This window comes from Blautia sp. TM10-2, from assembly GCF_003480845.1.
GTDB classification, from domain to species: domain Bacteria; phylum Bacillota; class Clostridia; order Lachnospirales; family Lachnospiraceae; genus Fusicatenibacter; species Fusicatenibacter saccharivorans.
In genome coordinates this window covers 1-115,343 of record NZ_QUJZ01000010.1, presented here as the reverse complement: position 1 = coordinate 115,343, position 115,343 = coordinate 1, and the positions used below count along the sequence as shown (strand labels likewise).

Here is a 115,343-nt window from a genome sequence, read left to right as displayed (position 1 = left end):
TCTATTCCCGCGACGGATTTGTCTGCGTTTCGTTAAGCTGGGTTGTCCTTAGTGTTTTCGGAGCGGTGCCGTTTGTAATTACGGGGGAAATTCCGTTTTATATCAATGCGCTGTTTGAGATCGTTTCCGGTTTCACAACGACAGGAGCCAGCATTTTGAGCGATGTGGAAGCACTTTCACACGCCAGCCTGTTCTGGAGAAGCTTTTCCCACTGGATTGGCGGTATGGGCGTTCTTGTGTTCATTCTTGCATTGCTTCCGATGAAGGGCGGTTCCGTCATGAACCTGATGAAGGCAGAGAGCCCGGGACCGACCGTTTCCAAATTTGTTCCGAGAGTGCGCGGAACCGCTAAAATTCTGTATCAGATTTATCTTGGCATGACACTTTTTACCATTGCTGCCCTGCTGCTTTCCGGCATGAAGACATTTGATTCTGTCACACTCGCCATGGGTGCTGCCGGAACCGGAGGCTTTGCTGTATTAAACAGCGGTTGTGCGACGTACACACCACTGCAGCAGTGGATTCTGACAATCGCCATGATTGCTTTCGGTGTGAATTTTAACTTTTATTATCTGATGCTGTGCAAAAAGGGAAAAGCCGCCATTTCATCCCAGGAGGTAAGAGCGTATTTTCTGATTATCCTTCTGGCAGGAGGCGTGATTTCCTGGAATACCTATCCGATGTACCATTCCATCGGTGAAGCGGTGCGGACTGCCTTTTTCCAGGTTGGATCGATTATCACGACAACGGGTTATTCCACGACGGACTTTGACCTCTGGCCGGAGCTGTCAAAATGTATTCTGGTGATGCTGATGTTCATCGGAGCCTGCGCCGGTTCAACGGGAGGCGGAATCAAGGTTTCGCGAATCCTGATCCTCTTAAAAACCGTGAAAAAAGAGCTTGGTTCGATCGTACATCCGCGCAGTATCAAACGCATCCGTTTTGACGATCATCCGGTAGAGCATGAGGTTCTGCGGGCGATCAACGTATTTTTGATTGTTTATCTGGTGATCTACAGCTTTTCCATGCTGATCATCAGTGTGGATGGATTTTCCTTCGAGACAAACTTCACGGCAGTTGCCGCAACGCTGAACAATATCGGACCTGGTCTTGACCAGGTAGGTCCGACCAGCAATTTCTTCGGATACGGTCCGGTTTCCAAGCTGATTCTGATTTTTGATATGCTGGCAGGCCGTCTGGAACTGTTTCCGATGCTGATCCTTTTCTATCCGTCTACCTGGAAGAAGAGAGGATAAAGCGGTTCACCGGGAAAAAGAGGGACTTTGCGTCGGCGGGAAACTGCCGGAGCAGAAGGAAAAGAAAAAATGGTTACGATTCACAGGGTTTTCCAAAAAAACAGAAAGACGGAATAAAGTCAGGGTGCATTTCCTGACCACAGGCAGAAAGGAAGGAACTTATGAGTAACTGGGAAAAGAATGTAAGAAAAGTTGTGCCGTATGTACCGGGCGAGCAGCCGCATGAGGCTGATATGATCAAGCTGAATACGAATGAGAATCCGTATCCGCCGTCACCAAAAGCCGCAGAGGCGATCAGACGGGTAGCAGAAGAGGATACCCTCCGTCTCTATCCGGATCCGACCGCGGCAGAACTGGTGCAGGCGATTGCGGATGTCTACCACGTAAGCACGAAGCAGGTTTTTGTCGGTGTCGGTTCGGATGATGTTCTGGCGATGGCGTTTATGACGTATTTTAACTCTGACAAACCGATTCTTTTCCCGGACATTACCTATTCCTTCTACGATGTCTGGGCGGAGGAATTCCGTATTCCGTACGAGCAGATCCCGCTCGATGAAAATTTCTGCATTGTGCCGGAGCAGTATTTTGCAGAGAACCATCCAAATGGCGGAATTGTGTTCCCGAACCCGAATGCACCGACGGGTGTGGAGCTTTCGCTTTCTGCGATCGAATCGATATTGCAGCATAACCCGGATGTGGTTGTGATCGTAGATGAGGCATATGTGGATTTCGGAGCAGCCACTGCGCAGCCGCTGCTGGAAAAATATGAAAACCTGCTGGTTGTGCAGACAACATCAAAATCCCGTTCGCTTGCCGGCATGCGCATCGGCTATGCAATCGGAAATGAGAAGATGATTTCGTATCTGAATGATGTGAAATATTCTTTCAATTCGTATACCATGAATCAGACCACGATCGCAGCCGGAGCCGCAGCGATCCGCGATGTGGAATATTTCCGCAAGACGGTGAAAAAAGTGATGGAAACGAGAGAATGGTCGAAGGAGGAGCTGAAAAAGCTGGGATTTTCTTTCGAAGATTCGAAATCGAACTTTATTTTTGCAACGCACAAAAGCGTACCGGCCGGGAAGATTTTTCAGGCACTCCGGGAACGACATATCTATGTGCGGTATTTTGAGAAACCCCGCATTGACAATTATCTGCGTATTACGATTGGCACGCGGGAAGAAATGCAGACGCTGTTTGATTTTTTGAAAGATTACTTAAAAGAGGGATGAAACAGCAAAAAATATAAGACAGAAGAAAAGTATCTGCAAAGGAGCGGAAGAAAATTTTAAAGGGGGACTGCCGTCGGACTCGGATATGAGATCCGGCGACAGTTTGGGAAGGTATTTGGGTATGAACAAAGAGAAGAAAGAAGTAGTAAAGGTAAATCAGATTACAGAGGGTGTTATCTGGCAGCAGATTCTGATCTTTTTCCTGCCGATTCTGTTCGGAACGTTTTTCCAGCAGCTTTACAACACGGCAGATGCCATGATTGTCGGACACTTTCTTGGAAAACAGGCACTTGCGGCGGTCGGCGGAACGACAGGTACGCTGATCAATCTGCTGGTCGGATTTTTCGTCGGCCTTTCGAGTGGTGCGACGGTTGTTATTTCACAGCATTACGGAGCCAATAAAGAGGACAAGGTTCAGTGGGCAGTACACACTTCCATTGCCTTTTCCATTCTCGGAGGTATTGTGCTGACAGTAGTCGGCATTGGCTGTTCGAGATGGATGCTCGATCTGATGAACACGCCGGATGATGTTGTAAATCATGCGCTGATTTATATGCGTGTCTATTTCCTTGGAACCATCGGAAACCTGATTTACAATATGGGTTCCGGTATCCTGCGTGCGGTCGGCGACTCGAAACGTCCGCTGCTGTATCTGATCATCTGCTGTATGACCAATATCGCGCTTGACTTTTTATTTGTTGTCGGTTTGCAGATGGGTGTTATGGGCGCGGCGCTTGCGACCATTCTGTCTCAGATCATCAGTGCGGTTCTTGTTATGGGCTCTCTGATGCGGACCAGAGATATTTACCGGCTTCATCTGCGGAAAATCAGCATCGACTGGATTATGCTGAAACGGATTATCCGCATTGGCTTTCCGGCAGGCGTACAGTCGATTCTGTACTCGGTATCGAATGTAATCATTCAGTCTGCCGTCAATTCACTGGGAACCAACAATGTGGCTGCGTGGGCAGCTTACGGAAAGGTGGACGGTCTTTTCTGGATGATGATCAATGCGCTCGGTATTGCGGCGACAACCTTTGTCGGTCAGAACTACGGTGCGAAAAAGATGGATCGTGTACACCGCGGTGTGCGCACCAGCATGATCATGGCATTCCTGATGACGGGTCTGATGGTTGTGTTTATGTGGTTTATCGGTGATACACTGATTTCTCTGTTTACCACAGATACGGCGGTGCGTGAAATCTGTCACGGACTGATCCATTTCCTGGTTCCGACCTTCTTTACCTACATTTCCATCGAAATCCTTTCCGGTGCACTCCGCGGTGTCGGAGATGCATGGATTCCGATGTTTATCACCGGAATAGGAATCTGTGGAGTACGTATCGTGTGGATGACGGCGGTTCTGCCGCATTTCCACTCCTTAAAAGGAGCTGCCTTCTGCTATCCGCTGTCGTGGGTAATCACAACGATTGCATACTTTATTTATTACCTGTTCTTCAGTCAGCTGAGTAAGAGGAAAGAATTGAAAAGTATCTAACGGAATATTCAAACTGTTTTAACAAAACTGTGTTATTGTGATATAATAAGTAGAATACGAAGGAAAGACAGGTGGAACATAAGATGGTAAGTGAAAAAGTAACGATTGTCAATCCGTCAGGTCTGCATCTTTTAAATGCGGTAAATTTGTCAAACAGTGTAAGCCGGTACAAATCTGCCATGTCGTTTACCTATGAAAACAACGGGATGCTGGGAACGGTTAATTTAAAGAGTATTTTGAGTATCGTAGCTGCAGGAATCAAGCAGGGAGAAACCATTGAGATCTGCAGCAGCGGGGAGGATGAAGAGGAAGCACTTCAGGCGGCCGTTGCCGCAATTAAAAGCGGGCTCGGAGAGACGCCGGAGTGAGGAGATAGGAACATAGAATAGAAATAAAGAAAAGGACCTCGCTTTTTGAAAAAACGGAATGGGAAACCGGACCGTATTTCAAAAAGCGAGGTTTTTTATGTGGCGGCAGATAAAAGATTCCTGCCTTCGGGGGGGGGAATTTCGAAAGCAGGGATGAAAAGATAAGCTGCGAAGCGGATTGCGAATATCCGTTTGACAACAGGATGTATAAGGCCGGAAAAAAGTGTCTACACTCTGGATAAAGCAAAAATGCAGAGAAAAGGAGTGCAGAAAAAATGGCAAGGCAGAAGAAAATTGATCTGGAACATATGACGGAGAAGGAGAAAATGAAATACGAAATCGCAGGTGAGCTGGGGCTTTTAGAACGCGTGCTGAATGACGGCTGGCGATCACTCACGGCAAAAGAAACGGGACGGATCGGTGGCCTTGTGACACGGAGGAAGCGGCAGATGGCGGCGGAAGGAAAGAACGAAAACGAAGAAAAATAAGCGGTACCGCAATTTTTGCAATATCCTCAACAGTTTTGACCATAGATTTTTCCTGTGAAAGCGTTATAATAAAAACAAGGAATGGGTGGCGCCGCGCCAAAGTCCGTGTCTGCATGAGACCCGGCGACTGCCGCGATACCCTGAGAAACTCGCAGAGCGTGTTTCGGATCGTTTGGAGAAGTGAGGGAAAAGTTTATGGAAGCAAAAAAAGAGAAAAAGTATATGTCGGATATCCATCTCGAGGATTATACCGAACAGTACGAAACGGGATTTGCCACAGTGGACACGATGATATTTGAAGGGGGAAGAAGAGAGGAGCTGCTGAACGGCGGCTGGCATTATGCAGTCGATCAGTACGATACCTGTCTGCGCCAGAAATGGTACAAAGAGAGATACCGCGACGAAAAAGGCTTCACTGTGCCAATCGACTATTCCTTTGACGAGTGGCCGGTGATGCAGCTTCCGTGCAGCTGGAATACCATCGATCCGACGTATCTCCTGTATGAGGGAAGCATGGTCTTTACGAGAAAATTTTCCTATATCGCAGAAAGAGAGGAAACAGTCTTTCTGAAAGTGGGCGCAGCCAATTATCTGTGCCGCGTTTTCTTAAACGGAAAATACGTCGGTATGCATCGCGGCGGATCGACACCGGCGTTCTGGAATATCACAGAATACCTGAAAGCGGAGAACCGCATCGTGCTTGCAGTTGACGGAACGAGACGGCCGGAGCAGGTGCCGACCGAGAATACCGACTGGTTCAACTACTGCGGCGTATACCGCGATATCGCACTGATCCGTGTTCCGAAATGCCATATCAAAACTTTTAAAATTGCGCTTGTGCCGGACGGAACATTTGGACATGTTATGGCGAAAGTGACACTGTCGGAAAAAATGACAGCCAAGGCAGAGCTTGTCATCGAGGAGCTTGGCGTGAGCCGGAAAATCCAGCTGGAAAACGGAGCCGGAGAAGTTGTTTTTGATGCAAAACCGGAGCTTTGGACACCGGAAAAACCGAAGCTGTATGATGTAAAAGTAACCTGTGGAACCGATACCGTCAGCGACCGGGTCGGCTTTCGTGAAATTCGCGTGAACGGCAGAGACATTCTGCTGAACGGAGAGCCCGTTTTCCTGCGTGGTATCAGTTGCCACGAAGACAGCGTGGAAAACGGAAAAGGCCTGACAAGAGAGGAACGGATCGAAAATATCCGCATTGCGAAAGAACTGGGATGCAACTTCATGCGCCTTGCACATTACCCGCATAACGAAGAAATGGCAAAACTCGCCGACGAGCTTGGGCTTCTTTTGTGGGAGGAAATTCCGGTTTACTGGGCAATTCGTTTTGAACGTGAAAAAACATATGAGGATGCCCAGAATCAGCTCCGCGAACTCATCAACCGTGACTGGAACCGCGCGAGCGTGATCATCTGGTCTGTCGGAAATGAGAATGCCGATACGGATGAACGGCTGAAATTCATGAGCGTACTGGCAGAATGCGCGCATCGGGAGGATGAGACGCGAATGGTGTCTGCGGCCTGCCTGGTTAATGCTACGAAAAATAAGATTGAGGACCGTCTGATGGAATACCTTGACATCATCGGCATCAACGAGTACTGCGGCTGGTACACCCCGGATTTTGCGATGCTGCCGGCACTGATGGAAAACAGCCAGCCGGACAAGCCGGTTATCGTAACGGAGTTCGGCGCAGACGCGCTGCCGCATCACCATGGAACCATCTCGGACAAAGGAACCGAGGAGTGCCAGGCGGATGTGTACGAAAAACAGATTGCAACGCTGCGGAACATTGACTACATCAAGGGCATGACCCCCTGGATTCTCTACGACTTCCGCTGCCCGCGCAGAACAAGCCTGATCCAGAAATATTATAACCGGAAGGGGCTGCTCTCTGAGGACAAAAAGTACCGCAAACCGGCATTTTATGTGCTGCAGAAATTCTATGAAGAGCTGAAAAGAAAAGAACAGTAGGGGCAAGAGCTTTTCAAAAAGATCAGCCGACTTGCACGGTTGATGATATCAAACGGAACAGAGAAAAAAGACAAGAACAGACAAAAACAGATGGTATGAAATCAGCTTTGAAGTCCGATTTCATACCATCTGTTTTTTCACTGCAACAATCCGCCGTAGGCGGAGAATCCGGCAAGTGCTGTGTTATGCTTTTTTCTGTGCAGCCATCCACTCCAGAATCGGAGTCTCTTTTCCGTTCGTCATAACCGGTTTGCCGTCATAATCGAGGACACACTCATCGTTCAGCATCGGGATCCAGGACCAGTGGCCGATGTATTCGAATGGGGTGCCGTCTGCATTTTTCTGGGTTCCGGTGTGATCGAGTACCTTGTCCCAGTAGGTAAAGTGTGCATTCGGGTTGACCTTTGCCAGACGCTCATAGGTCGGAACGACAAAGTCATCCGGAACGACAACGGGGTCGGTTTTTGCGTGTGTAAACCAGATCGGCAGATCTTTGAGCTTCAGGATGTCTTCATCGGAGATAAATGCATCCGCCAGAGCCTCGCAGACCGGATATGCGGCAGCGTAGCGGGACGGGTTGAAAATGATCTGTTTCATGGTCATAAAGCCACCGTTGGAGCAGCCGCCGATGTAGATGCGGGAGCGGTCAATCTGCGGATGGGCATCCACGAAAGCACCGATCAGGGCATCGAGAACTTCGGTATATTTGGAAGAACCGTCTTTGGTATATTCGCCGGTTCCGTCATCCATCCACATGGTTGGAGCCTGTGGAGCGAGCAGGTAGGTCTTGCCGCCGAAAATTTTCTGAACCTTTGGGGAAATCAGGTTTACAACTTTATTTCCAATTGCTGCAATCGGCGGCTCCTGTCCGCCTTCACCAGCGCCGTGCAGCCAGATGATCAGCGGGATTTTCTCATCCACATCCATTTCCGGCTCGTAGTAAACGTAAGAGAGCGGAATCTGCGGATCCTCGTAGCGGTCTTCTTTGAGCCATTCACCGTAGATGACGCGGTTTTCGCCGTCTACGTCGAACGTCTGCGGAGAAATGGCACCATCGTCTGTTGCAATTTCAGAGACTTGTGTCACATCGTAAGCGACATTGACAAATACATTAAAATTACCGTTGAATTTGATGATCGAGCCGATTCCTTCCATGATAAAACACGGCAGCTCCAGCGTCAGGCAGGTGCCGTCCTCGCACGATACACCGGTTTTGTCAGAAACGTAAACGTTCGAAACGCGGCGAGTTCCGTCCATCGAGTCATCAGGTTTGTCGCCCATAAAATTCGGCCATACAAAATCCTCGCCCTCGGTGGAAGTGCGGGTAACGTGTACCGTAAACTGCTCCGGTGACGGAGCCGCACCTTTCATGCTTTTTCCGTAATCCAGAATTACTTTCGAAATATGCGGACCGAAATCAAAAACTTCGGTAATGGTATAATAAGTTCCGTTCATTTGTAAAAACCCTCCTTTTGTACGGAATGTACGCTCAGAGTCTTTCTGCATTTGCTTTTGCGACTGACAAAAATCATCTCACAAAATCAGGTACAGAAAAAGCTTGAGAGTACAGTTGTTTGCATGGGCAGAAAAGACGGTATTGGGAATAGTAGAATTTTTTTCTGCCCGACAATACCAGTCTACTACAGACATTCCGAAAGAAAAAGTACAAATCAGAGATAAAGTTGCACAGAGATGCTTTTTCTGTGTTTTTGTTTTCGGAACGGAAAAAGTCTGATCGAAACAGAAACAGCAGAAAAGTGTCAAAAAACAGCAGAATCGTTGTTTTTCGTATTGGAGCCGTATGGAATAATAAAATCATACAAGGAAAAAGGGAGGTTTTACGAGATGATTACAAGACTTGAGGAGATTCCGGTAACGAAAGAAAGCTATCCGTTTGCCAGTGCGGAGCGTTACCTGAAGCTGTCGGAGCGCGGCTATGTGGAGAAGGAATATTATATGTGTGGAACGGCCAACGTCTATGAGACTGCAGACGAGCGCGGCGGCGTCCGTGTGCGCACTGCGGATGCGCCGTATACAAACCGCATCATTGTCCGCGCACCGCAGGACACTGCAAAATGCAGCGGAAACGTTGTAGTGGAGATCATCAATCCAACGAGTTTTATGGAGATTGACCGCATGTGGATTCTCGGCTGGAAGAAATTTGTGCGGGACGGAGATATCTATGTGGGAATCACAAGCAAACCGAATACGATCGCAAAAATGGTAGAGTTTGATGAAAAGCGTTACGGCTGTCTTTCCTGGGCTAACCCGACGCCGGATGTGCCGTTCTCGGAGCGACTGCAGGTCACAGGCGGACTCGGCGATCTGAATCATGATTACGAAACGGGTCTTTTCTGGGACATGCTGACAGACCTGGCGTGGCTGCTGCGCGGCGATGAGGAGCAGAATCCGATTCGGGAATATAAGAGAGAATACGTCTATTTGACGGGCTGGTCACAGTCGGGTTCGTATCTGTTCCGCTATCTGAACAGCTTTGCGTATCGTCCGGAGGTGGCACGCGGTGCGTGTGTATTTGATGGCTACCTTTCCGGAGGAGGAGTCCATTCCCTTGGTATTCCGGTCAACCAGTATGAAACCATGGCTCCGTACCATTACAGTCTGACACGTGTGGAAAAGGCGCGCGAGCCGTTTATCGCTGTGCAGACGGAGAGTGAAAACGGAAGAATGGAAGCATGGCGCATTGCCCAGCAGGACAGCGATGATCCGGAGTTCCTGTTCCGCCAGTATGATGTGACGGGTGCAAGCCATGACACTTCCTATAGCTATGTGGACTACTATCAGAACGATCCGGATCTGGTGCGGATCAACCATCTGCCATTCTATATGGGAAAAAATGAGGAAGGAAACGACTATCCGTCCCAGATTCTTTTTGCGGCAGCATTTCGGAATCTCTTTACCTGGGTACGGACAGGCGCAGCTCCGGCGCACTGTGACCGGATTGCGATTGACAGCGACGGAGAAAACAAAAAGGATGCGTTCGGAAATACGATCGGTGGACTGCGTACCTGCCTCCTTGACTATCCAACCGGAAGATACAGCAATACCAGCGACATTGAAAAAGGCCAGAATTTCCTGGATCCGGAATCGGAAAAGGAAGGATTGTTCGGTTATCAGCAGGCGTTTTCGAAAGAAATGATAAAAGAGCTGTACGGAACATTGGCACATTACCGGGAAATGGCGGAGAAAAACACGAAAGAGCAGGTAACGAAAGGCTTTGTCTGCCGCGAGGATGCGGCGGAGCTGGTTGAGATTGCCGTGCAGCTTGCAAAGAAACGCGGACTGGAATAAAAAACAATAAACAGTTACAGTAAAATCAGATTCGAGGAGCGTGCCCGAAAAAAACCGGGCGCGCTCTGCGCAGATAAAGGAGAAAATAAAATGGGGATGAAAGCAGAACAGTGGCGACAAATTATTTTATCATTTGAGAGCAAGAAAACATACAACAATCCATTCCTCGATGTTTCCATCTGGAGTGTTTTTACGGGACCGTCGGGAAGAAGGATCAGAAGAGAAGCATACTGGGACGGCGGAAATACCTATCGGATTGCCTTTGCGCCGACCGAAACCGGAATGTGGAGTTATAGGTTGGAAGCACCGGAGGAGACGGGACTTTCCGGAGTGCAGGGAACGATCGAATGTATTCCATACGAAGGAAATCTTGCTATCTATCAGCACGGATTTCTGAAAGTGCATCCATCAGGAAGATATCTGACGTATGCAGACGGAACACCGTTTTTCTGGCTCGGCGATACGCACTGGGAATTTGCCTTTGGTGAGCGGTGGGACGAGTCGAACCATCCACAGATGACGAGCATGTTCCGCGGCATGGCGGACCGCAGGAAGGAACAGGGTTATAACGTTTATCAGACAAACCTTCGAAGCGACAGCTGGAAGGAGCACAAGAGCCGTTACTGGAAAACGGATGCCGCAGATGATGTGCCGGATGTGGCATTTTACTAGAACGAACTCGACCGCCGCATGCAGTATCTCGCTGACCTCGGCTTTATCAACGCGCTCGGTTTTGCCTGGTCCGGCTCGATCGAGCAGGGTGTGGAGCACCAGAAACATCTGGCGCGCTATATCATTGCCCGCTATGGCGCCCTTCCGGTTGTGTGGACGCTGGCAGGCGAAGTGGCAGGCTACTTCCCGGGAAAGCCGCGGGAAACAGCCATCAAAGGCTGGCGCGAGGTCGCAAAGTATGTGGAAAAAATGGACGGATATGGAACACTGCAGACCGCACATTATACGAATGAGCGTCCGTTTGCAGATTACTATTATGACGAATCGTGGTTTGATTTTGTGCTGAATCAGGCCGGACACGGCGATTTTCCGATCAATCCGTCCTGGTACCGTACCTATTGGAAGGAACACGGAACAAAACCGTTCATTGAAGGAGAGTCTCTGTATGAATACTGTTCCACACTGGAAGAAAACGGAACCCGGCTCTGCACCGATGCAATGCTGCGCCGCGTGGCATATATGGCAGTCCAGACCGGCGGCTGCGGCTATACGTACGGTGCGCAGGGAATCTGGGATAATATCTGGGAGGTAAGTGACATCAACCCGGATTTTAATGCATTCAACAAATTTGGCATCACCTGGGCGAAAGCCATTGACGGCCCCGGAGGCGCACAGATGGGATATCTGAAACGTTTCTATGAGGAACATCATTTTGAGGAGATGGTGCCTTACGATCCGGCAGAAGCAGAGGAGAGTATCAGCCCGTTTGTCAATAAGCTTGCGACTGCCACGATCAGCCGGGATAAAACAAGAGCACTGATTTATTACGGAGAGATGGATGGCACGAGTACACCGCTCGCAGGCCTTTGCGACGGAATCTATGCAATTTCCTGGTTTGATCCGAGAACGGGACAGACAGAAAAAGCAGAAATCCAGGTGGAAGTGCGTGGAAAGTCGTGCATTATGCCAAAGAAACCGGCGGCGGGAGACTGGATGCTGATAGCAGAATGTATAGAAAAAACTGAAAAGTGATCATAAACTATACAAAATGCGGAAAGAAACCGCAGAAAAGTGCAAATTCATCGCAGGATTGTTCTTTTTTGGAGGTAAGAAAGCAGATATAATAAGATCATCAAATGAGTCACGGCTGAAACTCAGAAACGAAATAAAGCAGCAAGACAAAAAGATAAAAAGCGAGGACGAAAGAATGAAAAAGAAAGTAGCAGCGATTTTCATGGCATCCATTATGGCATGCTCCATGGCTGCATGCGGAAGCAGCGGCGGAAGTTCAGATTCCGGAAAGACAGATTCTAAGGATAAGAGTACCGCATCCAGTACAGCAGAGAACGGAAGCGGAGAAGTGGAAAAAATCATCGTAAGCTTCCCGACCTGGACGGGTGCTCCGGCAGATACGGAGAAAGTACAGGAAGCCATCAATGATATCACAAGAGATAAGATTGGTGTTGAAATTGAGCTTTCCATTACCGATTTTGGGTCCTTTAATCAGAATACGACGCTGGCTCTTTCCGCAAATGAGGAAATTGATGTACTTGCATGTGTAGGTTTCCCATATGCAACCGGAATTCAGCAGGGATACCTCTCCGACCTGGAAGAAAATGATCTGATTCAGACTTACGGACAGGGAATTATTGATGCGGTTGGACAGGAAAATGTAGATGCCTGCCGTGTAAACGGAGTTTTATATGGACTTCCAAGTAACCGAGACATTGCACAGGGACGTGGATGCGCAGCGATCGCAACCGAGTATCTCGATGGTATTGGCTACGAAGCAAACACAGACGATGAGATCGTAAAAATCAGTCTGGATGAATTAAATGACATTTATGCACAGCTGCATGAGAAGTATCCGGACAAAGAGGTTTATCGTCCGACAACAGGTTCTATGTCGCAGTTCTCTAACGTAGACTCCCTTGGAGGAAATGTGTTCGGTGTGCTGCTTGACTATGGCCAGAACCTTGATGTTGTAAATCTCTTTGAGAGCGATTTCTACAAGGATTATTGTGCAAGACTGTATGACTACAATCAGAAAGGCTATATCAGTGCCGATGCATCGACCGATACAACAGCAGTCGGAGAGCTTGTAAAAGCCGGAACTCTGATGAGCTATACCACAGGCGGAAAGCCTGGCATCAAAGCGCAGGAGACTACACTGACCGGTCGCGATATGACCATCTTCCAGACGCTGGATGACTATATCAGTTCCACATCTGTGGCTAGTATGCCTTGGACCATTCCGATCTCTGCACAGCATAAAGAAGCAGCCATGAAATTCCTGAATGAGTGCTACACAAATGCCGATATCGCAAACCTTCTGGCATGGGGCATCGAGGGAACACATTATAAAATTGGCGATGACGGACTTGCTACTTATGCAGACGGTGTAGATGCATCCAACTCCGGATGGAATCATTCCATGGGATGGATGATGCCGAACCAGTTCCTGACCCATGTATGGGAAGGAAATGATCCGGATCTGTGGACAGAGATGAAAGAGTTTAACACCAATGCAAAGGTTTCCAAAGCAAGCGGTTTCTCCTTTGACAGCACAAATGTGGCAAACGAGCTCACAGCAGTACAGAACGTATACAACGAGTATCAGACCAGCGTAGAGTACGGCTTTGTAGACCCGGAGACCGGAATTGCTGAGATGAATGATAAGATGATGACTGCAGGCCTCCAGAAGATTATCGACGAGAAAAAGGCACAGCTTGCAGCGTGGCAGGAAGCAAACAAATAAAGTTTAAGAATTTAGATCAAAGAATGACTGCGCCGTCCCAAAAACAGGACGGCGCAGGTTGTAAGAAGAGAAAAATCTGTCAAAACCGGAACGCGTCATGACCGGCTGCGGATAAGAAAAAAGGAGAAGGAAAAACATGGCAAGAGTGAAAAGTCAGAAGAGCCAGAAAAGACGAAAAACATTTGTACGTTTTCTGCCGATCTATATTCTGATGCTGCCGGGTCTCATTTATCTGTTTATCAACAATTACATGCCTCTGCCGGGTCTTGTGATTGCATTCAAACAGTACAATGCCGGAAGAGGCATCTACGGAAGTCCATGGGTAGGACTGAAAAACTTTGAATATCTGTTTACGACAAGCGATGCCTTTGTTATTACACGAAATACGATTCTCTACAACGTAGCCTTCATTGTAATCAATACAACACTGGCAATCGCAGTAGCTATTGTCTTGAGTGAACTGGAAGGAAAACGGAAGAAAGTTTACCAGAGTGCAATCCTTCTTCCGAACCTCCTCTCCACCGTTATCATCGGATATCTTGTTTTTGCATTCTTCAGTGTAGAAAACGGATTCATTAACAACACGATTTTAAAGGCGCTGGGAAAAGATCCGGTTTCCTGGTATTCGGAACCGAAATACTGGCCGTTTATCCTGGTTTTTGTCAGTGCATGGAAGTCGGTTGGCTACAACTGTATTGTGTATCTGGCAACACTGATGGGATTTGATAAATCCTTCTATGAGTCAGCCAAGATCGATGGTGCAACGAGATGGCAGCAGATCAAATATATCACCTTGCCGCTTTTGCGTCCGACCATTATCATGCTGACCATGATGGCAATCGGAAGAATTTTCTACTCTGACTTCGGTCTCTTTTATCAGGTGCCGATGAACCAGGGAGCTTTGTATTCCACAACAAACACAATTGATACCTACGTATACCGCGGACTGCTTCAGATGGGCAATGTTTCGATGTCTGCCGCAGCAGGTGTTTACCAGTCGATCGTAGGATTTATTCTGGTGCTTGGCGCCAACCTGCTGGTACGTAAAATTGACCGCGACAGCGCGCTGATCTAGGAGGAACGGTATGAAAACAAGAGAAGATAAAATTTATAGCTTTTTCGGCCATCTGATCATGACAATCCTGACACTGCTCGCGATCATTCCGATTCTGCTGATGTTCATTTCCTCATTGACTGACAATGCAACCCTGTTACAGAATGGCTACTCTTTCCTGCCGGAAAAGTGGAGTACCTACGCTTATGAGTGGGTATTCACATCCAGCAGCTCCATGGTAATCAAAGCCTACGGAATGTCCTTTATCCTGACCGCAACCGGCGTTGTCTGCAGCCTTGCCCTGACAACCTGTCTGGCCTACGGTCTTTCGAAAAAAGGTCTGCCGGGACGAAATGTCCTGACCTTTCTGGTGTTCTTTACCATGCTGTTCAACGGAGGCCTTGTACCGACCTATATCAACTACACAACCGTATTTCATGTGAAAGATACATTCTTCGGACTGCTGGTTCCGTCTCTGATGATGAGCGCATTCAACGTTCTTCTGATGAAGAGCTACTTTGTCACCGGTGTGCCGGATGAAATTCTCGAGGCTGCCTATATTGACGGTGCAAACGAGTTCCAGACTATGTGGAAGATCGCAATTCCGCTGTCCAAGCCGATTATTACCACCGTTGCCATGTTCTCCGGTATCGCTTACTGGAACGACTGGAACAATGGTTATATCTATCTGACAAAGAGAACGGATCTTTACAGTATCCAGAACCTGCTGAACCGTCTGATGCAGAATATTCAGGCACTGACGCAGAATGCCAACAACATGGCGCAGGCAGGCGAAGGTCTTTCCCAGATTCCATCCGGAACGGTTCGTATGGCGATGGCAGCTCTTGGTATTCTGCCGATCATGATCATTTATCCGTTCATTCAGAAAAACTTTGTAAAAGGTATTACCCTTGGCGGCGTGAAGGGCTGACAAAAAAAATGTGAGTGACTCCCAAAAATCCGGCTTTCCGATATGCAAAAGGAAAACCGGATTTTTTTAATTTTTAAACTGCCGTGGTGTCATGCCCGTCGATTTTTTAAACTGGCGGGAGAAGTACGAAATATTCTGGAAGCCGCAGGTGATGGCAATGTCGCGGATGCTCATTTCGCCCTTTGCGAGAAGCTCCTTGGAGCGCGCAATCCGGCGATCGATGACGTAGTTGATGAGAGAACTTCCCGTGTCTTTTTTGAAGAGATGGGACAGATAATCGGCGTTCAGGTATACCATGGCTGCAAGCGTATCGCGGTCCAGCTCGTCGGAGAGGTGCGATTCGATATATGCTTTCACGGTGGCAACAGCCGTGTCCTGGGAAGCGGCTGCCTGACGGCTTTGTATGAACAGCAGAAGACTGTTGGAAATCCATTCTCGTAAAGCACCAAACGAGGAGAAGGTATGCTCCGGGGAAGCAACGGTAATCTGGCGGCGGAAGGCTTCGTCTTCGCTGCCCGGATGATCCATCTGGCGGAACAGCAGCTGCAGGAACTGATAGTAAAAGCCGGTCAGAAATTCCCGCGTAGCGGTGCCGGAACTCTTCATCTGATTTAAGAAAGCAAAAATCTCAATCTGAAGCTGTTCCGTTTTTCCGGATGTGAGAAGATCGGACCAGCGGTCAGATGGAATCGGCTGAAAAGGCGTCTGAACAGGAGCTTCGGTTTCAGCGGCAAGATCGAAAACGTGATTTTCGTAGGTGACGTTCTTTCCGGCGAAGGCTTTCATGGAAAGAAAAGCTTTTCGCAGGTCTTCCGGGAGACAGACCTTCTGATCAACGAAAAAGTTGATCGAGAACGGAAAGTGTGTCACAAAGTCGGTCAGGGCCTGACGACATCGGCCAATCACGGCGTCCCGAGAGTGTGTGGAGGCCGGGAGAAGCAGAAGATAAAAACCATCAAGCACACGGATCGTCAGCGGCAGCTCGCCGGGTTCAAAAAAATATTCCCGGGCAATATTTTTTAAGGCAAATTCATACAGGGTACGGTTGTCGGTCGGAGAAAAGGAGTTCGTCTGTCCGGTCTGGATCAGAAGCGGACAGAAGGGCTGATGAATCAGTTCGACATTCAGACGGCGATAGCGGATTTCATCCATCACTTCGGAAGGAGCAGAGGAAATACTGCCATTTAACAGGTCGAGGAAAAACTGTTCCGCAAGCGGGAGCTCACTTTCCTTCCAGTAATTGGCATGAAGGGTGTTGACGTGGTCCTTCTGCTGCTTTTCACATTGCGCACAGGCTTTGTCAAGAGCTTCCAGAAGAGCATGGTCGTCCAGCGGCTTCAACAGATAGTCACTGCTGGAAAGCTTCATAGCGCGGGAAATATATTCAAATTTTGCATAGGCGGTCAGAAAAATGCAGACGGTTTCGTAGTGTGCCTGGCGGATCTGGTCCAGCAGTTCGAGGCCGGAACCGCCGGGCATCTCGATATCACAAATCATCAGATCAATCGGATGCGCGGAAAAGGCTTCCAATGCCTGTGTCAGATTGTAGGCACAGAAAATCTCAAAAAAGTCCGGCCGTAGTGTGCGGATTTTGTTGGAAATGCTTTCGACGGTATAATATTCATCGTCTACAATTAACAGGTTCATAATAACCTCCCAAAACATATTTTTAGCTGTTCCGGTTATCCGTCGATGCGGAAAAAGGGAACGTAAGGAAAATCAATGGTAATCTGAGCGCCTGCGCCGGGGCGGTTGCCAAAAGCAAAAGCTGCGTCGGGAAAAATCTGGCGGAGGCGGAGCACCACGTTTGTGATGCCGATGTGTTCCTGCTCGGAGTTTACATAGGTATCAAGCTTTTGCAGCACGGCAAGTATATCCTCGGAAAAACCGCATCCGGTATCCCAGATACAGATATGAAGACGGGTACACTGATTTTCTTCCTGCGCGGTGATATCGATATGCATGTCCAGCACTTTCCCCATAACGACCTCATATTTGATCGTGTTTTCCACAAAGTTCAGGAGTATAAGCGGCACAACCGTTGCATTTTGCAGCGATTCTTCGCAGGAAGGGAGCAGGCGCAGCGCGCCGGGATAGCGGATGGAGGAAAGCTCCACGTAGTTTTTTACAAGGTTTAGCTCTTCTAAAAGCGAGACGGTCTGGCCGGAGGAAAGCGTATAGCGCAGATGTACACTCAGGTTCTGAAGCATCTGCCGTGCCAGGTCCGCATGGTTATTTTCAGTCAGCTGATAAATGGTGTTCAGGCAGTTGATCATAAAATGCGGCGTGATCTGCTGCTTCAGGTAAAGCGCTTCCAGCTTCTGACGGGCGAGCTGTTTTTCGTAATTCGCGATTTTCAGATCATCGATCTCTTCGACCATATCGTTGAAAGCGGTCGTCATTTTCCGGAATTCGTCGAGCATAGCGTCATCCGGAATCCGCACCTTGAGATCACCGCCGCGGAGCTGTTCCAGCGCATGCGTCAGCATGTGAACCGGGTGAAGAACCCAGCGGTGCAGGGAAGCAGACAGGAGCAGCCAGATTACGAACAGACCGAGCGAAACGATCAGGGCGAGAAGATAAAAGCTGCTCTGATATTTGGTGTATTCCGAAGCCTTTAAAAGCAGGGTCAGCGACAGCGGTGTTTCGTTCAGTTCATGTGAAACAGCCATCCAGGAGGTTCCATCAATGTCGTAGGAAGAATATCGTCGCCATTTCAAGCGGGGAGCCTCCAGGCAGACATCGTTTGACGGGGTGCGCAGAAGAAGGGGACCATCGGAAAAATACAGAAGACTGTCCTGCGTTTTTGTATCGACCAGAGTGCCAAGGAGTGTATCCGTGGAAATGTACGCGCCGAGCAGATATCCGTTCAGGTTCAGAATACGGACAAGGTAATATTTCCCGTTGATTTCGTTGAGATTCCATACAGAGGACGGATCCTCTGTTTTGGCGATTTCACGGATATAGTTCCAGAGGAACGGTGTCGGGTTGGTGGTCTGGTCATAGAGGACCAGGGCATCTGTGGCTTCCTGATAGCAGAAAAAGCCGTCTACGGTATAGTTTGGCGTTGCGTTTTCAAAGCTTTTTTTGATTCGGTTTAATGTGATATACCAGTTGGTTGTCTGTGGTTCTGCTGCGCGGAGGGAAAGAAGATCGGCATCATTTAATGCGAAAACATAGAGGTAGGTTTCCGTGCGGGAAAGATTTTCATCCAGGCTTTTCTGGTACAGAACCAGTGTATTTTCCGAGTTCTCATGGATCCGCTCAAGCATCAGACCGAAAGCGGCTGTGTTGTTGTACGCGACAAGCGCGCAAAAAAGGACGATCATGACTGCAAGCAGAACAAAAATACGAAAACCAAGTGAGTGTATGGAAATTTTGGAAAAGCGTTTTTTCAAAGGACCATCTCCTCTCCTGTACATGTTAGATATATGCTGAATTTTGAGCCAGATAAAAAGAAAATGCCGGAACTGTTCAGCAAAAGGTCCGGCAGACTCTATGGGAAAGTTTACAATAAAAGTGAAAAAACGTCAATAAATACAAGGAAAAAAGAAATAGATATCGGCAAAAGTGATAAAAAAACAACTGAATCATTGTTTAAAAGTTTAATTTAAAAAGATTGACTATTCAAAATGCATTTAGTAAAATTAAATTATCACGATACGAAGCAATACTTATTTCAGAAAGGTGGAACGTATGTTACAGTCTTATACCGAATATGTAAAACGATATGGAATTGCAGAACTGGTTTTCCGGGGACCGTCCGAGGGAAATCCGTTCGCGGAGCAGTGGGTGAAAGGAACGATGGCAGGCCAGGCAGAGGAAAAGCATGCCGAGGGCTTTTATGATGGAAACGGCGTATACAAGCTTCGCTTTATGCCATCCTGCGAAGGAACGTATGAGATTACCGCAGTAACAAGCTGGGGCGATGAGGCGAAGGTGACGGTGGAGGTCAGCGCAGTCGATGAAAACTGCCACGGTCCGGTTCGGGTAGCAAACACCTACCATTTTGCTTACGATGACGGAAAGGAATACTACCCGTGCGGTACGACCTGCTATGTGTGGGAGCTGCAGAGTAAGGAGACTCAGGAGAAAACGTATGAAAGCCTTGCTGCTTCTCCGTTTAATAAGATCCGCTTCTGCGTTTTCCCGAAGCACTATGTCTACAATTTAAAAGAGCCGGCACAGTATCCGTTTGAAATTTGTGAAAATTCTCCGTGGTCTCCGTCTGACTTTGAGACAGAGAAGCTGGAAAAAGCGCCGCGCAATATGTTCGGCGGCATTGATGCCATGATCGAAAACCCGGATGAAGTATGGGATTATACCCGTCCGAATCCTTCTTATTTTGAACACATTGAAAACACGATCGCACGCCTTGGCACCATGGGAATCCAGGCCGATCTGATTCTGTTCCATCCGTACGACCGCTGGGGCTATTCCCGCATGAATCTGGAGCAGCAGAACTTTTATTTAAGATACGTTGTCAACCGTTTCAGTGCATACCACAATGTATGGTGGGCTATGGCAAATGAATTTGACCTGTTCCGCTGGAAACCAGTATCCGAGTGGGAGTCCAATGCAGAAACCGTCTGCCGTCAGGATCCGTACCGCCATCTGCGCTCCATTCACAACTGTATGACCATGTACGATCATTCCAGGGGATGGATCACGCACTGCAGTCTGCAGAGAATCGATCTGTACCGTACCGCAGAAAATGTGGAAATCTGGCGCCCGCAGTATGGAAAACCGTGCGTACTCGATGAGATTGCATATGAAGGAAATCTTCCGTTCGGCTGGGGAAATATCAGCGGCGAGGAGATGACACGCCGGTTCTGGGAGGCATATACCAGAGGTGGATATGGCCAGCACGGCGAGACGTATGAAAATGAAAACGGTGTGATCTGGTGGTCACACGGCGGAGAGCTGAGGGGCGGCAGCCCGGCGCGTATTCAGTTCCTGCTGGACATTATGGAAGAAAACGGAGGCTATATGGAGCCGCTTCCGGCATTCTTTGATGAGACTTGCTGCACGAACGGCGCAAGCCATCCGAGAAAAGACTGTATCATGTACTATTTCGGAGCCAACCGCCCATGCCGTCGCCCGTTCCACATGCCGGAAGGCCAGGAGTTTGATGTGGAAGTCATCGACACCTGGAACATGACCATCACCCCGGCAGGCCGCCACAGCGGAGAATTCACGATCGACATGCCGTCAAGACCGTATATGGCTGTGCGACTGGTGAAAGTGAAATAAAAATGTGGGAGAGGAATCTTGAAATTCGATTCGGCATATGATATAGTATATGTAGCTAATAAGAGAAATAAGTGACATGTGTTCACAAAGCGAACCCCCAGCAGCGGCAACTGCTGGGGGTTCTTCCCTATTTTACGGAAGGGCATCCGCCTGTGCTAATTGTCACCATGTTTTCCGTCTAGCCACTTGCAGATATAGTAGCTGATTACACCTGCTACAACGGAAACGATAAGAGAAATAAGTATAGACATGCGCTCACCCCCTTCCTGTTGCCAGTTTGGGAGGCGACAACAACGTAAGTATAACATGGTATAGGAAGAAACGGTTTGAAAAAATAGAACGTATATTTTGATGAAGTTGCACAAATATGAAAAAAGTCTATTTTGATCTTGACAACCCGCCTCACATATGATATCATACCACCTGTATCACGCCGAAGACAGCAGGTGCCGCAAGGCGTAAGTTTCAAACGCCTGCCGAGGAGAAGTTACACAAGGTTCATGTTATGGAATTTTGAGATCTCTTCGCCAATCTTCGCGAAGAGCTTTTTTATACTTCCAAAGCGTAGGTACGAAATACTACAAGGAGGTGCAATCATGGCAATCAATGCAAAAATCGATCTGAAGAAGCCGGTCCTGGAAGAGATCAGCGCACAGGTAGAAGGCGCACAGTGCGTGCTGCTGGTAAACTACAGCGGATTAACCGTTGCTCAGGATACTCAGCTGCGTAAAGAGTTAAGAGAAGCAGGCGTTCATTACAAAGTATACAAAAATACAATGATGAAACGTGCATTCGCTGGTACTGCTTTCGAGTCTCTTACCAAAGACTTGGATGGCACAAACGCTATCGCAATCAGCAAGGACGATGCAACAGCTCCGGCAAGAATCATCGCTAAATTTGCAAAAACCGCTCCGAAGCTGGAGATGGTTTCTGGTGTTGTAGAAGGAAACTACTACGACAAAGCTGGAATGGAAGCACTGGCAAACGTTCCGTCAAGAGAAGAACTTCTTGGCAAACTGCTTGGAAGCATCCAGTCCCCGATCGCAAACCTGGCTCGCGTCCTCAACCAGATCGCAGAGTCCAAAGGCGGCGCAGCAGAGGCCTAAGCCTCAAGCGGGCAGCGTGAAATACGCAGCCTGAGAACATTATTCAGAAAATATCCAAGGAGGAAAATAAAATGGCAAAGTTAACAACCGCAGAGTTTATTGACGCTATCAAAGAGTTATCTGTATTAGAGTTAAACGATCTTGTAAAAGCATGTGAGGAAGAGTTCGGCGTATCCGCAGCAGCAGGCGTTGTAGTTGCAGCAGCAGCAGGCGATGCAGCAGCAGCTGAGGAGAAAGACGAGTTCGACGTAGAGCTGACAGAGGTTGGCCCGAACAAAGTTAAAGTTATCAAAGTTGTACGTGAAGCTACAGGACTTGGCCTGAAAGAAGCTAAAGAAGTAGTTGACGGTGCTCCGAAAGTCCTCAAAGAGGGTGCTTCCAAAGCAGAAGCTGAAGAGCTCAAAACTAAACTTGAGGCTGAAGGCGCTAAAGTTACTCTTAAATAATTTAAGCGTAAATCAGAATCTATGGACGCACGGCGGGATTTCCTGCCGTGCGTTTTTTTCTTCACAGGATACTTCGTTGAATTTTTCTGTAAAGTAAAAAGCCATCCGGGCAGGAGCGCACTGTGGCGGAGGCAACGAGATAAAGTCCTTGCCGACGCTGCCCGTGGTGTCTGCAGTGATAACGAAAGAAGCCCACAGAGAGTGTTTTTTTGAGTACAAAATGGATGAAAGTGGGAGGGAGAAGAAATGCAGGTACATTCCATTCTGGAATCTTTACAGCAGGGAATCCTGATCTGCGATCAGCACAGCAGGATTGTGTTCTTCAATCAAGTCTACAGCGATTTCATCGGCGTTCCGCTTGAAATCGCGAAAGGTCATAAAATCACGGAGTACCGAAAATCTGCCATTGCTCCGGAAGTTATTTGGAGCGGCATCCCGGTCGAGGGAATGGTGCGGAGAGAGGGAATGCAGGAATACTTTGCAAGTGTTTATCCGATCTGGGAAGAGCATCAGATCCGCGGAAGCATCTCAATTGTGACGAGTCTCGTACAGTTTGAAAAACGGGAATCAGAGGCTCACATGACGCTGGAAGAGCGGGTGCGCCGCTTCGAACGGCAGGAGATCCAAAATACGCTGCTGCTGTACGGACGGGATATGGAGGGGAAGCGAAAAGCGGCAAAGGAACTCGGAATTTCGCTGGCGACGTTATACAATAAAATGAAAGAATAAGAAATAATAACGGAATGCCGGAATTTCTATTGCATTGGATGTTTTTACCGTATTTTCCGACCCGGCTGAAAAGCAGTTCATGTAAAAAGGGAACCAGATTTCTAAAATTTTAGAAATTCGGTTCCCTTTTGTGGTACCTGCCATGGATCTGCGTTACAATGACATCAGATCAAAGAAAGAGAGGCCATTGGATATGAAAAAAATCAGAATCGGAAGCGGGGCAGGCTACGCGGGAGACCGCATCGAGCCGGCCGTGGAACTGATGGAAAAAGGAAATCTGGACTACATTATTTTCGAGTGTCTGGCGGAGCGCACCGTTGCGATCGGACAGCAGGACAAAGAGAAAGATCCGTCGAAGGGATATAACCAGCTGCTCGACTACCGAATGGAAAAAATTCTCCCGTTGATGGCGAAAAACAAAGTAAAAGTCATTACCAATATGGGAGCTGCCAACCCGGTATCTGCTGCCGAACGGACGTGTGAAATTGCCAGAAAACTGGGTGTCGGAGGATTGAAAATTGCCTGTGTGACCGGCGATGATATTACAGAAGAGCTGGACAAATATGAAAATGAGAAGGTGCTGGAGGATGGCACGCTGTTAAAAGAGAAAAAAGATGTTCTGATTTCCGCAAATGTCTATATGGGCGCAGAAGGCATCACAAAAGCGTTGGAAGAGGGTGCCAATCTTGTCATTACTGGTCGCGTTTCCGATCCTGCACTGACGATCGGACCGCTGGTACATGAGTTCGGATGGAACATTGACGACAACCCGGATCAGATGGGACAGGCGGTTCTGGCAGGCCATCTGCTGGAGTGTGCCGGACAGGTGACAGGCGGCTATTTTGCGGATCCGGGCTACAAGGATGTGCCGGACCTGTGGAAACTCGGATTCCCGCTCATTGAGATTGACGAGACAGGCGCATTTACCGTGACAAAGGTCGAGGGAAGTGGCGGACTGGTGAGTGTGGATACCTGTAAAGAGCAGATGATCTACGAAATCCACAACCCAAAGGCTTACCTGACCCCGGATGCAACAGCGGACTTTTCAAAGGTGACGTTCCGGCAGGTCGGGGAAAACCAGGTTCGTGCCGAGCATGCGACAACGCATGGAAGACCGGAAACTTTGAAAGTGAGTGTCGGCTACAAGGACTGCTTCATCGGTGAGGGTGAAATTTCCTACGGCGGAAGCAACTGTATGGCACGGGCGGAGCTGGCGGCGGAGATTCTGGAGAAGCGGATTGCACTGACAGGCATCGAACTGGAAGAGTACCGTACTGATTTTATCGGATGCAATTCCCTGTATCGTGATGCAATTTCCAAGGAGATCGGAAGTGGAACTCCGTGTGAAGTGCGTCTCCGCGCCGCAGGCAGAACGAAAGACCGGAAAAATGCCGTTCTGCTGGCAAATGAAGTCGAAGCTCTCTACACCAACGGTCCGGCAGGAGGAGGCGGAGCTGTGAAACGGGTGTCCGAGGTTGTCTCGGTCTGCTCAATTTTTGTGCCGCGCGATGCAGTAGAAGCAAAAGTTACATTCCGGGAGGTATAAGGCGATGAAATTAAAAGAGATTGCACATGCAAGAACAGGAGATAAAGGCGAGATCTCCAATATTTCGGTGATCCCATATGATGAGAACAATTATGAAATGCTGAAAGAAAAAGTAACAGAAGCACGCGTAGCAGAATACTTCCGCGAAATCTGTCACGGAAAAGTAACCCGCTACGAACTGGACGGAATCCATGCGCTGAACTTTGTCCTCGACAAGACACTCGGCGGCGGTGTCACAAGATCGCTGGCGCTGGACAAACATGGAAAGACACTCGGTATGGCACTGCTTGAGATGGAGGTATAGGGCGATGGCAGAAGATTTTATGACGGCTGCGGTAAAACGCGTAGAAGCACAATTTGCGAAAAGCGGCGTTTCCGAAAGCTATGCAGCATTTGAGAGAAAAGAAAAACAGATCGAGATGCGTGACGGCGTGAAGCTTCACACGATCTATTATTTTCCAAAAGAAGACACGGCAGAAGAAAAAAAGTATCCTGTCATCCTGACCAGAACCTGCTACCCGGGGAATGACCGGATCCATCGTGCGTACGGCGAGGGACTGGCACACAGAGGTTATGTGTATGTCTATCAGTATTGCCGCGGCAGGGAGCAGTCGGAAGGAAAATGGGAGCCAAACATTAACGAACGGAATGATGGCATCGACACGATGAATTACCTTGTGGAACAGCCATGGTGCGAGATTTTAGGCTACTGGGGCCATTCCTACACGAGTATGACCGGCTGGGCTTTCGCCGATGCCGCGGAAGGAAAGGTTGCTGCCATGTTCCTTGAAGATTATGGAACCGACCGTTTTACCTCAGCCTACGAAAAAGGTTGCTTCCGCCACGATATCTTAACCGCATGGTCGATGGAAAATGCAGAAAAACCGGTGTCCGCCGATTACCGCGAAAGCTGTCGCTATCTGCCGCAGGTCAAGGTGGATGAAGCTCTTTGGGGACAGCGTGTTCCGTCCTACCGCGAATACATCACAAGCCCGAACCCGGGCGATGCGCTCTGGCAGACGGGCTGGTGGAAACAGTTACGGGAAATCCCGTCAAAAACGAAAGTCCCGATCTATCTCTTGAGCGGCTGGTACGATCATCACCACGGCAGCAGTATGAAAACGTGGGAGCGCCTGAACGAGGAGACGAAACAGCACAGCTGGCTGGAAATCGGTGCATGGAACCACTTTTTCCAGATTTGTCTTGAAGATAAAGAGGTGATTCACCCGCAGAATGAAGAAATTCCAAAGATGCTGGAATGGTTTGAGCTGACGCTGAAACAAAAAGAAATCCCGATGCAGCGGATCCGTGCCTATGAGATCGGCTCAGACCGTTGGATTGATAGCGTGTCCGACGGACTGGGAGAAGAAGGAACTGCGGGAAGCATGACGCTGTATCTGGATGAAAAAGCATTGCGGGCAGACGCGCCGGAACAGGAAAAAACGAGAAACTACACGTTTGACCCGGCCACTCCCGTCGAGAGCATCGGCGGAGAAGCCCTTCTGCATACGATGCCGCAGATCGGCAGCCATCTTCAGCCGGAACCGGACTATCGTGAGGATGTCCTGAACTTTGTATCAGAACCGCTGGAAGAAACTTTCACGCTGAACGGAAAAGCTTCCGTCCGTCTGTTCGTGGAAAGTGATTGCGAGGATACGGCATTCACAGCGAAAATCATGGAAGTGACGCCGGAGGGAAAAGCTTACAACATTCGTTCCTCGATTGCAACGCTGGAGCAGGGAAAAACAGAGGCTGGGGCCTATGAACCGGGCAGCGTGGCAGAGGTGCAGATTACTATGTGGAATATTGTATACACGATTCCAAAGGGTTCCCGCATTCGTGTAGATGTTTCCTCCTCCGACTTCCCGCAGTATCATGTTCACAGCAATCAGAAAGGGCTGTGGTCGGAAAAAACGGAGAATAAAATTGCACATCAGACCATTCATATGGGCGGAAAAGCTGCTTCCTGCGTGATTTTGCCGCTGATGAAAAAACAGTGAACCGTAACGGTAAGGCGAACATAGGAAAAATCAAAAAGAAAAAAGTAGCACAATCCATTCTTTTGTGATATAGTGAAAACACTATAGGTTTTGCGGTAAACCTAAAGAACGGCCCGCATCATAAAAACAAAATGAACAGGAGAAAAGCAATGGAGAAAAAGTGGTGGCACAAAACGGTTGGATACCAGATTTATCCGAAGAGTTTTCAGGATACCAACGGAGATGGAATCGGGGATCTGAAAGGCGTGATCCGTCATCTTGACAAAATAGAAAAGCTGGGAGCCAATGTCATCTGGCTCTGCCCGGTGTTTGCATCCCCGATGGTAGATAACGGATACGATATTTCCGATTACATGGATATCGACCCGTCGTTTGGAACGATGGAGGACATGAAGGAGCTGATCGCGGAGGCAAAAAAGCGCGGCATCCGCATCCTGATGGATCTTGTCGTGAATCATTCCTCTGACCGGCATGCGTGGTTTCAGGCGGCACTCAAAGATCCGTTTGGAAAGTACGGAAAGTATTATGTGTTCCGGGAAGGAAAAGACGGCAAAGAGCCGAACAACTGGCGGTCGATTTTTGGCGGCAGCGCATGGGAGAAAGTACCGGGATATGATAACCTGTATTACCTCCACATCTTCACAAAAGAGCAGCCGGATCTCAATTGGGAGAATCCGGAATTGCGGGAAGAAATTTATGAGATGATTTTAAAATGGATGGATCTGGGACTTGGCGGATTCCGTCTTGATGCGATCAGCCATCTGAAAAAGAATTATCAGTACACCAACCTTCCGCCGGATGGACCGGACGAGTACAATATGGCGTTCGAGTATTTCAACAATGTAGACGGTCTTGCCGATATCTTGTGTGAAATGAAGGAGCGCACCTTTGCGCCGACCGATGCGCTGACGATCGGAGAGTACGATCACATGGGACCGGAGGATGTGGAGGATGTGATTGGGGAAAACGGCAGTTTCTCGTCTGTTTTCGATTTTTGTCACACCCTCGACAATGTGCGTAACCCGAAATGGAGCAATACCGTGGCGCTGTTTGACGATTATCGCGATCAGCTTTTTGCGGCGCAGAAAATCGTGGATGGCCGCGGCATGCTCTGCAACTTCCTCGAAAACCATGACAAAACGCGTATCATCGACCGGTTCCTGATGCCGGAGGACCAGAACCGCTACAGCGAAAAGATGCTTCCGGTCACCAATTTCTTCCTGCCGGGTATTGTATTTCTGTATCAGGGACAGGAGATCGGCATGCGCGACGACCCGAAACAGTCTATTCAGGGATTCGTCGACAAACCGACCTTTGCTATTTACGACCGTCTGATTGCAGAAGGAAAAACGGATGCGGAAGCGCTCGAGCAGATCAACCGCGAGAGCCGCGAGCACAGCAGAACTCCGATGCAATGGGATGCATCTGCTGAGGCGGGATTCACAACAGGTACGCCGTGGTTCCCGGTGAATAAAAACTATACGGAACTGAACTATGAGGCCGAGGAAAAAGATCCGGATTCCCTGCTGTGGTTCTACCGCAAAATGGTGGCAGTAAGACGACGTGAAGATCTGGAAGAAACCTTCCTCTACGGAACGCTGATTCCGGAATACGAGACGGTAAGCGGCGTTCTGGCGTACCGCAGGAAGGATGAGAAGAATAATGTTCTGATCCTTACTACTTCTCTTGCGGATGGCATTACATTGCCATTTACAGATACAATCGAAGAAGTACTTCTGAATAACTATGACACCTGCGAGGCAGGCGAGGAAACGATCCGTCTGCAGCCGTATCAGTGTCTGGTGCTGAAGGTGAAGGAATAATTGCAAAAACTAAAACAAAAACCGAAAAATCGGTCCCACAAAAGGAGAAGATCTTTTTGTGGGATCTTTTTTGTGGTACAATACAACAGAAAAAATCTATTATGAGGTGTGGAATGGAAAGAGACGAAGAAATAATGATGAGAGGAACAAAACAGGAAATGCCGGGATTACGTTTTCGGCTACTCCGGCCGGAGAAGAAACGGGAATTGTGGAATCCGGATTTTGAACTTTTATTTCTGCTTCGTGGGAGCGGAAGAGTCAGCTACGAGGACGGAGAAGTTCACAGTCTCCCGGTGGGATCTGTCTTTGCGATCAACCGGTTTCAGATCTGTGATCTGGATCTGGACGAAGACGGACTGGCCCTGTCGCTCTGCATTTCAGCGGAGACAATTGCTTCATTTCACATTAAGCTGCTGAAATGTGAAGTCAAATGTCAGTCGTTTTTTTATATGGAAGATCAGCAGGAAAAATTTGACCTGATCCGGCGGGATATGGCACGAATCTTTCTTGAAATGTACAAAAATAATGAGGAACAACCGGTCTATATGAAAAGCCGTGTGACGGCGCTTCTGGAGGATCTGCTTTCTTACTTTACATCCAAGAAAAAGGTGGAACAGGGCCGGAGCGGACGGGAACGCCTTCAGCGGGCATCGGACTATATTCTGCAGCATTGCCGGGAAGAGATTACGCTGGAGGATCTGGCGGATCATCTTTATCTGAGCCGTGCCTATATTTCACGGAGCTTTCCGCAGTATTTCGGTGTATCATTTCGGGAGTACGTGACGCAGGTGCGCCTGGCGCATGCCGTACAGGAAATGCACAGCGGCGCAACGCTGACGGAGATTGCCTATCACAATGGATTTGTCAATGAGACGGCGATGATCCGCGCATTCCGCAAATACCGCGGTATGACACCGAGCGAATACCGGAAGCAGATGAAACATACGGCAGAACAGAGTGAAAAGAAAGGAAAAGAGCGGGAAGAGGCGGCGGGAGACCATGATATTTTCCAGAGTCTCCTGCAGTATGCAGCGGTCACGGAGCAGGAGGTTGAGACGACAAATGAGAGTGCCGTTTCCGTGACAGCGGCAGTAAACGGACGGAAACCAAGAGTGGCAGGCCACTGGAAGCGCGTGATCAATGCCGGCTATGCGGCAAGTGTGCTGAACCGCGAGGTGCAGGATGAGCTGGAACAGCTGGTGCAGGAGCTCGGCTATGAGCTGATCCGCGTAAAAGGAATTCTTGATGATGATATGTGCGTACTTCGGCGGAATATGTGGGGCGAGGTTCAGTTCTGCTGGAACTATATTGATGAGGTGATCGATTTCATCCTTTCTACGGGAGCGAAGCCGTTGCTGGAATTCGGCCATATGCCGTTGCTACTGGCAAAAACAGACCCGGGAAGAACGATGCGTCCGGCGCTAAGCAGCTCTCCGCGAGATCTGGCTGAGTGGCGCATGCTGATCAAAAACCTGATGGAACATCTAAGGGAACGGTATGGAATCAACCAGATGCGGCGCTGGATTTTCAACCCGTGGATCAGCGGAGACGTGATCACGATTGATGGAGGAGATGAGTTCTTTGAGACGTGGAAAGCATCGTACGAGGAGATGAAACGTGTGAGCCCGGATCTTGTAACATGTCTTTCCTTTGGTCTTGGACCGGAGGAACATCTCAAAGCCTTTATCGAAACTATGAAGGAAAAGGAATGTGTGCCGGAAATTTTTGCATTCCGCTCGTTTGGCACGGTGATCTATGGAGAGGAAGAGGAGAAAATGAATCTGATCCAGAACAACGAGAGCGTCAATATGATTGTGAGCCGCGACCCGGATTTTCTGCGGAACCGCGGGGAGAAGGTAAAAGGTCTGCTGCAGAAGGCTGGGCTTGGTGCACTGCCGGTTCTGGTGGATGAGTGCAGCAGCAACATCTGTCAGAGGGATCTGTGCAACGATACCTGTTATAAAGCGGCATGGCTGTTTAAAAATCTTCTGGAAAATGAAGAGGCGCTGCAGGGAATTGCGTATTTCTCGGTCAATGACCGTTTGGATGAAGTATTTCCGGCGCGGGAAACGTATCATGGAGGTTTTGGGCTGTTCACGATGAACGGCATTCCAAAGGCGGTCTGCACTGCGCTGCGGCTGCTCGGCAGAATGGGATCTCGTCTGGTGAAGCGTGGGGACGGCTATTTTATCAGCACAGAGCCGGAGAAAAACCAAAGCCAGATTTACCTTTACAACTATGTTCACTACGATATGCTGTACCGCTACCGCCATGCCGTGAATATTTCCCGCACGGACCGTTACCGCGTATTCAATATAGGGGAAATCCGGACCTTTTCAGTGAAGCTGACCGGACTGGAACCGGGAAAATATTGCCTGCGGCTGTATAAAGTGACGAAAGAGCACGGCAGCAGCTACGATGCGTGGGTGCGGATGGGAGCTCCGGAGCGGATGAACCGGATGGAGCGCGCGATGCTGTGCCACAGTGCGGACCCGGAATACCGTGTCTGGGAGCAGGAAACCGACCCGGAAGGCAGCCTCACGGTGCAGGAACGCCTGGAGCCGCACGAGACGGCGCTGATTGAGGTGGAGCAGATTCTGTAAAATCTTCAAAAAATTGCACTCGCGGTGGGAGAATACAGAGAAAGAGTGGAAAAAAAGCAACAATATAAGAAGATCTTGCGGCAATTCGAGTAGAAAAGGACGAAAATATTGTTTATACTGAAAACAACATAAATGCTAAATTCTACAGAAAAGAGGTATTTCAAAATGGGGAAAATATTTGATTACGATGGCGTGCCGGTGCTGCATACCACATCCGGCGATTTAAAAGGTTATTTTTATGACGGTGTTTACATTTACAAAGGAATTCCGTATGCATACGCAGACCGTTTCCAGATGCCGGTTCCGTCCAAATGGGATGGCGTGAAGGATGCGACAAACTACGGCTTTGTATGCCCGCTTCAGAACCAAGATACACCGAACGGCGAGCTTATGGTTCCGCACCGCTACTGGCCGCAGGATGAGCACTGCCAGTCCTTAAATATCTGGACAAACAAACTTGATCCGGAAGCCAAAAAACCGGTTCTCGTATGGTTCCACGGCGGTGGATACGCAGCGGGATCTTCCATCGAGCAGGTTGCGTATGACGGCGTCAGCATCGCAAAGAAAGGTGATTCGATTCTTGTTTCTGTCAACCACAGACTGAATATTTTAGGATATCTGGATCTGTCTCCGTTTGGGGAAAAATACAAAAACTCCGCAAACGCAGGCCACGCCGATATGGTGGCAGCCCTGCAGTGGGTACATGACAATATTGCCCTGTTCGGCGGCGATCCGGAGAATGTAACCATTTTCGGCCAGTCCGGCGGCGGAATGAAGGTGACTGACCTGATGCAGATTCCATCAGCAGACGGTCTGTTCCAGAAAGGTCTTGTCATGAGCGGTGTTATGGAGGACGATCCGCTCGGCGCAGGAGAGAAAGACGGCACGGAGATTATTACGGCAATGATGAAAGCGCTCGGCTTTGACGATGTGGCTCAGCTGGAAACTGTACCGTATCCGCAGCTTGCTGCTGCATATGCAAAAGTGGCTCCGGCGATTGCACAGAGTGGCGGCTACATCGGCGGCGGCCCGAAAAAGGGCGATTACTTCTATGGAAATCCATTCGACGCAGGCTTCCGTGAGCATGCACATCAGATTCCGATGATGATCGGAACCGTATACGGCGAGTTCGCAACGTTTGCACCGGCAGCTTATGATAAGAACAAACTGACAGCGGAAGAGATTCTGGAAATCCTCAAAAAGGTTTATGGAGACAATGCCGAAAAGGTTCTGGACGCTTTCAAAGAAGCATATCCGGAGAAGAACGGCGTAGATGTTCTTGCCATCGACCGTGCAATGCGTGAGCCGACCGTAAAACTTGCCAAACTGTTCGCAAAAGGCGGCGGCAAAGCATATCTCTACAACTTCGCTCTGGAATTCCCGTTCCAGCACGGCAAGCCGGCATGGCACTGCTCCGATATCCCATATTTCTTCGGAAACGCAGATCTCGTAGAAATTTGTGGCATCCCGGATGTCAGCGATAAACTGGAAAGCGAAATCTTCGGAGCACTTCTCGCCTTCGCAAAGAACGGCACCCCGGATCATGCCGGACTCCCGCACTGGCCGGAAGTAGAAGCAGAGGATGCGGATACCATGGTGTTTGACCGCAAAACGGAAGTAAAACACAACTACGATGATAAAGTGTTTGCAGAGATCAACAAAGTTCTGAAACCATGGAGCTTTATGGACATGATGGCTGACAATATTCAGCATTAAAAAGAACGATTCGACGCGGCATAAGCGAAATCGGGATGGAGCTCTGAAATATTAAAAAATTAGAATAAAAAAAACCGCCTGTTTGATTTGAAAAATAAAAAAATCAAACAGGCGGTTTTTTCTGAAAATTCGGTGCTTTCAATCACATCTAAAGTATTATTCTAACAGGGTCACGGAAGAAAAACCAGTAAAAAACGGATTGTACTGAAAAAAATACAATCTGTTTTGTTGACACACTTGAAAAAACATGATAATCTAGAAAATGCACTATTATGGCAAGATATGCCTAAAACCTTTTGTTCAGGCATGAGCGGTAATAAATATATTATAACACAAGGGGTGACAACGTCAATGGAGAAAAACAGAATACGTCCGATACCTACCGGAAAAAGTATGCGAATGAGTTACCAGAGACAAAAAGAAGTATTGGAAATGCCCAACTTGATTGAAGTCCAGAAGGATTCCTATGACTGGTTCCTGAGAAGCGGACTCAAGGAAGTCTTTGATGACATTTCACCAATCTCCGACTACGGCGGACGGCTGAGCCTTGAATTCGTAGACTTTACACTGTGTGAAGATGACGTAAAATACTCAATCGAAGAGTGTAAACAGCGTGACGCTACTTATGCGGCACCGTTAAAGGTAAAAGTAAGATTATATAATAAGGAAAAAGACGAGATCACAGAGCACGAAATTTTCATGGGTGATCTGCCGTTGATGACAGCAACAGGAACATTCGTTATCAATGGTGCAGAGCGAGTAATCGTCAGCCAGCTGGTACGTTCCCCTGGTATTTATTACGGCATCGCACATGATAAGCTCGGAAAGAGACTGTTCTCCTGTACCGTAATCCCGAACCGTGGAGCATGGCTGGAGTACGAGACCGATTCCAACGACGTCTTCTATGTCCGCGTAGACCGTACCAGAAAAGTTCCGATTACAGTCCTCATCCGTGCACTTGGAGTAAGCTCCAATGCAGAGATCGTAGAGCTGTTCGGTGAAGAGCCGAAGATTCTTGCAAGCTTCACCAAAGATACTTCCACCAACTATCAGGAAGGTCTTCTCGAGCTGTACAAGAAAATTCGTCCGGGCGAGCCTCTCGCAGTAGAAAATGCAGAGAGCCTCATCATGAGCATGTTCTTTGACCCGCGTCGCTATGACCTGGCAAAGGTAGGCCGTTATAAATTCAACAAGAAACTTGCACTGCGCAGCCGTATCCGCAACCAGATCCTCGCTGAGGATGTTGTAGATCCGTCCACCGGTGAAATCCTTGCAGAAAAAGGCACCACCGTTACTCTGGAACTCGCAGACAAGATTCAGAACGCAGCAGTACCGTATGTATGGATTCAGACAGAGGAGAGAAACGTAAAAGTTCTTTCCAACTTAATGGTAGATCTGAAAGCATGGGTAGATGTTGACGAGGAAGAACTTGGCATCAACGAGAAAGTATACTATCCGGTTCTGGAAAAGATCCTGGAGGAAAATACCGATATCGAAGAGATCAAACAGGCGATCAAACGTGACATTCACGACCTGATTCCGAAACATATCACAAAGGAAGATATTTTCGCTTCCATCAACTACAACATGCATCTGGAATACGGCGCAGGAAATGCCGATGATATCGACCACCTGGGCAACCGTAGAATCCGTGCCGTAGGTGAGCTGCTTCAGAACCAGTACCGCATCGGTCTGTCCCGTATGGAGCGTGTGGTACGTGAGCGCATGACAACACAGGACATCGACGGAATTTCTCCGCAGTCCCTGATCAATATCAAACCGGTTACAGCTGCAATCAAAGAGTTCTTCGGATCTTCCCAGCTGTCCCAGTTCATGGATCAGAATAACCCGCTTGGAGAGCTGACGCACAAGAGACGTCTTTCCGCCCTTGGACCTGGCGGTCTGTCCCGTGACCGTGCCGGATTCGAGGTTCGAGACGTACACTACTCCCATTACGGAAGAATGTGCCCGATCGAGACTCCTGAGGGACCGAACATCGGTCTGATCAACTCTCTGGCATCGTATGCGCGCATCAACGAGTATGGCTTCGTTGAGGCTCCATACAGAAGAATTGACAAATCAGATCCGAAAAATCCGCGTGTTACCGACGAAGTAGTCTACATGACCGCAGATGAAGAGGATAATTACCATGTAGCACAGGCAAATGAGCCGCTGGATGCAGAAGGACACTTCCTCAACAAGAACGTTTCCGGACGTTATCTGGATGAGACCCAGTCCTACGAGCCGCACATGTTTGATTACATGGACGTGTCTCCGAAGATGGTATTCTCCGTTGCTACGGCGCTGATCCCGTTCCTTCAGAACGACGATGCGAACCGTGCGCTGATGGGATCCAACATGCAGCGTCAGGCCGTACCGCTGATGATCACCGATGCTCCTGTTGTAGGAACCGGTATCGAAGCAAAAGCAGCCGTAGACTCCGGTGTCTGCGTTGTTGCGAAAAAAGCAGGAACCATTTCCTATTCCTGCTCCAACGAGATCCGCATGAACAACGATGACGGAACAAAAGATGTCTACCATCTGACCAAATTCATGCGAAGCAACCAGAGCAACTGCTACAACCAGAAACCGATCGTATTTAAAGGTGACCATGTAGAGGCCGGCGAAGTAATCGCAGACGGTCCGTCTACCTACCAGGGCGAGCTTGCTCTTGGTAAAAACCCGCTGATCGGATTTATGACCTGGGAAGGATATAACTACGAGGACGCCGTTCTTCTTAGCGAGCGTCTGGTACAGGATGATGTTTACACTTCCATCCACATCGAGGAGTACGAGGCAGAGGCCCGTGACACCAAGCTTGGACCGGAAGAGATCACAAAAGACGTTCCGGGCGTCGGCGATGAAGCCTTAAAAGACCTGGACGAGCGTGGAATCATCCGCATCGGTGCAGAGGTACGTGCCGGTGATATTCTGGTCGGAAAAGTAACTCCGAAGGGGGAAACCGAGCTGACCGCAGAGGAGCGTCTGCTCCGTGCCATCTTTGGCGAGAAAGCAAGAGAAGTACGTGATACTTCCCTGAAAGTACCGCACGGTGAGTATGGTATCATCGTGGACGCCAAAGTATTTACCCGTGAAAACGGCGACGAACTTTCTCCTGGAGTAAACCAGGCAGTCCGCATCTACATCGCACAGAAGAGAAAAATCTCTGTCGGCGATAAGATGGCTGGTCGTCACGGAAACAAGGGTGTCGTTTCCCGTGTACTTCCGGTAGAGGATATGCCGTTCCTGCCGAACGGACGTCCGCTGGACATCGTGCTGAATCCTCTGGGTGTGCCGTCCCGTATGAACATCGGACAGGTGCTGGAGATCCACCTGAGCCTTGCAGCAGCAGCGCTTGGATTTAACGTATCCACCCCGATTTTCGACGGCGCAAACGAGAAAGATATTCAGGATACCCTGGAACTGGCAAACGATTATGTAAACATGGAATGGGATGCATTCTCCGAGAAATATAAAGATATTCTGCTTCCGGAAGTATATCAGTATCTGGAAGAGCATCTGGATCACAGAGAACTGTGGAAGGGTGTTGATATCGCAAGAGACGGTAAGGTACAGCTCCGCGACGGACGTACCGGTGAGCCGTTCGATGGAAGAACGACAATCGGACACATGCATTACCTGAAACTGCATCACCTGGTAGACGATAAGATTCATGCCCGTTCTACCGGCCCATACTCCCTCGTTACACAGCAGCCTCTGGGTGGTAAAGCTCAGTTCGGTGGACAGCGTTTCGGAGAGATGGAGGTTTGGGCTCTTGAGGCGTACGGTGCATCCTACACGCTGCAGGAGATCCTGACTGTGAAGTCTGACGATGTGGTTGGCCGTGTGAAGACATACGAAGCCATCATCAAGGGCGACAATATTCCGGAGCCTGGTATTCCGGAATCCTTCAAAGTATTGTTGAAAGAGCTGCAGTCCCTGGCACTCGATGTCCGCGTACTGCGTGATGACAATACCGAAGTTAAAATTATGGAATCAGTTGATTACGGTGATACCAACCTGAACCACATCATCGAGGGAGACCGTTACTCTGACAGAGAGGACGAGAGATTTGGTGACTATGGATTCTCCAAGAAAGAATTTGACGGAGAAGAAATGGTAGATGTGGAAGAGGATGAAGAAGAAGACTCTTATCTTGATCTGGATGAAAGTTCAGATGATGACATGTAACTTGTAGATCTTCGCTTTGCGAGGAAAGGGGTAATCAAATGCCAGAAACAGCAAAAAAAGAAAATTACCAGATGAGCTTTGATGCCATCAAAATAGGACTTGCCTCCCCGGAGAAAATCCGGGAGTGGTCCCATGGCGAGGTAAAAAAACCGGAGACCATCAACTACAGAACGCTGAAACCGGAAAAAGACGGTCTGTTCTGCGAAAGAATCTTCGGACCAAGCAAAGACTGGGAGTGCCATTGCGGTAAATATAAGAAAATTCGCTACAAAGGCGTAATCTGCGACCGATGCGGCGTAGAAGTAACAAAATCCAGTGTGCGCCGTGAGCGTATGGGACACATTGAGCTGGCAGCTCCGGTATCCCACATCTGGTATTTCAAAGGAATTCCGTCCCGTATGGGACTGATCCTGGATCTGTCTCCGAGAACTCTGGAAAAGGTTCTGTATTTCGCAAACTACATCGTTCTTGATGCAGGCGATACCAAATTACAGTACAAACAGGTTCTGACCGAGAAAGAATACCAGGATGCCAGAGAGGAGTTCGGAAACAGCTTCCGTGCAGGTATGGGTGCGGAATCCATCAAAGAGCTTCTGATGGCAATCGATCTGGAAAAAGAGTCTGCTGAATTAAAGGCAGGTCTTAAAGATTCTACCGGACAGAAGAGAGCCCGCATCATCAAGAGACTTGAGGTTGTTGAGGCATTCCGTGAGTCCGGAAACCGTCCGGAGTGGATGATTCTTGATGCGGTTCCGGTTATTCCGCCGGATCTGCGTCCTATGGTACAGCTTGACGGAGGACGTTTTGCAACATCCGACCTGAATGATCTGTATCGCCGTATCATCAACCGTAACAATCGTCTGAAGAGACTGCTGGAGCTCGGTGCACCGGATATCATCGTGCGCAACGAGAAACGTATGCTCCAGGAGGCAGTTGATGCCCTGATCGACAACGGCCGCCGCGGCCGTCCGGTAACCGGTCCTGGAAACCGTCCTCTGAAATCTCTGTCCGACATGCTGAAAGGTAAATCCGGCCGTTTCCGTCAGAACCTTCTTGGTAAACGTGTTGACTACTCCGGCCGTTCTGTTATCGTCGTAGGACCGGAACTGAAGATTTACCAGTGCGGTCTGCCGAAAGAAATGGCAATCGAGCTGTTTAAACCGTTCGTTATGAAAGAGCTGGTTTCCAACGGCACTGCACATAACATCAAAAATGCAAAGAAAATGGTCGAGAAACTCGAGCCGCAGGTATGGGACGTTCTCGAGGACGTCATCAAAGAGCATCCGGTTATGCTGAACCGTGCCCCTACCCTGCATCGTCTGGGTATCCAGGCGTTCGAGCCGATTCTGGTAGAAGGTAAAGCGATTAAGCTGCACCCGCTGGTTTGTACCGCATTCAACGCCGACTTCGACGGTGACCAGATGGCTGTCCATCTGCCGCTGTCTGTAGAAGCGCAGGCAGAGTGCCGTTTCATGCTTCTTTCTCCGAACAACCTGCTGAAACCGTCCGATGGTGGTCCGGTAGCCGTTCCTTCCCAGGATATGGTTCTTGGTATCTACTATCTGACACAGGAGCGTCCGGGCGAGAAGGGCGAAGGAAGCTTCTTCCGCGATATGAACGAAGCCATCCTGGCATACGAGAACGGATACATTACCCTGCAGACCAAGATTACCATCCGCTGCGAAAAAGAGATGGAAGATGGTACTGTAATGCAGCAGAACGTAAGCTCCACACTCGGAAGATTCCTCTTCAATGAGATTCTGCCGCAGGATCTGGGATACGTAGACCGTACGGTTCCGGGTAACGAGCTTGCGCTTGAGGTTGATTTCCTCGTTGCAAAGAAACAGCTGAAACAGATTCTGGAAAAAGTCATCAATACACACGGAGCTACCAAAACCGCAGAGGTTCTGGACTATATCAAGGCAACCGGATATAAATACTCCACCCGTGCAGCCATGACCGTATCCATTTCCGATATGACCGTGCCGCCGCAGAAGCCGGAGATGCTCGCCGAAGCACAGGCAACGGTAGACAAGATTACAAGAAACTTCAAACGTGGTCTGATTACAGACGAAGAGCGTTACAAAGAGGTTGTAGATACCTGGAAGAAGACCGACGATGCGCTGACAAAAGCATTGCTCGACGGACTGGATAAATACAATAACATCTTCATGATGGCTGACTCCGGAGCCCGTGGTTCCGATAAGCAGATCAAACAGCTGGCCGGTATGCGAGGACTGATGGCCGATACAACCGGACACACCATCGAGCTGCCGATCAAGTCAAACTTCCGTGAAGGTCTTCAGGTACTGGAATACTTCATGTCCGCACATGGAGCACGAAAAGGTATGTCCGATACCGCGCTTCGTACCGCCGACTCTGGTTACCTGACCCGTCGTCTGGTAGACGTTTCTCAGGACCTGATCATCCGTGAAATCGACTGTGCCGAGGGCAAGGACGAAATTCCGGGTATGTGGGTCAGCGAGTTCACAGACGGAAAAGAGCAGATCGAGAGTCTGCAGGATCGTATCACAGGCCGTTTCTCCTGCGAGACGATCAAAGACAAGGACGGCAACGTCATTGTAAAAGCAAACCATATGATCACCCCGAAACGTGCTGCCCGTGTCATCAAAGACGGCATCAACGAGAACGGTGAGCATTATACGAAAGTAAAAATCCGTACCATTCTTACCTGCCGTTCCGGTAACGGAATCTGCGCAAAATGCTATGGTGCCAACATGGCAACCGGCGAGGCAGTACAGGTTGGTGAGTCTGTCGGAATTATCGCAGCACAGTCGATCGGTGAGCCTGGTACACAGCTGACCATGCGTACCTTCCATACCGGTGGTGTTGCCGGTGGAGATATCACACAGGGTCTTCCTCGTGTCGAGGAGCTTTTCGAGGCAAGAAAGCCGAAAGGACTTGCCATCATCACCGAAATCGCCGGTGTTGCACAGATCAAAGACACCAAGAAGAAACGCGAAATCGTTGTTACCAATCCGGAAGACGGCGTATCCAAGACATACCTGATCCCTTACGGATCCCGTATTAAGATCGCAGACGGAACAGTTCTGGAAGCCGGAGACGAGCTGACCGAGGGTTCTGTCAACCCGCATGATATCCTGAAGATCAAAGGTGTACGTGCCGTTCAGGATTACATGATCCGCGAGGTACAGCGAGTTTACCGTCTGCAGGGTGTAGAAATCAACGATAAGCATATCGAGGTTATCGTTCGCCAGATGCTGAAGAAGATCCGCATCGAGGAAAACGGAGATACCGAATTCCTTCCGGGCGACATGGTAGACTTCCTGGATTACGACGAGACCAACAAAGCTCTGATCGCAGAAGGCAAAGAGCCGGCAGAAGGAAAACAGGTACTGCTTGGTATCACCAAAGCATCCCTGGCATCCGATTCCTTCCTGTCCGCAGCATCCTTCCAGGAGACCACCAAGGTTCTGACCGACGCTGCTATCAAGGGTAAGGTTGACCATCTGGTAGGCCTGAAAGAGAACGTTATCATCGGTAAACCGATCCCGGCCGGTACCGGTATGAAGTGTTACAGCAACATTCATCTGAATACCGACAGCATGATCGAGGAAGAAGAGGACGAGGATCTGATTCTGACCGAAGATCTTGAGGACGATGCTCCGGCAGCAGAAGCTCCGGTTGAAGAACCGTCAGCTGAAGAGGAAGAGCCGATGCTTGACTTCGACTTTGAGGAAATGATTCCGTCAAAGGATGATACCGAGGAGTAAACCCTTCAACAAATAATAGCAAGGATTCTCCCACCTCTATAGGTGGTGAGATGAATTGCAAATAAGAAAGTTAACGGCAGTGGCGGGCGGAGAGAAATCGGTATCCCCCACTGACATGAGGCAAACCACAGTCAGCATTCTGCTGACATGTCAGACTCTGTGAAATTACCGACTGTGGATTGAAACAAGGTTAAAAAATAAATATGTCATTTGTGAAAAGCAGAGAATTTTCGGTTCGCCGGGGTCTCTGCTTTCCTTGTGTTTTCGGGAGCATTTTGTTACAATGGAGACAGAAAAGAGGGAAGCCTATGTGGATAAAAAAATTACCTGGCATCGTGGCAAATGCGGCGGTACTGATTCTGGATATATTTGTGATTCTGATGATTGCAGCGCTGTTTCTCCACCAGCAAACGGCGGGAGAGCGTGTGAAAGAGACGATTACGCGTTTTTCCACGACATCGGAGGAGTATTATTCCGAGGGAGAGGCATACAGCCAGAAGAGCGACCGGGTGCATACGTATGCGGTGAAAGAACAGTCTAAATAAGAGGAAAAGATGAGGTAAACTATGCTCCAGAAGTGGAAAAGAAAAGGAAAAAGATTCCGCCATGTGGAAAAAGACGGAGAAGAGACGACGGAGCTTTCTGTGAAAATACGGGCGGCAAAATTTCGTGATCTGCCGATGAGTCTGCGGATTCTGATCGTGAATCTCAGTCTGTTTCTGATTCTGTGCGCCGTATTTTTTATGGCAGGCGCGTATCTGTATGCGCCGCAGGCGGCAGGACGGAATTACGTGGAAGCATGCCTGGCAGGAGACTGGAACAGTGCATACGATGTATGCCAGTTCCCGGACAGCACGTTTCTGTCGCGGAAGAACTACGTCAATGCAATGACCTGGAAAGCAAAACAGGACGGCACTGACGGGCAGGGAACACCGGAGATCAAGAGCTTTTTCATGCGCAGAAAACAGAATCTTGAGACCGGGGAAAACAGGATTTATACTGTGCGGTACACGTTAAAAGGCATGAGCGACTCGCAGGAAGAAACATTGGAGATCGCCGCCGGGGATACCGTAAAATGGAACTTCAAAGAGTGGTACGTTGTGCCGAAAGACAGCTGCGTGACGGATGTCGAAATCACCGTCCCGGCGGATGCCTCGTTCTATCTGGACGGCGTGCAGGTCGGGAAAAAGTATTTAAAAGAGACGGCAGATAACGTCAGCATCTACAAAATCCCGTATCTCTTCCTCGGCGGCCACACCATTGAACTGACCGAAAAACAGAAAGACCCATACCGCGAGATCGTCCTCGTGCAGGACAACAGCAGCATGGAATTCCTGCCGGATTTAAAACTCAACGATTCCACCGGCAAAACCATCGCCGACCGCGCAGAAGAGTCCCTGGACAAGGTATTCACAGCCGCAGCCGCCGGAAAATCCTTCAGCACCATCAAAAATGAATTTTCCGCCGACACCGCCGTACAGAAAACCGCCAAAGAACAGTACCAGCAGCTCTGCGATGCCTACCTGAACAGCGACACCAACACCGGAATCACCAGCATCACCGTGAGCAGCGTCTCCACAACCGTAACCAACGAATCCAACCAGATGAAGATCGAAACCAACGTGACCGCTGCGATCGAGCGACGAACCCGTTTCCTCCATTTCTTCCGCAAAACCAAAATAGAGACCGTCACCTGGAAACTCGAGTCCGTTGTGACGCTGGAAAACGAAAAATGGGTGATGGGCAGCGATTTCCTGACTAAAATAGGACATGAGGCATAAGGTGTTTGCTTCTGTTGTTCTGGCAACGTTAAAATTTTGCAGTTACTCTTAAGCAGAGAGGATAATCAGGCTGGACAGGTGGAAGACCTGTGATTTGGTGGCAAAGCACCAGAAAGAAACCAGGTTTTTTAAAAGAGAGTGACAAAGAGTGATTTTGTATCCGCTTTTACCATGGGTGCAGAGTCACTCTTTTTTTGTGACAAGATGTTAAGAAACGATAAACATTAATTTACCAGAAGTGGAAAAATGTAAGAATTTGTGCCTTGCATCTTAGGTCAGATCACGTTATGATAGTAAGTAGAAAAATGTCGAAAAACGTTTGTGTTACGATGGAAGAAAGTTCCGCAAAGGGGCGGGACGATGGAGTATAAACAGATCATATGGAAAGAAAATCATTGAAACAGAGAAGAAAGCAGATGCGCCGCAGACAGATGATGCAGAAAGTATCACGGATTTCCCTGTGTGTGGTAATCGGCCTTCTTTTTCTTGCGCTTATCTGGAAATTTGCGGGAGCGCAGCTTGCGAAAAAAGGAATTGTACTGAGTAATGACACAGCCGCAAAGACGGTGAGCGAGACGGCGCCGGAGGCGGAGGACGGATCGGGAAATGCGGGAATTAAGAAGCTTGCGGAGACCACGCCGCCGAATGAGACGCCGGGATGGCAGTACAGCTCGTCGGGCTGGTGGTACGCAACGGATGCCACAACGTACTACGTCAACGGCTGGGCAGATATCGACGGAAACCAGTACCATTTTGATTCCAATGGTTACATGGCGACCGGCTGGAAAGCGATCGGCGGAAAAGGCTGTTACTTTGATGACCAGGGTGTTTACCAGCCAGACCGCAACGGCTCGATGATGGTAGCCCTGACCTTTGATGACGGCCCAGGCGTCTATACCAGCACGCTTCTCGATACGCTGGAGCAGTACGGGGCACAGGCGACGTTCTTTATGCTCGGCAGCAATGTGGAAAAATACGGTGCAGATGTGATCCCGCGTATGGCGGCGATCGGCTGTGAGCTTGGAAACCACTCCTATGCGCATCCGAATATGAAAGAACTGAGCACCGACGACGGCCTTGCCCAGTTCCAGATGACGGATGATCTGATCGCCCAGTACAACAACGGACAGGGTGCAACTGTCATCCGTTTCCCGTATGGAAACAGCACCGATGAACTGCTCGCATCTATCGGCCGCCCGAGCATCATGTGGGATGTCGATACCCTGGACTGGCAGACAAAAAATGTACAGGCAAACATCAGCGCCGTTCTCGACAGTGTAAGCCCGGGAGACATTATCCTGATGCATGATATCCACGAGACGACCGTAGAATCGTGTGCAACGATCGTGCCGGAGCTGATCAACCGCGGGTATGAGCTTGTCACGATTCATACTCTTGCAGCGGCAAACGGCGTGGATCTTGCAGCGGGAGAGACGTATTACGGCTTCCATGGCGGAACGACAAACGAATAGAAAACAGAATAGAAAAACGACAAAGAACCGCCGGTTTACTCTCAAATCAAGAGTGAACCGGCGGTTCTTATGTCATTTTATGAAAATTTATTTCATTGCCGCTCTCTTACGAAGTCTGGAATCCAGCTCTTTCTTACGGATACGTAAGGAAACCGGAGTAACCTCAAGAAGCTCGTCCTTGTCGATGAAGTCCAGAGCCTGCTCCAGGGAAAGGATTCTCGGCGGAGTCAGACGCAGTGCCTCGTCGGAGGAGGACGTACGGGTGTTGGTCAGGTGTTTCGTCTTGCAGACGTTCAGCTCGATATCCTCGGCCTTACCGTTCTGTCCGATAACCATACCGGCGTAAACCTTCTCGCCAGGTCCGATGAACAGAGTACCGCGCTCCTGTGCGGAGTACAGACCGTAGGTAACGGACTCGCCTGCCTCGAAAGCGATCAGGGAACCCTGTTTGCGGTATTCGATGTCGCCCTTGTACGGTGCGTAATCTTCAAACTCGGTGTTCAGGATACCAGTTCCTTTGGTGGAGGTCATGAAGATTCCACGGAAACCAATCAGGCCTCGTGCCGGGATTTCGAACTCCAGACGGGTGGAACCATCGCTTGCGCGGCTCATGCCGTGAAGCTCGCCTTTACGCTCGCTGAGGAGCTGGATGACAGTACCGGAGAACTCGTCCGGAACGTCAACGTATGCGATTTCCATTGGCTCGAGTTTGCGTCCGCGCTCGTCCTCTTTGTAGATAACCTCTGCCTTACTTACTGCGAACTCATATCCCTCACGGCGCATGTTTTCGATCAGGACGGACAGATGCAGCTCACCACGGCCGGAAACCTTGAAGCAGTCTGCGGAATCAGTCTCCTCGACGCGGAGAGAAACGTCAGTGTTCAGCTCACGCATCAGACGGTCACGCAGGTGGCGGGAAGTTACGTATTTACCTTCTTTACCGGCCAGCGGGCTGTCGTTTACGATGAAGTTCATGGAAATAGTCGGCTCGGAGATTTTCTGGAACGGGATGGAAACCGGGTTGTCCAGATCGCCGCAGAGAGTATCTCCGATGTGGATATCCGGGATACCGGAAACAGCAACGATAGAACCGATGCCTGCCTCAGTAACCTCTACTTTTTTCAGTCCGTCAAATTCATACAGTTTGCTGACCTTTACTTTTTTCTTCTTGGTCAGATCGTGGTGGTTGACCAGCATAACGTCCTGGTTCACGCGGATCGTTCCGTTTTCAACTTTGCCGACACCGATACGTCCAACGTATTCGTTGTAGTCGATGGTACTGATCAGAAGCTGTGTGCCAGCTTCCGGATCGCCGGTCGGAGCTGGGATGTATTTCAGGATGGTCTCGAACAGAGGAGTCATATCCTTCGGGGTATCGTTCAGATCGAGTACCGCATGACCCATCTTTGCGGATGCGTACAGAAACGGACAGTCAAGCTGTTCGTCAGATGCATCGAGGTCCATCAGAAGCTCGAGCACTTCGTCGATAACTTCATCCGGGCGTGCTTCCGGGCGGTCGATCTTGTTGATGCAGACGATAACGGACAGATCCAGCTCGAGTGCTTTTTTCAGCACGAATTTGGTCTGCGGCATAGCGCCCTCGAATGCGTCTACAACCAGAATAACGCCGTCTACCATTTTCAGAACTCGCTCAACCTCGCCGCCGAAGTCCGCATGGCCTGGGGTGTCGATGATGTTGATTTTTGTTCCTTTGTAGTAAACTGCTGTATTTTTGGAAAGAATGGTGATTCCACGCTCACGCTCGATATCGTTCGAGTCCATGACACGTTCCTGAACCTCCTGATTGGCACGGAAAACGCCGCTCTGTTTCAGAAGCTCGTCTACCAGTGTAGTTTTACCATGATCGACATGGGCGATGATGGCAACGTTTCTTACATCTTCTCTTGTTGTTTTCATTTCTTCATTCCTCTTCCTATGGGTTGACCCTGCCGGGTTCAATTTTTCAAAATTTCAAGCCGGCCGGGAATGTTTATCACAGCACAAAGGCAGGTGCCTTGCCGTTTTGTCTCTGCTGGATGCCTGCCTATCTGAACTATTATAGCACAGAACAGAGAAAAAAAACAGGGAAGATGTGACATTTTTTGTATTGCAATGGTAGAAAATACGAAGCATGTGGTGCGGTTTTTACAGAAACATATACAAAAAATTGGGCAGAATGCTGATTTGAATAGAAATAAAAAAATCTGGAAAAAAGTGGTTCTGAAAAAGAAATGTGGTTCATACATTAGGATTATAGATCAGCAAAGTACCGATCAGAAATCAATATTCAGAAAGAAAAGACAAAGGAAGGGGATTTTCATTATGGCAGACAAGATGATTGAAAACAATCAGGTGGTTATCATGGGAGAGATTGTCTCCCCGTTTACATTCAGCCATCAGGTATTCGGAGAGGGCTTTTACCTCGTCGATGTGATGGTCAAGCGGTTGAGTGAATCGCAGGACATCATTCCGGTGATGGTCTCCGAGCGGCTGGTGGACGTATCACAGGATTACCAGGGTGAGTGGATCTGCATCAGCGGTCAGTTCCGGTCCTACAACCGCCACGAGGAGAAGAAGAACCGTCTGGTACTCTCCGTATTTGCGCGGGAATTAAGCTTCGTGGAGGAAGAGGACGATTCCGTCAAATCCAACCAGATTTACCTCGATGGATACATATGTAAACCGCCGGTCTACCGGAAAACACCTCTGGGAAGAGAGATCGCCGACCTTCTGATCGCGGTCAACCGTCCGTATGGAAAATCAGATTATATCCCGTGCATCTGCTGGGGACGGAATGCGCGGTATGCCTCTGCGTTTGCCGTGGGCGGCCACGTTCTCATCTGGGGACGGATCCAGAGCCGGGAATATATGAAGCGGCTGAGCGAGACGGAAATGGAAAAGCGGACTGCATATGAGGTTTCGGTGAGCAAGCTGGAATATAGTGAGAGTTAAAGCGCGATCCGCTGTTGACAAGAAAATTTAATGATGCTATAGTAAAAGCAGAACTGAAGTGGATAGAGGTCGCATTACTTCAAGAGTACCTTTTCGGATGCCTCAGCAGCAAAAGAAGAAGAGGAAAAGGGAAGAATGCCGAAGGACATCCGGCGCTGAACCGGTATGCTCCTGGGCGCAGGTTGAAAAAATCTGCGACTGTCATCGAGAGATGGAGAGCTATCTGATCATAGATACTGCGTATGTGTGAATTTGGAGGCGATCTTATCTGGGATGAGGCGCCTCTTTTTTAAACGGAAAGTGAAATTTTCCGTGGGAGATAAGCTCCGGCGACTGATTTCTTATGGTTTTATCTGACACAACATACAGGAGGAAAAGAGAATGTCTATTTTTAAAGGTGCAGCTGTTGCAATTATCACACCGATGACCGAAACACAGGAAGTGAATTACGAAAAACTCGGAGAACTGATTGAGGAGCAGATCGCCGGCGGAACCGACGCAATCGTTATCTGCGGAACCACCGGTGAGGCTTCGACCCTGTCCCATGAGGAGCATCTGGATGCCATCAAATATACCGTGGAAAAAGTAAATCACAGAATCCCGGTAATTGCAGGAACCGGCTCCAACAGCACGGAGACAGCAATTTATCTGTCTCAGGAAGCAGAAAAATACGGCGTGGACGGACTTCTTCTCGTTTCTCCGTATTACAATAAAGCAACACAGAAGGGCCTGATTGCACACTTTACCGCAATCGCAGACAGCGTCAAAGTGCCGGTCATCCTTTACAACATTCAGGGCAGAACCGGCGTAAACATTGCACCGGAAACGATCGTCTATCTGTTCAACAACGTTGAGAATATCGTTGCAGTCAAAGAGGCTTCCGGAAACATTTCCCAGGTCGCAAAAATTATGCAGCTGACCGATGGAAAGATCGATCTGTACTCCGGAAACGACGATCAGGTTGTGCCGATCCTTTCCCTTGGCGGAAGCGGTGTAATCTCCGTTCTTTCCAACGTAGCACCGCGTGAGACCCACGACATGGTACAGAAATTCCTCGACGGCGATGTGGCCGGATCCAGAGAAATCCAGCTGAGAGCACTGCCGCTCATCGATGCGCTGTTCTGCGAAGTAAACCCGATTCCGGTAAAAGCAGCGCTGAACCTGATGGGCAAAGAGGTTGGACCGCTTCGTCTGCCGCTGACCGAGATGGAGCCGCAGAACCAGGAGCGCCTGGCAAAGGCTATGAAAGATTTTGGAATCAAACTGGCTTAAGTTAAGAATACACGAAGTAAAGAAGGAAAAAGACAATGGTTAAAATTATTATGCATGGCTGCAACGGCCATATGGGACAGGTCATCACCGGCCTGGTAAAAGAAGATGCAAATGCAGAAATCATAGCCGGAATCGATATGAACGACAACGGCCAGAACGATTATCCGGTATTCAAAAGCCTGGCAGAATGCGATGTTCCGGCAGACGTAGTCGTTGACTTTTCTTCCTACAAGGCAGCCGACGCACTGCTCGATGCCTGCAAGGAGAAAAAACTTCCACTCGTCCTCTGCACCACAGGCCTCACCGAGGATCAGCTCAAAAAAGTGCAGGAGACCAGCAAAGAAATCCCGGTTCTCCGCTCTGCAAATATGTCCCTTGGTGTGAATACGCTGATGAAACTGGTACAGGCAGCTGCAAAAGTGCTTGCCGAAGCAGGCTTTGATATGGAGATCGTGGAGAAACACCACAAACTGAAATGCGACGCTCCAAGCGGAACCGCCATCGCCCTGGCAGACAGCCTGAACGCGGCAATGGACAACCAGTACCACTACGTATACGACAGAAGCCAGCGCCACGAGCAGCGTGACCCGAAAGAAATCGGAATCTCTGCTGTACGCGGCGGCACCATCGTCGGCGACCACGACGTCATCTTCGCAGGCCCGGACGAGGTTGTTACCCTGTCCCACAGAGCATATTCCAAAGGAGTTTTCGGAAAAGGAGCTGTAGAGGCTGCAAAATTCCTGGCTGGAAAACCGGCTGGCATGTATGACATGCAGGATGTCATTGCTGCGAAATAAGGCAGAAACAGGGAAAAAGTGAATAGAAACCAGAAAGTGCGCAACGAAAATGCGAAACGTTGCGCACTTTTTCTTTTCTTACAACGGGATTTTCGGAATTGAGGAAGTTATTTTGCAGAATATTTGGCAGAATACACAAGAAAAAATACGGAATATCAAAAGAGAACGTGAAAATCGCAAACGGTAATGGAAAAATCAATGCGCAACAAGGTAAAACGCTAAAGTTGCGCGTTTTGCACAAAAAATAGTAAAACAGTATATTTCGACAAGAAATATCTTATAAAAACTGCGAATTGTAAACAATATGCCGAAATGATATGATAATGGCACAAAGAAAAATAAAGAGTTGAGCAACAAAAAGTTGCGCAAACAAGAAAGGGAATGAGAAGATGAAAAAGAATGGTTGGAAAGGGTTTTGCAAAAAGCTCTACAAGTACCGGGTATTTCTTCTGATGCTTGCACCGGCAGTAATTTATACCCTGATTTTTTCCTACTACCCGATGACAGGAATTGTAATGGCATTCAAAAAATACTCCTACGCAGGAGGTATCTGGGGAAGCCCGTGGAACGGATTTGATAACTTCAAGTTCTTCTTTAAATCAGGACAGGCCGGACTCGTTACCAGAAATACCGTGCTGTATAATCTGGCATTTATTGTGATCAACACGACGATGCAGATTGCCGTTGCCGTGCTTCTGACCGAGATCCGCAACAAACATTACCGTAAGATCACACAGTCGCTGATGTTTCTGCCGTATTTCATTTCCTGGGTTATCGTAGGAGTTATGGCATTCAATATTTTCAGTTCCGACTACGGTTTTCTGAACCGACTGATTGAAACCTTCGGTGGAACACCAATCAAGTTTTACACGACACCAAAGGCATGGCCGTTTATCCTTGTCTTCTTTAATGTATGGAAGGGAATCGGATACGGTTCTGTTATGTACCTGGCAGCAATTATGGGAATTGACACTTCGATTTATGAAGCAGCCCGCATCGACGGAGCAAACGTGTTCCAGCGAATTTTCAAAGTAACAATCCCGATGATCATGCCGACCACAATCATCCTGCTTCTGCTATCCGTCGGAGGCATCTTCAAAGGAAACTTTGATATGTTCTACAACTTGGTTGGAAGTAACGGTCTTCTGTACAACTACACCGATGTAATTGATACCCTGACGTTCCGTGCCTTAATCAGCAGCAACGACTTCGGAATGTCCGCAGCTGTTGGTCTGTATCAGTCGGTACTGTGCTTTATCACTGTCGTAATCGTAAACAAACTGGTTGGTCTTTATGATAAAGACTACACCTTATTCTAGGAGGGATGAAAAGTGGGATCTTCCAGTCATACAAGTAAAATCAAAAGAGGAAAAGATGCGGTTGCACTTGATATCATCGCGTACGGATTCTGCGGAATCATCGCGCTGGTCTGCCTCGTTCCTTTCATCATGATCGTATCCGGCTCGTTTTCTTCGGAATCGGCCATTATCCAGAACGGTTTCAGCCTTCTGCCGCAGGATTTCAGCCTGGAGGCATACAAAACCGTATTTAAAGATCCTATGGTTGTCTTCCGCGCATACGGCACGACCATCGGTCTGACCATCGTCGGAACGGTACTTGGTCTGCTGCTGCAGACTATGACAGCTTATGTACTGTCACGCAAGGAGTTTGAGTGGAGAAATCAGTTTTCGTTTTTCTTCTACTTTACCACTTTGTTTTCCGGCGGTCTTGTTCCGTACTACGTACTGATGACACAGACCCTGAATCTGCGGGACAGCTACCTTGCACTGCTCCTTCCGCTGCTGTTCAGCGTATACAACCTTCTGATCATGAAGAGTTACATCGTGGGACTTCCGGATTCTCTGATTGAAGCGGCCAAGATTGATGGCTGCGGCGAGTTCCGTATTCTGTTCCGGATTGTAATGCCGCTGATCAAACCGGCACTTGCTACCGTGGGCCTCTTCATTGCACTGGCTTATTGGAATGACTGGTACAATGCGATGCTGTATATCAAAGACACGAACAAGTATCCGCTGCAGTATTTCCTGTATCAGCAGGTTAATGATATCGAGGCATATAAAAAGCTTCTTGCAAACAACGCCGCAGGCTCTGCCGTCAGCGCAATCTCATTGCCGACCCAGTCCCTGAAAATGGCACTTACCATTGTAGTAACCGGCCCGATCGTTCTGGCATATCCGCTGGTACAGAAATATTTTGTACAGGGTATCACAATCGGAGCAGTCAAAGGCTGATACAAATCATGTTAATTTAACTGAATCAAGTAAGTCCCCTGTTTCCATTGCGAAAAGCAATAAGCAGGTGGGTGGGGACTTGCTTGTATCAGGAGGAGTGCAAGCTCCTTCTGATAAACTGCGGAGCAGTTATTCGGTTATGAGCAAGTAGCAAAGCGGATTGCGAATATCCGCTTGAATTACACATTATATTTATGAAGGAGGTTCTTTATGAAAAAGAGCACAAAAAAACTGGTATCTGTATTACTTGCATCCGCAATGGCAGCCGGCATGCTGGCAGGATGCGGTTCCGGCAACGGAAAGGGAAGCACGGGCGACAGCAAAAGCAGCTCCGCAGCTTCCGGCACATCGGGAGACAACCTGAATGCAGACACTTCGGAGCATGTCGATCTGACGATGTATCTGATCGGCGACCGTACCCCGGATTTTGATGAGGTTTACGCCAAAATCAATGAGATTCTGGAAGAGAAGCTGAACTGCTCTCTGAACGTAGAATTCCTTTCCTGGGGCGAGCATGACACGAAATATTCCCTGCTGTTCTCCTCACAGGAAGATTTTGACCTGATCTTTACCGCATCGAGCTGGTGCCATTACGAGCAGACCGTTTCCCTCGGCGGATTTGCACCGCTTTCTGAGGACTTTATCAAAACGTATGCACCGGATATCTGGGAGGTTGTTCCGGAAATGGCATGGGAGCAGGCAAAGATTGACGGACAAATCTACATGGTTCCGAACTATGCCAACGAGTTTGGTCAGGAAGTTCTGGCAGTGCGCGGTGACCTGATGGAAAAATACGGTATGGATGATATTACATCCTGGGATGACCTGATGAAGTTCTACAAAGCATGTGCAGCAGACGGTATCTATGCAAGTCAGGGCGGACCGTGGTATCCATTCTTCCAGTCCCAGGGCTACTCCACAACGGGCGGAGCACCGAAGGGCGGCGAGCTGATTCTGTATCATACCCAGGATCCGAAAGATCTTGAATTCCAGTACATCGGTGAATGGGATGCGTTCCGTGAGTACTGCCAGGAGATGAAAGACCTGGTAGACGCCGGAGCATGGTCCAGCGACGTATTAAACAGCAGCGATGAGAGACAGACCGGACTTCTGACCGGAAGAACAGCAAGCATGAGCTGGAATCTCGGAAGCTGTCTTACCTACGGAAAACAGGCAAATGAGGAACATCCGGATTGGAATGTAACGATGGTAGACCCGAACAAAAACCTGTCGAAAAAAGTAAACTCTTACATCAACAACGGTGTTGCCATCAACGCAAACAGTAAAAACAAAGAGAGAGCCATGATGGTATTAAATGAATTCTACACCAACCCGGATGTTTACGATCTGGCTATGCTCGGTATCGAAGGAAAGCACTGGGAAGCAGTCGGTGATGATCAGTACAAAGTTATTGATGAGAGCGGCTATGGTGTAGCAAGTAACTGCAACTGGGGATGGAACAACTGCACCATCCAGAGAGAGGAATATCTTGAGAACAGAACGGCTCTGGACGACAAGTATGAAAGCATCAAAGATGCCTTCAACAACAACATCAAAGAAGATCATGTTTACGACGGATTTAACTTTGATTCCAGCAATGTAAGTACACAGTTTGCAGCAGTAGAGGCAGCCATCGACAATTATTATAACCCGCTGATCAACGGTCTCGTTGACGATGTGGACGCTTCCATCGATGCCATGAACGCAGCTATGGACAGCGCCGGAATCCAGGATATTCTGGATGAGATGAACCGTCAGGCAGCAGAGTATGTAGCGGAGAAAGAAGAAAAATAAAACAGTAAAATAAAACAGGGAATGGACGCGCTGGTCTGCCAGAAGCTCCGGCGCGGCCGTTCCTTCTTTTAGAGATCAAGTGATGGTTCAAAAAGCTTTGAGGGATGACTTGATTTCTAACAGCATTCGTATTAAATATAAAAATATAGGAATTTTTCAAATTTAACAGAAAGTGACAGGGTATTTTTATGACACTGGAGGAAATTGCAAAAGAGATAGGGGTATCAAAAAGTACCGTTTCCCGTGCACTGTCCGGTAAGGGCAGAATCGGAGAGAAGACCAGAAACCGGATTCTCGAGGTGGCAAAACGGGGAGAAGAGCGGGAGGAGATGGCGCGGACCCGAACGGTGACGCACAACATCGGCGTGGTACTGCCTTCAGACGTTTATTATGGAAGCGGTGTTTATTTCCAGAACTGTCTGCTCGGCGTCTGCGAATCGGCATCGATGCTCGGGTACAATGTGCTGATTACGACGAGCAACGCGCATGATATTTCAGAGCTGCAGTCGCTGGTGGAGTCGAACCGGGTGGATGGTATGCTCCTGACACGTGCGCTTGAGGATGACCGTGCGCTGCAGTATTTAAGTCAGGCAAATTTCCCGACAGCACTGACGGGAACATGCCGGTATGACAACATTATCCAGGTGGATACCGACAATGAGGGTGCGGCAGAGAAAATGACAACGCTGCTGATCGGAAAGGGATTCCGCAGATTTGCGTTTCTTGTCAAGGATATGAGCTATAACGTAGACCGCAAGCGTCACGAAGGTTTCTGCCGGGCGCTGATTAAAAATGGAATTTCCGAGAAGGATCAGCTTTTCTACAATGGTTCGATCCGTATGGAGTTTCTGGATGCGATCATTGAAAATATTATATCCAAAAAAGTGGAATGCATCATCTGTGGCGACGACGAGATTTGTACGATGGTGATGTCCCGGCTCCAGGCGGAAGGCTATCGAATTCCCAAGGACGTCGCGATTGCTTCGCTCTACAACAGCACCAATCTGGACTGCTATTCCCCTGCAGTTACAGCAGTCAGTGTGGCAGCATCCCAGATGGGAGGCACAGCCGTGCGTCAGCTGATCCAGCGGCTCCGAGGGGAAAATTATGAGAAGAAGACGATGCTGGATTACGACATTTTATTCCGAAAATCGACAAACTAACGTAGCAGGGAGGACAGAACAATGGAATTTCAGAAGGGAATGGATCTATCTTTTATACCGGAGCTGGAAGATGCCGGAGTACAGGTGAAGGACTTTGACGGAACTGTTATGGATCCGCTGGATCTCGTTCAGAAATACGGGGTAAATTCCGTACGGCTCCGTATTTGGAATGCGCCGGAGCATGTCAGGGAGTCCGGCGGATACTGCAGCTATGCGCATACACTGGCGATGGCAAAACGGATCCGGGCACATGGCATGAGCTTTATGCTGGATTTCCATTATTCTGATTTCTGGGCGGATCCCGGTCAGCAGAGAAAGCCGAAAGATTGGGAAAACTTAAGCTTTAAAGAATTAAAAGAGGCTGTTTTTTCTTATACAAGAGATACGCTGACGGCATTAAAAGAGGAGGACGTTCTGCCGGATATTGTTCAGATCGGAAATGAGATCCGAAGCGGCCTTCTGTTTCCGGACGGAGAGCTGCCGGATTATACAAAAATGGTACAGCTTGTAAATGCCGGAATCCGCGGTGCGCGGGCTGCAGCCGGAAAAGATGAGATGCAGGTTATGATCCATCTCGACCAGGGCGGACGGTATTTCTATCTGAAAGAGTGGTTTGACTGTTCCTTTGAGGCAGGACTCGAGGATTTTGACCTGATCGGACTTTCCTATTATCCATTCTGGCACGGCACTTTCACGGATCTGAAAGAGACAATGACGAAGCTGATCCAGGATTACAAAAAGCCGATTATGGTCGTTGAGACGGCGCATGCATGGAGAAAGAGTGCGCATGGGTTTATCGATGAACAGCAGGAAAAAATCGCAGGATTTCCGGCGACGCCTGCCGGACAGAAGCAGGTGCTGGATCTGGTTGCCAATATCGTTGCTTCGCTGCCGGATGAAATGGGGCAGGGTATCTATTACTGGGAACCGATCTGTGTTCCGAAAGACGGTGAGGGCGGCTGGTCGGAAAATATGGGTCTGCTGGAGGAGAAGGGAACCATCATGGAGGGCATTCGTTCTTTCCTGTTTACACGGAATGATGCCTGTCCGGAAAAACCGGCCAAGATTTACGAGCCGGAGCCAATGACCGTAGTAAAAGACGAAGCATGCGGTCTGCCGGAGATGCTCCCGGTTTTGCTGTATGACGGAATGGTGGAGCAGCGGCGGGTAAACTGGAACGAAGTGCCGGACACACGCGTGACAGGCGAATATGATGTGACAGGAAATGTGGAAGGTGTTCCGTTTGCTGCACATGCGAAGATCTGCGTGGTGGAAGAGCTGCCGGAGGCGGAGAATCTGTTGCTCGATGTCGGCTGGGAAGACGGCCTGGCGCGCTGGAACGTAGAAAAATCCGAGGATGCCGTTGCAGTACAGCTGTTTCCGGAGTTTGTCGATCCGTTCCCAGCTCCGCCGGTGAATGCGGTACGCGTAGAAGCACCGAAAAACTTTACGTTTTCGATCTGCCAGACGGTAAAGGTACAGGAGGCAGGAACGTATACATTATCTGTTGCCTTTCAGGGAACCGATACAACAAATGTGGATGTGCGGCTGTTCCTCAATACGGAAGAGGGAAAAGAAGAGACTGTGATTCATCCGACAGAACATGCATGGACCGGCTACAAAGTGACATGCGAAATCAGAAAACCGCAGGAAGTCACTGCCGGAATCCGAATTTCATCGCCGCCGATGTACGGCATGATGCGGAATTTCTGTCTGCAGACAGTAAAAAGAGAGGGACAATAAGACGATGAGAGCAGAGTACAGCTATTGCAGGGATTATCTGATTAAAAATGGAAAACCGTGGTTTCCGGTGATGGGCGAAATGCATTACAGTCGGTACCGCAAAGAGTGGTGGGAGGAATCACTGCGCAAAATAAAGGCGGGCGGAGTTTCTGTCGTCTCGGCCTATGTGATCTGGATTCACCACGAGGAAGAGGAAAATGTGTTTGATTTTGAAGGATGCCGGGATATCGGAACGTTTGTAAGACTGTGCCGGAAAGTCGGACTGTCGGTATTCTTGCGTATCGGACCGTTTGTGCACGGGGAAGTGCGGAACGGCGGATTCCCGGACTGGATCATCGAGAGAGAGAAAGAGGGCATGGCGATCCGCTGTAACAACGAGGAATATCTTGGCTATGTCAGACGGTTCTGGAAAAAGGTTTATGCGCAGGTCGATGGATGCATGGAAAAGGACGGCGGTCCGGTGATCGGTATTCAGATCGAGAATGAGTACGGCCACGTCGGCGGTCTGCAGGGACCGGAGGGCGAGGCGCATATCCGCACATTGACAGCAATGGCAAAGGAAATTGGCTTTGATGTGCCGCTGTACACGGCGACCGGTTGGGGCGGAGCCTGCATCGGCGATCTGCTTCCGGTCATGGGCGGCTACTGTGAAGCACCATGGGATCAGAGAACGTGCGAGATTGAGCCGAACGCAAACTTTGTGTTCAGCCACACAAGGAACGATGCACTGATTGCGTGTGATCATCATGTGGAAAATGCAAACAGTTACAACGAGGAGGATTTTCCGTTTTTGACGGCAGAACTTGGAGGCGGGCTTCAGGTTACCATGCACAGAAGACCGGTGGCGAAGGGATGCGATGTCGGAGCGATGTCTACCGTAAAAATGGGAAGTGGAGCAGGGCTGCTCGGCTACTATATGTACCACGGCGGCAGCAATCCGAAGGGAAAACTGTCCACCCTGCAGGAGAGCCGCGCGACAGGATATCTGAACGACCTGCCGGAGATCAATTACGATTTCAACGCGCCGATCCGGCAGTACGGAACAATCTCGGACAGCTATCGGGAGATCAAGCTGCTGGCGCTGTTTTTGAATGATTTTGGCGAGGATATGGCCTCACTTCGGTCTGAAATTCCAACGATAAGGATTCTGCCGGGAGATATGCACACGGTTCGGACAGCGTGCCGTCACGATGCGGACCATGGATACGTCTTTTTTAACAATTACCAGAGAAGATGGAAGATGGATGATCATCCACAGGTGAAACTGGAGGGACTCCTGGATGGAAAAGCGAGCGTGGGATTTCCGGCATTTGACCTGAAAGAGGGAATGTATGGATTTTTTCCGTACAATATGAAACTAAACGATGCGGTTCTTCACACGGCACTTGCCACACCGCTCTGCGTTTTACATACGAAAAAGGGAGATGCGTTCGTATTTTACGGTGATCTCGACCCGCAGATTCAGTGGGAGGGCGATGCGCGCGCAGAACTCTGCCTGATTTCCCGGCAGGAGGCGCTGAATGCATGGAAGGTGCATCTGGATCAGGATTATCTCGTTCTTTCCGAAAATTATGTCTGGGAAGAAAACGGTGAGCTTGTTGTGACAGGCAGTGGAAAAACCATGATCGCTGTGTATCCGGCAGTGGAAAAAGGCATTGTGGATTTCAAAGAGTGTGGAAAAAGAGGAAACTTTACGCTGTATGAGCGTATTTACAAAGCACAGGAGCCGGAGGCAGAGCTTGTCTGCAAAGAGCAGGATAAAGAGAAAGCAGTATACGAACTGAAGCTTGCTTATCCGGGCGAAAAAAATTATCACGATGCGTTTGCTTTTCTGACCTGGTACGGAAACCGTATGGAAGTGTTTGATGGGGAAGAGAAAATCAACGATTATTTCTATACCGGTCAGGAGGCCCTGTTAAGCCTTGGCTATTTTGAGTTTCCGGAGAAACTGAAACTCGTTGTCTATCCTCTGCATCCGGGTGATCCGATTTTTCTGGAAAAGCAGCCGGATGCAGCGGATGGATGTGCCTGCAAAATTGAGAAGCTGCACGTAGAGACGATATTTCGATGAACAGAGAAAGGAAAACGAACATGAACCAGAGTGGATTTATCTATGGAGGGGATTATAACCCGGAGCAGTGGCTTGCGATGCCGGAAATTCTGGAGCAGGATATCGAATATATGAAGGAGGCGCATATCAACGAGGTGACGCTTGGTGTCTTTTCCTGGTCTGTGCTCGAGCCGGAGGAGGGTGTATACCACCTGGAATGGCTGGAAAAGATCATGGATCAGCTGTATAAGAATGAGATTTCAGTAATTCTCTCGACACCGTCTGCAGCACGCCCGAAGTGGCTTGCAGACAAATACCCGGAGGTACTGCGCGTAAACGCGGACCGCACGAAAAATCTGTTCGGCGGACGCCATAATCACTGTTATACTTCGCCGGTTTACCGGGAAAAGGTGGGGAAAATTGATCGCCTGCTGAGCGAGAAGTTTGGAAAGCACCCGGCGGTAAAAATGTGGCACATTTCGAATGAACTGAGTGGAGAATGCCATTGCCCGCTCTGCCAGAAGGCATTTCAGGGGTGGCTGAAGAAAAAATATGAGACGATTGATGCATTGAATATGTCGTGGAATACAACGTTCTGGAGCCATTCGTATCAGAATTTTGAGCAGATTGAGAGTCCGTCCCCAAAGGGTGAGATGGGGCTTCACGGACTGAATCTTGACTGGAAACGGTTTGTGACAGATCAGACAGCAGACTTTGTTGCCTGGGAAAAAGCAGCGATCCGCGCGGGCGGTTCCGAACTTCCGGTGACAATCAACATGATGTATGATTTCCAGGGACTGAATTATCATAAGTTCAAGGATCTGATTGATGTGGTGTCATGGGATAATTATCCGACCTGGCACAAGGAAGCAGAAGAGGTGACTGCGCTTGATGCGGCACTGCAGCACGATTTTATGCGGAGTTTGATGAAAAAACCGTTCCTTCTGATGGAGTCCTGCCCGACAAGCACGAACTGGCAGAGTGTCAGCAAGCTGAAACGGCCTGGGCTTTTAAAGGCGGCATCGCTGCAGGCAGTGGCGCATGGTTCCGACAGTGTCCAGTATTTCCAGATCCGCCAGAGCCGCGGTGCGAGCGAGAAGTTCCACGGGGCGGTCATTGACCACTACGGCGGAAAGGATACGCGCGTGTTCCGTGAGGTGACAGAGACGGGCGAGGCGCTTTTGGATCTGGCGCAGATTGCGGGAAGCACGACGAAGGCACAGGCTGCAATTTTGCATGACTGCGAAAGCCGCTGGGCCATGGAGGATGCGCAGGGACCACGGAATATGGGACTGCATTACATGAATACCGTGAAGAAAGTATATGGCGGTCTTCGGAAACTGGGTGTGAATGTGGATTTCCTTGATATGGAGGAGAGTCTTTCCGGCTACCGGATTGTCTTTGCACCGATGCTGTATCTGTTTCGGGCCGGAATTGAGGAAAAAATCCGGAATTTCGTGGCAGACGGCGGCACCTTTGTGATGACATACTGGTCGGGAGTTGTGGATGAAAACGACCTCTGTTTCCTCGGCGGAACCCCGCACGGACTGATGGATGTATTCGGCCTGCGGAGCACCGAGCTGGACGCATTGTATGATCAGGATGTGAATGCGGGTGTGGGAGAAGGAAAGACATATGAAATCCGAAATTTCTGCGACCTGGTAAAAACGAACGGTGCCGAAACGCTGCTGGCATACCGTGACGATTTCTATGCGGGATATCCGGCACTGACGAAAAATGTATTTGGAGAGGGCGAGGCGTATTATGTCTGCGCAGATTTTGAACAGGCATTTTACGATGACTTCTGCCGGAAATTGGCAGAAGAAAAAGGCCTGGAACGCGCGGCAGCCGAAATCCCGGAAGGGCTCGATGTTGCAACAAGGGAGGATGAGAAATACAAGTATCTGTTTGTACAGAACTACGGAGCTGAACCGGCTGCATTTCCGATGGATACGGAAACATACCAGCCGATGACGGGAGAGTATGATGGAGTGGTCAGAAGATTTGAGACGGTTGTGTTTCGAAAAGAAAAATAGAAGTTAGGGAATAGAAACAGACGGCAGGCTGTGTGTGAGTACACAGCCTGCCGTCTTTTGAATGGACGGTTATTTCAGTTCCTGTTCCGCCTTTTTCCAGACCTCTTCGTCCAGATCGGTCAGTGCCAGTGCATCGGCGAGTTCACGCACTCGTTTTACGGTGAGATAAAAATAATTCACGCCGCAGGTCAATGTCCGTTTTAAGGAACGGGCAAGGACACTGCCATGCGTTTCCAGCCCGGCGCGGTCGAATTCGGCGAGGTAGCCTTCGAGATCGTAGGGAATCTGAAAACATTCGATCTGCCATGTGCTGTTTTCCAGCGTCAGAATCGCGAAATGGGCATGGCCGCCGACTCCATCAAGCGCAAGCCCAAGGGAACCGGGATTCAGGTATGTTTTTCCGGCATATTCTCTTTGCTCCTGCTTGTGGCTGTGCCCGCCGAGCAGGATTGCGGCATCGAGATTTTCCAGATGGGACAGCAAAAGCTCCGGATGCAGACCGAAATTCCCACGGAGTTCTCCGGGCGCGCCGTGACAGAGACGAAGTGCCGGGAAGAGAGATTCGCGGCAGGTATCCGGTATGATTTCTTCCTGCGGAACAAAAACAGGAATCAGCCGGCCTGACTCATGCATTTTTCCGATCAGAACTCCGTCTGTCGGCAGCTGTTCGAAAAATTCCAGATCCTGTCCGGTAAGATTCCGAAACGTATAATCCAAAAGTCCGCTTGTCGAGGAACCTGCCTTCCAGTTCTGCGGATGCCGGAGATTTTCCAGCAGATATTCTTCCCTGTTTCCCCGCACCAGATAGCAGGGAAACTCCTCCTGCATTTCGCGAAGCACTCTCATCATCCGTTGCGGAAAAGGCCCGTCTGTTACAAAATCTCCCAGCCCGATGATACCGTCGATCTCCTGACTGCGAAGAAATGCCAGCACCTTTGCGAGCGCATAATAATTCCCGTGAAGATCACTGATTACTGCTAATTTCATGTGTCGTCCTTTCTGTGATATTGAGTCAAAAGGTGTTTTGTCCCAACATCTCTCTATATCAAAATTATAAAATGCGAGATACTGTTTCGATTTTATCAGATGGAGAGAAAGAACGCAATTTAAAAACCTGCTGACAGAAAAAGCATGTTATGATAAGATCAAAGGCAGAGAGTTTCGAATATATTTACTGTCGGAGGGAATGTATGATTAATCGGGAAGACATGCTGGAGCTGACGAGGAGGATGACGCCGGCGCGGACTTCGTTTGTGCGGATGGCGGGTTGCTATACGGATTCGGATGGGGAGTATGACGGCAGTTTCAACATTCATTTTCTGAAACTGTCCGGTTCGGAAAAGGCCAGGAATCTGGCGATTGCCAAGAAAATTCCGTTTGCGGAATCGAATGAGAAGCTGCGGGAATACCGTTTTCCGGAAACATCCCAGGGGCCGGGCAGTATCTGGCAGATGCTGATGGCGCTGCGGGAATGCGGACTGAAGAACGATGCGCTGTTGGAAACGTTCTATGATATCCTGATCGAAGGATTGCAGATTCACGGGGCTTATGCCATTTACATGTTTTATGACCGGTATGATATTCCTGCAAAGGCTTCCGATAAAGAGCGCCTGGGGGAATCCGAGGAGATGTTCCCCTATCTGATCTGCGCTGTCTGCCCGTTGGTTGGAGAATACGAGCCGGGAAATCCTATCTGTGGATTTCTGTTCCCTGCCTTTGTGGACCGGAGCGGAGATCTGGAACGGGTTGATATTTATGCAGAGCGTGCAGCGTGGGGCGATCAGATGGCCAGCATTCTTGGCGCGAAGGGCAGAAAATTCAGATGCGGTCTGTAAAAGAAAAAATCAAAAGTGACGGATCAAACCAGGTGCTGATGTGCCTGGCAGTAAAAAAACTTCCCGGCGAACCTGCATATATCGTTCGCCAAGGGAAGTTTTTTAGATACGGGAGCAGCAGAAGTGCATATTTACTGTGCCATCCCCGCTCCATTCTGTGTAGTTGCTCCGTTTTCCTGCGGATTCTGCGTCTCATTGTCGCCGCCGCTTACCACATCGTCCACCGCGCGGCCGACATCCTCAACGCCCTCACCGACACCACGGGTCACATCTTCAGCGGCGTCGCCGACATCATCTCCAAGGGTATTTCTATCCCCGGTATTTGTACCGTTCGTACCGTTGGCATTCCCATCGGTGCCCTCCGTCACATCATTTACATTGTCGTTTGACGGCATCTCTGTCGTATTGACATCGTTTCTGTTATCCGTCTGTCCCATGTCGCTCTCCGTGTTGGTATTGCCATTTCCGGTGTCGTTCGTGGTGTTGTTTCCACAGGCCGTCATCCCGGCCAGTAATACCGCCAATGCCAGCGTCATACACACTCTTCTGATTTTTCTCATCTTCAAAATCTCCTTTCCCTAACAGTGTCTGGACAGTTGCTAGTATTTGAAAAATGCCGGAAAATATACGGAAAAAAGAGGCTTTTGGAAATCTTGACAAAGGAAGAAAAAAACACTAAAACAAAAAGTACGAAAACGGACTAAAAACGAAAACAGGATATATCGAAATGGAAGTCAATCCGGCAAACCGGCGGGAAAAAATCATCAGTCTGACTGAAACGGGAAAACAGTATGCGAGAGAGCTGGTTCTTCCGCTGTTTCAGTCCGAGGAGGAAGCTGCGGCGCAGTTTACGGAGCAGGAGATGAAAGAAGTAATCCGGATGCAGGAAAAATTTGCCGATGCACTGGCAAAGAGTATGGAGGAAAAGGTATCCATAGTTCACAATCTGTCCGCTTCGTGATATGATAACAGCAGAATTCGAAAAGGAGAGAAAGAGAATGAAAGAAGAACTGAAGAAATCCCTTCGCACCTACGGCGCCCTGCTGCTGCTCGGTGTGACCGGCGTTCCGCTCGGTGCGGCAGTCGGTCTGATTGAGGCGCTGTTCTGCCGTCTGCTTTTGAAAGTCACGGCTGTTCGCGTGGCACATCTTTTCTGGTGTCTGCCGTTTCTCGCTATGGCAGGTCTTGTGATCGTGGCAGTCAATCAGAAATTCGGTGGCAGGGGAAAAGGAGGCATGAGTCTGATTTTTGATGTAGCGTATGAAGAGGAGACAGAGCTTCCGCTTCGCATGATTCCGCTGGCAATGCTCTCAACGGCGTTGACGCATCTGTTCGGTGGAAGTGCCGGCCGCGAGGGCGTTGCCGTTCAGATCGGTGCTGTGTTTTCCTATTTTGCCGGCAAAAAATTACCGTTTAAAAACGCGCCCGGTATCTTTCTGGTAACCGGTATGGCCGCCGGCTTTGCGGGCATGTTCGGAACGCCGATTGCAGCTGTGATCTTTGCGGTAGAGGTGCTCGCTGCGGGTGAAATGCGGTACGAGGCACTGCTTCCGGCGTTTACCGCATCTTTCTCTGCGAGCGCTGTAGCTTCCCTGCTTGGAATCCGCAAAGAAAATCTGGCTGTCCACATCAGCGAAAGCCTGACACCGTTCCTGCTGGTGCGTCTGATTACACTTGGTATTATTTTTGGAATCACAGGCGGCCTCTTCGCCTGGTGCTTAAAGCACACGAAAAAATATCTCGGCGAAAAAATCAAAAATCCGCTGGTGCGTGTTTTCTCCATCGGTGTTATCCTTAGCATTCTGTTCCTGCTTCTGTACCGCGGACGGTATTGCGGCTTTGGAACGAATCTGGTGGAAGCGGTATTTCATGGGGAAAAGGTATATGCATATGACTGGGCGCTGAAATTTATCCTGACAATTCTGACGCTGTCCGCCGGGTTTCAGGGCGGCGAGGTAACACCGCTGTTTACCATCGGAGCAACCCTGGGAGCAGTCCTTGGCAATCTGTTCGGTATTCCGGTGGAGCTTTCCGCGGCGCTTGGCTATGCGGCGGTTTTTGGCGGCGGAACCAACACCTTACTGGCGGCTATTTTCATTGGCGGCGAGATTTTTGGCTACGATTATCTGCCATATTTCTTTACTGTCTGCACCGCGGCCTACGTATTCAACCGCAACAGCTCGATCTATTCCCGCCAGAAACTGACGAAATACAGCTGCTGATAACAGAAACGTCACAAAGTTATCACACACCGTTACGTGTTACAGTTCACTGGTGCCCAGCGAACTGTAACATTCGCAACCCTCATTTAAAGTTTTGCTTCGCAAAAGGAGGGTTGCTCACACCTGAAACATGTTCTTACGCAGCGAAACAGCAAGTGTTTCACTGCTGGGTGAACAGTAACGGTTACGTTACGATACGGGTTGACGCGTTTCCGGGAATGAGGTTATACTAGAGGTATCATATACGAAAAAGGAGTAACGAATTATGAAAGGTATCGTACTTGCCGGAGGTTCCGGCACACGTCTTTATCCGTTAACTATGGTAACATCGAAACAGCTTCTCCCGATCTATGACAAGCCGATGATCTATTATCCGCTGTCTGTTCTTATGAATGCAGGCATCCGCGACATCCTGATCATCTCCACCCCGCAGGACACCCCGCGTTTCGAGGCACTGCTCGGTGACGGCCATCAGTTCGGTGTACAGCTTTCCTACAAGGTACAGCCAAGCCCGGACGGACTGGCACAGGCCTTCATCATCGGCGAGGAGTTCATCGGGGATGATTCCGTTGCCATGGTGCTCGGCGACAACATCTTCTTCGGACACGGTCTGAACAAACGCCTGAAAGCAGCAGTAGAAAACGCTGAGACCGGAAAAGGCGCAACCGTATTCGGCTATTATGTAGATGATCCGGAGCGTTTCGGGATCGTAGAATTTGACTCCGAGGGAAAAGCCATCTCCATCGAAGAGAAACCGGAGAAACCGAAATCAAACTATTGTGTTACAGGTCTGTACTTCTATGACAACAAAGTCGTAGAGTATGCAAAGAACCTGAAACCGTCACCGCGCGGAGAACTTGAGATCACCGACCTGAACCGGATCTATCTGGAAGACGGCAGCCTGAACGTTGAGCTTCTCGGACAGGGCTTCACCTGGCTGGATACCGGTACACATGAGAGTCTGGTAGAGGCAACCAACTTCGTAAAAACCATCGAGACCCATCAGCACCGCAAGATTGCGTGCCTCGAGGAGATCGGTTACCTGAACGGCTGGATCGGCAAAGACCAGCTTCTGACCGACATCGAGCCGCTGAAGAAAAACCAGTACGGCCAGTACCTGATGGACGTGATGAACGGAAAATATATCGACAAATAAAAGCGAACAGCGTTGAAGAAAACTGCCCCGGAAGAAAAATCCGGGGCAGTTTTTGAAAAAAAGTGCTTGACCATGACATAACGTCATCCTTTATACTCATGGTACAAACAGAAAATCAGACTGAAAAACAAGAGACAGACAAAACATAACGATAACAAAATCAGAAAAAAGGAGAACCATTATGAGAGTATTTGTAACAGGTGTAAAAGGCCAGCTCGGCCATGACGTCATGAATGAACTTGCAAAACGCGGTCATGAAGGAATCGGCGTTGATATTGAAGAAATGGATATCACCGATGCAGAAAGCGTAAGAAAAGTCATTACCGAAGCAAACCCGGATGTCGTAATCCACTGTGCAGCATGGACCGCTGTAGACCTTGCTGAGGATGATGACAAAAAAGAAAAAGTACATCAGGTCAATGCAGTCGGAACCGAGAACATCGCAAAAGTCTGCCATGACCTTGACTGCAAAATGATCTACATCTCCACCGACTACGTATTCGACGGCCAGGGTACCCGCCCGTGGGAGCCGGATGATGAGCGTCATCCGCTGAACGTATACGGCCAGACGAAATACGAGGGAGAGCTCGCGGTAGAGAAATGGGTGAAAAAATTCTACATCGTCCGCATCGCATGGGTATTCGGCGTGAACGGAAAGAACTTCATCAAGACCATGCTGAACCTTGGAAAGACACACGATCATCTGACTGTTGTAGATGATCAGGTAGGAAGCCCGACCTACACCTACGACCTGTCCCGCCTGCTTGTTGACATGGCAGAGAAAGAGAACTACGGCCGCTACCATGCAACAAACGAGGGACTCTGCTCCTGGTATGAGTTCGCCTGCGAGATTTTCAAACAGGCCGCTGAGATCGATCCGGCTTACGGAAAAGTAAGTGTATCACCGGTAAGCTCTGACCAGTACCCGGCAAAAGCAAAACGTCCGTCCAACAGCCGCATGAGCAAAGAGAAACTGACCGAGAACGGATTCGAAAAACTGCCGACCTGGCAGGATGCGCTGCACAGATATCTGCGCGAGATCGAATTCTGATAGCAAACCCCGAAAATAATGCAAAAAAGCAGTTCTGAATTTTTTTATCCTCTTCCGGCAAGAAGACACGTTCTGCGGTGGGAGATGAATTTATAGCAAGACCAGAAAATAACGCAAAAAATTCAGCACTGCAGAACGTGAATTACTGCGTCACGGATTTTCGTCGTACCCCGGTACGCCTTCAAATCCGTTCCTTGTAATTCGCGCCCTGCAGCACTGCCTTTTTTGCGTTATTTTCTGGTCTTGCTATAGTTTCTGAGATTGCTATAAACATTTCCAATATGCGGAGTTCCCGGTAAAACGGGGGCTCCTTTTTCTTATGCCAAACCCATGCATTCAACAGGGAGAATGCCCTTTTTTCTTTTGTGAATATTGACAGAAAATGCCGTTAAAATTCTCACATTGGATCCGGGTATTTCTGTTGACATTTGAACATGAAATTGCCATTATGAGAGCAGAATCTTTACGTATCCGGCAGGGGGCAGGAGCGTGAAGATAACAAAAGAAGGCATGGGGGATGAAGCAATGAAAAAGAGTCTGTTTTACCGGGCAAAGAAGATGCCGCCATCTGCGCAGATCATGCTGCTGTTTGCCGTCGAGGGTGTATTTCTGCAATATATCACATCGATTAACAGTTTCGGCCTGAATCTGTATGCAACAAACATGGGTGCAACCGACAGTCAGATCGGTATTATCCAGATGGTGCCGAACATTGTAGCGTGTGCGGCACTGCTGCCGCTTGGAATTCTGGCGGATCGTCTGAAGTCGACAAAGACGATACCGATGCTTACGCTTCTTGTGATGTGTGCCGGCTATGCATTTCTTGGAAGTGTACCGGCACTCGGCGAGAGATGTATGGAGCTGTTTTTTGTATCACTGGCATTTACTGCGGGGGCACTTGCTATTTACAATGCGCAGTGGCAGGCAATGTTCGGTGCTGCGGTTTCACTGCGGCAGCGAAACGATGTCTATGCCTTTCGGAATCAGTTCATGTTTGTGATTGGCATTCTTGCACCGGTGATCTGCGGGATTCTGATGGGAAGATGCCACACGGCCGATGGAAAACTTCTGGTACTCCGAAGCTTCTTTTATCTGTGTGCTGTCTGCGTTCTGCTGCAGGCCGCTGCAATCAAAAAAATCCCGGTGAAACAGCAGGAGGAGGGCAAAGCTCCGGCAGAAGCGGGGAAGGCATCCTCACGTTTTTCTGTTTCTGATCTGCTGGAGGCGATCACAAGCGTGGGGAAAAATAAAGCATTGCGCTGGTTTTTCGTGCCGGTGGTCTTTTTCTATATCACCTGGCAGCTTGACTGGAGCATGTGGTATTTAGGACAGGTCAAATATTGCAAAATGTCGGAGATGACACTTTCCATCTGCAACGGTGTTTTCAATATCGGTCAGCTTGCGGCAGTTGGAATGATCGCGAAGGTTGTCCGGAAAAAATCGCCGGATTTTGCACTGATTTTCGCCGGGATCGGTCTTTGCTTCTGCCCGGTTATTATGATTTTGGTTCCACATTTACCGTTGGCGTACCGCGGGGTTACTTTTATTGTTCTGATGACGGTTCTGAACGCTCCACAGTGTGCCGTTGCACTCTGCACGGTACAGATTCTTTTAAATGCCGCACCGGAAAAGAACCGTTCGCTTTTGATCAGCCTCTTTACGATGATGACGACGCTGACCAACAGTGTTCTGCCGCTGCTCGGTGTCCGTCTGTATACGGCACTTGGGGCAGACCTTACGGCACTGTACCGGTTCAACCTGATAGATCTTGGGGTTCGCATTTTATCCACACTCGGGCTGATATGGCGTTATCAGAAGGCGAAAAAAGATGGCTTTCTGACAAAGATTTCGGATTGAGACGGGCCGTAAAAGCCGAAAATAACATTTACAACAGGAACGATATCGTGTATGATAAATGTGGCTTTCTTTGCACGTATGGAAAAGAGAAGCGCAAAAAGGAGTTTAAACAATGAAATGGAATAAATTTACATTAAAAACAAGATCGGAAGTGGAAGACATTGTGATCTCCACTCTGGCCGATGTGGGAATCGAAGGCGTGGAAATTCAGGACAAACAGCCTTTGACCGAGAGCGACAAACAGCAGATGTTCGTGGATATCATGCCGGATATTCCGGATGACGACGGCATTGCCTACCTGAATTTTTACCTCGATGTGGATGAGGACAAGGAGAAGGTTCTTGCAGATGTCCGTGCGGCACTTGCAGAAATGCAGGAGTTCCTGGACCTTGGAGAGTGCACCATCACAGAGTCTGAGACAGAGGACAAGGACTGGATCAACAACTGGAAACAGTATTTCAAACAGTTCTATGTGGACGACATTCTGATCATCCCGTCCTGGGAGGAAGTAAAGCCGGAAGACCGGGATAAAATGATCATCCATATCGATCCGGGCACAGCCTTTGGAACGGGTATGCATGAGACAACACAGCTTTGCATCCGTCAGTTAAAGAAATATGTGACAAAGGATACCGAGCTGCTTGATGTCGGAACCGGAAGCGGTATTCTTTCGATTATTGCACTGAAGCTTGGTGCGCGTCATGCGGTCGGAACAGACCTCGATCCGTGTGCGGTTCCTGCGGTTGAGGAAAACAAAGAAGTCAATGGAATTCCGGTAGAAGCTTTTGATATGATGATCGGAAATATCATTGATGACAAAGAAGTACAGGACAGAGTCGGATACGAGAAATACGATATCGTTACCGCCAATATTCTTGCAGATGTTCTCGTTCCGCTGACGCCGGTAATCGTACACCAGATGAAGCCGGGCGCTGTTTATATCACATCCGGCATTCTCGATGTGAAAGAGGAAGTTGTCAAAGAGGCAGTCGTTGCAGCGGGACTTGAAGTGGTTGAAGTTACACATCAGGGCGAATGGGTTTCTGTTACAGCAAGAAAACCGATGTAAATTAAGAAAAGCGAAACACCAGAAGAGAAAGAGAACAGATTCATGTACCGTTTTTTTGTAGAAGAAAGTCAGATTTATGACGGCACTGTCCACATCACGGGCAGTGACGTTAATCACATCAAAAATGTGCTCCGCATGCGGCCGGGCGAAAAAATACTGGTCAGTACCGGAGGCGAAAAGGAATATCATTGTGCCGTTTCGGATTTCCCGGAAGGTGAGGTTCTTGCCGCAGTAGAAGAAGTCACAGCAGCAGACAGAGAACTCCCGTCCGGAATTGTACTGTTTCAGGGTCTGCCAAAAGGTGACAAAATGGAACTGATCATCCAAAAAGCAGTGGAACTTGGTGCGACGGAAATTGTTCCGGTGGAGATGAAACGCTGCGTTGTGAAGCTGGACCGGAAAAAGGCGGAAAAGAAAGCAGAGCGTTGGCAGACGATCGCGCTTGGTGCTGCAAAGCAGTCCAAACGGATGCAGATTCCGACGGTACACATGCCTGTTACATTTCAGCAGGCGCTTGCAATGATGGCAGAATCAGACGTCCGCCTGATGCCGTATGAGAACGCAGAGGGGATGGAAGGAACGAGAAGAATTCTGGAATCCATTGAACCGGGTGAATCTATTGCGATCCTGATCGGACCGGAGGGCGGCATCGACGAAGCGGAAGTGGAAATGGCCATGAAGGAAAAGGTAGAGCCGATTACGCTCGGAAAGCGCATTCTGCGCACGGAAACGGCCGGAATGACCGTGCTTTCCATTCTGGTGTATCTTTTAGAAGGAAGGGAACGAACAAGATAATGGAAGCATATCTGGACAATTCCGCAACCACCTGTGTTTATCAGGAAACCGCAGATCTCGTCTGTGATCTGATGGTAAATCATTATGGAAATCCGTCTGCGATGCATCAAAAAGGGGTAGAAGCAGAACAATATATCAGAACCGCCCAGGAAACGCTGGCAAAGATTCTGAAAGTCAAAGAAAAAGAAATTTTCTTTACCTCCGGTGGCACAGAGTCCGACAACTGGGCGCTCGTCGGAACAGCAATGGCAAATAAGAGAACGGGAAACCACATCATCACAAGCGCGATCGAGCACTCGGCCGTGTCGGCACCGCTGGCATTTCTGGAGGAGCAGGGATTCCGTATTACGCGCCTGCCGGTAAATAAAGAAGGCCTTGCGGATGTGAACGAACTCGAAGAAGCGATCACGCCGGAGACGATTCTCGTTTCGATTATGTATGTCAACAATGAGATCGGTTCTGTTGAGCCAATCGGGGAGATCGGACGCAGAATCAAGGCGAAAAATCCGAAAACGTATTTTCATGTCGATGCGATCCAGGCGTTCGGCAAATACCGGATTTATCCGAAACGGATGGGCATCGACATGCTCTCCGTGAGCGGCCACAAGATCCACGGACCGAAGGGAAGCGGCTTTTTATATATTGATGAGAAAGTAAAAATCCGTCCGCTGATCTTAGGCGGCGGCCAGCAGAACGGCATGCGTTCCGGAACCGACAATGTGCCGGGCATCGCAGGCCTTGCGAAATCCGCTGAGATCGTTTACAGGCATTTTGACGAGCAGACTGCGCAGATGCGTGCCTGCAAACACCGTCTGATCGAAGGCTTGCGGGAGCTGGACGATGTGGTCATCCATGGCATGCCGGAAGAAGAGGGTGCGCCGCAGATTGTCAATGCATCGTTCTTAAATGTGCGTAGTGAAGTGCTGCTGCACACGCTGGAGGACCGCCAGATCTACGTTTCCGCCGGAAGCGCCTGCTCATCACACAAGAGAGCCGGAAGCCCGACGCTGACTGCCATCGGCGCATCGAAAGCCGAGATGGAGTCTGCCGTGCGGTTCAGCTTCAGCGAATTTACGACACTGGAACAGATTGATTACACCCTGGATACGCTGCGCGAGGTACTGCCGATGCTGCGCAGATTTACCAGGAAATAATAGAAAGAGGAAAATTATGATTACAATACAGCCGGAAATTGAAATCCTGAGCACCGAATCCTACGAGGATATGCTGCGCCGGATCGAGAAAATCGGAAGAGTCTGCTACAAGAGCGAGGAGCGCATTGGAGAAGGCACTGCAGAGAAATTTATTGCAGGCATCATCAAACGCGGCCATGAATCCGTCATTGAGCACGGCTCCATCACCGTAAAAGTAACGTGCGACCGCGGCGTGACCCATGAGATCGTCCGCCACCGTATCGCAAGCTACAGCCAGGAGAGCACCCGCTACTGCAACTATTCGAAAGATAAATTTGGAAACCAGATCACCTGTATCGACCTGGCAACCGGATTTTCCTATGATCTGGACGACGAGAACGACCGTAAAAAATACGAGGTATGGCAGAAAGCAATGGAAGCTGCAGAGCAGTATTACTTCCAGATGCTCGAACTCGGAGCAAAGCCGGAGGAGGCAAGAAGCATTCTTCCGAACTCCCTGAAAACCGAGATCGTCATGACCATGAACTTAAGAGAGTGGCGCCACTTTATCCGGCTTCGAAGCGCCAACGCCGCACATCCGCAGATGCGTCAGGTATCTGACCTGATCCTGAAGAAATTTTCTGAGGAATATCCTCTGTTCTTCCGTGATCTGGCTGAGAAAAAAGGAGAATAAAAAACGATGATCTACAAAGCATTTCTGGTAAAATATGCCGAGATCGGCATTAAAGGAAAGAACCGTCATCTGTTCGAGAAAGCGCTCTGCGTACAGATGGAGCACGCGCTTGCCCCGGTAGACGGAAATTTCCAGGTCACCCGTGAGATGGGACGAATCTATGTCAACACCGAAGGAGACTTTGATTACGAGGGCGCTGTCGATGCGCTGACAAGAGTTTTCGGTATCGCCGAGATCTGCCCGGTTGTCATTTTAGAGGACACCGGCTTTGAAGATCTGGCAGAGGCAGTGGTTTCCTACGTGAAAGAGCTGTACCCGACCGAGGAGAAAACCTTTAAGGTATGCGCACGCCGTGCGAACAAAAACTATCCGATGCACACAATGGAAGTCAACTGCGAGCTGGGCGGCCGCATCCTCGATGTCTGCCCGAACCTCAAAGTAGACGTTCACGAGCCGGATATCTATCTGAACGTCGAGCTGCGTCAGAAGATTTATCTGTACTGCGAGAGCATCGCAGGCCCTGGCGGTATGCCGGTTGGCACAAACGGACAGGCCATGCTGCTGCTTTCCGGCGGTATCGACAGTCCGGTTGCCGGATACATGATCGCAAAACGCGGTGTTAAGATTGATGCCGTTTACTTCCACGCTCCGCCGTACACCAGCGAGAGAGCCAAACAGAAGGTTGTGGATCTTGCAAAACTCGTTGCACGCTACAGCGGCCCGATCCGTCTGCATGTGGTCAACTTCACCGAGATCCAGCTTGCAATCTACGAAAAATGCCCGCACGACGAGCTGACCATCATCATGCGCCGTTATATGATGAAGATCGCAGAAGCGTTTGCACGTCAGGACAAATGCCTTGGCCTGATCACCGGAGAGAGTATCGGACAGGTGGCAAGTCAGACGATGCATTCCCTCGCCGTTACCAACGAAGTCTGCACCATGCCGGTCTTCCGTCCGCTGATCGGTTTCGACAAACAGGAGATCGTCGATATTTCCGAAAAAATCGGTACGTACGAGACATCCGTTCTGCCGTATGAGGACTGCTGCACGATCTTCGTTGCAAAGCATCCGGTGACAAAACCGAACCTGAATGTCATCAAATGCTCCGAGCGCCATCTGGACGATGTGATCGACGAGATGATGGAACGCGCAGTTTCTACCGCAGAGACGATCGAGGTCTGCTAAGGAAAACTTGCTTTAAAGAACAAAAAGGCCGGATCTTGTTTTGGGGGTTCTGAAAAACAAGATCCGGTCCTGATGATAAACAAAGACAAAAAAAGAGCCGCGGCGAGTGCGCGGCCCTTATGTTCTATCGTAATTATACAATGTACGGAGCAAGAACATCAAGTACGGTCTGAAGAGCATCTCCATCAGCATGGACGTTCAGGTCGATCGGTTTGGAAAGGTCGAGGCTGAAGATTCCCATGATGGATTTTGCGTCGATTACGTATCTTCCGGATACCAGATCGAAATCAAAATCGAATTTGGAAATGTCGTTGACGAAAGATTTTACTTTGTCGATAGAATTAAGAGAAATCTGTACTGTTTTCATGTTTGTAATCCTCCCTGTTATTTGGTTAACATTATTTATTACCCTCATTTAACAGCTTTATCTTACCGTCTGGAGGGGAAAAAGTCAATGCGAAAACATACAAAGATAAAGTGGAATCTTCGTGATTTTTAATAATAAAGATGAAGAAGAAAGGAGTATGGCATGAAAAAAACGGTAGCTTTGCATAATCTTGGGTGTAAAGTGAACGCATATGAGCTGGAAGCCATCCAGCAGCTCCTCGAAAACAGAGGGTACGAGATCGTGCCTTTTGCACCGGGAGCGGATGTTTACATTATCAATACGTGTACCGTGACGAACATTGCGGACCGGAAATCGCGGCAGATGCTGCACAAAGCGAAAAAGATGAATCCCGATGCGGTTGTCGTGGCCTGCGGCTGTTATGTGCAGGCGGCTGGGGAAAAACTCGAAGAGGATACGGCGATTGATCTGATCATCGGAAATAATAAGAAGAAAGATCTTGTGGATATTCTGGAAAACTTTCTGGCAGAACGTGAGGATGGTGGAAAACCATCCGACGCGGAGTGTAAGAGCTTCCTCGTGGATATGACACACAACCGTGAGTACGAGACACTCTCGATCAGCAAAACGGCGGAGCACACCCGCGCATTCCTGAAAGTACAGGATGGATGCAATCAGTTCTGTACTTATTGTATTATCCCGTACGCGCGCGGCAGAGTCAGAAGCCGCCGCCAGAGTGATGTGGTAGAAGAAGTAAAACGTCTGGTGGAGGCCGGATACCAGGAAGTCGTGCTGACCGGTATCCACCTTTCCTCCTACGGACTCGATTTCCCAGAGGGCGAAAAAGAGACGCTGCTCGACCTGATCCGCGCTGTTGATGCAGTGGACGGCATCAGAAGAATCCGTCTCGGATCCCTGGAGCCGGGCATCATCACCGAAGAGTTTGCAGAGGCGATCGCCGCAATGCCGAAGGTGTGCCCGCATTTCCATCTTTCGCTGCAGAGCGGAAGCAATGGAACACTGAAGCGGATGAACCGGAAATATACCGCAGAAGAATACAAACACAAATGCGATCTGCTGCGTAAGGTATATGGAAATCCGGCGCTGACGACCGATGTGATTGTCGGTTTCCCGCAGGAGAGTGAGGAGGAGTTTGAAGAGTCGCGCGCCTTTGTCGAGGACATTCATTTCTTCGAGACTCACATCTTCAAGTATTCGAGAAGAGAAGGCACCCGCGCCGCAGCGATGGCAGGCCAGATTCCGGAGCAGGAGAAGACGAAGCGCAGCCATGTTCTGCTGGAACTGGACGAGAGACGGAGACAGGAATATATGGAAGGCTTCTTCGGAAAAGAGCTGGAAGTGCTCATGGAAGAAGAAGTCGAGATCGACGGCGTCCGTTACTGGACGGGACATACGAGAGAATATCTGCGCGTTGCCGTTCTTTCGGAAGAAAATCTCATGAATCAGATGGTGCTTGTCACCCCGTCGAGAATCCATGGAAAAGACTGTCTGATGTAGGAAATGATACTGATCCGGAAGATCTGATAGAAAAAAGAGCCGGAACGAAAAAGTTCGTTGCACTTTTTGAGGGTTCGTGGTAGAATAGCCCGTGAGCCTGCAAAAAAGGCGGACAGACGAAGAAGAAAAACAGCGGCTGGCAGAACGAACGAAGAAGTGAGGGATGTCGGCTGCTTTCGCGTCTAAAAAAAGTATAATCTGTAATTCGTAGTAATTCATAATGAAATGTTCGGCCGCAGATGCGGCAAAGGGTAAAAATCGTGATCAAAGAAGAGATTGTCAGAGAACTTTATGCAATTGCAGGGGAAGATGCGGTACAGACCGCAGAACCGATGAAAAATCATACGACCTTCCGCGTGGGCGGTCCGGCAGATTATTTCGTCGCTCCTCATACAGAAGAAGAAATCAGAAAAATCGTGGCTCTCTGCGAAGAAAAAGAGATCCCGTGGTTCGTCACCGGAAACGGCAGTAATCTCGTTGTAAGTGACGAGGGCTACCACGGTGTGATTCTTTCGGTTTACAAAAACTTTCAGGGAATCGAAGTGGAAGGAAACAGAATCCGGGCGAAAGCCGGAAGCATGCTCGTATCCATCAGCCGGGCGGCAAGAGAAGCCGGTCTTTCCGGTATGGAGTTTGCCTCCGGAATCCCTGGAACTTTAGGCGGCGGCGTCCGTATGAACGCGGGAGCCTACGGCGGAGAGATGAAGGATATTGTACAGAATGTCACTGTACTCACAAGAGAAGGTGAGATCCGGAAACTGGAAAAAGAAGAGCTCGGCTTCGGCTACCGTGCCAGCGTCATCAAAGACAGAGGCTACGTCGTACTTGGAGCAGAACTTATGCTTGTTCCGGGAGATAAAGAAGAAATTCTTGCCCGTATGCAGGAATTGAAAAACAAGCGGGTAGAGAAACAGCCGCTCGAGTATCCGAGCGCCGGCAGCGCATTCAAGCGGCCGGAAGGCTATTTCGCAGGCAAGCTTGTGATGGATGCCGGACTTTCCGGCTATGCAGTCGGCGGTGCAAAAGTATCGGAAAAACACTGCGGCTTTCTGATCAATGCAGGTGGTGCAACCGCATCGGATGTGATGGAACTGATCCGTCAGATCCAGGCAAAAGTAAAAGAACAGTTTGGCGTACAGCTTGAGCCGGAAATCCAGTTCCTCGGGGAATTCTGATTTTCGTTATCCACCAAAGGAGAAAAAACATGCGTTTTGTAATTGTGACCGGCATGTCCGGTGCGGGAAAAAGTACAGCGTTGAAAATGCTGGAGGACGCGGAATATTTCTGCGTCGATAACCTTCCGATCCCGCTGGTTGAAAAATTTGCACAGCTTACCGCCGACGGTACTTCCGGAGAAATCCAGAAAGTGGCAGTCGGAATCGATATCCGAAGCGGCCAGGCGCTCCCGGACCTGCAGAATGTTCTGGAGTGGATGAGCATCAACGGAATCTGCTATGAGATCCTGTTTCTGGACGCGTCCGATGACGTGCTGGTCAAACGATACAAAGAGACGAGAAGAACGCACCCGCTGGCAGGTCTTGGACGGGTGGATGAGGGAATTAGAAAAGAGCGCAAAGCACTTGAGTTCCTGAAAAAAGATGCGGACTACATTCTCGATACGAGCCAGCTTCTCACAAGAGAGCTGAAAGCGGAGCTCGATAAGATTTTCGTGCAGGATCAGAAATTCAAAAATCTGATGATTACCGTGCTCTCATTTGGATTCAAATACGGAATCCCGGCGGATTCGGACCTTGTTTTCGATGTGCGGTTCCTGCCGAATCCCTACTACGTAGAAGGCATGCGCCCGCTCTCCGGCAACGATGCTCCGGTGCGGGATTATGTGATGGGATTTGAGACAGCGCAGGTGTTTGCGGAAAAATTAGAGGATATGATCCGTTTTCTGATTCCGAATTATATTTCCGAGGGCAAGCATCAGCTCATTATCAGCATCGGCTGCACCGGCGGAAAACACCGTTCCGTAACCCTTGCCAACGAGCTGTACCGGCGTCTTTCCAACGCGAAGGACTATGGAATCCGGATTGAGCACCGGGATCTGGAAAAAGACGCCATCCGAAAAGGAATTTAGAGGTGGAAGGATGTCATTCTCAAGCGAGGTAAAAGAGGAATTATCGAGACATCTTCCGACGGCACGCCACTGCCAGATTGCGGAAACAGCGGCGATCCTGTCACTCTGCGGACAGATTTCCGAGAAGGACGGGACGATACGGATTCAGACAGAGAATGCGTATGTGGCAAGAAAGTACTTTACTTTATTGAAAAAAACATTTAATATAGAGGCAGAGCTTGCAGTTAAGCTGAATCAGAAGGAAAATACGTATCTGATCCGCGTAAATGACAGGGAAGAAACCCGTCAGATTCTGCAGGCAGTGAAGTTACACGAGACAGACCGGCAGTTAACAATGCCGATTCCGGCTGTTGTGGTACAGCGTCAGTGCTGCAAACGGGCATTTCTACGGGGCGCATTTTTAGCGTCCGGTTCCATCAGCGATCCCAACCGGTTTTACCATCTCGAAATTGTCTGCCCCGATGCGCCGAGAGCAGAACAGGTGCAGGAACTTCTGAAAAGCTTTGGAATTGATGCACGGATCGTTCTCCGGAAAAACCACCATGTGGTTTATATGAAAGAAGGCGCACAGATTGTGGAGATGCTTGGCATCATGGAAGCCAACATCGCACTTATGAATCTGGAAAACGTGCGGATCTTAAAAGAAATGCGCGGCAGTGTCAACCGAAAGGTGAACTGTGAAACTGCCAACATCAACAAAACGGTCAGCGCGGCGATCCGCCAGATCGAAGATATCCGGTATATCGAAGAAACCACAGGCTTTTCTTCTCTGCCGGAACCGCTGGAGCAGATGGCAAGGCTCCGCTTACAATACCCGGAAGCATCGCTTCTGGAACTGGGCAAGATGTTAACGCCGGTTGTTGGTAAATCCGGAGTTAATCATAGATTAAGGAAACTAAAAGAGATTGCAGAAGATTTGCGAAGGAAACAAGGAGGAGAAGTATTATGATTAAGAAACCAATCACAATTCGTCTTTCAAGCGGCCTGGAGGCGAGACCAGTTGCCATGCTGGTACAGGTAGCGAGCCAGTACGAAAGTGAAATCTACGTCGAGAGCGGCAGAAAAAAAGTAAATGCGAAGAGCATTATGGGTATGATGACACTTGGTCTGGACAATGGCGAGGAAGTTACCGTGACCGCAAACGGAAAAGACGAGAGCGAAGCCATGGACGGCGTTGAAAAATATTTAAGCAGTCCTTTTGCTGAATAATCTTACTGCACTTATAGCATGAACATAGAGCAAAACGGCATGTCAGAAAATTTTGACATGCCGTTTTGCTATGCTTTTTTATGTGAAATCAGACGAAAATCAGACCACGTTCTTCGCGCGGAACCAGTAGGTATAGAAATAGGAAAAACCGAGCGATTCATACAGTGTGATCGCAGGCGTGTTTCCCTCGACAACCTGAAGATATGCTTTCGTTGCACCGAGCCGGATTCCCTCGGAGAGGATTGTGCGGCAGATCGAGGAAGCGTAGTGGCGGTGGCGGTACGCAGGATGCACATGGATGGCATAGACACCGACGTAATCGCGGTCGCGGATGCCAAGGCCGGTGGCAACGATCGTTCCGGTTTCATCCTGGATGGAGGTACAGATGGTTTCTTTTGGAATAGCGCGGTACATCGAAGGAACGACCATGCGGTGCATCACGTTCGTCGTGCTCTTTAAAGCAAAGAGGCTGTCAATCCATTTCGGCGGGATAAAGCTGCTGACGGTCACGGCAACGGCAGGATCCTTTTTGGCAAAGTTCGCCAGATCCATTGTCATGACGTGCGTCGTGTGCTGGACTACATAGCCGCGGTCGGCGAGCATTGCATCAAAGCCGGGATTGACAAGCGGACTGATCTTGAAAATTGCCGGTGTACCCCAGCGACGGTAGATCTCCTCACAGTACTGCACTTTTTCCTCCACCGGAATCGTGGACGGCCCGATCTGCTCGACGCTGTTGGTCCGGTGTGTATAAAAATAAGAAAAACGAAGAATCCATCCGTCGTACAGCTCGATCTGGTGAGACGGCCATGCGTTCAGGGAAAGATCTTCGATGGTTTTGATCAGTGTATTCATATGAAAGTATTCCCCCTTTGGTTATGCATATAGTATAGAAGAAACAGGACAGATCTTCAAGAAAAAATCGAAAAATTCGACACGCGGAACCGGGCGGCCGGGACACGATGCGTAACGTTTTCTTGCATAATCGAAGAAAAGGGGTTATAATAGGGGGCAAAGACTGAGAATACAAGGAGAATTGAATATGTCAAAATTACTGAAGGTAATTGTGAATACGCTGCTTCTGCTTGCAATCCTGTCAGCAGGCGCACTGGTGATTCCGCCGTTTGCCGGCATCACGACACTTGTCTCAGACGGGATGGGAAATACCAACATTTCCCGCGGCGCTGTCACGTACGCAAAGAAGACAGATACGTCATCGGTTGCGACGGGAGACAAAATCCTGGTTGATGACAATTCCGGAAAGTATATCTATACGATACAGTCCCTCGACATCGCTGCCGGAACCGCATCCGTAAAAAATGTGATCAGTGGAGACACAACGGAAATTACCGTGAGAGCAACCGTGAGCAAAGTGATCATCACGATTCCGGTGATCGGCTTTCTGTCGATGGCGGCGCAGAGCAGAGAGGGAATCATGATCATCGGACTTGCCATTCTGTTTCTGGTCATTCTGTTCATCCTTTCCGAGGTATGGAAACGTGATGAAGAAGAGGATGAGGAAGAAGAGGAAGAAGACGAAGACGAGGACGATGAGAAAGCGTCCGAAGAGCTTCGCAGCAGAAAGAAAGCTGCTCTGGAAGAAAAAAAGAAACGGGAAGAACAGGAAATGATCGAACAGTTGAGAGCAGCCGACCAGAAAACGGCAGAAGAAGAGAAACAGGACGAATTTGAAATTCCGGATCTGGAAGAAGAAGAAACGGAGCAGGTGTCCTTTAATACCGTCGATCTGCAGAACCTTGTAAGAGGAGAAGAAACCGAAGAAATTCCGGAAGCCGTGGAAGAAACGGAAATCGTCGAAGAAACAGCGGAAGAAGTGACAGAAGAAACCGAAGAAACGGAATCAGCAGAGCCGGAAACTGTGGAAGAAATCGAAGAGTTTGAAGAAACCATCGAAGAGCCGGAACCGGAATCGTCCGAACCGATCGAACTTGCCATGCCGGTTTACACGGCGGAAGAACTCCTCCAGAAGGCCCACGCAGCCGGAGATGACCCGAAAGTCATTGAAGATCCTGCAACCGGCATCACAATCTTAGATTATTCCGACATTCTGTAACTATTCAGAGCCATGCGAACGAAAAGAACGCGAATCATGCTTGCATGAATGGACGTTCTTTTCTTTTTGTTCATATGGCAAGAAGCCACATCGAGATGCATCGCAGCGGAATCGAGATGGGGCTCTGAATAGTTGGAAAACGTCAAAAAAGAGAGAGATATAGGAAAAGTGCACAACACGGCACCCCTGTATTTCTCTTTTTGCATAAAAACGGATAAATCGAAAAAAATAAAAAAAAACCTTGATTTTTCGCGTGCTTTCTTGTATACTAACAACTGTTGTGACATTGATAGCGTTGAAGCGCGAGGTTGCCGCTGAGAAACAGCGGGTTTTCCGTGGAGCGAATGTCAAGTTAAAGAAACTGGCGACAAGTCACTGTACCCACAATTAAGTCCACCTGTAAGAGTGGAAACGACCGTGTGCAAACATCAGGACACACACGGGTAAGTGTACAGTCACCGCTTGTCGTACTCGTAAAAGTGCGAAAAGGAGGCGACTTTTTTTATGGCAAGTCAAGTAATGAGAATTACACTGAAAGCGTATGATCATCAGTTAGTAGATGCATCTGCACAGAAAATTATCGAAACTGTAAAGAAGAACGGAGCAACGGTGAGCGGACCAGTACCGCTTCCAACGAAGAAAGAGGTAGTAACTATCCTTCGTGCCGTTCATAAGTACAAAGATTCCCGTGAGCAGTTCGAGCAGAGAACCCACAAGAGACTGATTGATATCATCGCACCTACCCAGAAAACAGTGGATGCATTATCAAGACTGGAAATGCCGGCTGGCGTTTACATCGACATCAAGATGAAAAGCAAATAAGATCAGCTGTAAAAAGTCCGGGATCAGCCCCCGGCCATCAATTAAGTAAGCAATAGATGATATAGAAGCAACACTCATTCGAAGGAATCAACATCCCTAAGGGTCATAGTGTTCCACTTATATCAACTGTTCGCTAGAATGAACTTCTTTATAATAGGAAGTTCCGCTGTAGATAAAACAGGAGGTAAAAGGAATGAAGAAAGCAATTTTAGCTACAAAAGTCGGAATGACTCAGATCTTCGACGAAAACGGTGTTTTAGTACCGGTAACTGTATTGCAGGCAGGTCCGTGTGTTGTAACACAGGTGAAAACCGCAGACAACGACGGGTACAGTGCAATTCAGGTAGGCTTCGGCGAGAAGAAAGAAAACCGTGTGAACAAACCAATGAAAGGCCAGTTCGCAAAAGCAGGTGTTTCCTGCAAGAGATATCTGAAAGAGTTCAGATTTGAAGATGCCGAAACCTATACATTAGGACAGGAAATCAAGGCCGATATCTTTGGCGCAGGCGACAAAATCGACGCTACTGCAACAAGCAAAGGTAAAGGATTCCAGGGTGCCATCAAGAGACATGGTCAGTCCAGAGGACCTATGGCTCATGGTTCCAAATATCATCGTCACGCAGGTTCCAATGGTGCTTGCTCCGATCCGAGTAAGGTATTCAAAGGAAAAAGAATGCCAGGACAGATGGGTGGAAAGAAAATCACCGTACAGAACCTGGAAATCGTAAAAGTTGACGTAGAGAACAATTTACTGTTAGTCAAAGGTGCTGTACCAGGACCGAAGAAATCCATGGTTACCATCAAAGAGACAGTAAAATGCGGTAAATAAGTTCGTTGAAAGGAGGAACACACGTAATGGCTAACGTATCTGTATTAAATATGGAAGGCAAAGAAGTTGGCAGCATGGAGCTTAATGATGCAGTGTTCGGTGTAGAAATCAACGAGCATCTGGTACATCAGGCTGTAGTGCTTCAGCTTGCAAATAATCGTCAGGGAACTCAGAAAGCTAAAACCCGTTCCGAAGTAAGCGGTGGCGGAAGAAAACCGTGGAGACAGAAAGGAACAGGTCACGCAAGACAGGGTTCAACAAGAGCTCCTCAGTGGACAGGCGGCGGAGTTGTATTCGCTCCAGTACCAAGAGATTACTCTTTCAAAATGAACAAGAAAGAGAAAAGAGCTGCATTAAAATCCGTTCTGACAAGCAAAGTTCAGGAGAACAAATTCATCGTTCTTGATGAGCTGAAACTTGCAGAGGTTAAAACAAAAGAGATGAAGAAAGTGCTTGATAACCTCAAAGTAAACAACGCACTGGTAATCATCGGAGATGACAGCGAAAACGTAGCACTTTCCGCAAGAAACATTGCTGGCGTTCAGACTGCATCTGTTAATACCATCAATGTATTCGACATGCTGAAATACAACACCATCATCGCAACCAAGAGCAGTGTTGCATCTATCGAGGAGGTGTACGCATAATGGCAGATATCAGATATTACGACGTAATCCTGAAACCAATCGTAACTGAGAAGAGCATGAACGCTATGGGCGAGAAGAAATACACATTTATGGTTCACCCGGAAGCAAACAAATCTCAGATTAAAGAAGCAGTTGAGAAAATGTTCGAAGGAACAAAAGTAAAAAGCGTAAACACCATGAACATGGACGGAAAGAACAAACGTCGTGGAATGGTAGTTGGAAAAACTGCAAAGAGCAAGAAAGCAATCGTTGCTCTGACCGAGGACAGCAAAGACATCGAAATCTTCGAAGGACTTTAATTAGCAGCTGTTCGAAATATGCACACATAAGTGCGATACGAAATGAAAGGAGAACAAAGTAATGGGAATCAAAAGCTTTAACCCATATACACCTTCCAGAAGACACATGACCTCCTCTGATTTCAACGAAATCACGAAGAGCACACCGGAGAAATCTCTGGTAGTGTCCCTGAAGAAAAACGCTGGTCGTAACAACCAGGGTAAAATCACTGTAAGACACCGCGGAGGCGGAAGCAGAAGAAAATACAGAATCATCGACTTCAAGAGAAGAAAAGATGATGTTCCGGCAATCGTTAAATCGATCGAGTACGATCCGAACAGAACAGCAAACATCGCTCTGATCTGCTATGCAGACGGCGAGAAAGCATACATCCTGGCTCCGGAAGGACTGAAAGTTGGCATGAAGGTTATGAGCGGCGCTGCTGCCGAGGTAAGACCTGGAAACTGCCTGCCGCTGTCCGAGATTCCGGTTGGTACCATGGTTCACAACGTAGAGCTTCATGCAGGCAAAGGCGGACAGCTTGTTCGTGCAGCTGGTAATGGCGCTCAGCTGATGGCTAAAGAAGGTAAATACGCAACCCTTCGTCTTCCGTCTGGAGAGATGAGAATGGTTCCGATCAACTGCCGTGCATCCATCGGTGTTGTTGGAAATGGCGAGCACAGCCTGATCAACATTGGTAAAGCAGGACGGAAACGTAACATGGGTATCCGCCCGACTGTACGTGGTTCTGTCATGAACCCGAATGACCATCCACATGGTGGTGGAGAAGGAAAGACCGGTATCGGACGTCCGGGCCCGTCTACTCCTTGGGGAAAACCGGCTCTTGGCCTGAAGACCAGAGCAAAGAACAAGCAGTCTAACAAGTACATCGTAAGAAGACGCGATGGAAAAGCTTTATCGAAATAAGGAGGTAAACGATGTCTCGTTCATTAAAAAAAGGACCATTTGCAGATGAAAGCCTGTTAAAGAAAGTTGACGCTGCAAACGCTTCAGGAGATAAAACAGTCATTAAAACCTGGTCACGTCGTTCTACAATCTTCCCGTCATTCGTTGGACACACAATCGCTGTTCATGACGGAAGAAAACATGTGCCGGTATACGTTACAGAGGATATGGTTGGACACAAACTCGGTGAGTTCGTAGCAACCAGAACCTACAGAGGTCACGGCAAGGACGAGAAGAAATCCGGCGTCCGCTAAGTAGAATGATTTGAGAGAGGAGGTTTTTTAGCAATGGCTAAAGGACATAGAAGTCAGATTAAAAGAGCAAGAAATGCTAACAAAGATACCAGACCGTCTGCAAAGTTATCCTACGCTAGAATGTCTGCGCAGAAAGCTGGATTTGTTTTAGATGCAATCCGCGGTAAAGACGTAACAACCGCACTTGGTATTGTAACTTATAACCCGAGATATGCCTCCAGCGTAGTGAAAAAACTGCTGGAGTCCGCAATCGCAAACGCTGAGAACAACAACGGTCTTTCCAGAGAAAACCTGTATGTAGCTGAGTGCTTCGCTAACAAGGCTCCGACCATGAAGAGAATTCATCCGAGAGCACAGGGCAGAGCTTACAGAATCCTGAAGAGAAACAGCCACATCACGATTGTGTTAGACGAGAAATAAGGAGGACATGTCATGGGACAGAAAGTTAATCCACACGGCCTGAGAGTCGGTGTTATTAAAGACTGGGATTCCAAATGGTATGCCGAGGGTGATTTCGCAGATAACCTCGTTGAGGACTACAACATCCGCACATACCTGAAGAAGAAACTGTACAGCGCAGGTGTTTCCAAGATCGAAATCGAAAGAGCATCTGACAGAGTAAAAGTTATCATCTACACCGCAAAACCGGGCGTTGTTATCGGTAAAGGCGGAGCAGAGATCGAGAAAGTAAAAGCTGAAGTTCAGAAACTGACTGACAAAAAGCTTATCGTAGATATCAAAGAAGTAAAAAGACCGGACCGCGATGCACAGCTTGTTGCTGAGAACATTGCATTACAGCTGGAGAACCGTATTTCCTTCCGTCGTGCTATGAAATCTACCATGCAGCGTACGATGAGAGCTGGCGCTAAGGGAATCAAAACATCTGTATCCGGACGTCTTGGTGGAGCTGATATGGCTCGTACCGAGTTCTACAGCGAGGGAACTATTCCGCTGCAGACCCTGCGTGCCGATATCGATTATGGATTCGCTGAAGCAGATACCACTTACGGTAAAGTTGGCGTAAAAGCATGGATCTACAATGGCGAAGTACTTCCAACCAGAACTAAAAAGGAAGGGAGCGAGAATTAATTATGTTAATGCCGAAGAGAGTTAAACGTCGTAAACAGTTCCGTGGTTCCATGAAGGGTAAAGCCCTCAGAGGAAACAAAATTAACTACGGTGAATTTGGTCTCGTAGCCCTTGAGCCATGCTGGATCAAATCCAATCAGATCGAGGCAGCCCGTATCGCCATGACACGTTACATCAAACGTGGTGGTAAAGTTTGGATCAAAATTTTCCCGGACAAACCAGTAACCGCACAGCCGGCTGAGACCCGAATGGGTTCCGGAAAAGGTTCTCTGGAGTACTGGGTAGCAGTAGTAAAACCAGGCCGTGTAATGTTCGAAATCGCAGGTGTTCCGGAAGAAACAGCCCGCGAGGCATTACGTCTTGCCATGCATAAGTTACCATGTAAATGCAAAGTAGTTTCTCGTGCAGACTTAGAAGGCGGTGATAACAGTGAAAACTAACGAATTTGTAAAAGATTTAAATACAAAGAGCGCAGCTGAGCTGAATGACGAATTAGTAGCTGCTAAAAAGGAACTCTTCAATTTAAGATTCCAGAACGCAACCAACCAGCTTGACAATACCAGCCGAATCAAAGAGGTTCGCAAAAATATTGCAAGAATCCAGACTGTTATTGCCCAGAAGGCAAACGCAGCTGAGTAATTAGGAGGAAAATATCGTGGAAGAAAGAAATCTTAGAAAAACTCGCGTGGGCAAAGTTGTCAGCGATAAGATGGATAAGACTATCGTGGTTGCCATCGAAGACCATGTAAAACATCCTCTGTACAAGAAAATTGTAAAAAGCACATATAAGCTGAAAGCACACGATGCAAACAACGAGTGCCATGTAGGTGATACCGTACGAGTTATGGAAACAAGACCTTTATCCAAAGATAAGAGATGGAGACTTGTGGAGATCGTTGAGAAAGCGAAATAAATAAGAGATCAGAATGCTAAAGGAGGAATACCAGCATGATTCAGCAGGAAACTAGACTGAAAGTCGCTGACAACACCGGTGCAAAAGAAATCTTATGCATTCGTGTTATGGGCGGTTCTACAAGAAGATATGCCAACATTGGTGATGTAATCGTTGCTTCGGTCAAAGATGCAACACCAGGCGGCGTTGTTAAAAAAGGTGACGTAGTAAAAGCTGTTGTTGTAAGAAGCGTAAAAGGCGCTCGTCGTAAAGACGGTTCTTACATCAAATTTGATGAGAACGCAGCAGTTATTATCAAAGATGACAAAACTCCAAAAGGAACCCGTATTTTTGGACCAGTAGCCAGAGAGCTTCGTGAGAAACAGTTCATGAAGATTGTTTCCTTAGCTCCGGAAGTATTATAGGAGGACAGCTATGTCAATGAAGATTAAAAAAGGCGATACCGTAAAGGTAATCGCCGGCAAAGATAAAGACAAAACCGGCAAAGTAGTCAGCGTTGACGTAAAGAACAACCGTGTTGTTGTTGAAGGCGTAAACATGATTACAAAGCATGAGAAACCGTCTATGAGCAATCAGCAGGGCGGAATCGTTAACAAAGAAGCTCCTATCGATGCATCCAACGTAATGCTGGTTGTAAAAGGAGTTCCGACCCGCGTTGGAATCAAAGTTGAGATGGTTGAGAAAAACGGCAAAACAAAAGCTGTTAGAACCCGCGTTGCAAAAGCAAAAGAGCTGAACGGCGCAGTAATTGATTAAGGAAGAGAGGAGGCAAAACCGTGAGTAGACTGAAAGATCTTTACAACGAGCAGATCGTTGATGCAATGACCAAAAAATTTGGATACAAAAACGTGATGGAAGTGCCGAAGCTCTCCAAAATCGTAATCAACATGGGTGTTGGTGAAGCTAAGGAGAACGCTAAACTTCTGGACGCTGCAATCAGTGATATGGAAGCTATCACCGGACAGAAAGCAGTTACCACCAAAGCGAAAAATTCCGTAGCAAACTTTAAAATCCGTGAGGGTATGCCGATCGGATGCAAAGTTACCCTTCGTGGCGAGAAAATGTACGAGTTCGCAGACCGCCTGATCAACCTGGCACTGCCTCGTGTACGTGACTTCCGCGGCGTAAATCCGAACGCTTTCGATGGCAGAGGAAACTATGCTCTTGGTATCAAAGAGCAGCTGATTTTCCCAGAGATCGAGTATGATAAAGTTGATAAAGTCAGAGGTATGGACATTATCTTCGTTACCACTGCTAACACAGATGAAGAAGCTCGTGAATTACTGACATTATTCAACATGCCATTCGCAAAGTAATAGGAGGAATTGATTCATGGCTAAAACAGCAATGAAAATCAAACAGCAGCGCAAAGCTAAATTCTCTACAAGAGAATACAATCGTTGCAGAATTTGTGGCCGTCCACACGCATATTTAAGAAAATACGGAATCTGCAGAATCTGCTTCCGTGAATTAGCATACAAAGGCCAGATTCCTGGCGTTAAGAAAGCTAGTTGGTAAAATTTTAGAAGGAGGCAAATTCAAATGAGTATGAGTGATCCGATTGCAGATATGCTTACAAGAATCCGTAACGCTAACACTGCAAAACATGATACAGTAGATGTTCCGGCATCCAAAATGAAAATCGCAATCGCTGATATCCTGGTAAACGAGGGATACATTGCAAAATATGAACTCAGCGATGAGGGTGCATTCCAGAATATGCACATCACCCTGAAATACGGCGCTGACAAAAACGAGAAGATCATCACCGGTCTGAAGAGAATCTCCAAACCGGGTCTGAGAATCTATGTTGGCAAAGATGAGCTGCCGAGAGTACTTGGCGGACTTGGAATCGCTATTCTTTCCACAAACCAGGGTGTTATCACCGATAAAGAAGCTCGTAAGCTGCAGGTCGGCGGCGAGGTTCTGGCATTCGTTTGGTAATAGAAACGAAACAAAGCAACTGAAAACAGAGAGAGCGTAAGGCTCTCTCCGAAAATCTAAGTTAATAGGAGGAAATTGGTATGTCACGTATTGGAAGACTGCCAGTGGCAATTCCTGCAGGTGTAACAGTAGACATCCAGGAAAACAACCACGTTGTAGTAAAAGGACCAAAAGGAACATTAGAGAGAACTCTCCCGTCTGAAATGACCATCAAACTGGAAGACGGACACGTAGTAGTTACAAGACCGAACGATCTGAAGAAAATGAAAGCTCTTCATGGTCTGACCAGAACTCTGATCCACAACATGGTAATTGGTGTTAGCGAAGGCTATACCAAAACACTGGAAGTAAACGGTGTAGGTTACAGAGCTGCAAAACAGGGCAACAAATTAGTTCTGTCTCTTGGATATTCTCATCCGGTAGAGATGATCGATCCGGAAGGACTCTCCTCCGCTGTAGACGGCAACAAGATCATTGTTTCCGGTATCAGCAAAGAGAAAGTTGGCCAGTATGCCGCTGAAATCAGAGACAAGAGAAGACCTGAGCCATACAAGGGCAAGGGAATCAAGTATGCTGATGAAGTGATCAGACGTAAAGTTGGTAAGACTGGTAAGAAATAATTAAGGAGAGTGTGAACATGATTAGTAAAGTATCAAGAGCGCAGATGCGCCAGAAAAAGCATAGAAGATTACGTAATCATATCGTAGGTACTGCACAGCGTCCGCGTCTGTGTGTATTCCGCAGCAATAACCATATGTATGCTCAGATTATCGACGATACGATTGGAAATACTTTAGTTTCTGCTTCTACTCTTCAGAAAGATGTTAAAGCAGAGCTTGAGAAAACCAACAATGTAGATGCAGCAGCATATCTTGGAACCGTTCTTGGAAAGAAAGCTGTAGAAGCAGGTATTACTGAAGTTGTATTTGACCGTGGCGGATTCATCTACCAGGGAAAAATCCAGGCATTCGCAGACGCAGCTAGAGAAGCTGGGCTGGTATTCTAAGAAAGGAAGGAAAAGAACACATGAAGCATACAATTATTGATGCAAGCCAGTTCGAACTGGAAGAAAAAGTCGTATCAATTAAGCGTGTTACAAAAGTTGTTAAAGGTGGTCGTAACTTCCGTTTCACAGCTTTAGTAGTTGTCGGCGACGGCAATGGACACGTAGGCGCAGGCCTTGGAAAAGCAGCCGAGATTCCGGAAGCTATCCGCAAAGGTAAAGAAGACGCTATGAAGAAACTGGTAAGCGTAGCAATCAATGAGAACGGAAGTATCACTCATGACTACGTAGGTAAATTCGGAAGCGCAGAGGTTCTGTTGAAGAAAGCTCCTGAAGGTACTGGTGTCATCGCTGGTGGCCCAGCCCGTGCCGTAATCGAGTTAGCTGGTATTAAGAACATCCGTACAAAATCCCTTGGATCCAGAAATAAGCAGAACGTAGTTCTGGCTACCATCGCTGGTCTGTCTGAGCTGAAGACTCCAGAAGAAGTAGCAAGACTTCGCGGCAAATCTACAAACGAGATCTTTGCTTAAGGAGGATGTGAAAAATGGCAGATAAATTAAAAGTAACACTGGTGAAATCCCCGATCGGATGTGTTCCGAAACACAGAAGAACCGTGGAAGCACTGGGTCTGAAAAAAGTTAACAAGACGGTAGAACTGCCGGATAACGCAGCAGTTCGCGGCATGGTTAATCAGGTTTCTTACCTGGTTAAAGTAGAAGAAGCATAAGGAGGTACCGTAATGGACTTATCTAATTTACAGCCGGCTGAAGGTTCCAGACAGAACGATAACTTCCGCAGAGGCCGTGGACATGGTTCAGGAAATGGTAAAACAGCAGGTAAAGGCCACAAAGGACAGAAAGCACGTTCCGGAGCACCGAGACCGGGATTTGAAGGTGGTCAGATGCCTTTATACAGACGTCTTCCGAAGAGAGGTTTCAAAAACAGAAACTCCAAGGAAATCGTTGGAATCAATGTAGATGCTCTGAATCGTTATGAGGACGGAGCTGTTGTAACCGTAGAAACTATGATTGAGACTGGTCTTGTTTCCAATCCGAGAGATGGCGTAAAAATCCTTGGAAACGGTGAAGTCACCAAAAAACTCACTGTAAAAGCAAATGCTTTCAGCGAGAGCGCAAAGGCAAAAATTGAAGCGGCAGGTGGAACAGTCGAGGTGATCTAATGTTTAAGACCTTTATCAATGCATTTAAGGTCAAAGATGTTCGTCGCAAAATATTTTATGTGCTTATGATGCTTGTTGTCATCCGGTTAGGCTCTCAGATGCCTGTACCGGGTGTCAATACAAGCTTTTTTGCGAATTATTTTGCAAATAATACGAATGAGGCATTCAGCTTCCTGAATGCATTCACGGGCGGCGGTTTCGACCGTTTCTCCATCTTTGCTCTGAGTATTACACCGTACATTACTTCTTCCATCATTATTCAGCTGCTCACCATTGCAATTCCACGACTTGAGGAAATGCAGCGTGACGGCGAAGAGGGAAGAAAGAAAATGACTGCGATTACTCGTTATGTGACAGTAGGTCTTGCATTGTTTGAGTCTGTTGCTATGGCAGTAGGCTTTGGACGCCAGGGACTCCTCACCACTTTTAACGCAGTTAATGTGATTGTTGTAGTGGCAGCTCTGACAGCCGGTTCTGCCTTCCTTATGTGGGTGGGAGAACAGATCAACGACAAGGGCGTTGGAAATGGTATTTCTATGGTCCTGTTAATCAACATCCTTTCCAGAATCCCGCAGGATATGGTAACCCTTTACGAAACTTTCGTAAAAGGCAAAACCATCGCGCGTGGTCTGCTGATGTGGATTATCATCGCTGTTGTGATCATCGCTGTTGTTGTGCTGGTACTGATCCTGAATGGCGCTGAGAGAAGAATTCCGGTACAGTATTCCAAGAAAATGGCCGGAAGAAAAATGGTTGGCGGACAGTCATCCAATATTCCGCTGAAGGTAAATACAGCGGGCGTTATCCCGATCATCTTTGCATCATCCATCATGTCTTTCCCATCGATTATCCTGTCGTTTGTCGGAAAGTCGGATATCAAAGGTATCGGCGGAACGCTGATCAAGATGCTGAATTCCAACAACTGGTTTGACAAAACCAATCCAGTTGCTTCGCTGGGCCTGATTCTCTACATTGTCCTTGTTATTTTCTTCGCTTATTTCTATACCTCCATCACCTTCAACCCGATGGAAGTTGCAGATAACATGAAAAAACAGGGCGGCTTTATCCCAGGCATCCGCCCGGGTAAATCCACGGTAGATTATCTGAACAATCTGCTCAGCTATATTATTTTTATCGGTGCAGCAGGTCTTACCATTGTTGCAGTGATTCCATTTTTCTTTAATGGATTTTTCAAAGCGAATGTATCCTTTGGAGGTACTTCTCTGATCATTATTGCCAGCGTAATTCTGGAAACCTTAAAACAGATTGAATCCATGATGCTGGTACGCAATTACAAAGGATTCTTAAACGATTAAGGCATAAGAGGGACTGTCTGGATAAGACAGGCCCTTTCTTTTGTTTAAAGCGCTTTTAAAGAGGCTTTAACAGAGAAAATTTTTGCTATTGTGGTTTACTTTATGGTATAATAGGGTAAATTACACGCAGCGGATTGCTGCAAATTCAAACATGGGAGGAAAAGCGCATGAAAATTATTATGTTGGGGGCACCTGGTGCCGGAAAAGGTACACAGGCAAAACAGATCGCTGCAAAATATGAGATTCCTCATATTTCAACCGGCGATATCTTCCGCGCAAATATCAAAGAGGGAACCGAGCTTGGAAAGAAAGCGAAAGCATTCATGGACAAGGGAGAACTCGTTCCGGACGAGCTGACCTGCGATCTTGTTGTAGACCGTATTTCCAAACCGGACGCAGCAAAGGGCTACGTGCTGGATGGCTTCCCAAGAACGATTCCGCAGGCAGAGGCTCTGACCAAAGCCCTGGAAGCACGCGGAGAGAAAATTGACTACGCAATCAATGTGGAAGTGCCGGATGAAAACATCGTTCACCGCATGGGCGGACGCCGTGCCTGCATCGGATGCGGAGCAACGTATCATGTAGAATTCAACGCGCCGAAGGTAGAAGACGTATGCGATACCTGCGGCGGCGAGCTGGTTCTCCGTGACGACGACAAACCTGAGACTGTACAGAAGAGACTGTCTGTATATCATGCTCAGACACAGCCTCTGATTGACTACTATAAGAAAGCCGACGTTCTGGTGGAAGTTGACGGAACCCAGGATATCAATGTGGTATTTCAGGATATAGTAAAGATTTTAGGAGCGTAAAGGATGTCCATATCAATTAAAACTGCCCGGGAAATTGAGAGAATGCGCCACGCCGGTGAGCTGCTGGAGAAGGTACACGACGAATTAGGCCGCGCCATTCATCCGGGAATGTCAACATGGGAAATCAATAAGCTCGGAGAAGAAATGATCCGCAGCTTTGGATGCACTCCCAACTTTTTAAACTATAATGGGTATCCGGCTTCGATCTGCGTTTCTGTGAACGAGGAAGTGGTTCACGGAATCCCAAGTAAAAAACGGATTCTGAAAGAGGGCGACATTGTCAGCCTGGATGCGGGACTTATCTATGAAGGATACCATTCCGACGCAGCCCGCACACACGCGGTCGGTGAGATCTCGCCGGAGGCAAGAAAACTGGTGGAAGTAACACGCCAGGCCTTTTTTGAAGGAATCAAATACGCAAAAGCAGGCCATCATCTTCATGAGATTTCGGCGGCGATCGGTGCATACGCAGAGAGCTTCGGCTACGGCGTTGTCCGCGACCTGGTAGGCCACGGCATCGGAACGCACCTGCACGAAGATCCGGCAGTGCCGAACTTCGCACAGCCAAGCCGCGGCGTCCGTCTGCAGCCTGGCATGACGCTCGCCATCGAGCCGATGATCACAGCCGGAGGCTATGCAGTCAGATGGCTGGATGATGACTGGACCGTTGTGACAGAAGACGGCTCTCTTGCCGCACATTATGAGAACACGATTCTGATTACGGAGGGAGAACCGGAAATTCTGACACTTTCGCATACGGAGGAGGATTTATGAAACCGATTGTGAAAGGAATGTTTGCCAGAAGCCTGGCCGGCCACGATAAAGGAAAGCTGTATGTGATTTCGGATGTACAGGAGCCATACGTATTCCTGGTGGACGGAAAAATCCGTACCGCCAACCGGCCGAAAAAGAAGAAGCTGATTCACGTACAGCCGGATTACGAAATGACGGATGCGGTTCGTGATGAAGATATCCGTAAGGCATTAAAAGAAAAAAGTTGCAAAGAGTTGAAGGAGGATTAATCAATGTCTAAGGCAGATGTAATTGAAGTAGAGGGAACTGTCCTCGAGAAATTACCAAACGCAATGTTTAAAGTAGAACTGGAAAATAAACACGTTGTACTGGCTCATATCAGCGGAAAGCTGCGTATGAACTTTATCCGTATTCTTCCGGGAGACAAAGTAACCATCGAGCTGTCCCCATACGATCTGGACAAGGGACGTATTATCTGGAGAGATAAATAAGAAATACGATAAAAAAAGCCATCCGGCATGCCGGATGGCTTTTTCTCTGTATGTGTTTCTCTGTATTCATCCCCAATAACAGTAACCGTTCTACAGAACAAAGATTTCGATCACCGGCCTTCAGATTTCTGACAGCCACAAAGCAAGCACCAGTCTGCAAACCCTGCAGCATCCGCGGCGGCGGGCATCTGAATTTCTTTTCAGTCCCTTTTGAAACCTTCCAGATGTATTATGCAATATTTTAATAGAAAAAGCAATGAAAAAAGTATAAAATTTTATGAAAACTTTTTGTAAAAACCAGGAGAATTTGTGCACTTTTGAAACAAAATTTTTAAACCGTCAGAAAAAAAAGAAAAAGTGAAAAGACAGGAGAAAAGAGCGGCCGGAAAACCGTGAAAATGACAGATGAGGGCTCGAAAGCGACAGAAGAATATATGTTTGTGAATTCTGTGTGAAGTTGAAATATTTGGTTGAATTCTCAAAATAATGTGATACAATGCAATAGAGAAACTTTACGGAGAAATTTTACCGGGAAGGATCTCCTGTGCGGTGCGGTAAAATCCATGTACCGGCAGAAATCAGGGAAACATTTTATGAAACAGCAGGCTGCAGTCTGAAAAAAATTCGGATCTGCAGCAATGGCATCGCTGCTCCTTACAGATAACAGGAAAGGAAAATGTGCAATGACAAAAAGGGGAAAGAAAAAAGGCCTTGTTGCAGCATTGAGCGTAGTTGCAGTGATTGTTTTACTTGCCGCTGCATATGGAATCTTCTGTCTGATCATCGAGGATGACAAAATCTGGGCAGATGCTTCTATTAACGGAGTAAACATTCAGGGAATGAGCAAAAAAGAAGCTGCGCAGACAGTAGAACAGAAGTTTGAAGAAGATTATAAAGATACAGCTGTTACCGTTGAGCTGGATGGTCAGCAGTATACGATGAACGTATTTCCAATGCTGGGGATGGATGCTTCCGCAGAAATTGAAAAAGCATATGAAAAAGGCCATGGAAATCTTCTGGTTCGCGGTCTGGAGTGGGTCGAGATGAAATGGGGAAAGGCAGAGAAGCTTTCCTATGATGTGCAGCCGACTGCGACCCATCCAGATGAGGTGGAAGGAATTGTACAGGCATCCGGCATTCAGGATTACAACTCCATGCAGGATACTACATATGAAGTAACAGATACCGGCCTGATCGTGCATAAAGGCATTTCCGGAACCAGACCGGATGTGGATGCCTTAAAACAGCAGATCCAGACGAATGTGACAGCAATGAATTTCCAGGATGTAATTTCCTGCCCGACGGCAGAAAATCAGCTGACGGAGCCGGATTTTGCCGGAATTGCAAGCCAGATTTATACCGAGCCGGTCAATGCGACGCTGGATCCGGACAACGGATATTCCGTTGTGGCATCGAAAAACGGAACCTCAATGGATGCGGACAGTGCGAAAGCCGAGTATGAGAGTGCAGAAGAAAATACGGATATCACGATTCCGTTTACCTTTACCGAGCCGGAGATTACAACCGAGAAGATGAACGCAAATCTGTTTAAAGACACGCTTGGAAGTTACAGCTCCAGCGCAGCAGGTGGAACGAGCGGAAGAATTCACAACGTCGGACTTACGGCATCTATCTGCAACGGACAGATCGTTCTGCCGGGAGAAACCTTCTCTTTTAATGGTGTCGTAGGTGATACAACGGCGGAAAAAGGATACCAGGAGGCAGCAGGCTATCAGGATGGCAAAGTCGTCCAGGTACTTGGAGGAGGCGAATGCCAGGTGTCTTCCACACTGTTTTCCGCTATTTTGTATACAGACCTTGATGTGTTGGAAAGAGCCAACCATTCGATGCCGGTACATTATGTGCCGTCAGGAATGGATGCAACCGTATTCTGGGATTCACCGGATTTCAAATTTGAAAATAATCATAAGTATCCGGTGAAAATTGTGATGAATATGGACAGCAGTGATACACTGACCGTAAAAATTCTCGGAACAAAAGAAAACGACTATACCATTGAGCCAAGGGTAGAGCAGATCGATGAGATGAGTAATGTAACGTATCGTGATTATAAAGATGCAAGCGGAAATGTAGTAAAATCAGAATCCGTATGCGCAAGCAAATACAAACCGCTGAACTCAGGATCATGATGCAAAAAAAGATGTTACCTGTAAAAAACAGGCGGGACAGAGAAGAGAAATCTGTCCCGCCTGTTTTTTTCTTACCAGTGGGAGAGATGAAAAAATGCACAGAAAAAGAGCAAAAAAAAATGAAAAAATATGTAAAAAATTTCTTGCATTTCCGGGAACAAAATGCTATACTATAAAACGAACTTTTGCGCGTGGACTTTTTTCTAACCCACAAAAAGAAAACGCATTCCAAAAGTTTACAACAGAAAATTCCCCTACACGGGGCGCTAAGGAGCAAAGAAAGGAGGATTCATCATGAAGGTTAGATCTTCTGTAAAACCGATCTGCGAGAAATGCAAAGTTATCAAAAGAAAAGGTAGCATCAGAATCATTTGTGAGAATCCAAAGCACAAACAGCGCCAGGGCTAATCCGTCATTAGGCTTGATCGTAATTGTGCAGATTTTAAGTGCGGCTGCAGCGAGGACGCGCGTGAATGCGTTGTTCTGCTGTTAATATTATAAAGTGAGACACCTGGCAAGTTGCAGCCAGGACACCTCCGGCGGGTGGACGCGCGGAGCGCAGACATCCCTTATAATATTGCTTAATACTCCGATCTGTCAGGTGGCAGAAGGAGAAAGGTCGTGCGAACACGGCTGGATACACGCATACCTGTATCCCAATTAGGAAAATATTAATGTTTTAGAAAAATGGAGGACAAAGTACATGGCTCGTATAGCTGGTGTAGACTTACCAAGAGACAAACGTGTTGAGATTGGTCTGACCTATATCTACGGAATCGGTAGAACAAGTGCAGATCGTATCTTAAAAGAAGCTGGAGTAAATCCGGACACACGCTGCAGAGATTTGACAGACGATGAAGTAAAGAGACTCAGCGCAGTTATCGATGAGAGTCAGGTTGTAGAAGGAGATCTTCGTAGAGAAATCGCTATGAACATCAAACGTCTGCAGGAGATCGGATGCTACAGAGGTATCCGTCATCGTAAAGGCCTTCCGGTTCGTGGTCAGAAAACAAAGACCAACGCAAGAACCCGCAAAGGTCCTAAGAGAACTGTTGCAAATAAGAAGAAATAATTTAACCAGTAGTCCAATATAAGATTAAGAAAGTGTAGGTTAGTTTTAAAATGGCAAAAGTGACAAAGAAAACGACAAAACGTCGTGTCAGAAAAAACGTTGAACACGGACAGGCACATATCCAGTCTTCCTTCAATAATACAATCGTAACACTGACTGATGCAGAAGGAAATGCTCTTTCTTGGGCAAGTGCCGGCGGTCTGGGATTTAGAGGTTCAAGAAAATCTACTCCATACGCAGCTCAGATGGCTGCAGAAACTGCTACCAAAGCAGCGCTGGTTCATGGCTTAAAGACTGTTGACGTTATGGTAAAAGGACCAGGATCAGGTCGTGAAGCTGCAATCCGTGCCCTTCAGGCATGCGGTCTTGAAGTTACAAGCATCCGCGACGTAACACCGGTTCCGCACAACGGATGCCGCCCACCAAAACGTAGAAGAGTCTGATTAGGAGGTTAAGAACATGGCAGTAAATAGAGTACCAGTCCTGAAAAGATGCAGATCCCTCGGAATGGATCCTGTATATCTTGGAATTGATAAGAAGTCCACAAGACAGCTGAAAAGAGCAAACAGAAAAATGTCTGAGTATGGTCTTCAGTTAAGAGAAAAACAGAAAGCAAAATTCATCTACGGCGTTCTGGAGAAACCTTTTGTTAACTATTACAAAAAGGCTGACAGAATGGAAGGACAGACTGGTGAGAACCTGATGATCCTTCTTGAGCTCCGTCTGGACAACGTTCTGTTCCGTATGGGAATGGCTAGAACCAGAAAAGAAGCACGTCAGATCGTTGACCACAAACACGTTCTGGTTAACGGCAAACAGGTAAATATCCCGTCTTACCTTGTAAGCGCTGGTGATACCATCGAAATCAAAGAGGGTAAAAAATCCTCTCAGAGATATAAAGACATCGTAGAGGTTACAGGCGGCCGTCTGACTCCGGAATGGATCGAGGCTGATCTTGAGGCACTCAAAGGTGTTGTAAAAGAGCGTCCTACCCGCGAAATGATCGATGTTCCGGTTGACGAAGTGCAGATCGTCGAGCTGTATTCTAAATAAAGAATCGCCATACGCGGAAGGCTTTATTCCCATGAGTAATGAGCCAACCAATTTAAAAGGAGGGGCTTTCGAGTGTTTGATTTTAACAAACCGAAAATTGAAATTACTGAGATTTCTGATGACAAGAAGTACGGCAGATTTGTGGTTGAACCTCTGGAAAGAGGCTACGGTATCACATTAGGTAATTCTCTTCGCAGAATTATGCTTTCTTCCCTCCCTGGAGCAGCAGTAAGCCAGGTTAAAATCGAGGGCGTTCTTCATGAATTCAGCTCCATCCCTGGAGTAAAAGAAGACGTTACAGAAATCATCATGAACCTGAAGAGCCTTGCAATCCGCAATAACAGCGAAACCAACGAAGCAAAAGTTGCTTATATTGAGTTCGAGGGCGAGGGAGTTGTAAGAGCATCCGATATTCAGGTAGATCAGGATATTGAGATCATGAATCCGGATCAGGTAATCGCAACCCTGAACGGCGGCCCGGACAGCAAGCTGTACATGGAGCTGACGATCACAAAAGGCCGCGGTTATATCAGTGCTGACAAAGGCAAGAGCGATGACATGCCGATCGGCGTTCTCGCTGTGGATGCTATCTATACACCGGTTGAGCGTGTAAACCTCAAAGTGGAGAACACCCGTGTAGGTCAGATTACCGATTACGATAAACTGACACTGGATGTTTACACCAGAGGAACACTGGATCCGGACGAGGCAGTCAGCCTGGCAGCTAAGGTTTTAAGCGAGCATCTGAAACTCTTCATCGATCTGTCTGAGAATGCGAAGACAGCAGAAGTTATGATCGAGAAAGAGGACAATGAGAAAGAGAAAGTTCTGGAGATGAACATCGACGAGCTTGAGCTTTCCGTGCGTTCCTATAACTGCTTGAAACGTGCCGGTATCAATACCGTAGAAGAGCTGTGCAACAAAACTTCCGAAGACATGATGAAGGTTCGTAACCTGGGCCGCAAGTCTCTGGAAGAGGTACTTGCAAAGCTGAAAGAACTGGGACTGTCACTGAGTCCTGGGGACGGAGAATAAATCACAGCGATTTATCTTTCCGTTTGATTTGTAGACGAAAACCCCCTGTCAGTAAGTCCGAGGCAGCATGACTTGCGGGTTCCACAAATGGAGGAAAATTTAAAATGGCAAAATATAGAAAACTTGGCAGAACATCTGACCAGAGAAAAGCATTATTAAGAAACCAGGTAACCAACCTTCTGTATCACGGAAAAATCGTTACCACTGAGACCAAAGCGAAAGAGATCCGCAAGATCGCTGAAAGCATGATCGCACTGGCTGTAAAAGAGAAAGATAACTTTGAGACCGTTACCGTTACTGCTAAAGTAGCTCGCAAAGATGCTGATGGCAAACGTGTGAAAGAAGTAAAAGACGGCAAAAAAGTTACCGTATACGATGAAGTTCAGAAAGAGATCAAAAAAGATCTTCCGTCCAGACTTCACGCTAGACGTCAGATGGCAAGCTTCTTCTATCCTGTAACAGAGGTTCCGACCGAAGCAGCAGGACGCAAGAAAAACACCAAGTCCATCGATATGCCACAGAAAATGTTCGATGAGATCGCTCCGAAATATGCAGACCGTAACGGCGGATATACCCGTATCATCAAGATCGGACCGCGTAAAGGTGATGCAGCTATGGAAGTTGTAATCGAGCTGGTTTAATCTGTAAATAGTTTTGAAATTCGCAGGGGCTGCCTCTTAGTAGGTGGCTCCTGTTTTGTTGTATATCATATTTTATATGACACAATTGCGAAATTGTGGCAATGTACGGGGTTGCATCTGCTTTGCGAATAAGGTACAATACAGAATACAGAACAGCTAAAATGGGATACAAAGGAGAGCATTTGCATGGAGAGCAAGAAAAAAATGTTGTTTATTTTTAATCCGTTTTCCGGAAAAGCACAGATTAAAAGTAAACTGTTTGAAATTATCGATGTTTTTGTAAAAGGCGGATATGAAGTCATTGTCCACCCGACGCAGGCAGTCGGAGATGGTTTCGAAAAGACAAAGGAGCTTGCGCCGCAGGTGGATCTCGTTGTCTGCAGCGGGGGCGACGGAACACTGGATGAAGTTGTCAGCGGTCTGATGGAAGTGGATCAGCGCGTTCCGATCGGTTATATTCCGGCCGGAAGCACCAATGACTTTGCAAACAGTCTTTCTATTTCGAAAGATATGGTACAGGCGGCAAAGGATATCATCGAGGGAAACCTGTATTCCTGTGATGTGGGAGCGTTCAACAACGACAGCTTTGTCTACATCGCTGCATTCGGCCTTTTCACGGATGTTTCCTATGAGACAGATCAGCACATGAAAAACATTCTCGGCCATCTGGCATACCTGCTGGAGGGATCCAAACGGATCTGGAATGTGCCGACGTACTGGATTAAAGTCGAGGCAAACGGGGAAACCTTTGAGGGAGAGTATATCTACGGTATGGTGACGAATGCCAAGTCCGTCGGCGGCTTCAAAAACCTGCCGGGACAGGATGTACGCCTGGATGACGGACTCTTCGAGGTAACCCTGATCAAACGCCCGAAAAACCCGCTGGAACTGAATGAGATCATTGCGTCCCTGCTGATGCAGGAGGATCACACAGACCTCATCGATTCGTTCAAGACCGACCGCATCATCATCGAGTCCAACCAGGAGATTTCCTGGACTCTGGACGGCGAATACGGCGGAGATCACGGCTATGTCTGCATCGAAGCGCGCAAACATGCCATGGAACTGGTTCTGAACAATAAGTAGGCACGGCTTTTTGATAAGTTTTTCACAAAAAAGTGCAAAAAAATGGATTTCGCTACGAAAATCATTTGGCATTTGCAGAAAGATGTTGTATAATAAAACCAGTTATGAAAGTAACAAGTATGCCGTAAGCCTGAAAACGGTACACGGCACAATTACAGACACAGGAGGTCATTTGAGCTATGTTAGTATCAGCAAAAGAAATGTTGGACAAAGCAAAAGCTGGCCACTATGCAGTTGGTCAGTTTAACATCAACAACCTGGAGTGGACAAAATCCATCCTTCTTACCGCACAGGAGATGAATTCTCCGGTTATCCTTGGTGTATCTGAGGGTGCAGGAAAATACATGACAGGTTTCAAAACTGTAGCTGCTATGGTAAAAGCTATGATCGAAGAACTGAACATCACTGTTCCGGTTGCTCTGCATCTGGACCACGGAACCTACGAAGGATGTTACAAATGCATCGAAGCAGGTTTCTCATCCATCATGTTTGACGGATCTCATTATCCGATCGAAGAGAACGTTGCAAAAACAAAAGAACTGGTAGCTGTTTGCAAAGAGAAAGGAATGTCTCTGGAAGCAGAAGTTGGTTCTATCGGTGGAGAAGAAGATGGTGTTGTAGGTATGGGCGAATGCGCTGATCCGAACGAGTGCAAGATGATTGCAGACCTCGGTGTAGATATGCTTGCAGCAGGTATCGGCAATATCCACGGTGTATACCCGGCTAACTGGCAGGGACTGAGCTTTGAGACTCTGGCAGCTGTACAGGAGCTGACAGGAACTATGCCGCTCGTTCTTCACGGTGGTACAGGTATCCCGGATGACATGATCAAGAAAGCCATTGACCTTGGCGTTTCCAAAATCAATGTAAATACAGAGTGCCAGCTTGCATTCGCAGCAGCTACACGTAAATACATCGAAGAGGGAAAAGATCAGCAGGGTAAAGGATTCGATCCTCGTAAACTGCTTGCTCCTGGCGCAGAAGCTATCAAAGCTACTGTAAGAGAAAAAATCGAACTGTTCGGTTCTGCAAACAAAGCCTGAGTTTAAGCACGAAAATGCTGTGCAGGATTCCTGGGGGACTTCCTCCTCAGGGTCCGCACAGTATTTTTTTTCGCGAGCAACGAGTCAAAGTCTGTGCTTGCACGAGACCTTGACGACTGCCGCGAAAGCTTTCATCGAATCCGCTAATTTTTTCGCCTGAATTAGGAAAGTTTTGTAAAATAATACGAAAAAGGGACTGAGTTCAAAAAAGCACTTGCGTTTTTTAAGTTTTTGAGTTATTTTAGTATCAGTTGGAAATCAAATCCATATGCGAATGTAAAACAAGGGCGTTCTACAAAAAATATAGCTTTTTTAGCTACCTTTTTGAGAACTCCTTTTTCTTGTATTAGGATCTTTTTAGAATCCGGCGGGAAGGTCACATCGCAAAATTCACAAATGGAAAGGAAGAAAGAAAATGGGAGAATATGTAAATCCAGCCAAAATTTTTGGCGAAAATGTATTCAATGACACTGTAATGCAGGAACGTCTTCCAAAAAATGTTTACAAGAAGCTGAAAAAGATCATCGAAGAAGGCGGTGAGCTGGATCTTGCTACTGCAGATACGATTGCACATGAGATGAAAGAATGGGCAATTGAAAAAGGAGCAACACACTATACACACTGGTTCCAGCCACTGACCGGTGCAACTGCAGAAAAGCACGATTCTTTTATCACAGCACCGATGCCGAACGGCAAAGTACTGATGAGCTTCTCCGGTAAAGAGCTGATCAAAGGCGAGCCGGATGCATCTTCTTTCCCGTCCGGTGGACTGCGTGCTACCTTTGAGGCAAGAGGATATACAGCATGGGACTGCACCTCACCGGCTTTCGTTCGTCAGGACGCAGCAGGCGCAACCCTCTGCATTCCGACTGCATTCTGCTCCTACACAGGAGAGGCGCTTGACCAGAAAACACCGCTTCTTCGTTCCATGGAAGCTCTGAATGTACAGTCCCTGCGTCTGTTAAAACTGTTCGGAAACACCACTTCCAAGAAAGTAACTCCTTCCGTAGGACCGGAGCAGGAATACTTCCTGGTAGATGCAGAGAAATTCCTGCAGAGAAAAGACCTGATCTACACCGGACGTACCCTGTTTGGCGCAATGCCTCCAAAAGGACAGGAGATGGACGATCACTATTTCGGAACCATCCGTCAGAGAATTGCTTCCTTTATGAAGGATGTCAACATTGAGCTGTGGAAGATGGGTGTTACAGCAAAGACACAGCACAATGAGGTTGCACCGGCACAGCACGAGCTGGCTTCCATTTATTCCGAGGCAAACGTAGCAGTTGACAACAACCAGCTCGTTATGCAGACTTTAAAGAGAGTTGCATGCCAGCACGGACTGAAATGCCTGCTGCATGAGAAACCGTTCGCAGGTGTCAACGGTTCCGGTAAACACGACAACTGGTCCATCACCACAGATGACGGCATCAACCTTCTTGAGCCGGGCAAAACACCGCACGAGAACATTCAGTTCCTGCTCGTATTAAGCTGCGTTCTGAAAGCCGTTGATGTTCACGCAGATCTGCTTCGTGAGTCCGCAGCCGATCCGGGAAACGATCACAGACTGGGAGCTAACGAGGCGCCGCCAGCTATTATTTCTGTATTCCTTGGAGAGCAGCTGGAGGATGTTGTAGAGCAGCTCATCAGCACCGGAAATGCAACAAAGAGCAAAAAAGAGGGCGTTCTGGAGACTGGTGTTAAGACACTTCCGGATCTCAAGAAAGATGCTACCGACCGTAACAGAACCTCACCGTTTGCTTTCACCGGAAACAAATTCGAGTTCCGTATGGTTGGTTCCCGTGACTCCGTTGCAGCTCCGAACATCGTACTGAACACCATCGTTGCAGAAGCATTCCGCGATGCATGCGATGTACTGGAAGGCGCTGAAAACTTCGAGGACGCTGTCCATGATCTGATCAAGAAGAACTTAAGTGAGCATCAGAGAATCATCTTCAATGGCGACGGATATGCAGATGAGTGGTTAGCTGAGGCAGAGAGAAGAGGACTTCCGAACATCAAATCCATGGTGTACGCAATCCCGGCACTGACCACTGATACCGCAATCAAACTGTTCGGCGATTTCAAAGTATTCACCGAGGCAGAGCTGGTATCCCGTGCAGAAGTTAAATTCGAGAACTATGCAAAGACCATCAACATCGAAGCAAAGACCATGATCGACATGGCAAGCAAACAGATCATCCCGGCAGTCATCAAATATGCGACTTCCCTGGCTGGATCTATCAACACCATCACCGCAGCAGGTGTTACAGCAGTTGGTGTACAGAAGAATCTGCTGAACGAGACAAGTGCACTGCTTGAGGAAACCCAGAAAGCACTCGACGAGCTGATCGCAATCGAGAATGCAGGATGCGAGATGGAAGACGGCGAAGCAAAAGCAAAATACTACTACGAGAAAGTTACTCCGGCTATGGAGGCACTCCGTGCACCGGTTGACAAACTGGAGATGATCGTAGACAAAGAGATGTGGCCGATGCCGTCTTACGGCGATCTGATGTTTGAGGTTTAACCCTAGTAGACAAGAAGTCTCCCACTTCTAAAGCGGTGGGATGAATTGTTAAAAGAAACACAACGGCAGTGGCGGGCGGAGAGAAATCGGTATCCTCCACTGACATGAGGCAAGTCACAGTCGAACTATTTTCGACATGTCAGACTCCGTGAAAATACCGACTGTGAGTTGAAACAATCCGCAGACGATCCGCTAAATTGTAAAAATTCTGTGAAAACAGGGCAGAAAAAGAGGCTGTTTTTGACAACAGCCTCTTTTTCTAGTATAATGGGGATTAGCTGTTGCCAGAAGAAAAGGGCGGACAGCGCTGCCGGAAGAAACGGCAGGAAAACATGGAGGAAACGCTTCTGGATTTCGAAGGAAAACAGAAGTATACAGAACAATGAATGCAGAACTGGAAATTTTAGGTGTGAAGCTGAAACATTACCGCGTCGATGCGGCAATGGAGATTGCAGAGGAATACCTCTCGAACGATAAGCTGAACACCATCGGGATTGTTACAATGCAGATGCTGATGCAGGCGAGCAAGGAACCGACGTGGAAACAGTATATCGAAGATCTGGATCTGACGGTCATCGGGGAAACCGAGGTGCTGGAGGCAGCAGGAATTGACCCGGAGACGCCGTCCTATGAGGAAGTGGAGACGAACGAGTTCATCGCACGCTTTTTCTGGGGACTGATTCAGAAGAAAAGCCGGATTTTCGTACTGGGCGACACTGGGGAAGAACTGCAGACACTGCAGAAATATCTGACAGAAACGTATCCCGGCATTGAGATCGGAGGCGGTGCTGTCGTCGAGACGCTGGAGGAATCCGCGTTTGACAGCCTGGTCAACGAGATCAACAGCCAGACGACGGACGTGATTGTGAGCGGCCTTGCAGGAACGCGGCAGGATCGTTTCGTTCTGGAAAACAGCAGCAAAATCAGCGCAAAAATCTGGCTGAGCCTTGGCGAGCATTCGACGCTGCAGAACGAGGCCGGTATAAAAACGAGCTGGTGGGGAACTCTGCTAAAGAAGAATACGTTCAAGTGGATGGTAACAAAATATAACAGCGAAAAGGACGGTTGAAGTTCATGAACTGGATACGGAACAAACAGCAGTGGAGAGATTATCTGCTGATTACGCTGGGAACCGCGGTCATGGCGGTTGCGACCAGCTCGATTTACGACCCGGCGGGGCTTGTTACCGGAGGATTTTCCGGTCTTGCAATCGTCATCAAACAACTGAGCCAGATGCTGTTCGGAAAAGGAGTTCCGCTCTGGGTGACGAACCTTGTGCTGAACATTCCGCTCTTTCTGTTCGGAATCCGTATGAGCCGCGATTTTCTGGTGAAAACCATCTTCGGAACCCTGATGAATACGTTCTGGATTGCCGTTCTCCCGGTGCTGCAGCTGGTGCCGGATGACAGGATGCTTTCCGCACTGTTCGGCGGCGTTCTGATGGGAGCAGGCATCGGCCTCGTCTTCATCGGAAACGGTACGACGGGCGGAACGGATATGATGGCGGCTCTGATCCAGAGAAAGCTGCGCCACTATTCCGTTGCACAGGTTATGCAGGTGCTTGATGGAATCATCGTCATCGCCGGTATTTTTGTCTTCGGTATCCACGCTTCGCTCTATGCGATCGTGGCAATCTACGTGACGACGAAAATGACGGATGCCCTGATGGAAGGTATGAATTATGCGAAATCCGCGTTTATCATTACCGCGCATCCGGAGCAGGTAGCCGATGAGCTCATGAAAGAACTCGACCGCGGCGCGTCCGGCATCCACATCAAGGGAATGTACACGGGCGAAGAGCGTATGATGGTATTCTGTGTTGTGGGCAAAAAACAGATCCCGCAGCTCAAACAGATCGTAGGAACGATCGATCCGGACGCGTTTGTCGTTGTGTCGGATGCAAGAGAGGTCTTAGGAGAGGGCTTCCAGACGGATTTTTCCTGACCTTTTTACGTAATTTGTGGTATAAATGTTGTGTTTTCTCTTCCTTTTTTGTCTATTTTGTATTAAAATAAGTATATCTGTGAGGTACTTTGCATCAGGCGCAGAACCATAGGGGTGTGGATATGCCTGGCAATGAAAGCGGGTGCAGCCGGAGACAAACTATAGGATGAAAGAGGGAAGAAAATATGATTTCAAATCAGATTTTACAGAGTACCATTGAGGGAATCAAAAATATTTCGCGTGTCGAACTCTGCGTGACTGATGTAGAAGGAAAGGTTCTGGTAACGACGTTTCCGGAGGTTGAGATCAGCCAGAATGATATTGTAACGTTTGCGCAGTCTCAGGCAGATTCCCAGACCATGAAAAACTATCAGTTTTTTAAAGTATACGATGAACACCAGCTGGAGTACATTCTGGTTGTAAAAGGCGGAAACGATGACATTCACCTGATCGGGAAAATGGTTACCTTCCAGATTCAGGGCCTCCTTACCGCCTACAAGGAGCGCTTCGATAAAGACAACTTTATCAAGAATCTGCTGCTCGACAACCTGCTGCTGGTCGACATCTACAACAGGGCGAAGAAATTACATATTGAAGTGGAAGCACGCCGCCTTGTATTTATTCTTGAGACAAATCCGGATAAAAACAGCGGGGCGCTCGAGAGCGTCAAGAGTCTGCTCGGTACCAAATCCGGTGACTTTATAACTGCAGTTGATGAGAAAAACATCATCATCGTAAAAGAACTTGCTCCAGGTGAGGATTATGCCCAGATGAACAAAGTGGCAGCCACCATTCTGGAAGCAGCAGGAAGAGATGAGGAGGGGAAAACCCACGTTGCTTACGGTACCATTGTCAAGGAGATCAAAGAAGTATCGCGTTCCTATAAAGAAGCCAGAATGGCGATGGACGTCGGAAAAATTTTCTCCGCTGAGAATGATATCTATGCATACAGCTCACTGGGCATTGGCCGTCTGATTTACCAGCTTCCGATCCCACTGTGCAAAATGTTCATCAAAGAAATTTTCGGCAACAAATCGCCGGATGACTTTGATGAAGAGACACTGACAACGATCAATAAATTCTTTGAAAATTCTCTGAATGTCTCGGAAACCTCGAGACAGCTTTATATACACCGAAATACCCTTGTCTATCGGCTGGATAAGCTGCAGAAGAGCACGGGACTCGATCTTAGAGTTTTTGAAGATGCGATCACATTCAAGATTGCGCTTATGGTTGTGCAGTACATGAAATACATGGAAACGCTCGATTATTAAGCGAGAACCCTTGAAGGAGGAATTGCATGATAACATTGGATAGTGTAAGTAAGAGTTACGCGAAAGGCCAGCCGGCCGTCAACAACGTATCCTTACACATCGAGAAGGGGGAATTCGTCTTTATCGTGGGAAACAGCGGTTCTGGAAAATCGACGCTGATCAAGCTCCTTTTGAAAGAACTCGAGCCCACATCCGGTACCATTAAGGTAAACGGACAGATCTTAAATAAAATGAAACGCTGGAGAGTGCCGAAATACCGCCGCGGTGTCGGCGTCGTATTCCAGGATTTCCGCCTTTTAAAAGACCGGAATGTCTATGAAAACGTAGCATTCGCACAGCGTGTCATCGAGAAACCGAACCGCGTCATCAAAAAGCGCGTGCCGGAAGTCCTGACGCTGGTCGGACTGGCAGAGAAGTACAAATCCTTCCCGAAGGAGCTTTCCGGAGGAGAGCAGCAGCGAGTTGCCGTGGCAAGAGCCATTGTCAACCGGCCTGACATTCTTCTGGCGGACGAGCCGACCGGAAACCTGGACCCGGGAAACTCCATGGAGATTATGAAGCTCCTGGAGGAAATCAACAACAGAGGAACGACCGTTCTTGTGGTAACCCACAACCGTGAGATCGTCAACTCCATGAAAAAACGCGTTATTACCATGCGAAAAGGCGTGGTAGTCAGCGATGAGAAGGAGGGCGAGTACCATGAGGTTTAGTACACTGGGCTACAGCATCAAACAGGGTGTCAAAAACATCTGGAGAAACAAGATGTTCTCGCTGGCATCCATCGCAACCATGGGAGCCTGTATCTTTCTGTTCGGTATCTTCTTTGCGGTTGTCATCAACTTTAACTACATCGTAAAAAATGCCGAGACAGACGTATCCATGACCGTTTTCTTCAACGAAGATGCGGATCAGGCGACGATCGATGAGATCGGAACGGAGATCAAGGCCAAGACCGATGTGGTCAAGGAATGTAAGTATGTTTCCGCGGATGAGACGTGGGAAAACTTTGCAAAACAGTATTTCGAAGGAAAAGAGGAATACAAGGACGGCTTTAAGCCAAACGACAACCCGCTCGCAACTTCTGCTCACTACGAGGTTTACGTATACCAGGTAGAGACGCAGGATGCACTGGCTGAGTATATCCGCTCGCTGGACGGTGTCCGTGAGGTTAAACAGGCCGAGGGCGCAACAACAACGTTGACGACGATGAACCGTGTCATTGGCTACGTTTCCATCGCGATCATCCTGATTCTTCTTGCCGTATCTGTTTTCCTGATCAGCAATACCGTCACGATCGGTATTTCGGTCCGGAAAGAGGAGATCGGTATCATGAAGCTGATCGGTGCGACGAACCTGTTTGTAAGGGCTCCGTTCCTGATCGAGGGTATCCTGATCGGTCTTGTCGGAGCAGCGATTCCGCTGGGGCTGCTGTACGTTGTATACAACAGAGTCATCAGCTACGTTATGACGGAGTTCAGCGTACTGTCGAACTTTATGGCATTCATGCCGGTATCGGCCGTCTTCCGGATTCTGCTTCCAGTCGGACTCATTCTCGGTATGGGAATCGGTCTTGTCGGCAGTATCTTTACGATTCGAAAACACTTGAAAGTCTGATAGGATTAGACAATATAATGAAGTAAAAATAAGTCCCGGAATCCGTCAAAAGATTCCGGGATCTTTCGATTGGGAGGCATATTTTGGAAGAACTGATGAAGGAAGAAAAAGAGGGCGTAAAAGCGGCAGAGCAGGAAAAACCGAAAAAGCGCAGAAACAGAAAGAAAAACCGAAAAAATGAGATGCGGAAGAGCTACTTTGCGGGCATGATTTCGATGCTGGCGATTGTAATGATCGTGCTTGTCGGAACAACGTTTCTCTGGCCGGGAAGCAGTGCGGACCACCCCGGCGGCTTCTGGTCGTGGCGGAAGACGGCGGCGATCAAAGCGATGATCAGCCAGCTTTACGCGGGCGATGTGGATGACACAGAGCTGTCGGATGCGATGTATAAAGGGATGATCAGCGGCCTCGGCGACAAGTATTCTACGTATTACACGAAAGAGGAATACGAAGCGATCAAGACAGCGCAGGAGGGTTACTATCAGGGCATCGGTGTTACGGTGACGCTGGACGGCGATAAGCTGCAGGTCACCGGCGTACAGGACGATACCCCGGCGGCGAAGGCCGGTATTCAGGCGGATGACCGCATTGTGAAGATTGACGGGCAGACACTCGAAGGCTTAAGCCTCAACGATGCGGTCGGTCTTCTGAAAAACAGCGAGAACGATACCGTGACGCTTTCCATCGAGCGGGAAGGCGAGGCGGATCTGATTGAAACGGAAGTCACAAAAGAGAAGCTTGCGGCGATTGTGGCAGACGGTAAAATGCTGGACGACAAGATCGGCTATCTGGCCATCAGCGAGTTTACAGGGCTTACCTCCGAGCAGTTCCAGAAAGCATACCAGTCACTGCAGGATCAGGGCATGGAGCGCCTGATCATCGACCTGCGCGGCAATCCGGGCGGCCTTGTGACGGCAGTCTGCGACACCCTGCGCCAGATCCTGCCGGAGGGACTCATCGTGTATACCGAGGATAAAAATGGAAAACGGGAAGAGTATACCTGCGACGGCGATACCCCGATCTCGATTCCACTCGTCGTGCTGGTCAATGAAAATACGGCAAGTGCGGCAGAAATCTTCACGGGAGCAGTCAAAGATTACGGCATCGGAACGATTGTCGGAACGACGACATTCGGAAAAGGCATTGTCCAGAATACATTCCAGCTCTCGGACGGCAGCGTGGTGAAACTGACGATTGCCCATTATTACACGCCGCTCGGAAACGACATCCACAAGGTCGGCATTACGCCGGATGTCGAGGTGGAGCTGCCGGATGACGCGACGAGCGATGTGCAGCTCGAAAAAGCGTTGGAAGTTGTCAAAGGACTGGAAAGTGCGGAATAAAATAAGAATTTTCACAGAAAAGCAGGAAAAAGGTAGGAAAAAAAGCACGAACGTGTTATCTTAGTAGAGGAGCCGAAAACAGATCTTGGCAGGCTCTAAAAGAAAGTGAGGAAAGACAGATGAACTTTACAGAAAGAAGAAAACAGGTTTTTGATAAAATGGACCAGGATTCCGCACTGCTTTTGTTTTCCGGAATCGAGCTGCATGTCAGCGCAGACGAATATCTGCCGTTTGAAGCAAACCGCAACTTTTTCTATCTGACCGGCCTTCGCAGAGATCACATGATCCTGATGATGAAAAAGACCGCAAAAGAGGAGAAATCCATTCTGTTTATCGAGGAAGCGGATCTGAACCAGGAGAGATGGTTTGGAAGAAAAGTAACCGTATCCGAGGCACAGGAGATCACCGGAATCGATGACGTTCGTTTCCTGGATTCCTTTGAGGGCGTGGTAAACCGTCTGATGGCACGCGAGGACATCGGAACCCTGTATTTCGACTGCTACCGCTATCAGGTCGAGGATCTGCCGGATTACAACATGGTAAAGGCAGAGGAGTTCGCAAAGAAATTCCCGGGCAGACCGATCAAAGACATTGCGCCTGTCATCGCGGCACTGCGTATGCAGAAGGATGCGGATGAGATCGCACTTGTCCGCCAGGCAATCAAAATCACGGATGATGCGCTGAAATTTGTAATGAAAAACCTGAAACCGGGCTGCACCGAGTATCAGGCACAGGCTGATTTCGAGTACAAGATTTTCCACGAGGGAGCAGACGGAACCGCATTCCCGACGATCGCAGGAAGCGGTGCAAACGGAACGATGCTGCACTACGACACCAACCGTGACGTGTGCGAGGATGAGACCCTGCTTCTGATGGACCTCGGAGCAAAATTCCAGGGCTACTGCGCAGATATCACCAGAACGTATCCAGTCAACGGAAAATATACGGAACGTCAGAGACAGGTTTACGACGTTGTTCTGGCAGCAAACCGCGCCGTTGCAAAAGCAGCAAAACCGGGTATGACATTAAAAGAGCTCGACGATATCGCAAAGGATGTTCTCGGCGAGGGCTGTGTGAAACTTGGCCTGATCGAGAAGAAAGAGGATGTCGGAACCTATTACATGCACGGCGTTTCCCATCACCTCGGCATCGATGTACACGATGTGACCGCGGCATGGAACGACAAGCTGCGTCCAGGTGCCATCATCACCGATGAGCCGGGTCTTTATATTGACGAGTGGGAGATCGGAATCCGGATCGAGGATGATATCCTGATTACAGAGGACGGATGCGAGGTTCTTTCCGAGAATCTGATGCGTGATCCAGACCAGATTGAAGCCTTTATGCAGGAAAAAGAGGCGTAAGAAAAAAACTACGGAGGATTTAGTTAGATGAAAATTGCAGTTACATACGATAACGGGAATATTTTCCAGCATTTTGGAAAAACAGAGAACTTTAAAGTTTATGAAGTAGAAGACAATCAGGTGGTTTCCAGCGAAGTGATCGGATCAAACGGAACCGGCCACGGCGCACTGGCAGGCCTTCTTTCCGAGCAGGGCGTGGATGTTCTGATCTGCGGCGGCATCGGCGGCGGTGCACAGGCAGCTCTTGCTGAGGCAGGCGTAGAGCTCTGCTCCGGAGCGGAAGGAGATGTGGATGCAGCGGTGGAAGCTTACTTAAACGGAACGCTCACATCTGCAGGTGCAACCTGCGATCACCACGATCATGAGGAAGGCCATTCCTGCGGCGACCACTGCGGAAGCCATGAGGAAGAGGAGAGCTCCTGCGGCGGTTCCTGCGGAACCTGCGGCGGCGGATGCGGTGCACCGACTCCGGTTATGGAAGGTAAGAATGTCGGAAAAACCTGCCGTACCCACTACAGAGGAACCTTCAACGATGGAACCCAGTTTGATTCTTCCTACGACCGCGGCGAACCGCTCGAGTTCATCTGCGGTGTGGGCCAGATGATCCGCGGCTTCGATGCAGCCGTTGCAGAGATGGAAGTCGGCGAAAAAGTCAACATCCATCTGATGCCGGAGGAGGCTTACGGAATGCCGGATCCGAACGCAATTTTCACCGTTGCGATCGCACAGCTTCCGGGAGCAGAGGAAGTAGAGGTCGGACAGCAGGTTTATCTGCAGAACCAGTACGGCCAGCCGTTCCCGGTAAAAGTTACCGCAAAAGACGAGACCAATATCACGTTTGATGCCAACCATGAGATGGCTGGAAAAGAGCTGAATTTTGAGATTGAGCTGGTTGAAGTGAAATAAAAAAATGCATAAAAAGAGTGTCAGGGCGAAGGAGCCAGGCACTCTTTTTTGATGCGCAGAAAAATCAACGATTCCCATTTCCGATTTCCGTTATTTTTTGTAAAAGTAAACAAAAAATGACCAAAATTCATTTTTTGCCATTTCAAATATTGACTAATAGTCATTTAAGTTGTAAGATGTGGTACTAGAAAAACAAGTTAAAAATGAATCAGAGGAGATGAATGAAAATGGTTAAAGTTGGCAAATGGATTGCCAAGCACAGGATTCTGATGCTGATCATTGGATTTCTGCTGATTATTCCGTCAGTCATCGGAATGGCAGCAACGAAAGTAAACTATGATCTGCTCAGCTATCTGCCGGAGCATCTGGAAACTGTAAAAGGACAGGACATTCTGGTAGATGAATATGGCATGGGTGCGTTCTCTATGGTTGTCGTGGAAAACATGGAAATGAAGGACGTACAGAAACTCGAAGAAAAATTCGAGCAGGTAAACCACGTAAAAGAAGTTTTATGGTATGACGATGTGGCAGACATCAGCGTGCCGGTTGAGATGATCCCGGAAAAACTCCGGAAAGCATTCTACAATGGGGATGCAACCATGATGCTCGTTCTGTTCGACAATACGACTTCTTCCGATGACTCCATGGAGGCAATCGAGGATCTTCGTAAAATTGCGAACGAGCAGTGCTTCATCGGCGGTATGACCGGTGTTGTTACCGATATCAAAAACGTAGCATTAAAAGAGCTGCCGGTTTACGTTGTCATCGCCGCAGTTTTGAGCCTCGTTGTCATCGAGCTGACATCGACTTCCTTCGTTGTTCCGATCCTGTTCCTGTTAAGTATCGGACTTGCAATCCTTTACAACCTGGGAAGCAACGTGTTCCTTGGTGAGACTTCCTACATCACAAAAGCGCTGACCGCCGTGCTGCAGCTTGGTGTTACGATGGACTACTCCATCTTCCTGCTGAACAGTTTCGAGGAGAATAAAAAGCGTTTCCCGGATGACAAAGAGCGTGCGATGGGCCATGCAATCGCCAACACGTTCAAATCCGTAGCCGGAAGCTCCGTTACCACCGTAGCCGGTTTCCTGGCACTGTGTGTTATGACCTTTGCCCTTGGCCGCGACCTTGGTATCGTTATGGCAAAAGGTGTTTTGATCGGCGTTGTCTGCTGTGTCACCGTCCTGCCGGCCATGGTTCTGGTATTTGACAAGGCAATTGAGAAAACGAGACACAAACCGCTGGTAAAAAGCCTGGATAAACCGTCCGCCTTTATCACCAAACATTATAAAGTATGGGTTGTGATCTTCCTGGTTCTGCTGTTCCCGTCGATCTACGGAAACAATCATACCCAGATTTATTACAACATCGCACGTTCCCTTCCATCTACCCTGGACTGTAACGTGGCAAACGATGAAGTAAAAGCGCAGTTCAACGTCAGCAACATGCACATCGTCATGATGGACCGCGATATGGACTCCAAACAGAAAAAGAAAATGATGGATGAGATCGGCAAGGTAAAAGGTGTCAAATCAACCATCAGCATGGGCTCCCTGCTCGGCCCGACCATTCCGGAATCCATGATCCCGGAAAATCTCCGAAGCATGCTGCAGAGCGATGAGTATGAGCTTGCATTTGTGAGCTCTGAATATGAGTCCGCAACAGATGAAGTAAACGAACAGGTCAAAGCGATTGACAAAATCGTAAAATCCTACGATAAAGATGGAATGGTCATCGGTGAAGCACCGTTGATGAAAGACCTGCAGGATGTTACCGATGCTGACCTTGTCAACGTAAACGTGCTTTCCATTGGTGCAATCTTTATTATCATTCTGCTGATCTTCAAATCGATTTCTCTGCCGATTATTCTGGTAGCAGTCATCGAGTTTGCAATTATGCTGAATATGGCAATCCCGTATTATCAGGGAACCAGTCTTCCATTCGTGGCCAGCATCGTAATCGGAGCGATTCAGCTCGGTGCAACCGTGGACTACGCGATCCTGATGACAACCCGTTATCAGAAAGAGCGCCAGAATGGAAAAGACAAGAAGGAAGCTATCAGTATTGCCCATAAGACCAGTATGCCGTCCATCATCAGCAGTGGTCTGAGCTTCTTTGCCGCAACCTTCGGTGTGGCCTGCTACTCTCAGGTTGAGATGATCGGTTCCATCTGTACTCTGCTTGCACGGGGCGCGATCATCAGTATGGTCGTTGTTATCCTGATTCTGCCGGCAATGTTTATGATTTTCGATAAACTGATCTGTAAGACATCGATTGGATTTTTAAAGAAGAAAACAAAATAAAGTATGACAAATCCCCTGTACCGGAAGTAGCTGGTGCGGGGGAATTTTTTTGCTTTGCGTTCAAATTTCTGATGTGACGGATAAGATTCTGCCACGGATTGAAGACTGGAAGAACCGGCCACTGGACGAGGTCTATCCTATTCTCCACATCGATGCAATCCATTATTCTGTAAGGGATAATGGCGTGATCCGAAAGCTTGCTGCTTATCCAATGCGTCGTAAAACCCCTTGCTGTGGGGAGTGTCAAATGGAAGAAGTATACCGGAAAAGAAGAAGGATAATATGGAAAATCTGAAAAGATAAAAACTACTCTTTATGAAGCGTATTCTCATAGTGACAGATCACTGGATGATATCCTGGCGTTTATTGAAAACTGCGCGTCGCATTCTCGTTACTTCAGCCTGCAAATAAAAAGTCAA

Annotated in this window: 107 protein-coding genes, 2 pseudogenes, 1 riboswitch and 1 other annotated feature (1 of these 111 running past the window's edge); of the genes and pseudogenes, 101 read left to right on the top strand and 8 right to left on the bottom strand. The window is 48.3% G+C overall.

From position 1 onward, the window contains the following. From DXD92_RS11630 to DXD92_RS11605, 6 genes are all read left to right on the top strand, one after another. Positions 1 to 1,256, top strand: the 3' portion of a protein-coding gene (locus tag DXD92_RS11630; protein WP_118640568.1) for a TrkH family potassium uptake protein. 187 nt of this gene lie to the left of the window's left edge; the window shows 1,256 of its 1,443 coding nt (coding positions 188–1,443); the start codon falls outside the window, past its left edge; its stop codon occupies positions 1,254 to 1,256. 161 nt (positions 1,257 to 1,417) lie between these two features. Beyond that, complete coding sequence (gene hisC, locus DXD92_RS11625; protein WP_118640567.1) at positions 1,418 to 2,491, top strand: histidinol-phosphate transaminase; 1,074 nt, start codon at positions 1,418 to 1,420, stop codon at positions 2,489 to 2,491. Between the two features lie 121 nt (positions 2,492 to 2,612). Continuing rightward, the gene (locus tag DXD92_RS11620) at positions 2,613 to 3,989 is read left to right on the top strand and encodes an MATE family efflux transporter (protein WP_118640566.1); all 1,377 of its coding nucleotides are present in this window, start codon (positions 2,613 to 2,615) and stop codon (positions 3,987 to 3,989) included. 83 nt (positions 3,990 to 4,072) lie between these two features. Continuing rightward, positions 4,073 to 4,357: an HPr family phosphocarrier protein gene (locus DXD92_RS11615; RefSeq protein WP_118640565.1), complete on the top strand. Its 285-nt coding sequence runs from the start codon at positions 4,073 to 4,075 to the stop codon at positions 4,355 to 4,357. Positions 4,358 to 4,632: 275 nt separating this feature from the next. Then, positions 4,633 to 4,845 (top strand): small, acid-soluble spore protein, alpha/beta type, encoded by a 213-nt coding sequence (locus DXD92_RS11610; RefSeq protein ID WP_055220834.1) that lies wholly within the window; start codon positions 4,633 to 4,635, stop codon positions 4,843 to 4,845. 195 nt (positions 4,846 to 5,040) lie between these two features. Continuing rightward, complete coding sequence (locus tag DXD92_RS11605) at positions 5,041 to 6,828, top strand: glycoside hydrolase family 2 protein (protein ID WP_118640564.1); 1,788 nt, start codon at positions 5,041 to 5,043, stop codon at positions 6,826 to 6,828. Positions 6,829 to 7,011: 183 nt separating this feature from the next. On the opposite strand, the gene DXD92_RS11600 is transcribed toward DXD92_RS11605, so the two are convergent. Further along, positions 7,012 to 8,283: a prolyl oligopeptidase family serine peptidase gene (locus DXD92_RS11600; RefSeq protein ID WP_158581782.1), complete on the bottom strand. Its 1,272-nt coding sequence runs from the start codon at positions 8,281 to 8,283 to the stop codon at positions 7,012 to 7,014. 390 nt (positions 8,284 to 8,673) lie between these two features. Here DXD92_RS11600 and DXD92_RS11595 point away from each other — a divergent pair, with 390 nt between their 5' ends. From DXD92_RS11595 to DXD92_RS11575, 6 genes and pseudogenes are all read left to right on the top strand, one after another. Continuing rightward, on the top strand, positions 8,674 to 10,137 hold the full coding sequence (locus DXD92_RS11595; protein ID WP_118640591.1) for an alpha/beta hydrolase domain-containing protein: 1,464 nt from the start codon (positions 8,674 to 8,676) through the stop codon (positions 10,135 to 10,137). Between the two features lie 90 nt (positions 10,138 to 10,227). Continuing rightward, positions 10,228 to 11,511: pseudogene (locus DXD92_RS11590) on the top strand (apiosidase-like domain-containing protein); the annotation flags it as partial. Next, positions 11,485 to 11,841: a putative collagen-binding domain-containing protein gene (locus tag DXD92_RS19195; protein WP_243038211.1), complete on the top strand. Its 357-nt coding sequence runs from the start codon at positions 11,485 to 11,487 to the stop codon at positions 11,839 to 11,841. The pseudogene DXD92_RS11590 and the gene DXD92_RS19195, both read left to right, overlap by 27 nt. A 175-nt stretch (positions 11,842 to 12,016) precedes the next feature. Then, a complete protein-coding gene (locus DXD92_RS11585; RefSeq protein ID WP_158581238.1) occupies positions 12,017 to 13,567 on the top strand; it encodes an ABC transporter substrate-binding protein in 1,551 nt (516 codons plus the stop codon). Between the two features lie 136 nt (positions 13,568 to 13,703). Then, complete coding sequence (locus DXD92_RS11580) at positions 13,704 to 14,642, top strand: ABC transporter permease (RefSeq protein WP_118640561.1); 939 nt, start codon at positions 13,704 to 13,706, stop codon at positions 14,640 to 14,642. 10 nt (positions 14,643 to 14,652) lie between these two features. After that, positions 14,653 to 15,552, top strand: coding sequence for a carbohydrate ABC transporter permease (locus DXD92_RS11575; RefSeq protein ID WP_055266923.1), 900 nt, complete (start codon positions 14,653 to 14,655; stop codon positions 15,550 to 15,552). 66 nt (positions 15,553 to 15,618) lie between these two features. Here the strand turns inward: DXD92_RS11575 and DXD92_RS11570 are convergent, their stop codons facing one another. Together DXD92_RS11570 and DXD92_RS11565 are read right to left on the bottom strand one after the other, a co-directional pair. Next, positions 15,619 to 17,199, bottom strand: coding sequence for a response regulator transcription factor (locus tag DXD92_RS11570; RefSeq protein WP_158581781.1), 1,581 nt, complete (start codon positions 17,197 to 17,199; stop codon positions 15,619 to 15,621). Positions 17,200 to 17,234: 35 nt separating this feature from the next. Then, positions 17,235 to 18,950, bottom strand: a complete 1,716-nt coding sequence (locus DXD92_RS11565) for a sensor histidine kinase (RefSeq protein WP_158581780.1) — start codon at positions 18,948 to 18,950, stop codon at positions 17,235 to 17,237. 298 nt (positions 18,951 to 19,248) lie between these two features. On the opposite strand from DXD92_RS11565, the gene DXD92_RS11560 reads away from it, so the two are divergent. From DXD92_RS11560 to DXD92_RS11490, 15 genes are all read left to right on the top strand, one after another. Continuing rightward, positions 19,249 to 20,805, top strand: a complete 1,557-nt coding sequence (locus tag DXD92_RS11560) for a DUF5605 domain-containing protein (protein WP_118640558.1) — start codon at positions 19,249 to 19,251, stop codon at positions 20,803 to 20,805. Positions 20,806 to 21,220: 415 nt separating this feature from the next. Then, positions 21,221 to 21,366, top strand: a sequence feature (ribosomal protein L10 leader region). 35 nt (positions 21,367 to 21,401) lie between these two features. Then, positions 21,402 to 21,911 (top strand): 50S ribosomal protein L10, encoded by a 510-nt coding sequence (gene rplJ, locus DXD92_RS11555; RefSeq protein WP_055227784.1) that lies wholly within the window; start codon positions 21,402 to 21,404, stop codon positions 21,909 to 21,911. 71 nt (positions 21,912 to 21,982) lie between these two features. Continuing rightward, positions 21,983 to 22,357 carry a 50S ribosomal protein L7/L12 gene (gene rplL, locus DXD92_RS11550; protein WP_022462823.1) on the top strand — a complete coding sequence of 125 codons (375 nt, stop codon included), beginning with the start codon at positions 21,983 to 21,985 and terminating at the stop codon, positions 22,355 to 22,357. Positions 22,358 to 22,603: 246 nt separating this feature from the next. Then, entirely contained in the window at positions 22,604 to 23,086 is a 483-nt protein-coding gene (locus DXD92_RS11545; RefSeq protein ID WP_118601088.1) for a helix-turn-helix domain-containing protein, read from the top strand. Between the two features lie 193 nt (positions 23,087 to 23,279). Then, positions 23,280 to 24,632, top strand: coding sequence for an acyclic terpene utilization AtuA family protein (locus DXD92_RS11540; protein ID WP_118640557.1), 1,353 nt, complete (start codon positions 23,280 to 23,282; stop codon positions 24,630 to 24,632). Between the two features lie 4 nt (positions 24,633 to 24,636). Further along, the gene (locus tag DXD92_RS11535) at positions 24,637 to 24,936 is read left to right on the top strand and encodes an AtuA-related protein (protein WP_022462826.1); all 300 of its coding nucleotides are present in this window, start codon (positions 24,637 to 24,639) and stop codon (positions 24,934 to 24,936) included. Between the two features lie 4 nt (positions 24,937 to 24,940). Next, positions 24,941 to 26,632 carry a CocE/NonD family hydrolase gene (locus DXD92_RS11530; RefSeq protein ID WP_158581779.1) on the top strand — a complete coding sequence of 564 codons (1,692 nt, stop codon included), beginning with the start codon at positions 24,941 to 24,943 and terminating at the stop codon, positions 26,630 to 26,632. A 149-nt stretch (positions 26,633 to 26,781) separates the two neighbouring features. After that, the gene (locus DXD92_RS11525) at positions 26,782 to 28,455 is read left to right on the top strand and encodes an alpha-glucosidase (RefSeq protein ID WP_118640555.1); all 1,674 of its coding nucleotides are present in this window, start codon (positions 26,782 to 26,784) and stop codon (positions 28,453 to 28,455) included. A 113-nt stretch (positions 28,456 to 28,568) separates the two neighbouring features. Continuing rightward, complete coding sequence (locus tag DXD92_RS11520; RefSeq protein ID WP_158581778.1) at positions 28,569 to 31,058, top strand: GH39 family glycosyl hydrolase; 2,490 nt, start codon at positions 28,569 to 28,571, stop codon at positions 31,056 to 31,058. 165 nt (positions 31,059 to 31,223) lie between these two features. Further along, positions 31,224 to 32,774 carry a carboxylesterase/lipase family protein gene (locus DXD92_RS11515; protein WP_055227769.1) on the top strand — a complete coding sequence of 517 codons (1,551 nt, stop codon included), beginning with the start codon at positions 31,224 to 31,226 and terminating at the stop codon, positions 32,772 to 32,774. 351 nt (positions 32,775 to 33,125) lie between these two features. Further along, positions 33,126 to 36,965 (top strand): DNA-directed RNA polymerase subunit beta, encoded by a 3,840-nt coding sequence (gene rpoB, locus DXD92_RS11510; protein WP_117510452.1) that lies wholly within the window; start codon positions 33,126 to 33,128, stop codon positions 36,963 to 36,965. A gap of 38 nt (positions 36,966 to 37,003) precedes the next feature. Then, positions 37,004 to 40,720 carry a DNA-directed RNA polymerase subunit beta' gene (rpoC, locus tag DXD92_RS11505; RefSeq protein ID WP_117804635.1) on the top strand — a complete coding sequence of 1,239 codons (3,717 nt, stop codon included), beginning with the start codon at positions 37,004 to 37,006 and terminating at the stop codon, positions 40,718 to 40,720. Between the two features lie 308 nt (positions 40,721 to 41,028). After that, positions 41,029 to 41,265, top strand: coding sequence for a hypothetical protein (locus DXD92_RS11500; protein ID WP_055266947.1), 237 nt, complete (start codon positions 41,029 to 41,031; stop codon positions 41,263 to 41,265). A gap of 21 nt (positions 41,266 to 41,286) precedes the next feature. Further along, the gene (locus tag DXD92_RS11495) at positions 41,287 to 42,501 is read left to right on the top strand and encodes a hypothetical protein (protein ID WP_118640553.1); all 1,215 of its coding nucleotides are present in this window, start codon (positions 41,287 to 41,289) and stop codon (positions 42,499 to 42,501) included. 380 nt (positions 42,502 to 42,881) lie between these two features. Continuing rightward, positions 42,882 to 43,973 (top strand): polysaccharide deacetylase family protein, encoded by a 1,092-nt coding sequence (locus tag DXD92_RS11490; RefSeq protein ID WP_117761431.1) that lies wholly within the window; start codon positions 42,882 to 42,884, stop codon positions 43,971 to 43,973. Between the two features lie 87 nt (positions 43,974 to 44,060). Here the strand turns inward: DXD92_RS11490 and typA are convergent, their stop codons facing one another. Then, positions 44,061 to 45,890, bottom strand: coding sequence for a translational GTPase TypA (typA, locus tag DXD92_RS11485; RefSeq protein WP_055220803.1), 1,830 nt, complete (start codon positions 45,888 to 45,890; stop codon positions 44,061 to 44,063). A 405-nt stretch (positions 45,891 to 46,295) separates the two neighbouring features. Here typA and DXD92_RS11480 point away from each other — a divergent pair, with 405 nt between their 5' ends. The 10 genes from DXD92_RS11480 (at position 46,296) to DXD92_RS11435 (ending at position 60,032) form a co-directional block, all read left to right on the top strand. Then, positions 46,296 to 46,925 carry a single-stranded DNA-binding protein gene (locus DXD92_RS11480; protein WP_055220802.1) on the top strand — a complete coding sequence of 210 codons (630 nt, stop codon included), beginning with the start codon at positions 46,296 to 46,298 and terminating at the stop codon, positions 46,923 to 46,925. 55 nt (positions 46,926 to 46,980) lie between these two features. Then, a riboswitch (Lysine riboswitch) is annotated at positions 46,981 to 47,155 on the top strand. 151 nt (positions 47,156 to 47,306) lie between these two features. Beyond that, positions 47,307 to 48,197, top strand: a complete 891-nt coding sequence (gene dapA, locus DXD92_RS11475; protein WP_022461866.1) for a 4-hydroxy-tetrahydrodipicolinate synthase — start codon at positions 47,307 to 47,309, stop codon at positions 48,195 to 48,197. A gap of 35 nt (positions 48,198 to 48,232) precedes the next feature. Continuing rightward, positions 48,233 to 48,994 (top strand): 4-hydroxy-tetrahydrodipicolinate reductase, encoded by a 762-nt coding sequence (gene dapB / locus DXD92_RS11470; RefSeq protein ID WP_117510456.1) that lies wholly within the window; start codon positions 48,233 to 48,235, stop codon positions 48,992 to 48,994. A 389-nt stretch (positions 48,995 to 49,383) separates the two neighbouring features. Next, a complete protein-coding gene (locus DXD92_RS11465; RefSeq protein ID WP_117801346.1) occupies positions 49,384 to 50,313 on the top strand; it encodes an ABC transporter permease in 930 nt (309 codons plus the stop codon). Between the two features lie 12 nt (positions 50,314 to 50,325). Beyond that, positions 50,326 to 51,246 carry a carbohydrate ABC transporter permease gene (locus DXD92_RS11460; protein WP_022461863.1) on the top strand — a complete coding sequence of 307 codons (921 nt, stop codon included), beginning with the start codon at positions 50,326 to 50,328 and terminating at the stop codon, positions 51,244 to 51,246. Positions 51,247 to 51,456: 210 nt separating this feature from the next. After that, complete coding sequence (locus tag DXD92_RS11455; protein ID WP_118640552.1) at positions 51,457 to 53,040, top strand: ABC transporter substrate-binding protein; 1,584 nt, start codon at positions 51,457 to 51,459, stop codon at positions 53,038 to 53,040. A 188-nt stretch (positions 53,041 to 53,228) separates the two neighbouring features. Further along, positions 53,229 to 54,203 (top strand): LacI family DNA-binding transcriptional regulator, encoded by a 975-nt coding sequence (locus DXD92_RS11450; protein WP_055227760.1) that lies wholly within the window; start codon positions 53,229 to 53,231, stop codon positions 54,201 to 54,203. A 21-nt stretch (positions 54,204 to 54,224) separates the two neighbouring features. After that, positions 54,225 to 55,946, top strand: coding sequence for a glycosyl hydrolase 53 family protein (locus tag DXD92_RS11445; RefSeq protein WP_022461860.1), 1,722 nt, complete (start codon positions 54,225 to 54,227; stop codon positions 55,944 to 55,946). Between the two features lie 4 nt (positions 55,947 to 55,950). Next, positions 55,951 to 58,017 (top strand): beta-galactosidase, encoded by a 2,067-nt coding sequence (locus DXD92_RS11440; RefSeq protein WP_022461859.1) that lies wholly within the window; start codon positions 55,951 to 55,953, stop codon positions 58,015 to 58,017. Between the two features lie 20 nt (positions 58,018 to 58,037). Continuing rightward, the gene (locus DXD92_RS11435; protein WP_022461858.1) at positions 58,038 to 60,032 is read left to right on the top strand and encodes a beta-galactosidase; all 1,995 of its coding nucleotides are present in this window, start codon (positions 58,038 to 58,040) and stop codon (positions 60,030 to 60,032) included. 69 nt (positions 60,033 to 60,101) lie between these two features. On the opposite strand, the gene DXD92_RS11430 is transcribed toward DXD92_RS11435, so the two are convergent. Then, positions 60,102 to 61,019 carry a metallophosphoesterase family protein gene (locus DXD92_RS11430; protein ID WP_117761429.1) on the bottom strand — a complete coding sequence of 306 codons (918 nt, stop codon included), beginning with the start codon at positions 61,017 to 61,019 and terminating at the stop codon, positions 60,102 to 60,104. A gap of 203 nt (positions 61,020 to 61,222) precedes the next feature. Between DXD92_RS11430 and DXD92_RS11425 the strand changes: the two genes are divergently transcribed. Further along, entirely contained in the window at positions 61,223 to 61,867 is a 645-nt protein-coding gene (locus tag DXD92_RS11425; RefSeq protein ID WP_055220785.1) for a DUF4317 family protein, read from the top strand. A 131-nt stretch (positions 61,868 to 61,998) separates the two neighbouring features. Here the strand turns inward: DXD92_RS11425 and DXD92_RS11420 are convergent, their stop codons facing one another. Next, on the bottom strand, positions 61,999 to 62,427 hold the full coding sequence (locus tag DXD92_RS11420) for a hypothetical protein (RefSeq protein ID WP_117510459.1): 429 nt from the start codon (positions 62,425 to 62,427) through the stop codon (positions 61,999 to 62,001). A 167-nt stretch (positions 62,428 to 62,594) separates the two neighbouring features. Between DXD92_RS11420 and DXD92_RS11415 the strand changes: the two genes are divergently transcribed. The 10 genes from DXD92_RS11415 (at position 62,595) to thiI (ending at position 73,032) form a co-directional block, all read left to right on the top strand. Then, complete coding sequence (locus DXD92_RS11415; RefSeq protein WP_117801352.1) at positions 62,595 to 62,828, top strand: hypothetical protein; 234 nt, start codon at positions 62,595 to 62,597, stop codon at positions 62,826 to 62,828. A 37-nt stretch (positions 62,829 to 62,865) separates the two neighbouring features. Then, the gene (locus DXD92_RS11410) at positions 62,866 to 64,089 is read left to right on the top strand and encodes a chloride channel protein (RefSeq protein WP_118640551.1); all 1,224 of its coding nucleotides are present in this window, start codon (positions 62,866 to 62,868) and stop codon (positions 64,087 to 64,089) included. 265 nt (positions 64,090 to 64,354) lie between these two features. After that, complete coding sequence (rfbA, locus tag DXD92_RS11405) at positions 64,355 to 65,245, top strand: glucose-1-phosphate thymidylyltransferase RfbA (RefSeq protein WP_022461852.1); 891 nt, start codon at positions 64,355 to 64,357, stop codon at positions 65,243 to 65,245. Positions 65,246 to 65,426: 181 nt separating this feature from the next. Further along, a complete protein-coding gene (gene rfbD, locus DXD92_RS11400) occupies positions 65,427 to 66,296 on the top strand; it encodes a dTDP-4-dehydrorhamnose reductase (protein WP_022461851.1) in 870 nt (289 codons plus the stop codon). A gap of 489 nt (positions 66,297 to 66,785) precedes the next feature. Beyond that, positions 66,786 to 68,153 (top strand): MFS transporter, encoded by a 1,368-nt coding sequence (locus DXD92_RS11395; RefSeq protein WP_118640550.1) that lies wholly within the window; start codon positions 66,786 to 66,788, stop codon positions 68,151 to 68,153. 112 nt (positions 68,154 to 68,265) lie between these two features. Then, positions 68,266 to 69,222 carry a 50S ribosomal protein L11 methyltransferase gene (prmA, locus tag DXD92_RS11390; RefSeq protein WP_022461849.1) on the top strand — a complete coding sequence of 319 codons (957 nt, stop codon included), beginning with the start codon at positions 68,266 to 68,268 and terminating at the stop codon, positions 69,220 to 69,222. Positions 69,223 to 69,264: 42 nt separating this feature from the next. Then, entirely contained in the window at positions 69,265 to 70,017 is a 753-nt protein-coding gene (locus DXD92_RS11385) for a 16S rRNA (uracil(1498)-N(3))-methyltransferase (protein ID WP_022461848.1), read from the top strand. Further along, complete coding sequence (locus tag DXD92_RS11380) at positions 70,017 to 71,171, top strand: cysteine desulfurase family protein (protein ID WP_118640549.1); 1,155 nt, start codon at positions 70,017 to 70,019, stop codon at positions 71,169 to 71,171. The genes DXD92_RS11385 and DXD92_RS11380 overlap by 1 nt, the downstream gene beginning before the upstream one ends. A 16-nt stretch (positions 71,172 to 71,187) precedes the next feature. Further along, a complete protein-coding gene (thyX, locus tag DXD92_RS11375) occupies positions 71,188 to 71,844 on the top strand; it encodes an FAD-dependent thymidylate synthase (protein WP_022461846.1) in 657 nt (218 codons plus the stop codon). A 6-nt stretch (positions 71,845 to 71,850) separates the two neighbouring features. Next, entirely contained in the window at positions 71,851 to 73,032 is a 1,182-nt protein-coding gene (gene thiI / locus DXD92_RS11370; protein WP_118640548.1) for a tRNA uracil 4-sulfurtransferase ThiI, read from the top strand. Between the two features lie 133 nt (positions 73,033 to 73,165). On the opposite strand, the gene DXD92_RS11365 is transcribed toward thiI, so the two are convergent. Then, complete coding sequence (locus tag DXD92_RS11365; protein WP_022461844.1) at positions 73,166 to 73,399, bottom strand: HPr family phosphocarrier protein; 234 nt, start codon at positions 73,397 to 73,399, stop codon at positions 73,166 to 73,168. Positions 73,400 to 73,561: 162 nt separating this feature from the next. Here DXD92_RS11365 and mtaB point away from each other — a divergent pair, with 162 nt between their 5' ends. The 5 genes from mtaB to DXD92_RS11340 all read left to right on the top strand — a co-directional run bounded on the left by mtaB (position 73,562) and on the right by DXD92_RS11340 (position 78,191). Further along, entirely contained in the window at positions 73,562 to 74,896 is a 1,335-nt protein-coding gene (mtaB, locus tag DXD92_RS11360; RefSeq protein ID WP_118640547.1) for a tRNA (N(6)-L-threonylcarbamoyladenosine(37)-C(2))-methylthiotransferase MtaB, read from the top strand. A 263-nt stretch (positions 74,897 to 75,159) separates the two neighbouring features. Beyond that, on the top strand, positions 75,160 to 76,071 hold the full coding sequence (murB, locus tag DXD92_RS11355) for a UDP-N-acetylmuramate dehydrogenase (RefSeq protein WP_416388107.1): 912 nt from the start codon (positions 75,160 to 75,162) through the stop codon (positions 76,069 to 76,071). 29 nt (positions 76,072 to 76,100) lie between these two features. Further along, complete coding sequence (rapZ, locus tag DXD92_RS11350) at positions 76,101 to 76,982, top strand: RNase adapter RapZ (protein ID WP_022461841.1); 882 nt, start codon at positions 76,101 to 76,103, stop codon at positions 76,980 to 76,982. Positions 76,983 to 76,992: 10 nt separating this feature from the next. Continuing rightward, a complete protein-coding gene (gene whiA, locus DXD92_RS11345; protein WP_022461840.1) occupies positions 76,993 to 77,931 on the top strand; it encodes a DNA-binding protein WhiA in 939 nt (312 codons plus the stop codon). After that, the gene (locus tag DXD92_RS11340) at positions 77,928 to 78,191 is read left to right on the top strand and encodes an HPr family phosphocarrier protein (RefSeq protein WP_022461839.1); all 264 of its coding nucleotides are present in this window, start codon (positions 77,928 to 77,930) and stop codon (positions 78,189 to 78,191) included. Before whiA ends, DXD92_RS11340 begins: the two co-directional genes overlap by 4 nt. 99 nt (positions 78,192 to 78,290) lie before the next feature. On the opposite strand, the gene DXD92_RS11335 is transcribed toward DXD92_RS11340, so the two are convergent. Further along, a complete protein-coding gene (locus DXD92_RS11335; protein ID WP_117510467.1) occupies positions 78,291 to 79,046 on the bottom strand; it encodes a GNAT family N-acetyltransferase in 756 nt (251 codons plus the stop codon). A gap of 187 nt (positions 79,047 to 79,233) precedes the next feature. Here DXD92_RS11335 and DXD92_RS11330 point away from each other — a divergent pair, with 187 nt between their 5' ends. The 48 genes and pseudogenes from DXD92_RS11330 to DXD92_RS11095 all read left to right on the top strand — a co-directional run. After that, on the top strand, positions 79,234 to 80,265 hold the full coding sequence (locus DXD92_RS11330; RefSeq protein WP_118640546.1) for a hypothetical protein: 1,032 nt from the start codon (positions 79,234 to 79,236) through the stop codon (positions 80,263 to 80,265). A gap of 504 nt (positions 80,266 to 80,769) precedes the next feature. Beyond that, positions 80,770 to 81,087 carry a 30S ribosomal protein S10 gene (gene rpsJ / locus DXD92_RS11325; RefSeq protein WP_118640545.1) on the top strand — a complete coding sequence of 106 codons (318 nt, stop codon included), beginning with the start codon at positions 80,770 to 80,772 and terminating at the stop codon, positions 81,085 to 81,087. Between the two features lie 193 nt (positions 81,088 to 81,280). Next, positions 81,281 to 81,916, top strand: a complete 636-nt coding sequence (gene rplC / locus DXD92_RS11320; RefSeq protein WP_022461666.1) for a 50S ribosomal protein L3 — start codon at positions 81,281 to 81,283, stop codon at positions 81,914 to 81,916. Between the two features lie 26 nt (positions 81,917 to 81,942). Then, positions 81,943 to 82,563 (top strand): 50S ribosomal protein L4, encoded by a 621-nt coding sequence (gene rplD, locus DXD92_RS11315; protein ID WP_022461665.1) that lies wholly within the window; start codon positions 81,943 to 81,945, stop codon positions 82,561 to 82,563. Then, positions 82,563 to 82,862, top strand: a complete 300-nt coding sequence (gene rplW / locus DXD92_RS11310; RefSeq protein ID WP_022461664.1) for a 50S ribosomal protein L23 — start codon at positions 82,563 to 82,565, stop codon at positions 82,860 to 82,862. Before rplD ends, rplW begins: the two co-directional genes overlap by 1 nt. A gap of 61 nt (positions 82,863 to 82,923) precedes the next feature. Continuing rightward, on the top strand, positions 82,924 to 83,769 hold the full coding sequence (rplB, locus tag DXD92_RS11305; protein WP_055266980.1) for a 50S ribosomal protein L2: 846 nt from the start codon (positions 82,924 to 82,926) through the stop codon (positions 83,767 to 83,769). An 11-nt stretch (positions 83,770 to 83,780) separates the two neighbouring features. Then, entirely contained in the window at positions 83,781 to 84,062 is a 282-nt protein-coding gene (rpsS, locus tag DXD92_RS11300; RefSeq protein ID WP_022461662.1) for a 30S ribosomal protein S19, read from the top strand. A gap of 33 nt (positions 84,063 to 84,095) precedes the next feature. Further along, on the top strand, positions 84,096 to 84,482 hold the full coding sequence (gene rplV / locus DXD92_RS11295) for a 50S ribosomal protein L22 (RefSeq protein ID WP_022461661.1): 387 nt from the start codon (positions 84,096 to 84,098) through the stop codon (positions 84,480 to 84,482). A gap of 12 nt (positions 84,483 to 84,494) precedes the next feature. Continuing rightward, positions 84,495 to 85,151 carry a 30S ribosomal protein S3 gene (gene rpsC, locus DXD92_RS11290; RefSeq protein WP_022461660.1) on the top strand — a complete coding sequence of 219 codons (657 nt, stop codon included), beginning with the start codon at positions 84,495 to 84,497 and terminating at the stop codon, positions 85,149 to 85,151. A gap of 2 nt (positions 85,152 to 85,153) precedes the next feature. Continuing rightward, positions 85,154 to 85,591, top strand: a complete 438-nt coding sequence (rplP, locus tag DXD92_RS11285; protein WP_022461659.1) for a 50S ribosomal protein L16 — start codon at positions 85,154 to 85,156, stop codon at positions 85,589 to 85,591. Next, complete coding sequence (gene rpmC / locus DXD92_RS11280; protein WP_022461658.1) at positions 85,581 to 85,790, top strand: 50S ribosomal protein L29; 210 nt, start codon at positions 85,581 to 85,583, stop codon at positions 85,788 to 85,790. The genes rplP and rpmC overlap by 11 nt, the downstream gene beginning before the upstream one ends. Positions 85,791 to 85,806: 16 nt before the next feature. Then, the gene (rpsQ, locus tag DXD92_RS11275) at positions 85,807 to 86,064 is read left to right on the top strand and encodes a 30S ribosomal protein S17 (RefSeq protein WP_022461657.1); all 258 of its coding nucleotides are present in this window, start codon (positions 85,807 to 85,809) and stop codon (positions 86,062 to 86,064) included. Positions 86,065 to 86,099: 35 nt separating this feature from the next. Continuing rightward, entirely contained in the window at positions 86,100 to 86,468 is a 369-nt protein-coding gene (rplN, locus tag DXD92_RS11270; RefSeq protein WP_022461656.1) for a 50S ribosomal protein L14, read from the top strand. Positions 86,469 to 86,478: 10 nt separating this feature from the next. After that, positions 86,479 to 86,820 carry a 50S ribosomal protein L24 gene (gene rplX, locus DXD92_RS11265; protein ID WP_022461655.1) on the top strand — a complete coding sequence of 114 codons (342 nt, stop codon included), beginning with the start codon at positions 86,479 to 86,481 and terminating at the stop codon, positions 86,818 to 86,820. 20 nt (positions 86,821 to 86,840) lie between these two features. Further along, positions 86,841 to 87,380 (top strand): 50S ribosomal protein L5, encoded by a 540-nt coding sequence (gene rplE, locus DXD92_RS11260; RefSeq protein WP_022461654.1) that lies wholly within the window; start codon positions 86,841 to 86,843, stop codon positions 87,378 to 87,380. A 16-nt stretch (positions 87,381 to 87,396) separates the two neighbouring features. Further along, entirely contained in the window at positions 87,397 to 87,582 is a 186-nt protein-coding gene (locus tag DXD92_RS11255; protein ID WP_022461653.1) for a type Z 30S ribosomal protein S14, read from the top strand. A gap of 24 nt (positions 87,583 to 87,606) precedes the next feature. Beyond that, positions 87,607 to 88,008: a 30S ribosomal protein S8 gene (gene rpsH, locus DXD92_RS11250; RefSeq protein WP_022461652.1), complete on the top strand. Its 402-nt coding sequence runs from the start codon at positions 87,607 to 87,609 to the stop codon at positions 88,006 to 88,008. An 80-nt stretch (positions 88,009 to 88,088) separates the two neighbouring features. Next, complete coding sequence (rplF, locus tag DXD92_RS11245) at positions 88,089 to 88,628, top strand: 50S ribosomal protein L6 (protein ID WP_022461651.1); 540 nt, start codon at positions 88,089 to 88,091, stop codon at positions 88,626 to 88,628. Positions 88,629 to 88,645: 17 nt separating this feature from the next. Then, positions 88,646 to 89,014 (top strand): 50S ribosomal protein L18, encoded by a 369-nt coding sequence (gene rplR, locus DXD92_RS11240; protein WP_022461650.1) that lies wholly within the window; start codon positions 88,646 to 88,648, stop codon positions 89,012 to 89,014. A 20-nt stretch (positions 89,015 to 89,034) separates the two neighbouring features. Beyond that, positions 89,035 to 89,544: a 30S ribosomal protein S5 gene (gene rpsE / locus DXD92_RS11235; protein WP_022461649.1), complete on the top strand. Its 510-nt coding sequence runs from the start codon at positions 89,035 to 89,037 to the stop codon at positions 89,542 to 89,544. Between the two features lie 14 nt (positions 89,545 to 89,558). After that, positions 89,559 to 89,741: a 50S ribosomal protein L30 gene (gene rpmD, locus DXD92_RS11230; RefSeq protein ID WP_022461648.1), complete on the top strand. Its 183-nt coding sequence runs from the start codon at positions 89,559 to 89,561 to the stop codon at positions 89,739 to 89,741. A gap of 12 nt (positions 89,742 to 89,753) precedes the next feature. After that, complete coding sequence (gene rplO, locus DXD92_RS11225) at positions 89,754 to 90,194, top strand: 50S ribosomal protein L15 (protein WP_022461647.1); 441 nt, start codon at positions 89,754 to 89,756, stop codon at positions 90,192 to 90,194. Continuing rightward, a complete protein-coding gene (secY, locus tag DXD92_RS11220) occupies positions 90,194 to 91,510 on the top strand; it encodes a preprotein translocase subunit SecY (RefSeq protein ID WP_022461646.1) in 1,317 nt (438 codons plus the stop codon). The genes rplO and secY overlap by 1 nt, the downstream gene beginning before the upstream one ends. A gap of 167 nt (positions 91,511 to 91,677) precedes the next feature. Further along, a complete protein-coding gene (locus DXD92_RS11215; RefSeq protein ID WP_118640544.1) occupies positions 91,678 to 92,322 on the top strand; it encodes an adenylate kinase in 645 nt (214 codons plus the stop codon). Positions 92,323 to 92,325: 3 nt separating this feature from the next. After that, positions 92,326 to 93,096, top strand: a complete 771-nt coding sequence (gene map / locus DXD92_RS11210; protein ID WP_118640543.1) for a type I methionyl aminopeptidase — start codon at positions 92,326 to 92,328, stop codon at positions 93,094 to 93,096. Beyond that, positions 93,093 to 93,344, top strand: a complete 252-nt coding sequence (locus tag DXD92_RS11205; RefSeq protein ID WP_022461643.1) for a KOW domain-containing RNA-binding protein — start codon at positions 93,093 to 93,095, stop codon at positions 93,342 to 93,344. Before map ends, DXD92_RS11205 begins: the two co-directional genes overlap by 4 nt. Before the next feature lie 3 nt (positions 93,345 to 93,347). Continuing rightward, positions 93,348 to 93,566, top strand: coding sequence for a translation initiation factor IF-1 (gene infA, locus DXD92_RS11200; RefSeq protein ID WP_022461642.1), 219 nt, complete (start codon positions 93,348 to 93,350; stop codon positions 93,564 to 93,566). 683 nt (positions 93,567 to 94,249) lie between these two features. Further along, positions 94,250 to 95,716, top strand: coding sequence for a VanW family protein (locus DXD92_RS11195; protein ID WP_158581777.1), 1,467 nt, complete (start codon positions 94,250 to 94,252; stop codon positions 95,714 to 95,716). A gap of 94 nt (positions 95,717 to 95,810) precedes the next feature. After that, positions 95,811 to 96,014: a hypothetical protein gene (locus tag DXD92_RS11190; RefSeq protein WP_055220743.1), complete on the top strand. Its 204-nt coding sequence runs from the start codon at positions 95,811 to 95,813 to the stop codon at positions 96,012 to 96,014. Further along, positions 96,011 to 96,124, top strand: a complete 114-nt coding sequence (gene rpmJ / locus DXD92_RS11185) for a 50S ribosomal protein L36 (RefSeq protein ID WP_003022746.1) — start codon at positions 96,011 to 96,013, stop codon at positions 96,122 to 96,124. The genes DXD92_RS11190 and rpmJ overlap by 4 nt, the downstream gene beginning before the upstream one ends. Before the next feature lie 295 nt (positions 96,125 to 96,419). Beyond that, a complete protein-coding gene (rpsM, locus tag DXD92_RS11180; protein ID WP_022461573.1) occupies positions 96,420 to 96,788 on the top strand; it encodes a 30S ribosomal protein S13 in 369 nt (122 codons plus the stop codon). 50 nt (positions 96,789 to 96,838) lie between these two features. Next, positions 96,839 to 97,231, top strand: a complete 393-nt coding sequence (rpsK, locus tag DXD92_RS11175; RefSeq protein WP_022461574.1) for a 30S ribosomal protein S11 — start codon at positions 96,839 to 96,841, stop codon at positions 97,229 to 97,231. A 16-nt stretch (positions 97,232 to 97,247) separates the two neighbouring features. Next, positions 97,248 to 97,841, top strand: coding sequence for a 30S ribosomal protein S4 (gene rpsD / locus DXD92_RS11170; protein WP_022461575.1), 594 nt, complete (start codon positions 97,248 to 97,250; stop codon positions 97,839 to 97,841). Between the two features lie 72 nt (positions 97,842 to 97,913). Further along, complete coding sequence (locus DXD92_RS11165; RefSeq protein ID WP_022461576.1) at positions 97,914 to 98,876, top strand: DNA-directed RNA polymerase subunit alpha; 963 nt, start codon at positions 97,914 to 97,916, stop codon at positions 98,874 to 98,876. Positions 98,877 to 98,980: 104 nt separating this feature from the next. Continuing rightward, positions 98,981 to 99,517, top strand: coding sequence for a bL17 family ribosomal protein (locus tag DXD92_RS11160; protein WP_022461577.1), 537 nt, complete (start codon positions 98,981 to 98,983; stop codon positions 99,515 to 99,517). A gap of 186 nt (positions 99,518 to 99,703) precedes the next feature. Continuing rightward, positions 99,704 to 100,603, top strand: a complete 900-nt coding sequence (locus tag DXD92_RS11155; RefSeq protein ID WP_022461578.1) for a diacylglycerol/lipid kinase family protein — start codon at positions 99,704 to 99,706, stop codon at positions 100,601 to 100,603. A 179-nt stretch (positions 100,604 to 100,782) separates the two neighbouring features. After that, a complete protein-coding gene (fba, locus tag DXD92_RS11150) occupies positions 100,783 to 101,646 on the top strand; it encodes a class II fructose-1,6-bisphosphate aldolase (protein ID WP_022461579.1) in 864 nt (287 codons plus the stop codon). 415 nt (positions 101,647 to 102,061) lie between these two features. Beyond that, a complete protein-coding gene (locus DXD92_RS11145) occupies positions 102,062 to 104,176 on the top strand; it encodes a glutamine synthetase III family protein (protein ID WP_118595664.1) in 2,115 nt (704 codons plus the stop codon). Positions 104,177 to 104,558: 382 nt separating this feature from the next. Then, positions 104,559 to 105,245 (top strand): WecB/TagA/CpsF family glycosyltransferase, encoded by a 687-nt coding sequence (locus DXD92_RS11140; protein WP_117510477.1) that lies wholly within the window; start codon positions 104,559 to 104,561, stop codon positions 105,243 to 105,245. 5 nt (positions 105,246 to 105,250) lie between these two features. Beyond that, positions 105,251 to 106,120 carry a YitT family protein gene (locus DXD92_RS11135; protein ID WP_117510478.1) on the top strand — a complete coding sequence of 290 codons (870 nt, stop codon included), beginning with the start codon at positions 105,251 to 105,253 and terminating at the stop codon, positions 106,118 to 106,120. Between the two features lie 185 nt (positions 106,121 to 106,305). Then, a complete protein-coding gene (locus DXD92_RS11130) occupies positions 106,306 to 107,394 on the top strand; it encodes a PucR family transcriptional regulator (protein ID WP_117510479.1) in 1,089 nt (362 codons plus the stop codon). 26 nt (positions 107,395 to 107,420) lie between these two features. Next, the gene (gene ftsE, locus DXD92_RS11125; RefSeq protein WP_022461638.1) at positions 107,421 to 108,104 is read left to right on the top strand and encodes a cell division ATP-binding protein FtsE; all 684 of its coding nucleotides are present in this window, start codon (positions 107,421 to 107,423) and stop codon (positions 108,102 to 108,104) included. Next, positions 108,094 to 109,008: a permease-like cell division protein FtsX gene (gene ftsX, locus DXD92_RS11120; RefSeq protein ID WP_118640541.1), complete on the top strand. Its 915-nt coding sequence runs from the start codon at positions 108,094 to 108,096 to the stop codon at positions 109,006 to 109,008. Before ftsE ends, ftsX begins: the two co-directional genes overlap by 11 nt. Before the next feature lie 83 nt (positions 109,009 to 109,091). Further along, positions 109,092 to 110,351, top strand: coding sequence for a S41 family peptidase (locus tag DXD92_RS11115; protein WP_055220738.1), 1,260 nt, complete (start codon positions 109,092 to 109,094; stop codon positions 110,349 to 110,351). A gap of 119 nt (positions 110,352 to 110,470) precedes the next feature. Continuing rightward, positions 110,471 to 111,715 carry an aminopeptidase P N-terminal domain-containing protein gene (locus tag DXD92_RS11110; RefSeq protein ID WP_117801372.1) on the top strand — a complete coding sequence of 415 codons (1,245 nt, stop codon included), beginning with the start codon at positions 110,471 to 110,473 and terminating at the stop codon, positions 111,713 to 111,715. 27 nt (positions 111,716 to 111,742) lie between these two features. Next, complete coding sequence (locus DXD92_RS11105; protein WP_118640540.1) at positions 111,743 to 112,621, top strand: NifB/NifX family molybdenum-iron cluster-binding protein; 879 nt, start codon at positions 111,743 to 111,745, stop codon at positions 112,619 to 112,621. Positions 112,622 to 112,848: 227 nt separating this feature from the next. Continuing rightward, positions 112,849 to 114,924: an efflux RND transporter permease subunit gene (locus tag DXD92_RS11100; protein WP_117761409.1), complete on the top strand. Its 2,076-nt coding sequence runs from the start codon at positions 112,849 to 112,851 to the stop codon at positions 114,922 to 114,924. Between the two features lie 64 nt (positions 114,925 to 114,988). Then, positions 114,989 to 115,132: pseudogene (locus DXD92_RS11095) on the top strand (transposase); the annotation flags it as partial. Positions 115,133 to 115,343: the final 211 nt, after the last annotated feature.

Excerpts from the sequence above, each read along its gene's own strand:
- hisC (WP_118640567.1), top strand. The coding sequence starts at position 1,418 with ATGAGTAACTGGGAAAAGAATGTAAGAAAAGTTGTGCCGTATGTACCG.
- DXD92_RS11620 (WP_118640566.1), top strand. The coding sequence starts at position 2,613 with ATGAACAAAGAGAAGAAAGAAGTAGTAAAGGTAAATCAGATTACAGAG.
- DXD92_RS11615 (WP_118640565.1), top strand. The coding sequence starts at position 4,073 with ATGGTAAGTGAAAAAGTAACGATTGTCAATCCGTCAGGTCTGCATCTT.
- DXD92_RS11610 (WP_055220834.1), top strand. The coding sequence starts at position 4,633 with ATGGCAAGGCAGAAGAAAATTGATCTGGAACATATGACGGAGAAGGAG.
- DXD92_RS11605 (WP_118640564.1), top strand. The coding sequence starts at position 5,041 with ATGGAAGCAAAAAAAGAGAAAAAGTATATGTCGGATATCCATCTCGAG.
- DXD92_RS11600 (WP_158581782.1), bottom strand. The coding sequence starts at position 8,283 with ATGAACGGAACTTATTATACCATTACCGAAGTTTTTGATTTCGGTCCG.
- DXD92_RS11595 (WP_118640591.1), top strand. The coding sequence starts at position 8,674 with ATGATTACAAGACTTGAGGAGATTCCGGTAACGAAAGAAAGCTATCCG.
- DXD92_RS19195 (WP_243038211.1), top strand. The coding sequence starts at position 11,485 with ATGGGATATCTGAAACGTTTCTATGAGGAACATCATTTTGAGGAGATG.
- DXD92_RS11585 (WP_158581238.1), top strand. The coding sequence starts at position 12,017 with ATGAAAAAGAAAGTAGCAGCGATTTTCATGGCATCCATTATGGCATGC.
- DXD92_RS11580 (WP_118640561.1), top strand. The coding sequence starts at position 13,704 with ATGGCAAGAGTGAAAAGTCAGAAGAGCCAGAAAAGACGAAAAACATTT.
- DXD92_RS11575 (WP_055266923.1), top strand. The coding sequence starts at position 14,653 with ATGAAAACAAGAGAAGATAAAATTTATAGCTTTTTCGGCCATCTGATC.
- DXD92_RS11570 (WP_158581781.1), bottom strand. The coding sequence starts at position 17,199 with ATGAACCTGTTAATTGTAGACGATGAATATTATACCGTCGAAAGCATT.
- DXD92_RS11560 (WP_118640558.1), top strand. The coding sequence starts at position 19,249 with ATGTTACAGTCTTATACCGAATATGTAAAACGATATGGAATTGCAGAA.
- rplJ (WP_055227784.1), top strand. The coding sequence starts at position 21,402 with ATGGCAATCAATGCAAAAATCGATCTGAAGAAGCCGGTCCTGGAAGAG.
- rplL (WP_022462823.1), top strand. The coding sequence starts at position 21,983 with ATGGCAAAGTTAACAACCGCAGAGTTTATTGACGCTATCAAAGAGTTA.
- DXD92_RS11545 (WP_118601088.1), top strand. The coding sequence starts at position 22,604 with ATGCAGGTACATTCCATTCTGGAATCTTTACAGCAGGGAATCCTGATC.
- DXD92_RS11540 (WP_118640557.1), top strand. The coding sequence starts at position 23,280 with ATGAAAAAAATCAGAATCGGAAGCGGGGCAGGCTACGCGGGAGACCGC.
- DXD92_RS11535 (WP_022462826.1), top strand. The coding sequence starts at position 24,637 with ATGAAATTAAAAGAGATTGCACATGCAAGAACAGGAGATAAAGGCGAG.
- DXD92_RS11530 (WP_158581779.1), top strand. The coding sequence starts at position 24,941 with ATGGCAGAAGATTTTATGACGGCTGCGGTAAAACGCGTAGAAGCACAA.
- DXD92_RS11525 (WP_118640555.1), top strand. The coding sequence starts at position 26,782 with ATGGAGAAAAAGTGGTGGCACAAAACGGTTGGATACCAGATTTATCCG.
- DXD92_RS11520 (WP_158581778.1), top strand. The coding sequence starts at position 28,569 with ATGGAAAGAGACGAAGAAATAATGATGAGAGGAACAAAACAGGAAATG.
- DXD92_RS11515 (WP_055227769.1), top strand. The coding sequence starts at position 31,224 with ATGGGGAAAATATTTGATTACGATGGCGTGCCGGTGCTGCATACCACA.
- rpoB (WP_117510452.1), top strand. The coding sequence starts at position 33,126 with ATGGAGAAAAACAGAATACGTCCGATACCTACCGGAAAAAGTATGCGA.
- rpoC (WP_117804635.1), top strand. The coding sequence starts at position 37,004 with ATGCCAGAAACAGCAAAAAAAGAAAATTACCAGATGAGCTTTGATGCC.
- DXD92_RS11500 (WP_055266947.1), top strand. The coding sequence starts at position 41,029 with ATGTGGATAAAAAAATTACCTGGCATCGTGGCAAATGCGGCGGTACTG.
- DXD92_RS11495 (WP_118640553.1), top strand. The coding sequence starts at position 41,287 with ATGCTCCAGAAGTGGAAAAGAAAAGGAAAAAGATTCCGCCATGTGGAA.
- DXD92_RS11490 (WP_117761431.1), top strand. The coding sequence starts at position 42,882 with ATGGAAAGAAAATCATTGAAACAGAGAAGAAAGCAGATGCGCCGCAGA.
- typA (WP_055220803.1), bottom strand. The coding sequence starts at position 45,890 with ATGAAAACAACAAGAGAAGATGTAAGAAACGTTGCCATCATCGCCCAT.
- DXD92_RS11480 (WP_055220802.1), top strand. The coding sequence starts at position 46,296 with ATGGCAGACAAGATGATTGAAAACAATCAGGTGGTTATCATGGGAGAG.
- dapA (WP_022461866.1), top strand. The coding sequence starts at position 47,307 with ATGTCTATTTTTAAAGGTGCAGCTGTTGCAATTATCACACCGATGACC.
- dapB (WP_117510456.1), top strand. The coding sequence starts at position 48,233 with ATGGTTAAAATTATTATGCATGGCTGCAACGGCCATATGGGACAGGTC.
- DXD92_RS11465 (WP_117801346.1), top strand. The coding sequence starts at position 49,384 with ATGAAAAAGAATGGTTGGAAAGGGTTTTGCAAAAAGCTCTACAAGTAC.
- DXD92_RS11455 (WP_118640552.1), top strand. The coding sequence starts at position 51,457 with ATGAAAAAGAGCACAAAAAAACTGGTATCTGTATTACTTGCATCCGCA.
- DXD92_RS11450 (WP_055227760.1), top strand. The coding sequence starts at position 53,229 with ATGACACTGGAGGAAATTGCAAAAGAGATAGGGGTATCAAAAAGTACC.
- DXD92_RS11445 (WP_022461860.1), top strand. The coding sequence starts at position 54,225 with ATGGAATTTCAGAAGGGAATGGATCTATCTTTTATACCGGAGCTGGAA.
- DXD92_RS11440 (WP_022461859.1), top strand. The coding sequence starts at position 55,951 with ATGAGAGCAGAGTACAGCTATTGCAGGGATTATCTGATTAAAAATGGA.
- DXD92_RS11435 (WP_022461858.1), top strand. The coding sequence starts at position 58,038 with ATGAACCAGAGTGGATTTATCTATGGAGGGGATTATAACCCGGAGCAG.
- DXD92_RS11430 (WP_117761429.1), bottom strand. The coding sequence starts at position 61,019 with ATGAAATTAGCAGTAATCAGTGATCTTCACGGGAATTATTATGCGCTC.
- DXD92_RS11425 (WP_055220785.1), top strand. The coding sequence starts at position 61,223 with ATGATTAATCGGGAAGACATGCTGGAGCTGACGAGGAGGATGACGCCG.
- DXD92_RS11420 (WP_117510459.1), bottom strand. The coding sequence starts at position 62,427 with ATGAGAAAAATCAGAAGAGTGTGTATGACGCTGGCATTGGCGGTATTA.
- DXD92_RS11415 (WP_117801352.1), top strand. The coding sequence starts at position 62,595 with ATGGAAGTCAATCCGGCAAACCGGCGGGAAAAAATCATCAGTCTGACT.
- DXD92_RS11410 (WP_118640551.1), top strand. The coding sequence starts at position 62,866 with ATGAAAGAAGAACTGAAGAAATCCCTTCGCACCTACGGCGCCCTGCTG.
- rfbA (WP_022461852.1), top strand. The coding sequence starts at position 64,355 with ATGAAAGGTATCGTACTTGCCGGAGGTTCCGGCACACGTCTTTATCCG.
- rfbD (WP_022461851.1), top strand. The coding sequence starts at position 65,427 with ATGAGAGTATTTGTAACAGGTGTAAAAGGCCAGCTCGGCCATGACGTC.
- prmA (WP_022461849.1), top strand. The coding sequence starts at position 68,266 with ATGAAATGGAATAAATTTACATTAAAAACAAGATCGGAAGTGGAAGAC.
- DXD92_RS11385 (WP_022461848.1), top strand. The coding sequence starts at position 69,265 with ATGTACCGTTTTTTTGTAGAAGAAAGTCAGATTTATGACGGCACTGTC.
- DXD92_RS11380 (WP_118640549.1), top strand. The coding sequence starts at position 70,017 with ATGGAAGCATATCTGGACAATTCCGCAACCACCTGTGTTTATCAGGAA.
- thyX (WP_022461846.1), top strand. The coding sequence starts at position 71,188 with ATGATTACAATACAGCCGGAAATTGAAATCCTGAGCACCGAATCCTAC.
- thiI (WP_118640548.1), top strand. The coding sequence starts at position 71,851 with ATGATCTACAAAGCATTTCTGGTAAAATATGCCGAGATCGGCATTAAA.
- DXD92_RS11365 (WP_022461844.1), bottom strand. The coding sequence starts at position 73,399 with ATGAAAACAGTACAGATTTCTCTTAATTCTATCGACAAAGTAAAATCT.
- mtaB (WP_118640547.1), top strand. The coding sequence starts at position 73,562 with ATGAAAAAAACGGTAGCTTTGCATAATCTTGGGTGTAAAGTGAACGCA.
- rapZ (WP_022461841.1), top strand. The coding sequence starts at position 76,101 with ATGCGTTTTGTAATTGTGACCGGCATGTCCGGTGCGGGAAAAAGTACA.
- whiA (WP_022461840.1), top strand. The coding sequence starts at position 76,993 with ATGTCATTCTCAAGCGAGGTAAAAGAGGAATTATCGAGACATCTTCCG.
- DXD92_RS11340 (WP_022461839.1), top strand. The coding sequence starts at position 77,928 with ATGATTAAGAAACCAATCACAATTCGTCTTTCAAGCGGCCTGGAGGCG.
- DXD92_RS11335 (WP_117510467.1), bottom strand. The coding sequence starts at position 79,046 with ATGAATACACTGATCAAAACCATCGAAGATCTTTCCCTGAACGCATGG.
- DXD92_RS11330 (WP_118640546.1), top strand. The coding sequence starts at position 79,234 with ATGTCAAAATTACTGAAGGTAATTGTGAATACGCTGCTTCTGCTTGCA.
- rpsJ (WP_118640545.1), top strand. The coding sequence starts at position 80,770 with ATGGCAAGTCAAGTAATGAGAATTACACTGAAAGCGTATGATCATCAG.
- rplC (WP_022461666.1), top strand. The coding sequence starts at position 81,281 with ATGAAGAAAGCAATTTTAGCTACAAAAGTCGGAATGACTCAGATCTTC.
- rplD (WP_022461665.1), top strand. The coding sequence starts at position 81,943 with ATGGCTAACGTATCTGTATTAAATATGGAAGGCAAAGAAGTTGGCAGC.
- rplW (WP_022461664.1), top strand. The coding sequence starts at position 82,563 with ATGGCAGATATCAGATATTACGACGTAATCCTGAAACCAATCGTAACT.
- rplB (WP_055266980.1), top strand. The coding sequence starts at position 82,924 with ATGGGAATCAAAAGCTTTAACCCATATACACCTTCCAGAAGACACATG.
- rpsS (WP_022461662.1), top strand. The coding sequence starts at position 83,781 with ATGTCTCGTTCATTAAAAAAAGGACCATTTGCAGATGAAAGCCTGTTA.
- rplV (WP_022461661.1), top strand. The coding sequence starts at position 84,096 with ATGGCTAAAGGACATAGAAGTCAGATTAAAAGAGCAAGAAATGCTAAC.
- rpsC (WP_022461660.1), top strand. The coding sequence starts at position 84,495 with ATGGGACAGAAAGTTAATCCACACGGCCTGAGAGTCGGTGTTATTAAA.
- rplP (WP_022461659.1), top strand. The coding sequence starts at position 85,154 with ATGTTAATGCCGAAGAGAGTTAAACGTCGTAAACAGTTCCGTGGTTCC.
- rplN (WP_022461656.1), top strand. The coding sequence starts at position 86,100 with ATGATTCAGCAGGAAACTAGACTGAAAGTCGCTGACAACACCGGTGCA.
- rplX (WP_022461655.1), top strand. The coding sequence starts at position 86,479 with ATGTCAATGAAGATTAAAAAAGGCGATACCGTAAAGGTAATCGCCGGC.
- DXD92_RS11255 (WP_022461653.1), top strand. The coding sequence starts at position 87,397 with ATGGCTAAAACAGCAATGAAAATCAAACAGCAGCGCAAAGCTAAATTC.
- rpsH (WP_022461652.1), top strand. The coding sequence starts at position 87,607 with ATGAGTATGAGTGATCCGATTGCAGATATGCTTACAAGAATCCGTAAC.
- rplF (WP_022461651.1), top strand. The coding sequence starts at position 88,089 with ATGTCACGTATTGGAAGACTGCCAGTGGCAATTCCTGCAGGTGTAACA.
- rplR (WP_022461650.1), top strand. The coding sequence starts at position 88,646 with ATGATTAGTAAAGTATCAAGAGCGCAGATGCGCCAGAAAAAGCATAGA.
- rpsE (WP_022461649.1), top strand. The coding sequence starts at position 89,035 with ATGAAGCATACAATTATTGATGCAAGCCAGTTCGAACTGGAAGAAAAA.
- rpmD (WP_022461648.1), top strand. The coding sequence starts at position 89,559 with ATGGCAGATAAATTAAAAGTAACACTGGTGAAATCCCCGATCGGATGT.
- rplO (WP_022461647.1), top strand. The coding sequence starts at position 89,754 with ATGGACTTATCTAATTTACAGCCGGCTGAAGGTTCCAGACAGAACGAT.
- secY (WP_022461646.1), top strand. The coding sequence starts at position 90,194 with ATGTTTAAGACCTTTATCAATGCATTTAAGGTCAAAGATGTTCGTCGC.
- DXD92_RS11215 (WP_118640544.1), top strand. The coding sequence starts at position 91,678 with ATGAAAATTATTATGTTGGGGGCACCTGGTGCCGGAAAAGGTACACAG.
- map (WP_118640543.1), top strand. The coding sequence starts at position 92,326 with ATGTCCATATCAATTAAAACTGCCCGGGAAATTGAGAGAATGCGCCAC.
- DXD92_RS11205 (WP_022461643.1), top strand. The coding sequence starts at position 93,093 with ATGAAACCGATTGTGAAAGGAATGTTTGCCAGAAGCCTGGCCGGCCAC.
- infA (WP_022461642.1), top strand. The coding sequence starts at position 93,348 with ATGTCTAAGGCAGATGTAATTGAAGTAGAGGGAACTGTCCTCGAGAAA.
- DXD92_RS11195 (WP_158581777.1), top strand. The coding sequence starts at position 94,250 with ATGACAAAAAGGGGAAAGAAAAAAGGCCTTGTTGCAGCATTGAGCGTA.
- DXD92_RS11190 (WP_055220743.1), top strand. The coding sequence starts at position 95,811 with ATGCACAGAAAAAGAGCAAAAAAAAATGAAAAAATATGTAAAAAATTT.
- rpmJ (WP_003022746.1), top strand. The coding sequence starts at position 96,011 with ATGAAGGTTAGATCTTCTGTAAAACCGATCTGCGAGAAATGCAAAGTT.
- rpsM (WP_022461573.1), top strand. The coding sequence starts at position 96,420 with ATGGCTCGTATAGCTGGTGTAGACTTACCAAGAGACAAACGTGTTGAG.
- rpsK (WP_022461574.1), top strand. The coding sequence starts at position 96,839 with ATGGCAAAAGTGACAAAGAAAACGACAAAACGTCGTGTCAGAAAAAAC.
- rpsD (WP_022461575.1), top strand. The coding sequence starts at position 97,248 with ATGGCAGTAAATAGAGTACCAGTCCTGAAAAGATGCAGATCCCTCGGA.
- DXD92_RS11160 (WP_022461577.1), top strand. The coding sequence starts at position 98,981 with ATGGCAAAATATAGAAAACTTGGCAGAACATCTGACCAGAGAAAAGCA.
- DXD92_RS11155 (WP_022461578.1), top strand. The coding sequence starts at position 99,704 with ATGGAGAGCAAGAAAAAAATGTTGTTTATTTTTAATCCGTTTTCCGGA.
- fba (WP_022461579.1), top strand. The coding sequence starts at position 100,783 with ATGTTAGTATCAGCAAAAGAAATGTTGGACAAAGCAAAAGCTGGCCAC.
- DXD92_RS11145 (WP_118595664.1), top strand. The coding sequence starts at position 102,062 with ATGGGAGAATATGTAAATCCAGCCAAAATTTTTGGCGAAAATGTATTC.
- DXD92_RS11140 (WP_117510477.1), top strand. The coding sequence starts at position 104,559 with ATGAATGCAGAACTGGAAATTTTAGGTGTGAAGCTGAAACATTACCGC.
- DXD92_RS11135 (WP_117510478.1), top strand. The coding sequence starts at position 105,251 with ATGAACTGGATACGGAACAAACAGCAGTGGAGAGATTATCTGCTGATT.
- DXD92_RS11130 (WP_117510479.1), top strand. The coding sequence starts at position 106,306 with ATGATTTCAAATCAGATTTTACAGAGTACCATTGAGGGAATCAAAAAT.
- ftsE (WP_022461638.1), top strand. The coding sequence starts at position 107,421 with ATGATAACATTGGATAGTGTAAGTAAGAGTTACGCGAAAGGCCAGCCG.
- ftsX (WP_118640541.1), top strand. The coding sequence starts at position 108,094 with ATGAGGTTTAGTACACTGGGCTACAGCATCAAACAGGGTGTCAAAAAC.
- DXD92_RS11110 (WP_117801372.1), top strand. The coding sequence starts at position 110,471 with ATGAACTTTACAGAAAGAAGAAAACAGGTTTTTGATAAAATGGACCAG.
- DXD92_RS11105 (WP_118640540.1), top strand. The coding sequence starts at position 111,743 with ATGAAAATTGCAGTTACATACGATAACGGGAATATTTTCCAGCATTTT.
- DXD92_RS11100 (WP_117761409.1), top strand. The coding sequence starts at position 112,849 with ATGGTTAAAGTTGGCAAATGGATTGCCAAGCACAGGATTCTGATGCTG.